The sequence below is a fragment of the Haloarcula rubripromontorii genome, from assembly GCF_001280425.1.
In the GTDB taxonomy this organism is placed as follows: Archaea; Halobacteriota; Halobacteria; order Halobacteriales; family Haloarculaceae; genus Haloarcula; species Haloarcula rubripromontorii.
On sequence record NZ_LIUF01000002.1, the window covers coordinates 500,254 to 609,089 of the forward strand.

The 108,836-nt window shown below is 64.3% G+C and carries 112 protein-coding genes and 1 tRNA gene (2 of these 113 only partly in view); 55 read left to right on the forward strand and 58 right to left on the reverse strand.

The annotated features are described in order from the left end of the window. Both AMS69_RS07740 and AMS69_RS07745 read left to right on the forward strand, forming a co-directional pair. Positions 1 to 94, forward strand: the end of a protein-coding gene (locus AMS69_RS07740) for a DUF7123 family protein (RefSeq protein WP_053967489.1). Its footprint begins 149 nt before the window's first position; the window shows 94 of its 243 coding nt (coding positions 150-243); the start codon falls outside the window, past its left edge; it ends in the stop codon at positions 92 to 94. 161 nt (positions 95 to 255) lie between these two features. Then, positions 256 to 2,124 (forward strand): PAS domain S-box protein, encoded by a 1,869-nt coding sequence (locus AMS69_RS07745; protein WP_053967490.1) that lies wholly within the window; start codon positions 256 to 258, stop codon positions 2,122 to 2,124. 43 nt (positions 2,125 to 2,167) lie between these two features. On the opposite strand, the gene AMS69_RS07750 is transcribed toward AMS69_RS07745, so the two are convergent. The 10 genes from AMS69_RS07750 to AMS69_RS07795 form a co-directional block, all read right to left on the reverse strand. Further along, the gene (locus AMS69_RS07750; RefSeq protein WP_053967491.1) at positions 2,168 to 2,773 is read right to left on the reverse strand and encodes a winged helix-turn-helix transcriptional regulator; all 606 of its coding nucleotides are present in this window, start codon (positions 2,771 to 2,773) and stop codon (positions 2,168 to 2,170) included. A gap of 50 nt (positions 2,774 to 2,823) precedes the next feature. Beyond that, positions 2,824 to 4,014, reverse strand: a complete 1,191-nt coding sequence (locus AMS69_RS07755) for an SPFH domain-containing protein (RefSeq protein WP_053967492.1) — start codon at positions 4,012 to 4,014, stop codon at positions 2,824 to 2,826. Between the two features lie 71 nt (positions 4,015 to 4,085). Continuing rightward, positions 4,086 to 4,682 carry an NfeD family protein gene (locus AMS69_RS07760; protein ID WP_053967493.1) on the reverse strand — a complete coding sequence of 199 codons (597 nt, stop codon included), beginning with the start codon at positions 4,680 to 4,682 and terminating at the stop codon, positions 4,086 to 4,088. A 70-nt stretch (positions 4,683 to 4,752) separates the two neighbouring features. Continuing rightward, positions 4,753 to 5,121 carry a DUF7312 domain-containing protein gene (locus AMS69_RS07765; protein ID WP_053967494.1) on the reverse strand — a complete coding sequence of 123 codons (369 nt, stop codon included), beginning with the start codon at positions 5,119 to 5,121 and terminating at the stop codon, positions 4,753 to 4,755. Between the two features lie 45 nt (positions 5,122 to 5,166). Further along, on the reverse strand, positions 5,167 to 7,311 hold the full coding sequence (gene metG, locus AMS69_RS07770; protein WP_053967495.1) for a methionine--tRNA ligase: 2,145 nt from the start codon (positions 7,309 to 7,311) through the stop codon (positions 5,167 to 5,169). A 66-nt stretch (positions 7,312 to 7,377) separates the two neighbouring features. Beyond that, positions 7,378 to 7,962, reverse strand: coding sequence for a YqaA family protein (locus tag AMS69_RS07775; protein ID WP_053967496.1), 585 nt, complete (start codon positions 7,960 to 7,962; stop codon positions 7,378 to 7,380). Between the two features lie 68 nt (positions 7,963 to 8,030). Continuing rightward, positions 8,031 to 9,083 carry a tyrosine decarboxylase MfnA gene (mfnA, locus tag AMS69_RS07780; RefSeq protein WP_053967497.1) on the reverse strand — a complete coding sequence of 351 codons (1,053 nt, stop codon included), beginning with the start codon at positions 9,081 to 9,083 and terminating at the stop codon, positions 8,031 to 8,033. A 142-nt stretch (positions 9,084 to 9,225) separates the two neighbouring features. Further along, positions 9,226 to 10,128 (reverse strand): RAD55 family ATPase, encoded by a 903-nt coding sequence (locus AMS69_RS07785; RefSeq protein ID WP_053967498.1) that lies wholly within the window; start codon positions 10,126 to 10,128, stop codon positions 9,226 to 9,228. Positions 10,129 to 10,186: 58 nt separating this feature from the next. After that, on the reverse strand, positions 10,187 to 12,496 hold the full coding sequence (gene ppsA / locus AMS69_RS07790) for a phosphoenolpyruvate synthase (RefSeq protein ID WP_053967499.1): 2,310 nt from the start codon (positions 12,494 to 12,496) through the stop codon (positions 10,187 to 10,189). Positions 12,497 to 12,617: 121 nt separating this feature from the next. Beyond that, the gene (locus tag AMS69_RS07795; RefSeq protein WP_053967500.1) at positions 12,618 to 13,529 is read right to left on the reverse strand and encodes a PhzF family phenazine biosynthesis protein; all 912 of its coding nucleotides are present in this window, start codon (positions 13,527 to 13,529) and stop codon (positions 12,618 to 12,620) included. 144 nt (positions 13,530 to 13,673) lie between these two features. Between AMS69_RS07795 and AMS69_RS07800 the strand changes: the two genes are divergently transcribed. Next, the gene (locus tag AMS69_RS07800) at positions 13,674 to 14,423 is read left to right on the forward strand and encodes a 4-phosphopantoate--beta-alanine ligase (RefSeq protein WP_053967501.1); all 750 of its coding nucleotides are present in this window, start codon (positions 13,674 to 13,676) and stop codon (positions 14,421 to 14,423) included. Beyond that, on the forward strand, positions 14,420 to 16,972 hold the full coding sequence (locus tag AMS69_RS07805; RefSeq protein ID WP_053967502.1) for an AAA family ATPase: 2,553 nt from the start codon (positions 14,420 to 14,422) through the stop codon (positions 16,970 to 16,972). The genes AMS69_RS07800 and AMS69_RS07805 overlap by 4 nt, the downstream gene beginning before the upstream one ends. Positions 16,973 to 16,979: 7 nt before the next feature. Here AMS69_RS07805 and hutH read toward each other — a convergent pair whose 3' ends face one another. The 4 genes from hutH to hutU are packed head-to-tail and all read right to left on the reverse strand — an operon-like array spanning position 16,980 to position 22,478. Next, complete coding sequence (gene hutH / locus AMS69_RS07810; protein WP_053967503.1) at positions 16,980 to 18,554, reverse strand: histidine ammonia-lyase; 1,575 nt, start codon at positions 18,552 to 18,554, stop codon at positions 16,980 to 16,982. Continuing rightward, positions 18,551 to 19,813 carry an imidazolonepropionase gene (gene hutI, locus AMS69_RS07815; RefSeq protein WP_053967504.1) on the reverse strand — a complete coding sequence of 421 codons (1,263 nt, stop codon included), beginning with the start codon at positions 19,811 to 19,813 and terminating at the stop codon, positions 18,551 to 18,553. Before hutI ends, hutH begins: the two co-directional genes overlap by 4 nt. Next, entirely contained in the window at positions 19,810 to 20,733 is a 924-nt protein-coding gene (hutG, locus tag AMS69_RS07820; protein WP_053967505.1) for a formimidoylglutamase, read from the reverse strand. The genes hutI and hutG overlap by 4 nt, the downstream gene beginning before the upstream one ends. Then, a complete protein-coding gene (hutU, locus tag AMS69_RS07825) occupies positions 20,730 to 22,478 on the reverse strand; it encodes a urocanate hydratase (RefSeq protein ID WP_053967506.1) in 1,749 nt (582 codons plus the stop codon). The genes hutG and hutU overlap by 4 nt, the downstream gene beginning before the upstream one ends. A gap of 81 nt (positions 22,479 to 22,559) precedes the next feature. On the opposite strand from hutU, the gene AMS69_RS07830 reads away from it, so the two are divergent. From AMS69_RS07830 to AMS69_RS07855, 6 genes are all read left to right on the forward strand, one after another. Beyond that, complete coding sequence (locus AMS69_RS07830; protein WP_053967507.1) at positions 22,560 to 23,204, forward strand: helix-turn-helix domain-containing protein; 645 nt, start codon at positions 22,560 to 22,562, stop codon at positions 23,202 to 23,204. 42 nt (positions 23,205 to 23,246) lie between these two features. Continuing rightward, a complete protein-coding gene (locus AMS69_RS07835; protein WP_053967508.1) occupies positions 23,247 to 23,705 on the forward strand; it encodes a hypothetical protein in 459 nt (152 codons plus the stop codon). 77 nt (positions 23,706 to 23,782) lie between these two features. Beyond that, positions 23,783 to 24,571: a hypothetical protein gene (locus AMS69_RS07840; RefSeq protein WP_053967509.1), complete on the forward strand. Its 789-nt coding sequence runs from the start codon at positions 23,783 to 23,785 to the stop codon at positions 24,569 to 24,571. Between the two features lie 89 nt (positions 24,572 to 24,660). After that, positions 24,661 to 25,596 (forward strand): sulfide-dependent adenosine diphosphate thiazole synthase, encoded by a 936-nt coding sequence (locus tag AMS69_RS07845; RefSeq protein ID WP_053967510.1) that lies wholly within the window; start codon positions 24,661 to 24,663, stop codon positions 25,594 to 25,596. A 128-nt stretch (positions 25,597 to 25,724) separates the two neighbouring features. Beyond that, positions 25,725 to 26,213 carry an HTH domain-containing protein gene (locus AMS69_RS07850; protein WP_053967511.1) on the forward strand — a complete coding sequence of 163 codons (489 nt, stop codon included), beginning with the start codon at positions 25,725 to 25,727 and terminating at the stop codon, positions 26,211 to 26,213. A gap of 104 nt (positions 26,214 to 26,317) precedes the next feature. Next, positions 26,318 to 27,079 (forward strand): DUF7001 family protein, encoded by a 762-nt coding sequence (locus tag AMS69_RS07855; RefSeq protein WP_053967512.1) that lies wholly within the window; start codon positions 26,318 to 26,320, stop codon positions 27,077 to 27,079. A gap of 18 nt (positions 27,080 to 27,097) precedes the next feature. Here AMS69_RS07855 and AMS69_RS07860 read toward each other — a convergent pair whose 3' ends face one another. From AMS69_RS07860 to AMS69_RS19990, 4 genes are all read right to left on the reverse strand, one after another. Next, the gene (locus tag AMS69_RS07860) at positions 27,098 to 27,748 is read right to left on the reverse strand and encodes a class I SAM-dependent methyltransferase (RefSeq protein WP_053967513.1); all 651 of its coding nucleotides are present in this window, start codon (positions 27,746 to 27,748) and stop codon (positions 27,098 to 27,100) included. After that, positions 27,745 to 28,641, reverse strand: a complete 897-nt coding sequence (locus tag AMS69_RS07865; protein WP_053967514.1) for a thiamine-phosphate synthase family protein — start codon at positions 28,639 to 28,641, stop codon at positions 27,745 to 27,747. Before AMS69_RS07865 ends, AMS69_RS07860 begins: the two co-directional genes overlap by 4 nt. 32 nt (positions 28,642 to 28,673) lie before the next feature. Further along, positions 28,674 to 29,261 (reverse strand): dCTP deaminase, encoded by a 588-nt coding sequence (gene dcd, locus AMS69_RS07870; protein WP_053967515.1) that lies wholly within the window; start codon positions 29,259 to 29,261, stop codon positions 28,674 to 28,676. A 91-nt stretch (positions 29,262 to 29,352) separates the two neighbouring features. Beyond that, positions 29,353 to 30,534, reverse strand: coding sequence for a PT domain-containing protein (locus AMS69_RS19990; RefSeq protein ID WP_053967516.1), 1,182 nt, complete (start codon positions 30,532 to 30,534; stop codon positions 29,353 to 29,355). 408 nt (positions 30,535 to 30,942) lie between these two features. On the opposite strand from AMS69_RS19990, the gene pth2 reads away from it, so the two are divergent. From pth2 to psmB, 3 genes are all read left to right on the forward strand, one after another. After that, positions 30,943 to 31,281 (forward strand): peptidyl-tRNA hydrolase Pth2, encoded by a 339-nt coding sequence (gene pth2 / locus AMS69_RS07880; protein ID WP_053967517.1) that lies wholly within the window; start codon positions 30,943 to 30,945, stop codon positions 31,279 to 31,281. A gap of 69 nt (positions 31,282 to 31,350) precedes the next feature. Further along, a complete protein-coding gene (psmA, locus tag AMS69_RS07885; protein WP_053967518.1) occupies positions 31,351 to 32,085 on the forward strand; it encodes an archaeal proteasome endopeptidase complex subunit alpha in 735 nt (244 codons plus the stop codon). Beyond that, positions 32,085 to 32,777 (forward strand): archaeal proteasome endopeptidase complex subunit beta, encoded by a 693-nt coding sequence (gene psmB, locus AMS69_RS07890; protein WP_053967519.1) that lies wholly within the window; start codon positions 32,085 to 32,087, stop codon positions 32,775 to 32,777. The genes psmA and psmB overlap by 1 nt, the downstream gene beginning before the upstream one ends. A 56-nt stretch (positions 32,778 to 32,833) precedes the next feature. Here the strand turns inward: psmB and AMS69_RS07895 are convergent, their stop codons facing one another. The 5 genes from AMS69_RS07895 to tenA all read right to left on the reverse strand — a co-directional run bounded on the left by AMS69_RS07895 (position 32,834) and on the right by tenA (position 36,350). Next, positions 32,834 to 33,229, reverse strand: coding sequence for a universal stress protein (locus tag AMS69_RS07895; protein ID WP_053967520.1), 396 nt, complete (start codon positions 33,227 to 33,229; stop codon positions 32,834 to 32,836). A gap of 72 nt (positions 33,230 to 33,301) precedes the next feature. Further along, positions 33,302 to 33,430: a hypothetical protein gene (locus AMS69_RS21060; protein ID WP_274378002.1), complete on the reverse strand. Its 129-nt coding sequence runs from the start codon at positions 33,428 to 33,430 to the stop codon at positions 33,302 to 33,304. Beyond that, complete coding sequence (locus AMS69_RS07900) at positions 33,427 to 34,935, reverse strand: sodium:solute symporter family transporter (RefSeq protein WP_053967521.1); 1,509 nt, start codon at positions 34,933 to 34,935, stop codon at positions 33,427 to 33,429. Before AMS69_RS07900 ends, AMS69_RS21060 begins: the two co-directional genes overlap by 4 nt. After that, positions 34,936 to 35,694 carry a TenA family protein gene (locus tag AMS69_RS07905; protein WP_053967522.1) on the reverse strand — a complete coding sequence of 253 codons (759 nt, stop codon included), beginning with the start codon at positions 35,692 to 35,694 and terminating at the stop codon, positions 34,936 to 34,938. Next, the gene (tenA, locus tag AMS69_RS07910; protein WP_053967523.1) at positions 35,691 to 36,350 is read right to left on the reverse strand and encodes a thiaminase II; all 660 of its coding nucleotides are present in this window, start codon (positions 36,348 to 36,350) and stop codon (positions 35,691 to 35,693) included. The genes AMS69_RS07905 and tenA overlap by 4 nt, the downstream gene beginning before the upstream one ends. 201 nt (positions 36,351 to 36,551) lie before the next feature. Here tenA and AMS69_RS07915 point away from each other — a divergent pair, with 201 nt between their 5' ends. Then, positions 36,552 to 37,475, forward strand: a complete 924-nt coding sequence (locus tag AMS69_RS07915) for a thiamine-phosphate synthase family protein (protein WP_053967524.1) — start codon at positions 36,552 to 36,554, stop codon at positions 37,473 to 37,475. A 22-nt stretch (positions 37,476 to 37,497) separates the two neighbouring features. Here AMS69_RS07915 and AMS69_RS07920 read toward each other — a convergent pair whose 3' ends face one another. Beyond that, positions 37,498 to 38,469 carry a C-terminal binding protein gene (locus tag AMS69_RS07920; protein ID WP_053967525.1) on the reverse strand — a complete coding sequence of 324 codons (972 nt, stop codon included), beginning with the start codon at positions 38,467 to 38,469 and terminating at the stop codon, positions 37,498 to 37,500. Positions 38,470 to 38,627: 158 nt separating this feature from the next. Here AMS69_RS07920 and AMS69_RS07925 point away from each other — a divergent pair, with 158 nt between their 5' ends. Continuing rightward, positions 38,628 to 40,031, forward strand: coding sequence for a short-chain fatty acid transporter (locus AMS69_RS07925; RefSeq protein ID WP_053967526.1), 1,404 nt, complete (start codon positions 38,628 to 38,630; stop codon positions 40,029 to 40,031). A 77-nt stretch (positions 40,032 to 40,108) separates the two neighbouring features. Continuing rightward, entirely contained in the window at positions 40,109 to 41,458 is a 1,350-nt protein-coding gene (locus AMS69_RS07930; protein ID WP_053967527.1) for an MFS transporter, read from the forward strand. Between the two features lie 13 nt (positions 41,459 to 41,471). On the opposite strand, the gene AMS69_RS21065 is transcribed toward AMS69_RS07930, so the two are convergent. Continuing rightward, positions 41,472 to 41,600 carry a hypothetical protein gene (locus tag AMS69_RS21065; protein ID WP_255410195.1) on the reverse strand — a complete coding sequence of 43 codons (129 nt, stop codon included), beginning with the start codon at positions 41,598 to 41,600 and terminating at the stop codon, positions 41,472 to 41,474. A gap of 147 nt (positions 41,601 to 41,747) precedes the next feature. On the opposite strand from AMS69_RS21065, the gene truD reads away from it, so the two are divergent. From truD to AMS69_RS07950, 4 genes are all read left to right on the forward strand, one after another. Then, complete coding sequence (truD, locus tag AMS69_RS07935) at positions 41,748 to 43,130, forward strand: tRNA pseudouridine(13) synthase TruD (RefSeq protein ID WP_053967528.1); 1,383 nt, start codon at positions 41,748 to 41,750, stop codon at positions 43,128 to 43,130. 71 nt (positions 43,131 to 43,201) lie between these two features. Then, positions 43,202 to 43,897 (forward strand): phosphoribosyltransferase, encoded by a 696-nt coding sequence (locus tag AMS69_RS07940; protein WP_053967529.1) that lies wholly within the window; start codon positions 43,202 to 43,204, stop codon positions 43,895 to 43,897. Between the two features lie 340 nt (positions 43,898 to 44,237). Further along, positions 44,238 to 44,900, forward strand: a complete 663-nt coding sequence (locus AMS69_RS07945; RefSeq protein ID WP_053967530.1) for a ribonuclease H — start codon at positions 44,238 to 44,240, stop codon at positions 44,898 to 44,900. Positions 44,901 to 45,229: 329 nt separating this feature from the next. After that, positions 45,230 to 45,490, forward strand: coding sequence for a hypothetical protein (locus AMS69_RS07950; protein ID WP_053967531.1), 261 nt, complete (start codon positions 45,230 to 45,232; stop codon positions 45,488 to 45,490). Positions 45,491 to 45,601: 111 nt separating this feature from the next. On the opposite strand, the gene AMS69_RS07955 is transcribed toward AMS69_RS07950, so the two are convergent. Together AMS69_RS07955 and AMS69_RS07960 are read right to left on the reverse strand one after the other, a co-directional pair. Beyond that, on the reverse strand, positions 45,602 to 47,854 hold the full coding sequence (locus AMS69_RS07955) for an NADP-dependent malic enzyme (RefSeq protein WP_053967532.1): 2,253 nt from the start codon (positions 47,852 to 47,854) through the stop codon (positions 45,602 to 45,604). A 172-nt stretch (positions 47,855 to 48,026) separates the two neighbouring features. Beyond that, a complete protein-coding gene (locus AMS69_RS07960; protein WP_053967859.1) occupies positions 48,027 to 49,940 on the reverse strand; it encodes a methyl-accepting chemotaxis protein in 1,914 nt (637 codons plus the stop codon). Between the two features lie 128 nt (positions 49,941 to 50,068). Here AMS69_RS07960 and AMS69_RS07965 point away from each other — a divergent pair, with 128 nt between their 5' ends. The 5 genes from AMS69_RS07965 to AMS69_RS07985 all read left to right on the forward strand — a co-directional run bounded on the left by AMS69_RS07965 (position 50,069) and on the right by AMS69_RS07985 (position 53,833). Continuing rightward, entirely contained in the window at positions 50,069 to 50,557 is a 489-nt protein-coding gene (locus AMS69_RS07965; protein WP_053967533.1) for a COX15/CtaA family protein, read from the forward strand. Between the two features lie 64 nt (positions 50,558 to 50,621). After that, a complete protein-coding gene (locus AMS69_RS07970; RefSeq protein WP_053967534.1) occupies positions 50,622 to 51,416 on the forward strand; it encodes a basic amino acid ABC transporter substrate-binding protein in 795 nt (264 codons plus the stop codon). Positions 51,417 to 51,419: 3 nt separating this feature from the next. Further along, positions 51,420 to 52,100, forward strand: a complete 681-nt coding sequence (locus tag AMS69_RS07975; protein WP_053967535.1) for an amino acid ABC transporter permease — start codon at positions 51,420 to 51,422, stop codon at positions 52,098 to 52,100. Then, positions 52,097 to 52,849 (forward strand): amino acid ABC transporter ATP-binding protein, encoded by a 753-nt coding sequence (locus tag AMS69_RS07980; protein ID WP_053967536.1) that lies wholly within the window; start codon positions 52,097 to 52,099, stop codon positions 52,847 to 52,849. Before AMS69_RS07975 ends, AMS69_RS07980 begins: the two co-directional genes overlap by 4 nt. A gap of 3 nt (positions 52,850 to 52,852) precedes the next feature. After that, entirely contained in the window at positions 52,853 to 53,833 is a 981-nt protein-coding gene (locus AMS69_RS07985; RefSeq protein WP_053967537.1) for an amino acid ABC transporter permease, read from the forward strand. On the opposite strand, the gene AMS69_RS07990 is transcribed toward AMS69_RS07985, so the two are convergent. Further along, positions 53,834 to 55,351 carry a replication factor C large subunit gene (locus AMS69_RS07990; RefSeq protein ID WP_053967538.1) on the reverse strand — a complete coding sequence of 506 codons (1,518 nt, stop codon included), beginning with the start codon at positions 55,349 to 55,351 and terminating at the stop codon, positions 53,834 to 53,836. A gap of 95 nt (positions 55,352 to 55,446) precedes the next feature. On the opposite strand from AMS69_RS07990, the gene AMS69_RS07995 reads away from it, so the two are divergent. The 3 genes from AMS69_RS07995 (at position 55,447) to AMS69_RS08005 (ending at position 57,125) form a co-directional block, all read left to right on the forward strand. Beyond that, a complete protein-coding gene (locus AMS69_RS07995; RefSeq protein WP_077067770.1) occupies positions 55,447 to 55,995 on the forward strand; it encodes a type IV pilin in 549 nt (182 codons plus the stop codon). Positions 55,996 to 56,047: 52 nt separating this feature from the next. Then, positions 56,048 to 56,755 carry a helix-turn-helix domain-containing protein gene (locus AMS69_RS08000; protein ID WP_053967539.1) on the forward strand — a complete coding sequence of 236 codons (708 nt, stop codon included), beginning with the start codon at positions 56,048 to 56,050 and terminating at the stop codon, positions 56,753 to 56,755. Between the two features lie 169 nt (positions 56,756 to 56,924). Then, positions 56,925 to 57,125: a hypothetical protein gene (locus AMS69_RS08005; RefSeq protein WP_053967540.1), complete on the forward strand. Its 201-nt coding sequence runs from the start codon at positions 56,925 to 56,927 to the stop codon at positions 57,123 to 57,125. Positions 57,126 to 57,343: 218 nt separating this feature from the next. On the opposite strand, the gene hmgB is transcribed toward AMS69_RS08005, so the two are convergent. Together hmgB and AMS69_RS08015 are read right to left on the reverse strand one after the other, a co-directional pair. After that, the gene (hmgB, locus tag AMS69_RS08010; RefSeq protein ID WP_053967541.1) at positions 57,344 to 58,681 is read right to left on the reverse strand and encodes a hydroxymethylglutaryl-CoA synthase; all 1,338 of its coding nucleotides are present in this window, start codon (positions 58,679 to 58,681) and stop codon (positions 57,344 to 57,346) included. A gap of 98 nt (positions 58,682 to 58,779) precedes the next feature. Next, positions 58,780 to 59,457 (reverse strand): hypothetical protein, encoded by a 678-nt coding sequence (locus tag AMS69_RS08015; protein ID WP_053967542.1) that lies wholly within the window; start codon positions 59,455 to 59,457, stop codon positions 58,780 to 58,782. A gap of 181 nt (positions 59,458 to 59,638) precedes the next feature. Between AMS69_RS08015 and AMS69_RS08020 the strand changes: the two genes are divergently transcribed. Beyond that, complete coding sequence (locus tag AMS69_RS08020; protein WP_053967543.1) at positions 59,639 to 60,388, forward strand: CAP domain-containing protein; 750 nt, start codon at positions 59,639 to 59,641, stop codon at positions 60,386 to 60,388. 21 nt (positions 60,389 to 60,409) lie between these two features. On the opposite strand, the gene AMS69_RS08025 is transcribed toward AMS69_RS08020, so the two are convergent. Both AMS69_RS08025 and AMS69_RS08030 read right to left on the reverse strand, forming a co-directional pair. After that, a complete protein-coding gene (locus AMS69_RS08025; protein WP_053967544.1) occupies positions 60,410 to 62,416 on the reverse strand; it encodes a hypothetical protein in 2,007 nt (668 codons plus the stop codon). A gap of 46 nt (positions 62,417 to 62,462) precedes the next feature. Further along, positions 62,463 to 63,044, reverse strand: a complete 582-nt coding sequence (locus AMS69_RS08030) for a DUF2150 family protein (RefSeq protein WP_053967545.1) — start codon at positions 63,042 to 63,044, stop codon at positions 62,463 to 62,465. A gap of 213 nt (positions 63,045 to 63,257) precedes the next feature. Here AMS69_RS08030 and AMS69_RS08035 point away from each other — a divergent pair, with 213 nt between their 5' ends. Beyond that, a complete protein-coding gene (locus AMS69_RS08035) occupies positions 63,258 to 63,566 on the forward strand; it encodes a hypothetical protein (RefSeq protein WP_053967546.1) in 309 nt (102 codons plus the stop codon). 1 nt (position 63,567) lies between these two features. Here AMS69_RS08035 and AMS69_RS08040 read toward each other — a convergent pair whose 3' ends face one another. Both AMS69_RS08040 and pdxS read right to left on the reverse strand, forming a co-directional pair. Continuing rightward, positions 63,568 to 64,791, reverse strand: coding sequence for a mechanosensitive ion channel family protein (locus AMS69_RS08040; protein ID WP_053967547.1), 1,224 nt, complete (start codon positions 64,789 to 64,791; stop codon positions 63,568 to 63,570). An 89-nt stretch (positions 64,792 to 64,880) separates the two neighbouring features. Then, on the reverse strand, positions 64,881 to 65,789 hold the full coding sequence (gene pdxS / locus AMS69_RS08045; protein ID WP_053967548.1) for a pyridoxal 5'-phosphate synthase lyase subunit PdxS: 909 nt from the start codon (positions 65,787 to 65,789) through the stop codon (positions 64,881 to 64,883). 166 nt (positions 65,790 to 65,955) lie between these two features. On the opposite strand from pdxS, the gene AMS69_RS08050 reads away from it, so the two are divergent. After that, a complete protein-coding gene (locus AMS69_RS08050) occupies positions 65,956 to 66,723 on the forward strand; it encodes a DUF1405 domain-containing protein (protein WP_053967549.1) in 768 nt (255 codons plus the stop codon). 33 nt (positions 66,724 to 66,756) lie between these two features. Here the strand turns inward: AMS69_RS08050 and AMS69_RS20590 are convergent, their stop codons facing one another. After that, a complete protein-coding gene (locus AMS69_RS20590) occupies positions 66,757 to 66,933 on the reverse strand; it encodes a hypothetical protein (protein ID WP_170083033.1) in 177 nt (58 codons plus the stop codon). 274 nt (positions 66,934 to 67,207) lie between these two features. Between AMS69_RS20590 and AMS69_RS08055 the strand changes: the two genes are divergently transcribed. After that, positions 67,208 to 67,699: a DUF3592 domain-containing protein gene (locus tag AMS69_RS08055; protein WP_053967550.1), complete on the forward strand. Its 492-nt coding sequence runs from the start codon at positions 67,208 to 67,210 to the stop codon at positions 67,697 to 67,699. 58 nt (positions 67,700 to 67,757) lie between these two features. On the opposite strand, the gene AMS69_RS08060 is transcribed toward AMS69_RS08055, so the two are convergent. The 6 genes from AMS69_RS08060 to AMS69_RS08085 form a co-directional block, all read right to left on the reverse strand. Continuing rightward, a complete protein-coding gene (locus tag AMS69_RS08060) occupies positions 67,758 to 70,430 on the reverse strand; it encodes a valine--tRNA ligase (protein WP_053967551.1) in 2,673 nt (890 codons plus the stop codon). A gap of 225 nt (positions 70,431 to 70,655) precedes the next feature. Further along, entirely contained in the window at positions 70,656 to 71,573 is a 918-nt protein-coding gene (locus AMS69_RS08065; protein ID WP_053967552.1) for an HFX_2341 family transcriptional regulator, read from the reverse strand. A gap of 71 nt (positions 71,574 to 71,644) precedes the next feature. Beyond that, positions 71,645 to 72,058: a YgaP family membrane protein gene (locus AMS69_RS08070; protein WP_053967553.1), complete on the reverse strand. Its 414-nt coding sequence runs from the start codon at positions 72,056 to 72,058 to the stop codon at positions 71,645 to 71,647. A 90-nt stretch (positions 72,059 to 72,148) separates the two neighbouring features. Next, entirely contained in the window at positions 72,149 to 73,675 is a 1,527-nt protein-coding gene (locus AMS69_RS08075; RefSeq protein ID WP_053967554.1) for a sodium:solute symporter family protein, read from the reverse strand. Position 73,676: 1 nt separating this feature from the next. Next, a complete protein-coding gene (locus AMS69_RS08080) occupies positions 73,677 to 73,886 on the reverse strand; it encodes a DUF3311 domain-containing protein (RefSeq protein ID WP_053967555.1) in 210 nt (69 codons plus the stop codon). Between the two features lie 75 nt (positions 73,887 to 73,961). Then, on the reverse strand, positions 73,962 to 74,306 hold the full coding sequence (locus AMS69_RS08085; RefSeq protein ID WP_053967556.1) for a tRNA-binding protein: 345 nt from the start codon (positions 74,304 to 74,306) through the stop codon (positions 73,962 to 73,964). A gap of 51 nt (positions 74,307 to 74,357) precedes the next feature. Here AMS69_RS08085 and AMS69_RS08090 point away from each other — a divergent pair, with 51 nt between their 5' ends. Together AMS69_RS08090 and dnaG are read left to right on the forward strand one after the other, a co-directional pair. Further along, positions 74,358 to 75,068, forward strand: coding sequence for a sugar phosphate isomerase/epimerase family protein (locus AMS69_RS08090; protein ID WP_053967557.1), 711 nt, complete (start codon positions 74,358 to 74,360; stop codon positions 75,066 to 75,068). Positions 75,069 to 75,247: 179 nt separating this feature from the next. Beyond that, a complete protein-coding gene (gene dnaG / locus AMS69_RS08095) occupies positions 75,248 to 76,585 on the forward strand; it encodes a DNA primase DnaG (protein ID WP_053967558.1) in 1,338 nt (445 codons plus the stop codon). On the opposite strand, the gene AMS69_RS08100 is transcribed toward dnaG, so the two are convergent. Then, a complete protein-coding gene (locus AMS69_RS08100; protein WP_053967559.1) occupies positions 76,582 to 76,998 on the reverse strand; it encodes a GNAT family N-acetyltransferase in 417 nt (138 codons plus the stop codon). The two genes, dnaG and AMS69_RS08100, sit on opposite strands and share 4 nt — an antisense overlap. Next, positions 76,995 to 78,353, reverse strand: coding sequence for a DUF92 domain-containing protein (locus AMS69_RS08105; protein WP_053967560.1), 1,359 nt, complete (start codon positions 78,351 to 78,353; stop codon positions 76,995 to 76,997). The genes AMS69_RS08100 and AMS69_RS08105 overlap by 4 nt, the downstream gene beginning before the upstream one ends. A gap of 95 nt (positions 78,354 to 78,448) precedes the next feature. Here AMS69_RS08105 and AMS69_RS08110 point away from each other — a divergent pair, with 95 nt between their 5' ends. After that, positions 78,449 to 79,057, forward strand: a complete 609-nt coding sequence (locus tag AMS69_RS08110; RefSeq protein ID WP_053967561.1) for an undecaprenyl diphosphate synthase family protein — start codon at positions 78,449 to 78,451, stop codon at positions 79,055 to 79,057. A 4-nt stretch (positions 79,058 to 79,061) separates the two neighbouring features. On the opposite strand, the gene uppS is transcribed toward AMS69_RS08110, so the two are convergent. Continuing rightward, entirely contained in the window at positions 79,062 to 79,988 is a 927-nt protein-coding gene (uppS, locus tag AMS69_RS08115; protein ID WP_053967562.1) for a polyprenyl diphosphate synthase, read from the reverse strand. 115 nt (positions 79,989 to 80,103) lie between these two features. Between uppS and AMS69_RS08120 the strand changes: the two genes are divergently transcribed. The 3 genes from AMS69_RS08120 to AMS69_RS08130 all read left to right on the forward strand — a co-directional run bounded on the left by AMS69_RS08120 (position 80,104) and on the right by AMS69_RS08130 (position 81,079). Continuing rightward, positions 80,104 to 80,298 (forward strand): cold-shock protein, encoded by a 195-nt coding sequence (locus AMS69_RS08120; RefSeq protein ID WP_004517065.1) that lies wholly within the window; start codon positions 80,104 to 80,106, stop codon positions 80,296 to 80,298. Between the two features lie 2 nt (positions 80,299 to 80,300). Further along, positions 80,301 to 80,495 (forward strand): cold-shock protein, encoded by a 195-nt coding sequence (locus tag AMS69_RS08125; RefSeq protein WP_053967563.1) that lies wholly within the window; start codon positions 80,301 to 80,303, stop codon positions 80,493 to 80,495. Positions 80,496 to 80,668: 173 nt separating this feature from the next. Then, on the forward strand, positions 80,669 to 81,079 hold the full coding sequence (locus AMS69_RS08130) for a DUF5778 family protein (RefSeq protein WP_053967564.1): 411 nt from the start codon (positions 80,669 to 80,671) through the stop codon (positions 81,077 to 81,079). 5 nt (positions 81,080 to 81,084) lie between these two features. Here the strand turns inward: AMS69_RS08130 and AMS69_RS08135 are convergent, their stop codons facing one another. Beyond that, positions 81,085 to 81,375: a DUF7577 domain-containing protein gene (locus tag AMS69_RS08135; RefSeq protein WP_053967565.1), complete on the reverse strand. Its 291-nt coding sequence runs from the start codon at positions 81,373 to 81,375 to the stop codon at positions 81,085 to 81,087. A 111-nt stretch (positions 81,376 to 81,486) separates the two neighbouring features. Between AMS69_RS08135 and ahbB the strand changes: the two genes are divergently transcribed. The 6 genes from ahbB (at position 81,487) to AMS69_RS08165 (ending at position 86,078) form a co-directional block, all read left to right on the forward strand. Continuing rightward, positions 81,487 to 82,542 carry a siroheme decarboxylase subunit beta gene (ahbB, locus tag AMS69_RS08140; RefSeq protein WP_053967566.1) on the forward strand — a complete coding sequence of 352 codons (1,056 nt, stop codon included), beginning with the start codon at positions 81,487 to 81,489 and terminating at the stop codon, positions 82,540 to 82,542. Positions 82,543 to 82,582: 40 nt separating this feature from the next. After that, positions 82,583 to 83,230, forward strand: a complete 648-nt coding sequence (locus AMS69_RS08145; protein ID WP_053967567.1) for a precorrin-2 dehydrogenase/sirohydrochlorin ferrochelatase family protein — start codon at positions 82,583 to 82,585, stop codon at positions 83,228 to 83,230. Further along, complete coding sequence (gene hemA, locus AMS69_RS08150; RefSeq protein ID WP_053967568.1) at positions 83,227 to 84,573, forward strand: glutamyl-tRNA reductase; 1,347 nt, start codon at positions 83,227 to 83,229, stop codon at positions 84,571 to 84,573. Before AMS69_RS08145 ends, hemA begins: the two co-directional genes overlap by 4 nt. 41 nt (positions 84,574 to 84,614) lie before the next feature. Continuing rightward, positions 84,615 to 84,893, forward strand: coding sequence for a 4a-hydroxytetrahydrobiopterin dehydratase (locus AMS69_RS08155; protein WP_053967569.1), 279 nt, complete (start codon positions 84,615 to 84,617; stop codon positions 84,891 to 84,893). Between the two features lie 10 nt (positions 84,894 to 84,903). After that, positions 84,904 to 85,323, forward strand: coding sequence for an LWR-salt protein (gene lwrS, locus AMS69_RS08160; protein ID WP_053967861.1), 420 nt, complete (start codon positions 84,904 to 84,906; stop codon positions 85,321 to 85,323). Between the two features lie 107 nt (positions 85,324 to 85,430). Continuing rightward, positions 85,431 to 86,078: an HAD family hydrolase gene (locus AMS69_RS08165; protein ID WP_053967570.1), complete on the forward strand. Its 648-nt coding sequence runs from the start codon at positions 85,431 to 85,433 to the stop codon at positions 86,076 to 86,078. On the opposite strand, the gene AMS69_RS08170 is transcribed toward AMS69_RS08165, so the two are convergent. Continuing rightward, complete coding sequence (locus tag AMS69_RS08170; RefSeq protein ID WP_053967571.1) at positions 86,066 to 86,992, reverse strand: molybdopterin-binding protein; 927 nt, start codon at positions 86,990 to 86,992, stop codon at positions 86,066 to 86,068. The two genes, AMS69_RS08165 and AMS69_RS08170, sit on opposite strands and share 13 nt — an antisense overlap. A 200-nt stretch (positions 86,993 to 87,192) precedes the next feature. Here AMS69_RS08170 and AMS69_RS08175 point away from each other — a divergent pair, with 200 nt between their 5' ends. Genes AMS69_RS08175 through AMS69_RS08185 form a run of 3 tightly spaced genes read left to right on the forward strand, consistent with a single transcriptional unit; the run spans position 87,193 to position 90,110 of the window. Next, positions 87,193 to 87,969, forward strand: a complete 777-nt coding sequence (locus AMS69_RS08175; protein WP_053967572.1) for a GIDE domain-containing protein — start codon at positions 87,193 to 87,195, stop codon at positions 87,967 to 87,969. A 47-nt stretch (positions 87,970 to 88,016) separates the two neighbouring features. Next, the gene (locus tag AMS69_RS08180) at positions 88,017 to 88,373 is read left to right on the forward strand and encodes an Hsp20/alpha crystallin family protein (protein ID WP_004957670.1); all 357 of its coding nucleotides are present in this window, start codon (positions 88,017 to 88,019) and stop codon (positions 88,371 to 88,373) included. 18 nt (positions 88,374 to 88,391) lie between these two features. Continuing rightward, entirely contained in the window at positions 88,392 to 90,110 is a 1,719-nt protein-coding gene (locus AMS69_RS08185; protein WP_053967573.1) for an ABC1 kinase family protein, read from the forward strand. A 20-nt stretch (positions 90,111 to 90,130) separates the two neighbouring features. Here the strand turns inward: AMS69_RS08185 and AMS69_RS08190 are convergent, their stop codons facing one another. Continuing rightward, complete coding sequence (locus AMS69_RS08190; protein ID WP_053967574.1) at positions 90,131 to 90,655, reverse strand: GNAT family N-acetyltransferase; 525 nt, start codon at positions 90,653 to 90,655, stop codon at positions 90,131 to 90,133. A 220-nt stretch (positions 90,656 to 90,875) separates the two neighbouring features. Between AMS69_RS08190 and AMS69_RS08195 the strand changes: the two genes are divergently transcribed. Both AMS69_RS08195 and AMS69_RS08200 read left to right on the forward strand, forming a co-directional pair. After that, on the forward strand, positions 90,876 to 92,294 hold the full coding sequence (locus AMS69_RS08195; protein WP_053967575.1) for a sulfatase-like hydrolase/transferase: 1,419 nt from the start codon (positions 90,876 to 90,878) through the stop codon (positions 92,292 to 92,294). Positions 92,295 to 92,300: 6 nt separating this feature from the next. Continuing rightward, entirely contained in the window at positions 92,301 to 92,711 is a 411-nt protein-coding gene (locus AMS69_RS08200; protein WP_053967576.1) for a GtrA family protein, read from the forward strand. On the opposite strand, the gene AMS69_RS08205 is transcribed toward AMS69_RS08200, so the two are convergent. Further along, positions 92,708 to 93,655 carry an AAA family ATPase gene (locus tag AMS69_RS08205; RefSeq protein WP_053967577.1) on the reverse strand — a complete coding sequence of 316 codons (948 nt, stop codon included), beginning with the start codon at positions 93,653 to 93,655 and terminating at the stop codon, positions 92,708 to 92,710. The two genes, AMS69_RS08200 and AMS69_RS08205, sit on opposite strands and share 4 nt — an antisense overlap. An 85-nt stretch (positions 93,656 to 93,740) precedes the next feature. Between AMS69_RS08205 and AMS69_RS08210 the strand changes: the two genes are divergently transcribed. Continuing rightward, positions 93,741 to 93,825 (forward strand) — tRNA-Ser (locus AMS69_RS08210). Positions 93,826 to 94,007: 182 nt separating this feature from the next. On the opposite strand, the gene AMS69_RS08215 is transcribed toward AMS69_RS08210, so the two are convergent. The 4 genes from AMS69_RS08215 to AMS69_RS08230 form a co-directional block, all read right to left on the reverse strand. Continuing rightward, positions 94,008 to 95,864: a DUF2070 family protein gene (locus tag AMS69_RS08215; RefSeq protein ID WP_053967578.1), complete on the reverse strand. Its 1,857-nt coding sequence runs from the start codon at positions 95,862 to 95,864 to the stop codon at positions 94,008 to 94,010. A 55-nt stretch (positions 95,865 to 95,919) separates the two neighbouring features. Continuing rightward, positions 95,920 to 96,489: a GMP synthase subunit A gene (locus tag AMS69_RS08220; RefSeq protein ID WP_053967579.1), complete on the reverse strand. Its 570-nt coding sequence runs from the start codon at positions 96,487 to 96,489 to the stop codon at positions 95,920 to 95,922. Between the two features lie 70 nt (positions 96,490 to 96,559). Then, positions 96,560 to 97,657, reverse strand: a complete 1,098-nt coding sequence (locus AMS69_RS08225; RefSeq protein WP_053967580.1) for an ATP-binding protein — start codon at positions 97,655 to 97,657, stop codon at positions 96,560 to 96,562. Positions 97,658 to 97,728: 71 nt separating this feature from the next. Further along, positions 97,729 to 98,277 (reverse strand): DUF7097 family protein, encoded by a 549-nt coding sequence (locus AMS69_RS08230; RefSeq protein ID WP_053967581.1) that lies wholly within the window; start codon positions 98,275 to 98,277, stop codon positions 97,729 to 97,731. A gap of 81 nt (positions 98,278 to 98,358) precedes the next feature. On the opposite strand from AMS69_RS08230, the gene AMS69_RS08235 reads away from it, so the two are divergent. From AMS69_RS08235 to AMS69_RS08245, 3 genes are all read left to right on the forward strand, one after another. Further along, complete coding sequence (locus AMS69_RS08235) at positions 98,359 to 98,706, forward strand: DUF192 domain-containing protein (RefSeq protein ID WP_053967582.1); 348 nt, start codon at positions 98,359 to 98,361, stop codon at positions 98,704 to 98,706. A gap of 193 nt (positions 98,707 to 98,899) precedes the next feature. Continuing rightward, on the forward strand, positions 98,900 to 100,408 hold the full coding sequence (locus AMS69_RS08240; RefSeq protein WP_053967583.1) for a (R)-citramalate synthase: 1,509 nt from the start codon (positions 98,900 to 98,902) through the stop codon (positions 100,406 to 100,408). Positions 100,409 to 100,714: 306 nt separating this feature from the next. Beyond that, positions 100,715 to 101,770, forward strand: coding sequence for a cupredoxin domain-containing protein (locus AMS69_RS08245; RefSeq protein WP_053967584.1), 1,056 nt, complete (start codon positions 100,715 to 100,717; stop codon positions 101,768 to 101,770). 138 nt (positions 101,771 to 101,908) lie between these two features. Here AMS69_RS08245 and AMS69_RS08250 read toward each other — a convergent pair whose 3' ends face one another. From AMS69_RS08250 to AMS69_RS08270, 5 genes are all read right to left on the reverse strand, one after another. Next, positions 101,909 to 102,877 carry a terpene synthase family protein gene (locus tag AMS69_RS08250; protein WP_053967585.1) on the reverse strand — a complete coding sequence of 323 codons (969 nt, stop codon included), beginning with the start codon at positions 102,875 to 102,877 and terminating at the stop codon, positions 101,909 to 101,911. A 417-nt stretch (positions 102,878 to 103,294) separates the two neighbouring features. Beyond that, positions 103,295 to 103,594: a HalOD1 output domain-containing protein gene (locus AMS69_RS08255; protein ID WP_053967586.1), complete on the reverse strand. Its 300-nt coding sequence runs from the start codon at positions 103,592 to 103,594 to the stop codon at positions 103,295 to 103,297. 99 nt (positions 103,595 to 103,693) lie between these two features. After that, positions 103,694 to 106,147 (reverse strand): bacterio-opsin activator domain-containing protein, encoded by a 2,454-nt coding sequence (locus AMS69_RS08260; protein WP_053967587.1) that lies wholly within the window; start codon positions 106,145 to 106,147, stop codon positions 103,694 to 103,696. A gap of 90 nt (positions 106,148 to 106,237) precedes the next feature. Further along, a complete protein-coding gene (locus AMS69_RS08265) occupies positions 106,238 to 106,900 on the reverse strand; it encodes an HAD family hydrolase (RefSeq protein ID WP_053967588.1) in 663 nt (220 codons plus the stop codon). 42 nt (positions 106,901 to 106,942) lie between these two features. Then, a complete protein-coding gene (locus AMS69_RS08270; RefSeq protein WP_053967589.1) occupies positions 106,943 to 107,404 on the reverse strand; it encodes a bifunctional nuclease family protein in 462 nt (153 codons plus the stop codon). 294 nt (positions 107,405 to 107,698) lie between these two features. Here AMS69_RS08270 and AMS69_RS08275 point away from each other — a divergent pair, with 294 nt between their 5' ends. Then, positions 107,699 to 108,190, forward strand: coding sequence for a hypothetical protein (locus AMS69_RS08275; RefSeq protein WP_053967590.1), 492 nt, complete (start codon positions 107,699 to 107,701; stop codon positions 108,188 to 108,190). An 81-nt stretch (positions 108,191 to 108,271) separates the two neighbouring features. Next, on the forward strand, positions 108,272 to 108,583 hold the full coding sequence (locus AMS69_RS08280) for a hypothetical protein (RefSeq protein ID WP_053967591.1): 312 nt from the start codon (positions 108,272 to 108,274) through the stop codon (positions 108,581 to 108,583). A gap of 53 nt (positions 108,584 to 108,636) precedes the next feature. Here the strand turns inward: AMS69_RS08280 and AMS69_RS08285 are convergent, their stop codons facing one another. Then, on the reverse strand, positions 108,637 to 108,836 hold the 3' portion of the coding sequence (locus AMS69_RS08285) for a hypothetical protein (RefSeq protein WP_053967592.1). It continues 37 nt past the right edge of the window; 200 of the gene's 237 nt are visible here — the last part of the coding sequence; the start codon falls outside the window, past its right edge — the gene reads right to left on this strand; its stop codon occupies positions 108,637 to 108,639.

The following is a 108,836-nucleotide window of genomic DNA, read 5'->3' on the forward strand; positions in this document are numbered from 1 at the left end:
AACGAATATGACCGCAATCGCCGACGGCGATCACGACTTGGCCGTCGAGAAGTGGGGGTACTCCTCCTCGACGACATGGATGGTCGAAGCTTAAGCCCGGACCCCGCCGAACGAGCGGTGCTGTCGCCCGCGCAGAGACGGTTCGGTGTCGACGCTCACTTTTTCCGTCAGCCACGACCCCTTGAGATGCAGGCTTCTGTTGGCATATCTGAATGTGCACATTCATAACAATTGACGGCATAGTCGGACCCAGTAATGGGAGAGGCTGGGTCCTCGATTCGAGTCCTCCACGTCGACGACGACCTGCAGTACGCGGAGACGACGGCGGCGTTTCTCGAACGAGAGCGGGCCGCGTTCGACATCGAGACCGCGACGAGCGCGTCGGAGGGGCTGGCTCGGATCGAATCGGCGACGTTCGACTGCATCGTCTCGGACTACGAGATGCCCGGCGAAAGCGGTATCGACTTTCTCGAATCCGTCCGCGAGGCGTACCCGGAGCTACCCTTTATCCTGTACACGGGCCGAGGCAGCGAAGCAGTCGCCGGCGATGCTATTTCGGCCGGCGTCACCGACTACCTGCAGAAGACGTCTGATACCAGTCACTACGCCCTCTTGGCCAACCGCATCGCCAACGCCGTCCAACAGTACCGGTCACAGCAGGCGCTCGAAGAGAGTACGGACCGGCTGTCGCTGTTTATCGACCAATCGCCACTGGGCTTCGTCGAGTACGACCCGGATTTCGAAATCGTCCGGGTCAACGACACCCTCACAGAGATATTCGGCTACACCGAGGACGAACTACTCGGGGAGACGTGGGAGGTGTTCGTGAGTCCGGACAGCTACGACGACGTCGACGCGGTGACCTCCGCCCTCAGCGAGGCCAGCGGCGGCTACCACAGCGTCGACGAGAACGTCCGGAAAGACGGCGAGCGCATCATGGTCGAGTGGCACAATCGCCTCGTCACCGACGACACGGGCGATGTCGTCACCGTCTTCTCACATTGCAAGGATGTCACCGAGCGAATCGAGCGCGAGCGCAACCTCGCCCAGCTACGGGACTTTTTCGCCGAGGCGGAGGAACTGGGTGACCTCGGCGCGTGGGAGTTCGATGAGACCGGCGTCTCGACCTGGACAGAGGGGACGCGCCGAATCCACGAGGTCGACGACGAGTTCAACCCGACGGTCGAGGACGGGCTGTCGTTTTACCACCCTGAAGACAGAGACCGGGTCGCGGACGCCGTCGACGCAGCCCTCGAAGAGGGCGACCCCTACGACGTACAGGCCAGGCTCATCACCGCGACGGGCGACTGCCGGTGGGTCCGGTCCCGCGGGAAACGGGTCAAGGACGCGGAGCACCGCACGGTTCGGGGCTTCATCCAGGACATCACCGAACAGAAGGAGCGCGAACGCCGGCTCCGCGTCCAGAACGAGCGGCTGGAATCCTTCGCCAGCGTCGTCAGCCACGACCTTCAGGGGCCACTGACGGTCGCGCAGGGCCACCTAGAGCTGGCCCGACAGGAGGTAACCGACGACCGCCTCGACAGCATCGACAGCGCCCACCAGCGGATGCAGACGCTCATCGACGACATCCTGACGCTCGCACGCGACGGCCGCGAGGCGACGACCACCGAGCCAGTAGACCTACACACTGCCGCGACCGCCTGCTGGCAGACCGTCGAGACGGAGAACGCGACCCTGGAGACCGACACCGACAGCGTCGTGGTCGCCGACCCCCGGCGGCTGCGTCGCCTGCTCGAGAACCTGTTCCGGAACAGCGTCGCACACGGGTCCCTTCCAACCACGGGACAGGATGAGGGCGTCGAGCACAGCTCCACGACGTCACAGTCAGATGCTGTCGTCGAACACGGCGACGGCGTGACGGTCACCGTCGGCGACATCGAGGACGCCAGCGGATTCTACGTCGCCGACGACGGCCCTGGCGTGCCCGAAGACGAGCGGGACGTGGTGTTCGAGGCAGGGTACTCGACCGCCTCCGACGGCACCGGCTTCGGCCTCGCAATCGTCGCCGATATCGCCGCCGTCCACGGGTGGGACGTGAGCGTCACCGACAGCGAGTCGGGCGGGGCCAGGTTCGAGATAACAGGCATCGTCGAAGGGGGGTGAGGGCGAGACAGACGCGGCTGGGTTGACAGCCGGGGTCCGAGCGTCACGGGTCATACCGCAGTAGCGAGTCGGCCTCGCCGGCCAGCGCGGCGACATCGTCGCCGAACGAGTCGGCGTACCGAATCAGCAGTGTCAGCACGGTTTCGGGTTCTGTAACTGCGTAGCCGTCCTCACGAGAGAGAAGGCCGGCCGTCTCCAGGTCGGCGGCGTAGTTGCTCACTGTCGGTCGCGAGACATCCAGTTCAGTGGCCAGTTCCGACGCCGTCACGTCCGGGCGGCGCAGCAGGGTGACGAGCATCCCGCGAGCCGTGGACCGCCGCAGGTAGCCAAGCGCCACCTGTTCGAACTCGGAGAACTGACCGGCCGGGAAGTACCTGCGGTAGTCGCCGTCCTTCTGTGACGTGACGACAGCCTCGTTTTCCAGCCGGTGGAGGTGGTGCTGGGCCTCACCAGTCCCGAGTTTGAGGTCGTCGCGAAGCTTCGAGAAGTGGGTCCCGGGGTGTGCCGAGACGTATCCGGCGATTGCATCGGGCGCGTCGCTCTCGCTCCCGCTGTCGCCGAAGCGGGCAAACGGACTTGCTGCACCGAGGGCGGCAAAGCGACGGAGTGTCGCTCGTTTATCCTCGTCAACGTCGCCCTCACGCGTCATTGCTACCGAAAAGGTGGGTCGGTAATAAAACGTCTTCGCCTGATTCTCAGTTAGTTGTCTTTGTCGACTTCCGACGTTCGCGTCGTGTCGTCGGGACCGCCGGCCACGTCAGTCGTGCCCGAGTCGTTGTCTATCTCGGCGTCCATCTCCTCGATAACGTCGTCAGCGCTGTCGACGCCGGAGTCTTCGCCGTGTTTTATCTTCTGGGCTTCCTCTTCCATCGCTTCGACGTCGACCTGTGCTTCCTCGTCGATCTGGCCGAGGATTTCCTCGATATCGTCCAGACCAAGCATCTCGCGGGTCTCGTCGTCGAAGTCAAGCGCTTCCAGCGAGTGACCGTTCTCCTTCACGTCCGAGCCCTGGAGGTGCTTGCCGTAGCGGCCCACCAGCGAGGTAAGCTCCTGCGGGAGGATGAACTTCGTCGACTCGCCCTGACCGATTTCGGCCAGCGTCTCCATCCCCTTGTCGATGACGGCGCGCTCGCCCATCGACTCGGCGGATTTTGCACGCAGGACGGTCGAGATGGCGTCACCCTGTGCTTCGAGGATCTGGCTCTGTTTCTCACCCTGGGCGCGGATGATGTTCGACTGCTTGTCACCTTCCGCCGTCTCGATGGCGGAGCGCCGTTCACCCTGGGCTTCCAGGATCATGGCACGGCGTTTCCGCTCGGCGGAGGTCTGTTGCTCCATCGCCTGCTGGACGTCCTTGGACGGGTTGACCTCGCGGACCTCGACGCTCTCGACGCGGACGCCCCACTCGTCGGTGGGCTCGTCCAGTTCCTTGCGGATGCGGGCGTTGATTTCGCCGCGCTTGTTGAGCGTGTCGTCCAGTTCCATGTCGCCCAGCACGGCGCGGAGGGTGGTCTGGGCGAGGTTCGAGACGGCGCGCTCGTAGTTGTCGACTTCGAGGAACGCCTTCTTCGGGTCCATCACCTTGATGTAGACGACGGCGTCGGCGGTCACCGGCGAGTTGTCGCGGGTGATCGCTTCCTGCCGCGGCACGTCAAGCGTCTGGGTACGCATATCGAACCGCGTCACGTCGGAGACGAAGGGATAGATGAAGTGAATCCCCTGGTCGAGGACGCCGCGATAGGTACCAAGGACCGTGTAGGCACCTTTCTGGTACGGGCGGATGATCACGACGCTGGAGTACACCAGCGCGATGGCAATCAGGAGGAAGATTACGGTAACGAAACCGACGAGTCCTCCCAGACCTTGCAGCGGTGCTGTCGCGGGGAACATGACAATCAGAACTCCGGAGCGCGCAATGAAAAGGCTTCGGTGTCCCTGTCACAAACTACCGAATTGCACACCTACGCCCGCTCGGACTCTCGCTCCGGCTCGGCGTCCGCATCGCTCCGGTTTCGGTCACGTTCGAGCGCGCGGTCGATTTCGTCGCTCGCCGACTCCACCGCTTCGACTTCCAGAACGTTCCCGCCGCCGGGGTCGATGACGATTACTTCCGTCCCCTCTTCGATAGGGTCGCCGGAACTGCGAGCCTGATAATAGGGATTGAAACCGCCGTCTTCCAGTTTGACCTCACCGTCGCTTCGGGTTACGCGCTCGGTAACCGTTCCGAACTGGCCCGTAAGCGAGTCAGAGCTGAGCGTCTGGCCACGGCCCGGTGCGGCGAAGTCGAGCTTTCGATACCCCCAGAGCGTGACCGCTGTCGTTGCAAGGACGACGACGGTAAGGATGAGTGGTGCGAGGATCCCAAGGCTCGCTGGAATGAACAGCCCGACCAGCCCTGCCGTCAGCAGGGCCACACCGAGAACGAAAAAGTGGGTTCCAGGGGCGAGTGCCTCGCCCACGATGAGGCCCGCGCCGGCCAGAAACAGCAGGATAGAGAGCGACATACCTAACAGTGGTTCGGCCTGGAGCGGGGCAACTGTCGCCAGCGGGTTCACCATGCCCTCACTTAGTGTCGGAGCAGGATTAAGTGTCGGGGTCAGGCGTGACACGCCCGACACTGCTGCAGCGTTACGCGTCGCTCGTCCGGACGAAGAACCCGTACAGCACTGCGGTTCCGAGCGCGACGGACAGGACCACGCCGCCGAGTACGGACGGCGTGTACATCTCCGCCCCGAGGAACATCCGTCCGAGCGCGAGAATTGCGATACAGACCCCCAGTGCGACGAAGACGACATTCTCAGGCTTTGGCGCGTCGGGCGTCACCTCGAGATCCGGAGCGAGCGAGCCGGCGACCGCGCCCTCCACGTCGTCAGCCGCGTCGCCATCGGGGTCGTCCTCGACCTGAATAACGTCGGCTTCCGTCGCCAGTTCGTACTCCTCGGTGAACGTGTCACCCGTAGCGGCCGCATCGTCTCGTGCGGCCCCGTCGTCATCCATGGTCCGCGGTACGTGCCGTGACTACAAAAGCGCTGGCGACTGCGGTTACTTGATGCGGGTCCCCAGCGGGGCGTCCTCGTGCGTCGTCAGCAGGTCCGCCTCGTCGCCGGCGGCCAGTACCATCCCGTTGGATTCGATGCCGAACAGCTCGGCTTTCTCCATGTTCGCGAGGAGGATGACCCGCGTGCCGGGTAGGTCCGCGGCGTCGTGGAGCTGTCGGAGGCCGGCGACGACCTGCCGGACCTCGTGGCCGATGTCGACCTCCAGACGCAGGAGCTTGTCCGCGCCCTCAACCGGCTCGGCGCTCCGAATCTCGCCGACGCGCATGTCGACGCCTTCGAAGTCCTCGAAGCTGATGCGCTCCTCGACAAGCGGCTGGAGGTCGGCGGCGTCCGCATCCCCGTCGTCCGCTTCGTCGCCGGCGTCCTCGCCGTCACCGTCGGACTCGTCATCGCTGGCCGCCGCAACGCGCTCCTGTAGTTCCTCGTTCAGCGCCTCGATGTGGTCGTCCTCGACCTGCTCGAACAGCTCCGCGGGCTCGCCGAACTCGGCTGGCGGCGCTTCGAGCGCGCTGTCGAGGGTCACGTCCGCGACAGAGCCCTGTTCGCCGAGCTGGCCCCAGAGGCGCTCGGCCTTGCCCGGCAGCACGGGCTGCATGAGCACCGCGACGGCCTTCGTCAGCTGGACGCAGTCGCGGATGACCTGTTCGGCGCGGTCAGGGTCGTCGTCGACGAGGTTCCACGGCTCGTTGCGCTGGATGTACTCGTTGCCGTAGTTCGACAGCTCGATGGCGATTTCGGCCAGTTCACGGATGTCGTACTCGCGGACGGCGGCCTCGAAGTCGTCGAGGGCGTCCTCGATGCGCTCGCGCACGTCGTCGCTGACAGCGGCGTCGGGCGTGCCGTCGTAGTTGCGCTCGGCGAACAACAGCGAGCGGTAGATGAAGTTGCCGACGTTGCCGACGAGTTCGCCGTTGACCCGCTCCTGGAAGCGGTCCCACGAGAAGTCCACGTCGGTGTCGATCTGTGCGCCGGTCGCGATGTAGTACCGGAACAGGTCGGGGTGGAAGCCCGCGTCGAGGTACTCGTCGGCCCAGACGGCGCGGTTACGCGAGGTCGAGAGGGCTTTGCCGTCGATGCCGACGAAGCCGGTCGCCAGAATCGCCCGGGGCTCGTTGTACCCTGCCCCGCGCAACATGGCGGGCCAGAAGACGGCGTGGTGCTGGATAATGTCGCGGCCGATGACGTGGATTATCTCGCCGTTGTCGTCGGTCCACTCGTCGTCCCATTCGGTGCCGTGGCGTTCCTCGCCGTCGACCGTCCAGACCCCTTCCCAGTCGTACTCGTCGTCGCCGACGCGCTCGGAGTACTGCTTCGTCGAGGCGACGTACTCGATTGGCGCGTCGACCCAGACGTACAGCACGAGGTCCTCGCCGCCGTCAACGTCTTCGGGATAGTCCACGCCCCAGTCCATGTCGCGGGTGATACAGAGGTCCTGGAGTTCGCCCTCGATCCACTCGCGGGGCTGGTTCTGGGCGTTGTCGGTCCCTTCGAGACGGTCGAGGAAGCCCTGGAGGTACTCCTGGAAGTCCGAGAGCCGGAGGAACTTGTGTTCGCGGGTGCGGTACTCGGCGGGGTTGCCCGTCAGCGTCGAGACGGGGTCCTCTATCTCGCCGGGTTCGAGGTGGCGCTGACACCCCTCGTCGCACTCGTCGCCGCGGGCCTGCTCGCCGCAGTAGGGACAGGTCCCTTCGACGTAGCGGTCCGGGAGTGGCTGGTCCTCCTCGGTGTCCCAGGCGACCTCGATTTCCTTCTCGTGGACGTGATCGTTTGCGACCCACGAGCGGACGAATTCCTGAGTGAGTTCGACGTTGGTCTCGTCGTCGGTGTGCCCGTAGTTGTCGAATTCGATGTTGAACTGCGGGAACGTCTCGGCGTAGGTCTCGTGGAAGTCAAGCGCGAACTCCCGCGGCTCGACGCCTTCTTCGGCGGCGTTGACCGCTACTGGCGTGCCGTGCATGTCCGACCCCGAAACGAACGCCGTCTGCTGGCCGATCCGTCGGAGAGCGCGCGATAGTGCGTCCCCGTCGACGTACGTCCTGAGGTGGCCGACGTGCAAGTCACCGTTCGCGTAGGGCAACCCACAGGTCACGACCGCCGGCTGGTCCGTCGGAAACTCGTCGTTGCTCATACCTGTTCGTGTGCCACCGACGGGTCAAAAGGGGGTTGGTTTCGGCGTGGTGGCCGCGCTCCGCGGTCACAGCAACGCGAGCGTGCCCCCTGCCAGCCCGAGTGTCACGACGAGCCGTCCGGCACTGCCGAAGAACGTCGCTGCGCCGAACCGATAGTAGTCGCGTTCGAGGACGGTGAACGCGTAGATAGAGATGGTGTCGGGGAAAAACGGCACACAGAGCGCGAGCGCCAGACCGACGTAGCCGTACTTCTGTGCTAGCTGTACCGTCTTTTTTTCCGACCACTCGATGATGTTGAACCGGGAGCGCTTGATTCGGCGAACGAGCGGGCCGTACTCCTTTGCCTCCTGACCGATGTGGAAAGCGACGAGACTGCCAAACGCCTTCCCCAGACCACTGACGATGATAATCGCCACCAGATTCCCGTTCGTGGAGAGTCCAAGTCGAAGGGTTTCGGCCGGAACCAGCACGACCTCGCTCGGAAGCGGGAGAATGAACGCGATCAGAAACGAGTACACCGCGATGATACCCAGTCCGGTCGGACCAGTGGCCGTACAGACGGCTTCTTCGAGCGGCGACAGTGGGGTGCCAGCGGTCGTACAGTCACCGATGAAGGCGATGAACGCTGCGGTCGGTACTACCAAGTCCACGTCTCTCTGTAGCAAACAGGCACTTCTAAACCTTCGTATTACTGCTCGGGAGTTCTCGGTAGGCGTTGTTAGTACCAGTCGAGATCTGCGACAAATGACCGTAGCATCGACCGCGTGACGTGGGGCATACACACGACGCGCATCTCACCGGCCCCGGTCTTCGAGACTCGCCAGCCGCGATCCCGGAGTTCGTCGGTCATCGGCACCGAGAGGTCCGCCGCGACCAGCGGCAGTTCCGGGCCGACCACGTCGTGGCCCCGCGCCGACAGCTGGTCGGCCAGCCAGTCCGCGTTCGCCATCGACGTTTCGTACTGCTGGCGGTAGCCCGTCGGCCACAGCGCCTCCATCGCGGCGACGGCCGAGGCGACGCCCGCGCCGGACCGCGTGCCCGTCAGCGTGAGCTGGTCGGTCGATTCGAGATACGGCGTCTCGACGGCGAGTTCGTCGAGCAGCGACCGGTCCCGAGCCAGCAGTCCGCCGGCGGGGACCGCCGCTTGTCCGACCTTGTGGGGGTCGATGGTCATCGTGTCGATGTCCGCGTGGCCGAAGTGCCAGTCGTGGTCGGTGAACGGGAGGTAGAATCCGCCCCACGCGGCGTCGACGTGACAGAGGGCGTCGACCGTCTCGGCGAGGTCGGCGATGGCCGGAATCGGATCGACGTAGCCGTACTCGGTCGAGCCGGCGACGCCGACGACACACACCGTGTCCTCGTCGACGAGTTCCGCCATCGCCGCCATGTTGACACGGTAGTCCGTTGCCGGCGCGGTCCGCAGTTCAACCCCGAGGACGTCAGCAGCCTTGGTAAAGGAGAAATGCGCGTGGACGGGCGCGACCACGTTCGGGTCGTCCGTATCGGCGCGGTTACGGGCGATGCGTATCGCCTGAAGATTGGCCTCTGTCCCGCCCGAGGCAACGTAGCCTGCGGGGTCCGAGAGCCCGGTGATCTCGCCGAGATAGTCGACGGCCTCGTGTTCAAGATCGGCGATGGTCTCGTACGTACCCGGGTCTCCGGGATTCGTCGCGAGGAAGCGTTCCGCCGCTTCGCGTGCCGACGGGTGTGGCACGGTACACATCGACGAGAGGACGCGCTCGAAGTCCTGTGGCGCTGCCCGCTGGAGCATCTATCGCGAGTATAGAGGGGGAGCGGTTTAGCCGTTATGCTCGCCTGTGTCGTTGTCTGCTGTTTATTCCTCCTGACGGTAGCACGCTGGTCAGGCGGTAGGGCCACCCGAACTCGGTCCGGGCGCGGGCTTCCCAGCCGAGTTACCAGTTCGACGGCCCGATTTTCTTCGTCGCCTTCGCGCGAAAGCCCGTGGGACCGATCAGTGACTCGAACACAGTCTGGCGCTCGGAATCGAGCGCGCCGCCGAAGGAGCCGACTCGCATCGTCCGATACGTCTCGAAGCCCTTGTCGTTGGAGTAGAAGTAAACGCTGCCGTGCAACAGGCCGTGAATGAGTTCGTCCGACCGCACGTCTCCGGCAGGGCGGTTGAGTTTGACGAAGGCTACGTTCCCCCAGTTGACGACTGCCTCACGGAGCCCCATCAGGAACGCGATCTCGTGGTTCTGGGGCAGGCCGAACTTCGTCGCCCGTTCGAGGTCGGTCAGCGAGTCGATGACGATGAGCGTCTCTGCGGCGTCGCTCACCCGGTCGCTGATGTCGGCTAGCAGTTTCTCGAACGTTTCCGCAGCAGGCTCTCGCTCCGGCGGCTCCGCGTCGGGCTGTTCGATTTCTGCGTCGCTCCGTCGCGCATCGAACAGCGCTTCGGGGACTGGCAACAGCTCCATGAACCGCTGAGAGAAATCGGCGACGGCCATGTTATCAGTGAGCGTATCGAACTGGTAGCCGTCGAGCACGGCGTCGAGTTCGCTGTAGACGTGCTCGCGGTCGTGCGAGAGCGTGATGTAGGTCACCGACTCCGGAATCGCCTCGCTGCGCCGGGCGATGCCGTTCGGGACCATCTCCGGGCGGTGTTTCGCGAGCATCAGCGTTGCGAGGCTGGTGTAGGTGAAGGCGTCGCCTCCCGCATCAGAGGCCCCCGCCAGCAGGACCGTACTCCCCGTCGGAATTCCGCGGACCTGTCCATCCAGTCCAGGGATGCCGAAGGGAATGTAAGACACACCGGAGCTGATACTCTTGGCTTCCGGTGTCGGTTCGGATGCCATACCGTAACGAAGCGAACGGCGCAAAAAAACCTGCTGGCTACGTCAGCCGACTGCGGTCTCAGCGGACCGATTCCAGCAACAGGCGCTGTTCGACGCGCTTGACCTCGTGTTGCACGTCACGCACGGCGTCGATGTTCGGCGAGATGGACGTAACTCCCTCGTCGACGAGGAAATCAACCATCTGGGGCTTCGAGGCGGCCTGACCGCAGATGCTCGTGGCGACGTCGTGCTCGCGGCAGGTCCCGATGACCTGGCGCATGAGTTCGAGGACAGCCGGGTGGAGTTCGTCGAAGCGGTCGGCGACGTTGCCGTTGTTGCGGTCGACGGCCAGCGTGTACTGGGTGAGGTCGTTCGTCCCGAAGGAGACGAAGTCGATGCCGGCCTCGCAGATGTCTTCGATGGACAGCGCGCTCGCCGGGGTTTCGACCATGACGCCCCAGTCGCGCTTCTCGGGGTCGATACCGACCTCCTGCATCAGCGCCTTCGCCCGCAGGATGTCCTCGGCGTCGGTGACCAGCGGGAGCATCAGCTCGACGTTGTCGTAGCCCAGGTCGTACAGGCGCTCGAACGCGCGGAGTTCGAGTTTGAACTCGCCGGGCCGGTCGAGCGAGCGGCGGATGCCCCGGTAGCCCAGCATCGGATTGTGCTCGCTGGGTTCGTCCTCGCCGCCCTGGAGCTGTCGGAACTCGTCGGAGGGGGCATCGAGCGTGCGGACGCGGACCGGGCGCGGATAGAACGCCTCGGCGACGGAGCGGACGCCCTCGACGATTTCGTCGACGTACGCGCGCTCGCCGTGGTCTTCGACGTAGCGCGAGGGCGTCTTGTCTGTCGAGAGAATCATATGCTCGATTCGCAGCAGGCCGACACCGTCGGCCCCCGTCGCGGCGGCCCGCTCAGCAGCCTCCGGAATGGAGACGTTGACCTTGACCTCCGTTCCGGTCATCGGCTTGACGGGCGAATGTCCCTCGACCGCTGCGGTGTCGCCCTCGTCCTCGCTCGTCTCCGGGACCTTGGCCCCTTTCTCGACTGTGCCCTTGTCACCGTCGAGCGTGACAGTTTCGCCGTCCCGGAGCTTCTGTGTCGCGTCCTCCGCGCCGACGACGGCCGGGACGCCGAGTTCGCGGGAGACGATGGCCGCGTGGCTGGTCATCCCGCCTTCGTCGGTGATGATGCCGTTTGCCCGTTTCATCGCCGGCACCATGTCCGGCGTGGTCATCTCGGCGACGATGATATCGCCGTCCTCGACCTTGTCGAGGTTGTCGAGCTTGTCGACGATGCGGACGACGCCGGTGACCCGGCCCGGCGCGGAGCCGATGCCGGAGAGCCGGACCGACTCCGACTGGCTCTCCATCGCCCCGCCGTCGGCGACGCCCGACTGCGCCCCCGGCGGCTGACTCTCGGCTTCGTCGGCCGAGCCGGCGCTTCCTTCGGGGTCGTCGATGGTGGTAATCGGGCGGGACTGGAGCAGATACACCTCGCCCTCGTAGACTGCCCACTCCACGTCCTGTGGAGTGTCGTAGTGCCCCTCGACGCGTTCGCCGACCTCCAGGAGTCGGTGTATCTCCTCGTCAGAGAGGACCCGTTCGTTGCGTTTCTCTTCGGGAACGGAGCGTTCGATTGTCTCGCCGTCCTCGCCCCGTACACACATCACCTTCTTGTCGGCGACGGTCACCTCGTCGATGGTCCCCGTCTCGCGGTCGATAATGTAGTTGTCGGGCGAGACCGCGCCAGAGACGACCGCTTCGCCCAGCCCCCACGCGGCCTCGATGATGGCCGTCGGGCCGCCGGTCGAGGGGTGGCTGGTGAACATGACGCCCGATTTCTCCGCGTCGACCATCTGCTGGACGACGACGGCGATGTCCACGGCGTCGTGGGCGAAGTCGTTCTCGTTGCGGTAGTAGATGGCCCGCTGGGTGAAAAGCGACGCCCAGCACTCCTTGACTCGCTGCAGGAGGTCTGCACGCGAGACGTTCAGGTACGTGTCCTGCTGCCCGGCGAAGGAGGCGTCCGGGAGGTCCTCCGCGGTTGCCGAGGACCGGACGGCCACGTCCTCGTCGCCCATCTCGTCGTAGGCGGCCAGCAGGTCCTCGCGGACCGACGGCGGTGTGTCCGTTTCCAGAATCAGTTCCTGGGCGCGCTCGGCCGCCTCGGCCAGCGCCTGCGAGTCGTCGCTGTCGACATCGACGGCCTCGAACAGCGGCTCGTCGATTCCAGTTGCTTCGATGAACGACCGATACGTGTCGGCGGTAACGACGAACGCCGACGGAACGGGCAGGCCCGCTCCGGTCAGTTCTCCGAGAGACGCCGCCTTGCCGCCGACCCGCGCCAGGTCGTCGGCACCGATTTCATCGAGCCACAGTGTTGGCATGGACTCACTCGTACCATCTCCAACGACAATTAAGGAAGTTCCGGTTACAGCCAGTGATGCGGCCGCTCTTCACTCGATTTCGAGTGAATTAGGCGGTCACGCCGCCGGTGCGGTTGCGTGGTCACGCTTCGATGATATCGTCGTCGTCGACAGCGGGGACGGTCACCGTGCCGTCCAGTGCAGTGACGGCGCGCCCGCCGACCCACACCTCGGTCCCGTCGGTATCGACTGACACCGTCCCGGGTCTGTCACGGAAGTGCCCGCCCTCAGCGATAATCTGCTCGATAGTGTCATCGAGTGCGCCGTAGCGGCGGACAAACGCCGCACAGGCCCCCGACGCCGCCGCGGTCACCGGTTCCTCGGTCCGGATCCCGGCCCGGAAGGCGCGGCCGTGGAACGTCGACCGGCGCGTCGCGTCGGCACCGACGGCATCGAACGTGAACGGATACACGCCGGCTGCGTCCACGCGGTCACAGAGCGAGGCAACGGCGGCCACGTCAACGCTGAGAGCGCTCAGATGCTCGAAGTAATTGACTGGGACCATAAGCCACGGCTCGCCCGCGTCGGCCGTCACGAGTGGGAGATCTGCGCCCACGTCCTTGAGTGTAGCCTCGTCGAGTCCGAGCGCATCTGCGACATCGACGTAGGGGAGGTCAACTTCGGTGATGTCGGCCCGGCCCTGTTCGACCCAGACCATCCCGTTCTGTTTCGTCTCGACGGCGACTTCGCCGGTGGCGGTCGCGACCGTCCACTCGCCGTCGCCGATTTCACCACGCTCGGAGAGCGCCGCGTGCGCCGCAACCGCGGCCGTCTCTGCCTGTGCCAGTTCCTCTGTCGGCGAGAAACAGCGAAGCCGGCGGTCGGCGTCTCCCGCCGGCAAGACGAACGCCGTCTCGGCGGCCCCCAGTTCGCTGGCGACGGCCTGCATCTGGTCGTCAGTCAGTCCGTCGGCATCGGGCACGACGCCGGTCGGTGTCCCAGCCGTCGGCTCCGCAGCGAACGCGTCGACAAGCAGCGCCTGTCGGGTATCCATGGCACGGAGTTGTGCTGACCCGCAGATAACCTTTTCCGGAGCTAGCCGTGGCCGTCTGATAGCCGGTTCCGGTGAGACACGCGACGACGACCGGGACACGCCCCTGACGGACGACTTTAGTACAGGGAGGTATCACTGGAACGCATGAGCGATGACGTCGACCTCCCTGAGAGCCACCCCCGCTACGAGTCGCTTTTGACCCGCCACCGTATCGAGGCGGGCGTCGACCGCGGAATCACCTCCCGGCAGGGCCTCATCGCACAGGGCCGTGGCGAGGCCTTCGACTACCTGCTGGGCGAACGCACGCTCGACAGCGCCGACGACGCCGAGCGCGCCGCTGCGGCACACCTCCTCTCCGCCGACCACGCCGTGATTTCGGTCAACGGCAACGCTGCAGCCCTCGTCCCCGGCGAACTCGTCGAACTGGCCGAGGTGACCGGCGCAGACCTCGAAGTGAACCTGTTCAACCGAACCGAGGAGCGAATCGAGGCCATCGCCGAGTACCTCCGCGAACACGGCGCGACGGAGGTGAAGGGGCTGACCGCCGACGGGCGCATCCCCGGCCTCGACCACGAGCGCGCGAAGGTCGACGCCGACGGCATCGGCGCAGCGGACGTGGTACTTGTCCCGCTGGAGGACGGCGACCGCGCCGAGGCGCTGGGCGAGATGGGCAAGACCGAACTCGTCATCGACCTCAATCCACAGAGTCGCTCGGCCGAGGTAGCGACGGTGCCCATCATCGACAACATCATCCGTGCGATACCAAACATCACAGAACACGCCCGAGACCTCCGTGACGACCCCGATGCCCAGCAGGACGCCATCGACGCGTTCGACGCCGACAGCGCCCTGACCGACGCCGAGCGGACGATTCGTGAGGGGGACCTGGAATGAGCCTGCCGCCGTACATCTACGCCGACCGTCGAGTACCCGACGAGGAGACCGTCAGGGAGGCCCTCGACCAGCGGACGATGACGGCCTTCGGCGACACTGAACAACTGGAACGCCTCCATCGAGTGTTCTATCCAGTGTTCAAGATTGACTACGAGTACGAGACCGGCGAGGGGAAGCTGTTCGGCACGACGAGCAAATCAGAGACCGCGTTTCTCGACGGCCTCTGGGCGGACAACGACCGGGCTGTCTCGCAGTACGTCGACGACACCGACGCAGTGGTCCGCCGGGCGACCAGCGACTACGACTTCGGCCGCAGCGACCCGGCGCTTGGCCGCTCCGTCTTGTTGCAGTTTCAGGTCACCGACGACGACGCCCGGTCGCTGCTGCCCCAGCGCGTCGCGGAGTACCGCGAACAGCAACAGGACGCCGCGTCCGGCTCGGCCAACGTCTTTCTCCGAAAACTCAGAGAGTCCTACGGCCTTCCGGGCGACTTCGACCCCGACGGCTTCGACGGCGTGACCGGCGTCGAACGTCTGTATCTCCCGTTCTGGCTCGCCGAGTACCACTCCCCTGACAGCTCCGATGTCAAGCTCGTCACATTCCGGAACCCAGACGCCTCGACTGAGGAGCTACAGCGCCACGGCTGGCTCGCGGAGTTTTTGAGCGCCGAACCCCGCCGGCTGGCCGAGTACGGTTACGAGGTCAACCCCGACCGGCTCGAACGAAACATCCGCGAGCGAATCGACCAGTCCGATGACTCCGGCACGACCGGGACGAGCGCCGATACCGACCCGGACAGGACCGACGGCGCGCCTTCGATAAACCGCGAGCGACCCTCGGACGAGGGGACGGTGGTGCAGCCCGACGGCGTCGACATGCAGGCCGACGGGCTGGTCGACCCGAACCCGTCCCGGAGCTTCGCCGACGTGGGCGGGATGAGCGACCTGCTAGAGACGCTCAATCACAAGGTCGTCCGACCGCTGCAGGACCCGAGCGCCTTCGAGGAGTACGGCATTGGCGTCGTCAACGGCGTCCTGTTGCACGGCCCGCCCGGCTGTGGGAAAACCCACGTCGCTGGCGCGCTCGCGGGCGAGGTCGACCACGCCTTCATCGAGGTCACGCCCGCCGACGTGACGAGCAAGTACATGGGGGAACCCGCACAGAAGGTCGAGGAGCTGTTCCAGATAGCCCACGCGAACGCCCCCTGCATCCTCTTCATCGACGAAATCGACGGTATCGCCGGCGCACGCGACGGCGACAGCAACATGAACAGCAGCGAGCAGCAACTGGTCAACCAACTGCTCACCGAACTCGAAGGAATCGCCGACGAGGACGTGGTGGTGCTGGGCGCGACGAATCTCGTCGAGGACGTGGACGACGCCATCCGCCGCTCGGGTCGGTTCGACGAGCGGGTGGAGGTTCCGCCGCCGGACCCGCAGGCGCGCACGCAGATTCTGGAGATTCATCTCGCCGGCCGGCCGACGGCCGACGACATCGACATGGACCCCGTCGTCGAGGAGACGGCCGGCTTCGCGGCCAGCGACATCGAACTCATCGCCGAGGACGCTGCTCGGAAGGCGTTGCGGGCCGACGCCCCAATCGGGACGGACCACCTGCTGCAGGCCGCCACGGAGACCGACACCAGCATCCCGGACTGGGTCGACCCCGAGATGGTCGCGGAAAACGGCGTTGTCCAGCCTGACGGCGTCGACCTGCAGGCCAGTTCGCTCGTCGAAACTGACCCCGGACGCGACTTCGCCGACGTGGGCGGGATGGGCGAACTGAAGGACCGACTCGAAGACACGGTCCTCGACCCACTGGAGAACGCCGACGCCTACGCCGAGTACGGCATCGACGTGCTCTCCGGACTGTTGCTGTACGGTCCACCCGGCTGTGGGAAAACCCATCTCGCCGGCGCGCTCGCGGGCGAACTCGGCCATAGCTTCGTCGAAATCAGCCCTGCAGATGTGACGAGCAAGTGGATGGGCGAGCCGGCCCGCAACGTCGCCGAGGTGTTCGAGGTGGCCCGCGCGAACGCCCCCTGTGTGCTGTTCATCGACGAAATCGACGGTATCGCCGGCTCGCGGCGCGGCTCGATGAACACGAGCGAGCAACAGCTGGTCAATCAGCTGCTCACCGAACTCGAAGGTGCGGCGGCTGACGACATTGTCGTGGTCGCCGCGACGAACTTCGTCGAGGACATCGACGCGGCGCTCCGGCGCTCCGGCCGCTTCGACGAGCGGGTGGAGGTGCCGCCGCCGGACGCCGAGGCTCGCAGGCAGATTCTGGAGATTCACCTGCAGGAGCGCCCCGTCGCCGGCGATATCGACTGGGACGCCATCGTCGAGCCGACGGCTGGCTACGCCGCCAGTGACCTCGAACTCGTTGCCGAGGACGCGGCGCGTCACGCCCTGCGAGACAGCTCGAACATCATGCAGGCGCACCTCGAAACCGCCGTCCGGGAGACGCATTCGAGTATCGCCGACTGGGACGACTGGGACCGCTATCAGGGAGTAGAGGGGACCGCGGACCTGGGGCTTGGGTCCTGAAACTGAGTCACTCTAGCTCCTCGTCGAGTGCCGCAGCAACCCGCTCGGTGAAGGCCGGCGACTCCACGAGCGCGCCCGCGGCCTCGATGTCCTCGTGGACCGGTCGGTCTGTGGTCAGCTTCGGGACCACCGCGCGGACGGCGTCGTAGGCCTCGGCGGACCCGACACCCAGTTCGAGGTCGTCATCGACGAAGTCGGCGGCCTGCGCCCCACAGCATAGCTCGACGCCGAGAATCGCGGCGGCGTTTCGTGCCGCGTGCCGGGCCAGATAGGCCGACTGCGCGCTCATGCTGACGTGGTCCTCCTGATTGCCGCTGACGGGCGTGTTGTCCATCGAGGGGCGGCCGAAGGACCGACATTCGTTCAACAGCGCCGCAGCGGTGTACTGAGCGATCATGTAGCCAGAGCGGACGCCGCTGCGCTCGGTGAGAAACGGCGGGAGGTGTGGCTCCTGCAGGTTCGGATTGAGCATTCTGTCGGTGCGACGCTCCGAGATGGCCGCGAGTTCGGTGAGCGCGTTCGTCAGATAGTCAAGGCGCATGGCGAGCACCGCGCCGTGGAAGTTCCCACCGGACAGCACGCCCGCGCTCTCGGAGCCGGAGGCCCGGTCCCCCACCGCCTCGCGGGGGAACACGAGCGGATTGTCCGTCGCGCTGTTGAGTTCCACTTCGACGGCCTCCCGGAGGTGGGCGACGGCGTCGCGGACCGCGCCGTGGACCTGTGGCAGACAGCGCATCGCGTAGGCGTCCTGCACGCGGTCGCAGTTGCGGTGGGACTCGACCACGTCGGAGTCGGCCGTCAGCCGCCGGACGTTTCGCGCACTCGCGGCCTGACCTGTGTGGGGACGGACGGCGGTGATGGCTTCGTGGGAGGGGACTGTCGAGGAGAGTGTCACCTCCGTCGTGAGTGCACCAGCGATGTCGGCGACAGTGACCAGTCGCTCAGCGTCGGCGAGGAGGAGCGCGGCCACCCCGACGGTCAGCTGCGTCCCGTTGATGAGCGCCAACCCCTCTTTGGCCCGGAGTGTCACCGGTTCGAGGTCGGCCGAACCGAGTGCCTCGTCGCCGGGGAGTCGGTCCCCCTCGACCTCGGCTTCCCCTTCGCCGATGAGTACCAGCGACATGTGCGCGAGCGGGGCGAGGTCACCGCTCGCACCGAGGCTCCCTCGCGATGGAACGACCGGGTGGACACCCGCGTCGAGCATCGCCACCAGCAGATCGACGACGCACTCGCGGATGCCTGAATACCCCTTTGCCAGCGTGTTCGCTCGCGTGACCATCATCGCACGGACTTCCTCGGTAGTCAACTCCCGGCCGACGGCGGCGGCGTGGCTCCGCAGGAGGTTCCGCTGGAGGTCGTCGAGGTCCGCGTGTGGGATGCGCTCGTCGACAAGGTCGCCAAAGCCAGTGGTGACGCCGTACACCGCCTCGCCGCTGTCAAGCACGCTCTCGACGCGCTCGCGGGACTCACGGATTCGTTCGCGGGCCGTCTCGGCAACTGTGACGGTCGCGTCGTTCCGGGCGACGGCGACCACCTCGGCGGGCGTGAGCGACTCGCCATCGAGGACGACGTCGGCGGTCATGATTTGACCCCCCGGTCGTATGACTCATGTGTCGGGGTGCTGACGACCGAGCCGTCCTTCAGAACAGTGTCGACGACGTTGGTCCCGTATTGGTATGGAATGTGGACGTGGCTCGGCGCGGCAAGGACGACGATATCCCCGGGCGCACCCTTACGGAGCGTCCCCAGTCCGTCGGTCCTGTCCAGCGCGAGCGCGGCGTGGTTCGTTCCCGCAATCAGGGCTTCGGCCGGCGTCAGTCCCATTTCGACGCAGGCCAGCGACAGCGCAAAGCCCATGCTGTGGCTGTGGCAGTTCGGATTGAAGTCCGTCGCGACGGCGACCGACGCGCCCGCGTCGAGGAATGCCTCGGCGTCGGCGTATTCCGCCCCGAGACCGAACGCCGTCCCGGGCAGGAGGACCGGCGTCACGCCCGACTCGACCAGCGCGTCGATGTCGTCGTCGGTCGCGTGCAGGAGGTGGTCGGCACTGGCCGCGCCCACGTCCGCCGCCAGCTGCGTCCCGCCGATGTGGGCCAGTTCCTCGGCGTGAACCTTCGGCGTCAGCCCCGCGGCTGCGCCTGCTTCGAGGACTCGCCGGGACTGCGCGACCGAGAAGACGCCCTCCTCGCAGAACACGTCGCAGAACTCTGCGATACCCTGTGACGCGACCGCTGGGAGCTGTTCGGAAACGACCGCCGCGGTGTAGTCGTCGGTGTCCCACCCCTCGGGGACCGCGTGTGCGCCCATGAACGTCGGGACCACGTCGACAGGATGGATGTCGTCTGCGCTGTCGATAACTCGGAGCATCCGTAGCTCCGTCTCCGTGTCGAGCCCGTAGCCGGACTTCACCTCGACCGTCGTCGTCCCGTGAGCGAGCATGGTGTCGAGATGGGCCAGCAGGTTCGACAGCAGCGTTTCCTCATCTGCGTCCCTGACCGCTCGGACCGTTCGGAGGATCCCGCCGCCTTCGGCGAGGATGTCCTGATAGGACTTCCCGCGAAGTTTGGCAGCGAACTCGTCAGCGCGGTCGCCGGCGAACAGCGCATGGGTGTGGGGGTCGACGAAGCCCGGAACGACGGCCTGACCGTCGGCATCGACAGCGTGCCCAGCGTTCTCCGGCGGGTACTCGGCAGTCACCTCCGTGGTCGGACCGACAGCGGCGATAGTGCCGTCCACGATGGCGACCGCGCCATCCTCGTAGGTCTCCAGACTGCCGCCGTCCGCTGCCGGGCCGGCGACGAGTTCGGCCGCGCCGTAGACCACGGCATCGAGGGCTGTCATCGGTCTCCTCCAAGGCCGCTGAGGAAGTGCGCGACGGCGCGGGCCCCGGCGCGAGCGGTCCGGTCCCCGGCGTCAAGCGGCGGCGCGCACTCGACGACCTCGAAGCCGGCGATGCGGTCGTCGGTCGCCACGCGGCCCAGCATCCGGAACAGTTCTCGCGTCGAGAGGCCGCCCGGTGTCGGCGCGCTCACGCCCGGCGCGGCCGCGGCGTCGAGCACGTCGAGGTCGAGGCTGACATAGACGGTGTCTACGTCGCCGAGCGCGTCGAGCGCGTCGTCCACCGCGCCGGCGGGGTCACCGGCCACCGACGCCGGCGGCAGGACTGTCCCGCCCTGCTCGGCGAGGTAGTCGTGGTACGCTGTCGAGGTTTCGAAGTGGCGCGCGCCGACGACGGCCAGCGTGTCGAGACCCGCATGGTGGAGCTGACGGTACGGCGTCCCGCTCGTCGGGCCGTCCTGCACGGCGCGGCAATCGAGATGGGCGTCGAAGCTGACTGCGCCGACAGTGCCATCAGACACCAGCGGCGCCGCGTTCGGGAACGTCAGCGAGTTGTCGCCGCCGAGAAACACCGGTACCGCGCTCGTCGCATGAACACGGGCCGTTACCGAACGGACGGCACGCTGGACCTGTTCGACGCTGCCAGCCGGAACATCGATGTCACCGAGGTCGGCGACCGCGTGTACCGGCCCGCGCTCGGCGTGATGGGTCTTCGTTCCACCGAGTTCGCGCCGGAGGGCCGCCGGGCCGGCACGCGCGCCCGACCGTCCGATGACGGCCCCATCGTACGGCTCTCCCACCAGTACAGCGTCGTACTCGGACGCGGTCGCGAGCGTGGCCGTCTCGACGACGTCACCGAACTGCTCGTCGTTTGGGTCGCCGGAGGGACTGGTCCACGGCGACGGGGCTGTCAGGTCAGTCATCGGTCGCGGTTGCGGTCGCGCATCGGGACCGCGACGTCGTTTTCGTCGGCCATCTCCTGTGCGATTTCGTAGCCGGCGTCGGCGTGGCGAATGACGCCCATTCCGGGATCGGTCGTGAACACGCGGCGTGCCTTCTCGGCTGCGACGGTAGATCCGTCAAGGACGACGTGGTTGTTCGTGTGAATGGAGTTGCCGATGCCGACGCCGCCGCCGTCGTGGACGCTGACGATGTCCGCGCCGGCGGCACAGTTCAGCAGGGCGTTCAGAATCGGCCAGTCGGCGACGGCGTCGGTCCCGTCTTTCATCGCCTCAGTTTCGCGGTTCGGCGAGGCCACGCTCCCGGCATCCAGATGGTCTCGCGTGACGACGATGGGTGCCGATATCTCCCCGTCGGCGACGAGTTCGTTGAGCCGGAGCGCGAGGCGGGCGCGCTCGGTCAGGCCGTCCTCGGTCGCGTACCCCAGCCAGCACACTCGCGCGGGCAACCCTTGGAAGGACACCTGCTCCTGAGCGAGGTCGATCCAGCGATGCAGGTCGTCTTTCTCCGGAAACAGTTCCTTGACGGCCTCGTCGGTCCGGTGGATGTCTGCTGGGTCCCCCGAGAGCGCGGCCCAGCGGAACGGCCCCTTGCCCTCACAGAACAGCGGGCGAATGTACGCGGGAACGAACCCCGGGAAGTCGAACGCGCTGTCGAGGTCGCGCTGGTCCTCGACCTGTCCACGGATGTTGTTACCGTACTCGAAGGCGATGGCACCCCTGTCCTGCAGTTCCAGAATGCCCTCGACGTGTCGCGCCATCGTATCGAGGCTCTCTGCGACGTACGTTTCGGGGTCGCGCTCCCGGAGCCGGTCGGCTTCCTCGACAGTGTAGCCAGCAGGGTAGTACCCTTCGAGTTCGTCGTGCGCGCTTGTCTGGTCGGTGACTACGTCGGGGACGAAGTCCCGTTCGAGCATCGCCGCAAGCATCTCAGCGGCGTTCATGTGGACGCCGACGCTGTATGGTTCACCGTTCGCCGCGGCCATCTGCGCTCGCTCGATAGCCGCTGCGAGGTCGTCGGTCTTCTCTTGGCAGTACCCCGTTTCGATGCGACGGTCGATACGGTCCGCGTCGACTTCGGCCGCGATACAGACGCCGTGGTTCATCGTCACTGCGAGCGGCTGCGCACCGCCCATTCCCCCGAGGCCGCCGGTGACGACGATTTTCCCGCGGAGGCCGTCGTTCTCAGGGTAGTGTTTCCGGGCGAGCGCGGCCAGCGTCTCGTAGGTCCCCTGGATGATGCCCTGCGTGCCGATGTAGGCCCACGAACCGGCGGTCATCTGGCCGTACATGATCTGTCCCTTCGCTTCGAGTTCGTGGAAATGCTCCCAGGTGTCCCACTTGCCGACGAGGTTGGAGTTCGCGATGAGGACGCGCGGGGCCTTCTCGTGGGTTTTGAATCGACCGACCGGCTTGCCGCTCTGGACGAGGAGGGTTTCGGTCGCGCCGAGTTCGCGGAGTTCGTCGACGATGGCGTCGTAGGCGTCCCACGACCGGGCCGCACGCCCAGTTCCGCCGTACACGACCAGCTCTTCCGGCTTCTCGGCGACTTCGGGGTCGAGATTGTTGTTCAGCATCCGCAGCGCGGCCTCCTGTCGCCATCCTTCACACTCGATAGCAGTGCCGGTGGGCGCGCCCTGGTACTCGCGCCACTGTTCTGAGGGCGTCCCGACGTCGTGGCCGGTGTCTGGGGCAGACTGCTGTGCCATACCGTCCCGTTTGCGCCCGAGTGTGATAGCAGAGACTCTCCGTGCGGAACTGTTTTTATATGTATGTGTGTATTGGTTGCTATGTACGAGGCGGTGTTCCGGGTGGCCGGTGACGGGACCTACGAGGCGGCGACCGACGGGACCGGCACGCGAATCGAACTGTGGTGTACCGACCACAGCGACCTCCTCCACGTCCGCGGAGGGGATGTCGAGCCGGTCGTCGAGCAGGTCCGAGAGACTGTCGGCGTCGCCGAACGCCTCGAAACAGACGACGGGCAGGTTTTGATCACAGAGGCGTGTCTGAAGGTCCACCTAGCGGATACCGTCGAGCACTATCTGGCCGACGAGGGGTGTCTGCTCGTGCCGCCACTTCGGTACGCGGAGGGGCACAAACTCGTTCGAGCGCTGGGACTCAGTTCCGAGGCGCTGTCGGCGGTGTACCGGTCGTTAGCGTCGGCGTTCGAGGTCACTGTCGAGTCGAAACGCGAGGTCGGGTCAGTGACGCCCGATGCGCCGCTGGTGACCGTTGGCGACGTGATACCGTCGCTCTCGCCACGCCAGCGCGAGGTGTTCCTGACGGCATACGAGCAGGGGTACTACGAACTGCCGCGCGGGACGACGACGGCGGCTATTGCGGACCGTGTTGGTGTCCAGCGCCGAACTGCGGAGGACCACCTGCGGCGCGCGGAAAAGAAACTGGCCGACGCGCTGGTGGGGTACCTGTAGCGACGGCGGGGTGTACTTCCGTGTCCGGGCTAAGGGCCGGGCATGGACCTCGACCGCTTTACCGACGACACGCCGGCCGACGACGCACCCGGCGGGGCCAGGGTCTGTGTTGTCGCCGCGCAGACGGAGACGTTCGAACGCTGCCAACAGGGCTTCTATCCGTCCCCGGAGTCGTATGACCGAACGACAGAACCGTTCGAGTACATGGCGTTCTACCGGACTGCCCCGGTATCGGCGGTCACGCACTACGCCCCGGTGACCGCCAGAACGGAGCAAACCCGTGGCGGCCCGGGACCGATGGACGCGAACGACTGGACCGCCCTCATCGATCCGTTCTCGGAGACGGACGATATCGTGGTGTTCGAACTGGGCGACCTCGTACCGCTCGAAAGTCCTGTCAAGAACGACCAGCATGGCCTCCGAGGCGCGTGGTACTGTACTATCGATGATCTTCGGACCGCCGATACGCTCTCGACGCTGGCTTCTACCGCGACTACCTGAGTAGCGTCCGACAGCCCACGCAACGCCCCGCTATCGGTGGCGAGGGTTCAAACGGGACGCGCCCGTACAGATGGCGAATGCTCATCTACCCATCGGTCCGAGACCACGGCGTCTCGCTGTGTGAGCGGGCCGGCTACGATGTGGCGGTGCGTGACGACAGCGGCGGACCGCCCGCGCTCGCGACACCGAACGACGACGCGGTCGGCCTCGTGGATGCCGCAGATCCGCGCCCAGTCGCTGTCGAACCGCTGACCGAAACCAACGTTGGCCCCGATGGACTCATTCCCCGGTTCGCCGATGCGGTTCGGGAGGGTCGAGACTGCCTGTTCGTGGTCCCGTCGACGGAGGCGATGGGAACGACACTGACCCAGATGGTCGCTACCATCCTTGGTGAGCCTAGCTGCCTCGCCGCCGACGGCCCCGACGGCCGGCAGTTCTACAACGGCCCCGACCGCGTTCCGCTCTCTGATGGAACCTACGCCTGTGCCCGAGCACCTGCCAGTGACCTCCAGTGGCGTGAGGTCAGAGTCGACCAAGGTCGGCCCAGACTCGAACTCGGCGTCGGAACCGAGGTGGTCGCCGTCCTCGAACACGTCGACTCGCTGGCCGACGCCGGCCGCCACGCCTTCCAGCACGCCTACCGCCGGGCCGACGACGGCCAGTTCGAGGTGACCGAAGGCGACGAGGTAGTCGAACGGTTCCCCGGCCCGACGGCGATGCGGCGGGGCGGGTATCCACCCGTGCCGATGCCGCTCGTTCCCGAACACCTGTTTCCAGCAGACGGCGACCGCTCCCGGTGGGCAGTTTGTCAGCCCGATGGCGGTACGGACGTATTGACCGCTACTGGACTGAGTGGCTGGGGCTGACGGCGGGTGCTTTTTGTGCTACTGTGTGGACAGGAACTGGTCTCTGCATCAGAACGACTATGTACCACCAAAAAATATCACTAGGTGGTATGAGCGATTCCGACTCATTCGAACAGTTCAGCGACGTCGGCGAGGCGGAAGTCACACGCGCCATCGGGCAGGAGTGGACCGAGGAGTTCATGGACTTCTCGGACTCCGACGTGATTATCGTCGGCGGCGGCCCGTCGGGGCTGATGGCCGCAAAGGAACTCGCCGAGCGTGGCGTGCAGGTGATGGTCGTCGAGAAGAACAACTACCTCGGGGGCGGCTTCTGGCTCGGCGGCTTCCTGATGAATAAGGTCACCGTGCGTGACCCGGCCCAGCAAGTGCTCGACGAACTCGAAGTCGACCACAAGCAGTCCAAGGACAGCGAGGGGCTGTACGTCGCCAACGGGCCGGAGGCCTGTTCGGGGCTCATCAAGGCCGCTTGCGACGCCGGCGCGAAGATGCAGAACATGACGGAGTTCACCGACATCGTCATCCGCGAGGACCACCGCGTCGGCGGCATCGTCATGAACTGGACGCCGGTCCACGCGCTCCCGCGGGAAATCACCTGCGTCGACCCCATCGCCGTCGAGGCCGACCTCGTCATCGACGCCACCGGCCACGACGCGATGGCGGTCAAGAAACTCGACGAGCGTGGCGTTCTCAACGCCCCAGGCCTCGAAGACGAAGCCAGCGGCATGGACCAGACCGACGACGACACCTACGGCGCGCCCGGCCATGACTCGCCCGGCCACGACTCGATGTGGGTCGGCGAGAGCGAGGACGCCGTCGTCGAACACACCGGGCTCGCCCACGACGGCCTTGTCGTCACCGGCATGGCCACGGCGACGACCTACGGCCTCCCGCGCATGGGCCCGACGTTCGGCGCGATGCTGGTCTCGGGCAAGCGCGCCGCCCAGGTCGCGCTGGACGAACTGGAAGTCGACGCCGACCCCGTCGACATCACGAGCCGCGACGCCGCGACCCCTGCCGACGACTGACGCTCCCTCCCTCCAGGCTTTTTATTCGCCCATCTTTTCCTCTCACACTTGACCATTCGGGACGAAATATCGCGCGCAAACCAACAATTAAGCGATAGGAGTGTAGAGATGCTAGCGATTCACAACCAATGTCCGAAGAGATGCAGCGGAGCGACGAACACAGCGACGAGGAGTCGGTCGGCGGCGAAATCGCGGTCCAGCTCTGGAGTCGACGCCCGGTCTGTGGCCCGCGGACGACAGCTATCGACCGGTTCACGGAACTCGCATCAGCGGGCGTCATCGACGACTTCGAGGTCCAGACGTGGCCCGAGGAGATTCCGGTCGCCCCCGAGAGCGAGCACGGCGAGGTACTGGCGACTATCGACCGGTACGAAGAGTGGGCACAGGAGCGCGGGCTGAGTCTCCGACCGCCGCTGGAGACACGGACCTCGTCGCTGCTGGTCGGTGGCAGCACGGAGGTCCTGCGCCTGCCGATGATTGCCGTCGCCGTCTACGCGGACGACGACCTGGCCGGCGTCTACCCGTGTACGGACGGTGAAACCACGTGGTCCGTCACCGATTGCATCGACGCGATGACGGCGGACCCGACCACACTCCCCCACGACGTGGGGTCGTAACTCGGCCCCCGACGCGGCCCGACCCCCGCTCTGACAGCGCCTGCGGTCGGCGCGAAGCCACGATACACAATTGGTATTACCCACCGATACCACTGTCGAATACAATGGAGTCCGTCACGCTGTACCGTGCCCCGACGACGGTCGCCGACGCCGACGCTGTCGCCGACTGGCTCGACGCGCGGGTCGCGGCGTCCGTCTCCGTCCGGGACCGGTTTCTCTCGTTGCGCGGCGACTCGGAGCTTGCGGAGTCGTTCGCACAGGCGCGGGTACTCTCGCCATACGACCGCGAGACCGGGAACACGATGCTGGGTATCGTCCGGTACGAGGAACGAGCCATCGACTCGCCCGAGCGGGCCGGCGGCGTCATCTACGACGGCTTGGCGGTCCAGCGGGCGCTCCACGAGCGACTCCCCCACTCCGAGCGGTCGCTCGACCACCTCCACGTCCCCCTGCTGGACCGCGTCGTCGGGACCTGGGGCGACCACGACGGCCGCTGGCACAAGCGCGTGCACGTCCTCGGCCAGCCCGCGGTCGTCTCGGTTCCGGGTCTGTACGAGGCCCCGGCCAAGCCCGAGCAGTACTACAAGGAACAGCAGAAACACGCCCTGCTCTCCGGTGGGGCACCGCCCCGGGAGGTACTCGAAAACGAGGTCGAGGGGGAGTTCCTCGTCGAGAACGACCCGCGGACGACCGACGCTATCAAGGGGTATGTCCTGCAGGCGTACCACTACCTCGACACAGGCGAGGCGTTCTGTGACGAGGAGACCTGCCGGCTCCATAATCCGCACCGCCAGCCAGGCGTCGTCGCCGCACAGCTACGGGAGCCCGAGTTCTGTCCGGCCCACGCCGAACGGTACCGGCTGTAGTGGTTCGGCCCGCGCCCGTCAGGGCACAGTCCCGCTTAGCAGGCCGAGGTAGCCCCCGGTGAGCGTCTCGTAGCGCCTGTCGACGGTCCGCGCCGTGAGTCGCTCGCGGGCCGCCCGCACCCGCCGCTCGAACGCGCTGGCGTGTGACCGCGTCGAGAGCCGCGTCCCCGGCGCGGAGAGGCGGACGAACCCCTCGAACGCGAGGTTCAGCGGCGCGGCGAGGGCGCTGGGGCTCCGCTGGAAGTTCAGCAGCGCGACACGGCCGCCCGGGGCCACACAGTCACACCACGCGTCGACGGCCGCCGCGGGGTCCTCGAAGATACCGGCGACGAACGTCGCCAGCACGGCGTCCGCCGCCCGGACGGGCGGTCGGGACGCATCGGCCTGCACGTAGTGGACGCCTTCACCGGTTCTCCTGCGCCGTTCGCCTGCACGGTCGAGCATTTCCCGCGTCACGTCGATGCCGACGACTCCACCCGCCGGCCCGACTCGCTCGCGGAGGTGAGGAACGTTCGCGCCCGTGCCACAGCCCATTTCGACGACGGTGTCGCCGGGTGCGAGCGCCAGCGCCTCCACCGTCCTGTCGCGCCATGCCGTCACACCGGGCGCATTCGCTATCCAGTCATACACCCGCGCCCACCGGCCGTAGAACGACTGCGCGTCGGTCACAGGATTTCGCGGGCGGTTTCGGCGACCGATACGGCGTCGTCCCCGAGCAGGTACACGACCGGCTCGATTCCCATCGCGCCGGTGTGATAGAGCACGTCGGCCGCTGGGTTGTCAGCCAGTGCAGTCGCGACAGCCGGTTCGACGCTCTCCTCGGCGTCGAACTCGACGACGGTCCGGCTCGTATCCCGTAACGCGGTGACGACGCTTTCGTCGTACCGAACGTTCAACACCGCGCGGGCGTCGCTGCCGGCGGTCCGTGCCGCCAGCAACAGCGTCGCGACGTGTTCGCTGACGCCGAACTCCGGGTCTGCCGGAATCGTTGCCCGCCCCTTCACGTCGAGAATCCGCCCCGGGACGGCCGCCACGTCTTCGATGCTGTCGGCGTCAGGGAGACACTGGACGAGGTTCGATCCCACCGCCGGGATCAGCGTCGCGAACCCGCTGGTGTTTTCCAGCACGCTGAGGCCGCGCCGCACCGACGCGAGCGTTCGTTCTGCTGACCGGAGCTGTGAGTCCGGGTCGTGGACGGCGAACTCGTCGTCGTAGTCGCCCAGTTCCGGGACGGCGTCCTCGTGTAGCTGTGCGAGGACGCCGCCCTGTTCGAGTTCGCGGATGAACACCTCCGTCTCGACAAGGGCTTGCACCGGACTCATGTCGCCGTCAGCCAGCCCGTCGGCCAGCCGCTCGACCAACTCTTCCAGCCCGCGGTGGGCCAGCAGGTCCTCGTGGCGCGCCACGTCGCCGTGGACGTACTTCGAGACCGCGCTCTGGCTGATGCCCAGCAGGTCGGCGACTTCTGACTGGGTCAGGCCACGCTCCCTGAGAGCGTCGGCCAGCAGCGAGCGAAACGTCGGCAGGAAGTCGTCGACGACGATCTCCTCGATGAACCGCATCTATCGCCGCCCCCCGCCGTGTGCCGCCCCGCTCATTGGTCGCCCCCGAATTCTCTGTCCCCCTGTATCTTGCTCGCCTGCGGCCCGGACTGGCCCTGATACTTCGAGCCGCGCTCGGCCCCGTACGGGCGGTCGGCCGGCGTCTTGAGTTCCGTGAACGTGAGCTGTGAGATCCGCATGCCCGGCGTGAGCGCAACGGGTGCGGTGCCGAGGTTCGACAGTTCGAGCGTGATCTGTCCCTCGTAGCCGGGGTCACACAGCCCGGCGGTCGCGTGTACCACAATCGCCAGCCGGCCCAGCGACGACCGGCCCTCGACGTGGGCGATGAGGTCGTCGGGGATGGCGACGCGCTCGTGGGTTGTCCCCAGCACGAAGTCGCCGGGGTGGAGAATGAACTCTCCGCCCTCTTCGATGACGGTCTCCTCGACGTAGTCTGCGACTTCGGCCTCTGAGTTCGGATGAATACAGGGAATGTTGGCGTGTTGGAACTCCAGGAACTCGCGACCGAGACGGAGGTCGACGCTGGCGGGCTGAATCTGGATGTCCGGGTCGTCGAGCGGCTCGACGACGAGGTCACCCTGTTCCAGCCGTCGGAGAATATCCGCATCTGAGAGTATCATGAGAGTGGCGTTTGCGGCCGCGGGCCTAAACCTCCCGGTTCTGGCCCACGCTCGACCGCATCGCGGGTTCGGCGCGAGAGCACTCGGTCCGCTACAGCTGCCGTCGTCGGCCGACAACTGTCATACCGAGCAGCGTGGTGCCGAACCCGAACAGCACGAGCGCCGACCGCCGCCCTGCCGACGAACTCGGCCCGCTGGTAGGCTGTGGGATACTGATGGTCAGCGTCCCGGTCTCGCCAGCGGTGAAGTTCCCGCTTGTGACCGTGTGCAGTTCTTGCTGGGGGACTTCAGAGTAGTTGAACGCCCCGGGCAAGGTGAAAGATGCAAGGTGGAGCGTCCGATTTGGCCCGTCCTCCGGAATGGTGAATTCCACGGTGACCTGCGTCGGGTCGTCAGGGTCGTCGAAACTAAACGACTTGCCGGTGATGGTGACGTTCTGCAGCTGCCCTGGCCTGTTCTGATGGAGAACAGAGGGGTTCTGTCTGACCCCGTCCTCGGAGTTTCCGAGTGCGGCCATCAGGTCACGGTCGTTCTCGCCGTAATACGGCGGATCAGGCGGTTCTTCGCCCGGTCCGAAGTCTACCTGCCAGTACACCGTGTCTTCCGGCGTCTTCGTGGGCTCCTCCGTCGGTTCTTCAGTTGGTTCTTCAGTGGGTTGTTCAGTTGGTTCTTCAGTGGGTTGTTCAGTTGGTTCTTCAGTGGGTTGTTCAGTTGGCTCTTCAGTGGGTTGTTCAGTTGGCTCTTCAGTGGGTTGTTCAGTTGGCTCTTCAGTGGGTTGTTCAGTTGGCGTCGGCGTCGATGGCACCGTACAAAAAGCTAGGAAACTAATTCCCTGCTGTGACGTAGCTGTTCCCGATGTTGCCGCCGGATCCAGTTCGTTTGCTTGGTTTATGTCGCTCCCGCCGCCAGACTTGACAACCTCGACATCGACGGGGACTTGCGATGTCCACTCGACTTCAGTTGGTCCTTCGGACGGGCCTCCATCATACGCTATCACATTGAACGTGACGGCGTCGCTTGCTCCCTTCTCGAAGACGAATCCGAACCCGTCATCGGTCGATTCCCAGTTGTACTTCGCCAACAGGTCCTCGCCCGGGGCACAGGGCTGGGACGGGCTCCGGTCGTCAGTCTGTACCAGAAACGACTGTGCCGATGGAGTGACCTGTCCCAGGCCGACGCCTGCGACGGCGACTGTCGTCCCGACGACGAACAGCGTGATTACGGCCGTGACGGCGATGAATGGGATATCGACACCCCCTGAGTCGTCACTCATTGACAGACTCCCCGGCTGTTGTTTGGCCTGAGCTATACAGCCCCCCGGCTACACTGCGTTCGATTGGTAATACTGATGACATCGGCCATTAGTAACAAGGGGTGTTTTTTCGTTAATACCCAATTTCTGCCAGTAAGGCGATACTTCGGCTCGTGTCTTGGTCGGAGATGAGACGCCGACTGAAGCTCCCGTGGCTGACACAGGGCGTTGGCTCCGTTGGAAAGACGAGACACGGCAGTTTGTCAGCGTCGCAAACGTTGGTGAGTCAACAGTGATCGGTATGACTCTCGGACACACCAGCCAAAGAATCGTCAGGGATGTCCTCGGCCACGGCGTATGTACTCTGTGGTATGTGCAACCGTGGAGGGAGTCCGACGGGAGTTTAAGTACGGGTGGCCATGTAATCATATGAAGCAGGCTATCGTCGCGCGGGCCGACCTCGGTATGGGTGAGGGCAAGCTCGCCGCCCAGGTTGCCCACGCCTCGCTGTCGGCCTACGAGGACGCCGGCCCGAAGCCCCGGAAAGCCTGGAAGGGCGCGGGCCAGAAGAAAGTCGTCCTGAAAGCCACGAGCGAGTCCGAGCTGTTCGAACTCGCGGACGTGGCCGAGCGCGAAGGCCTGCCGCATGCGGTCGTCCGGGACGCCGGCCACACACAGCTCGACCCGGGAACCGTCACGGCGCTCGCCGTCGGCCCCGCCGAGGACGAGCTGGTGGACCGCGTCACCGGCGACCTGCCGCTGTTCTGAGGGCAGCGGCTCGCGATACGGTTATATAAGAGCAACCCTAACCTCAGGTGAACAACAACACGACACATTATGCAAGGAAACGAACAACAGGCCTACGACCGCGGGATTACCATCTTCTCCCCGGACGGACGCCTCTATCAGGTCGAGTACGCACGAGAAGCCGTCAAGCGCGGAACCGCAAGCGTCGGGGTCCGCACCGAGGACGGCGTGGTCATCGCCGCGGACCGCCACGCCCGGTCGCCGCTCATCGAGCGCGACAGCATCGAGAAGATTCACGAAATCGACTCACACGTCGGCGTCGCCAGCGCGGGCCACGTGGCTGACGCCCGGCAACTCATCGACGTGGCGCGCCGACAGGCCCAGGTCAACCGCCTGCGCTACGACGAGCCGGCCTCCGTCGAGTCGCTGACCAAGGAAATCACGGACTACATCCAGCAGTACACCCAGACGGGCGGCGCGCGCCCGTTCGGTGTCGCGCTGCTGGTCGCCGGCATCGAGGCCGGCGAACCGCGCCTCTTCGAGACGGACCCGTCGGGGACGCCCTACGAGTGGCAGGCTGTCGCCATCGGCGGCTCCCGCGAGGACATCCAGTCGTTCCTCGAAGACGAGTACGCCGAGGGGATGGACCTCGAAGGCGGCATCGAACTCGCGCTCCGGGCGCTCGCGTCGGTCAACGACGACGGCCTCGACGCCACCGGCGTCGACATCGCCACAATCGACGTCGAGACCGAGCAGTTCGAGAAGCTCTCGGAGGACGACATTGCCGAGCGCCTCGAAGAGTTCGAACTCGGAGGTGAGAACTGATGTACGACCCCGAGAACCGACTGACTGACGCCTACGAACCAGAGGTCGGCACGCTCCCGAACGAGGACGGCGGCCGCGACGAGGAGAACGTCGTCAAGACCGGGACGACCACCGTCGGCCTCTCGACGGAGAACGGCGTCGTCATCGCGACGGACCGGCGCGCCTCTCTCGGTGGCCGCTTCGTCTCGAACAAACAGGTCCAGAAGGTCGAGCAGATCCACCCGACGGCCGCGATGACGCTGGTCGGCAGCGTCGGCGGCGCACAGTCGTTCATCCGCTCGCTGCGCGCGGAGGCCGACCTCTACGAGGTCCGCCGGGACGAACCGCTCTCGATCCACGCGCTGGCGACGCTGGCGGGTAACTTCGCACGCGGCGGCCCGTACTTCGCCATCAACCCCATCGTCGGCGGCGTCGACGAAGAGGGCAGCCACGTCTACAGTGTCGACCCGGCCGGCGGCGTGCTCGAAGACGACTACACCGTCACCGGCTCCGGGACGATGGTCGCGACGGGGACCATCGAGGGGCAGTACGACCCTGAGATGAGCCTCGCCGAGGCTCGTGACCTGGCGATCCGCGCGGTCAACGCCGCAGCCGAGCGTGACACCGGATCCGGTAACGGTGTCGTGCTCGCCGAAATCACCGACGAGGGCGTCGAAATCGACGCCTTCGACGACTACGAGTCGGCCGAATAGCTCGGCTCCCTCAGTTTTCGGTTTCTTTGCGGTCAGTTGTCCCCAGCAGTTGCTGCTCAGTCTCGTGGCACGACCCGCATCGGATAGTCCGACTGCCGCATGATATCTTGGGCGACGCTGCCGAAGATGAGTCGGTCGGTCTGGCTCCGCTTTCGCACGCCGATGACGAGTTCGTCGGCATCGACCTCCTCAGCGATGTCGAAGATATCCTCGGCCGGGCTGTTCCCCCGGATTATCTGGTAGGTTTCGACAGACACCTGCTCGCCCAGTCGGTCAGAGACGACTTTGAGTGCGGCCTTGCCGTCGGCGACCGCCGATGACGACGTGCTGTCGCCGCCGCGCTGTGAGTTGACCGCGTAGACGCTGTCGTCCGGGTCGAGGACCCCTTCGAGGTACGAACACAGCGTTTCGCTGACTGTCTCGGAGTTGGTCGCGAGCACGAAGGTCTGCATACGCCGGGGTGCGCCCGCCGTCGTTATAAGTGTGTTTCTAGTTACCAATACACGCACTCCGGCGGTCGACCGTCACTCCGTCACGACCAGCCAGCAGACCGCCAGAAAGACGGCGAGGACCACGAGTATCGACCCCCAGACCAGCGCGCCGAAGGCCGTCGAGCCCAGCGCGGCGAGGGGGAGCGTGGCCGTCGCGGTCATCGTTCGGACCCCCCGTCGGCTACCGGGTCGTCGAGCGCCCGGACCTCTCGTCCGAGGTCGTCGAGGTCGGCGTCGGCCCCGCCCAGCAGCGTCGCCGCGACGGTGAGTGTGGCTGAGACTAGCGTCGCGCCGGCGAAGGCTATCAGAAACGACGGCGCTGGCAGCATACTCCCGACGCCAGGCACGGCGGCGACGAGGCCACGGAGCGACGGGAAGTACGTGAAGCCGACGAGTAGTCCTGCAATGCCCGAAACTACCGCGCCCGGGCCGGTGAGCCGCTCGGTGTAGAGACCGGCGAGGAAGGGCACGAAGACGCCGGCGGCCAGCAGGTCGGCTGTCAGGAACAACTGGAGGACGCTGTACCCCTGTGCGCCGATGAACATCGCGGCGAGCGCGACGGCGACCGTCAGTCCGCGCCCGCCCAGCCAGAGGGTCCGCTGGTCGGGGTCGTCCAGTAGTCGAGCGAGGTCGGCGGTGACGACGCTGGCGATGGCGTTGAACATCGTGTCGGCGGAACTCATCACCAGCAACACGGCGAGGACGACGACGGCCAGCGTCACCCACGCCGGGAACGCCTCCGCCACAACGAGGAAGAAGGCGATGCTTGCGGACCCGGACTCGGTGAGTCCCAGCCCCGCCGCGGCGATGCCGAACAGCCCGGACAGCAGGAGCATCGGGACGACGACGACGGCGGCGATGCCCAGTCCGCGACGGAGAGCGCCCTCCCCATCGGCGGCGTACACCCGCTGCCAGACGCCCTGGTTCAGCATGTTCGCGCCCAGCAGAGCGAACGCGACGTACAGCCCGAACTCCAGGCCGGGACCGAACCCGGGGTCTAACAGCGTCGGGTCGGCCGATACTACCGTCGCGTGGAGTTCGCTCGTCCCGCCCAGAGCGAGGAGCGCCCCGCCGAAGCCGACGGCCAGCAGCGGCAGGATGACCAGCGTCTGGACGGTGTCGGTGACGATGCTGGCGAGCAGGCCGCCGTAGGTCGTGTAGACGAGGACGAAGCTGCCGATGAGCAGCGAGGTCTGCCAGAGCGGCACGTCTGCGACGAGTGCGAGCGCGCCAGCGATGCCAGTCATCTCCGCGGCGAGGAAGATGAACATGTAAAATACCGAGACCAGCAACACGAGCAGGTACATCCCGGAGCCAAAGCGGGCGTAGGCGAACTCTGTCAGCGAGTGTCCGGCGGGCATCACCTCACGGATGCGAGCGCCGACCGGAATAAAGAGGACGAGCGGAACCGCGCTGCCGATGGCGTAACCCAGTACGGCGGGCAGCCCACCGAAGGCGGCCCCGGCCTCGGCGGGGCTCAGCAGAATCCAGACGCCCATCATCGACGCGATGACCGTCGCGGCGAGGGTCCCGCTGCCGGCCGAGTCGCGGGCCGAGATGTACGTCTCCACCGAGTCGATGCGACCGCGGGCGGCGAAGAGACCGACCCCGGTGAACACCAGAACGGTCGCCGCGGTCAGCCCGAGGGCCACAGCTGCGGAGACCATCTATGGGCTCACCTCGGCGTCGGCCGTCGCCTGAGTCCCTTCGTAGGCCGTCTCGAAGAACTGCCGTTCGAGCGCGACCGTGCGGTCGAACAGCGACGCGACGCGGGCTTCGCGGCGCGGTGAGAGCGTCGGCCCGACGGCGTCGAGTTCGCCCCGGAGCCAGTCGACGAACGCGACGAACGAATCCACGGCGTGGAGGTCCACCCACTCGGCGAAGTAGAAGGGCAGCCACATCCCGGCGCTGGGCGGGCCGTCCGGGTCGCCGTGGGTCGCGGCGGCCGCCGTCGCCCACGATTCGTATATCCACTCGGCAGGGACGAGCACGGCCAGCGTCTCAGCGTAGCCGCCCTCTCGCGCGGCCCGACCCAGCAGGTCGACGAACGCCGCCGTCGTCTCCGTCGGCTCGGGGTCCTGCCAGCGCGACTCGTCGACGCCCAGCGCGGCGAAAGAGCGTTCGAAGTAGTCGTCTTCCTCGTCGGTCACGGTATCAAGGAACTCGACGAGGCGGCGCTTGGCCGCCATGTCCGGGGCCTGCCCGACCGCGTGGCCGAACGTGCCGACGAGTTCGCCGACGAAGGCGTAGTCCTGTACCAGATACTCGGCGAACGCGTCTTCGTCCAGCGTGCCGGCCCCGAGTTCCTCGACGAGCCGGTGCTCGACGGCGGCGTCCCAGTCCGGCTGACTCTGCTCGCGGAGCCAGTCGGTGAATCGTGGCTCATCGGTGCGCTCGGCGTAGGCCGCGTACGTCTCGGCCGTCATAGCTCCCACCCCTCCTGCGTGTAGGCCATCTCCCAGAACCGGTGTTCGAGCTTCGCGCTCGTCAGGAACGCCGCCTCCATGGCGTCGTGCTGGCCGGGATACCGTTCGCCACAGCGGTCGACGTACGCCCGACACCAGCCTGTCGCCTCGCGGAAGTCCTCACTGGTGTACATCTCGATGAACGGTGTGTACCGGTGTTCGCCGTCGGCCAGGTCGGCCATGTGCTGGGCGACATCGAGATAGCCCTGCATGCAGGGGTACAGCGCCGCGGCGATTTCGGCCTCGTGGCCCTCGTAGGCTGTCCGAACGAGGAAGTTCGTGTACGCCAGACAGGTCGGGGCTTTCTCGGTCGACTCCAGTTCACGCTCCGAGAGACCGTACTCCGACGCAAACTCCCGGTGGAGGTCCATCTCGGTGTCCAGCACCTGATGGGCGACCCCGAGTAGATGCGTCATCGTCGACTCGTCGTTTGCTGTCGCGCCGGCGAGCGCGAACAACCGTGCGTAGTCCTGCAGGTATCGGTAGTCCTGTTTCACCCAGTGTTTGAACGCCGCCTCGTCGAGCGTCCCGTCGGCCAGTTCGCGGACGAACGGGTGGTCCTTCTGTGCGTCCCAGATGTTCTCGCCGATGTCGAGCAGGTGGTCGCTGAACGCCATTGGTAGCGGATACAACAAACTCCGATGTATTATATCCTGCTAATACAACTAGGTTGTAAATTTGGAGACGAGCGGCGCGCGCAGTGAGCTGTAGGTGCTGGGCTTCTCTGGTCTGTCACTGCTGGCAGTCACGACGATGCAGCCGACCGACAGCGTCCGTAGTCCCAACTGCTAAGCGAGCTACGCCCGTCACTCCCAGCAATGACACTGCAGTTACCGAGCGAAATTGTGGTCGAGCGGTTTCTCCCGACGGCCCGGGCGATGCTCGCCACGAGACTCGACGAGGAGGGCTGGACGCAGCAGGAGATCGCCGACCAGCTCGGCGTGACACAGGCCGCAGTGAGCAAATACGGCAGCGGCTCGGTCACCATCGAGGAGCGGTTCCGGGACGACGCACGGATGCAACAGACCATCGAGCGGATCGCTGACGGGCTGGAGGCGGGCGAGATGGACGAGTATGCGGTGCTGAACGAACTGCTCACTCTGGTACGGGAGTTCGAGGACCGGGGCCCAATCTGTGCGGTCCACGAGGAGGAGATGCCGGCGCTGCAGGGAATGGGCTGTGACCTCTGTGTTCGGGGGACAGACACCGCAGTACAGGCGGAACGGACTGTGCTGTCGTCGGTCCGGCGGGCAACGCGGCTGCTGGCCGACAACGAAGCCGTCGTCGACGCCATCCCGAACGTGGGGATGAACGTCGGCATGGCGCTGCCGGACGCCGAAGACGCGCTCGACGTGGCGGCAGTTCCCGGTCGAATTCACGACCTTCGGGGGCGAGTCAACGTACCGTCGAACCCCGAGTTCGGGGCGTCGGAACACGTCGCCCGGACGATACTGACCGCGATGGCGGTCGATCCCTCGTGCCGAGCGGCGCTCAATCTGACGACCGACGAGGCATTTCTCGATGCTGCCCGGGGACAAGGTATCGAGCCGCTGAAATTCGACGCCGGCTACGAAGACCGTAACGAACGGCTCGAAGCCACCTTCCGCGAACGCGGCGCTGTTCCGCGCGTCATCTACCACGGTGGCGCGTTCGGTATCGAGCCGATAACCTACGTCTTCGGTGAGTCAGCGGTCGAAGCTGCTGAACTGATGATCGAGCTTCTCGACGCGGCCGACTCCTGAACTGTTTCGGCCGCCGAAACCGTCAGAACCAGCCGGTCTCGGGGTCGACTGGGTTCTCGGGCTCCGCGCCCCGAAGTACCCGGATGACGTCTTCGGCCACGGTCTGTGTCAGTTCGACCCGGGACTCTTCGGAATACCACGCGACGTGCGGGCTACAGACGACGCTGTCGAGGTCATGGAGCGGCGAGTCTCCGGGCGGTTCTGCCTCGCGCACGTCCAGTCCGGCTCCGCCGAGGTCGCCACTGACGAGCGCGTCGTACAGCGCCGTTTCGTCGACGAGTCCGCCTCTGGCCGTGTTCACGAGCAGCGCGTCGTCGCGCATCCGGTCGAACGCGCCCGCGTCGACCATCCCCCGTGTCTCGTCGGTCAACGGGGCGTGTAGCGAGACGATATCGGAATCGGCCAGCAGCGTCTCGAAGGTGACTGACTCGACACCGAGGTCCCCCATCCGGTACTCGGGCACGTATGGGTCGTGGGCGACGACATCGACGTCGAACCCCCGGAGCTTCGCGGCGAAGCGACTTGCGAGCTTGCCGAAGGCGACGAGGCCGACGGTGCTGCCGGCAAGACACCGAATCGGCTGGCCGACAGTCCACTCCCACTCGCCACGCTTGACTGAGCGGTCGAACGTCGGTATCTTCCGCAGGCAAGCCAGCACGAGCGCGAACGTATGAGTCGAGACCTCCTCGACAGAGTAGTCCGGGACGTTGACCACCGTCACACCGGCATCGACCGCGGCTCGCACATCGATGTTGTCCACGCCGATGCCGGCCCGGCCCACCACTTTAAGCGAGTCCCCGGCTTCGACGACCTCGGCTGTGACCTGCGTGCCGGCGTCGACGATTAACGCATCAGCGTCCTTCACTGCGCGTGCGACGGCAGCTGGTTCTTTCGCTGCTATCGTTTCGACGGTCGCATCAACCGCATTCAGCACCGCCGCCCGTGTCTCCCCGTCCATCACTTTCGTGTCAGAGACGACGACTTTGTGAGACATACTCTGGCTTTCTCTGCCTCAAAAATAAAATCATCTGTCAGATCGGTTCAGTCATCGAAACCGCGTCACTGTGCCACTACTACATCCCGGTGACCGGCACAGAACTGACAGAATAGTCGCAAACTTTTATGATATATTCGTGAGGAGGTGGCAACAGTATGTCGGCTGGTAACACAGGAGAGACAGCGCTCGAACGTATCGGCTATCGACTCTCTGCGTGGGTGGAACGGTGGATGCCAAGTCCGTTCCTGTTCGCGCTCATCCTCAGCTACGTCGTGTTTCTGGCCGGCGTCGGCCTCACCGGGTCCGGACCAGTCGAGATGGTCCAGTTCTGGTACGACGGCTTCTGGGCCTTCCTGACGTTCTCGATGCAGATGGTCCTCATCCTGATGACCGGCTTCGTCGTGGCGTACCACCCGCGCGTCAACGCCGGCATCCGCCGGCTGACAGAGCTACCCAGCACCGGAAAGCAGGCGGTCGTCCTCGTCGGACTGTTGACGATGCTGCTCGGCTGGGTCCACTGGGGACTGAGCCTCATTCTCGGCGCGATCTTCGCCCGGGAGATGGGCAAGACCGCCCACGAGAACGACATCAACGTCCACTATCCGGTCCTCTGTGTCGCGGGCTATCTCGGTCTCGGCCTCACCTGGCACTGGGGGCTGTCCGGGTCCGCGCCGCTCCTGCTCGCGACGGAGGGGAACGAGTTCATCCAGCAGGGCGTCATCGACGTTGTCGTCTCCGCCTCGGAGACCATCTTCCACCCCTACGGCCTCATTCTTACCGGCCTGTCGATAGCCTACGCGCTCGTCGTCCTCTACGTCATCACGCCGACCGGCGACCAGGCGCGGGGCATCACGCATTACATCCCCGAAGACGACCTGTTCGAATCCGCGAGTGACGGTGGCGTGGAAGCGACTGCGACCACCAATCAGGTCCCGGCCGAGCGAATCAATCACAGTCGCGTTCTCGGGGGGATTATCGGCCTGACCGGTATCGCGCTGGTCGCCTCGCAGTTCGTCCAGTCCGGCATCGACGCGCTCGGGCTGAATATCGTCAACTTCGGCTTCCTGACGATTGGTATCTTCATCTACATGGACCCACAGACCTACCGGGAGAAGTTCGGCGAGGCGGCGACCGCCGCCTCGGGCATCGTGCTGCTCTTTCCGTTCTTCGCCGGCATTCAGGGGATGATGGCCACCTCCGGGCTGGCGCAGTTGATGGCGAACGCGCTCATCTCGGTCTCGACGCCACAGACGTTCCCGGTTATCGCCTGGCTCACCGGCGCGACGGTCAACATCTTTGCTCCCTCCGGCGGCGGCGAGTGGATCATCCTCGGCCCGCCGATTCTCGAAGCCGCGCAGAACCTCGGGGTCCCGGCCGGTCAGGCGACGATGGCCTACGCCGTCGGCGACGCCCACACGAATCTCCTGAACCCCTTCTGGGCGCTGCCGCTGCTCGCTATCACCCGCATCAAGGCCCGGGAAATGTTCGGCTATGCCATCGCAATGTTGCTCGCGCTGACGCCGTTCCTGGCTGTCGTCCTGTTCGTCCTTCCGTACTGAGACGGAACCGGCGGGACAGCCGAGGCTGATTGCCTCTTCTTCGAGCGTTAAGTTGTTAGAGAAACTGCACTCCGACAATGGCAACTGGGACGGGAGCCGAGGAGGACGTAGACCTTCTCGACTCCTTTCGGCAGTTCTTCGCCTTAGAGCGGGACGTGCTCGTGTTGTCGCTGTCCATGCTGGCGTTTAGCCTCGCGTTCCAGATGACCAGCCGGTACATTCCAGAATACATGCGGGTTCTGGGGGCCAGTGCCGGCGTCATCGGCCTGTACGGCAGCGTCGGGAACCTCATCAGCGCGGTGTACCCCTATCCGGGCGGCGCGGTGTCGGACCGCATCGGCTCGCGGCTGGCGCTGACTGTCTTCGCGACGCTGGCGACAGCCGGATTCGGTATCTGGTATCTTGCCTCGGTCGTCGGCGACATCCCGGTCGGCCCGGTGACGCTGCCGGCCTGGACGCTCGTGTTCGTCGGCCTCTTTCTCGCACAGGCCTGGAAGTCCTTCGGGCTGGGTGCGACCTTCGCTATCGTCAAGCAGAGCGTTCCGCCGGGGCGACTGGCGATGGGGTTTGCCAGCACGGAGATGTTCCGCCGCATCGGCTTCCTGCTCGGACCGCTCGCCGCCGCGGCACTGCTTGCGACGACTGCGACCTTCGTCGATGGCTTCCAGCGCGTGCTGCTAGTCGCGCTTGCCTGTGGCGTCGTCGCCACTGTCGCCCAGCACGTCCTCTACGACGCCAGCGAGGACACGCTCGGCAAGTCCTTCGAGGGCATCGACCAGATACGCGCCGACCTGCGGACGATGCCGGCGACGCTCCGGCCGCTGCTGGTCGCCGATACGTTCGTCCGGTTCGCCAACGGCATGGTGTACGTCTTCTTCGTCATCGTCGTCACGGAGTTCCTCTCTGTGGGGTTCACCGGCTTCGGCGTCCAGCTGCGGCCCGACGCGTTCTTTGGCGTCCTGCTGGGCGTCGAGATGGTCGTCGCAATCCTCTCGATGGCCCCCGTCGCAAAGCTCACCGAGTGGGCTGGTCTCAAGCCCGCCGTCGCGCTGGGCTTTTTCGTCTATGCCGTGTTCCCGCTTCTCCTCATTTTCGCGCCGGGCGACCAGTGGGTGCTGGTGCTGTTGTTCGCGTTCTCCGGCCTGCGTTTCGCCGGCCTGCCCGCTCACAAGGCGCTCATCGTCGGCCCGGCAAAACAGGATACTGGCGGCCGCGTCACCGGGACGTACTACCTGCTCCGGAATACGCTGGTCATCCCCAGCGCTGCGCTCGGTGGCTGGCTCTACGGCAGCGAGTGGGCCGTCTCCATCGGTGGCGTCGTGTTCCGGGCCGGCCCGGAACTGGCCTTCGGCGTCGCGACCGTTGTCGGGCTCGTCGGTGTCGTTTACTTCATCGCCTTCGGCCGGGAGTTCGAGGCGTACGAATGAGCCGCTTGCCGACCTACCATTCCTCGCGCGGCGGGAACTCCTCGCCACAGCGCGGGCAGTACCGCATCGGTGCGCGGGACTCCTGACCGTCTCTGTCGAACGTAATCTCTCGTCCGCAGCTCTCACATGCTAGCTTTGGCATCGTGGTGCTCTCCGGTCGCCCGCATAGCCACGACCTGTGGCTAGATAGGATATGTCCTGTGATAACACTAGGTATCGACTGAGAAACGGACCCACGCCGAGTCCGCAAGCGCCACGCATAAGCGCCGAGCCACGAACTACTCGACCAATGCGAGAAGCCCACCCAATCGAGCGAGCGGTCGGCATGGAGTACTACGTCAGCGACGCCGATGGGGTGGGCGGCCGCCTCCGCGCCGCCCCGGCGGACTTCCGCGTTCGGGAGCTGGAGGCGTTCGACACCGAGCCGGCCGACGCCGACACCGGCGCGTACCCCCATCTCGTCTTCCGGGCGGAGCTTCGCAACTGGGAGACCAACGACTTCGCCAGCAAACTGTCGGACAAGCTGGGCATCTCCCGCGAGCGGGTGTCGTGGGCGGGGACGAAGGACAAGCGCGCGGTCACGACCCAGCTGTTCTCGGTGAAAGGCGTCGCGGCCGAGGACCTGCCGGAAATCGGCGGCACGGACATCGAGGTCATCGGCCGTGCCGGCCGCCCGATTCTCTTCGGCGATTTGGCGGGCAACGCCTTCGAAATCGTCGTCCGGGACACCGAGAACACCGACAGCGCCGCCAGCGTGGTGGCGGACCTCGAAGCGTTCGCCAGCGGGGACGACCCGACGGCAGGTGAGGGCCGCTCCAGCGACGCCGCGCTACCGGACGGCGACACGACTGTCGGCGTCCCCAACTACTTCGGCCAGCAGCGGTTCGGGTCGCGCCGGCCGGTCACCCACGAGGTCGGGCTGGCCATCGCCCGCGGCGACTGGCGTGAGGCGGTCCTCGCCTACGTCGGGAACCCCCACGAGCGCGAACCCGAATCGACGCAAGCGGCGCGGGCCTACGTCGACGAAACCCACGACTGGGCCGGCGCGCTGGATGAGCTCCCGGGGGCGCTGGGCTACGAGCGCTCTATCTGTCACCGGCTGGTCGAGAACGGGGCCGACGAGCCAGCGGACTTCCGCGACGCGCTGGAGGCCCTGCCGTCGAACCTCCAGTCGCTGTTTGTCAACGCCGCACAGTCGTACGTCTTCAACCGCATCCTCTCGGAGCGACTGGAGCGGGGCCTGCCCTTCGACCGCCCGGTCGAGGGCGACGTGGTCTGTTTCCGCGACAGCGACGCGCCCGAGGACTTCCCGATTCCCGACGCCGACCGGACCCAGCAGGTCACGGCGAAGCGGCTTTCGACCGTCGAGCGCCACTGCGAACGCGGGCGGGCCTTCGTCACTGCGCCGCTGGTCGGCACCGACACCGAACTCGGCGGCGGCGAGCCGGGCGACATCGCCCGCGAGGTCCTCGACGACGTGGGTCTCGAACAGGGCGATTTCGACCTCCCCGGGGCGTTCAACAGCGACGGGACGCGCCGTGCGGTACTGCTCCGGACCGACCTCGGCGTCGACCGCGACGGCGACGACCTGACGTTCTCCTTCTCGTTGCCCAAGGGGAGCTACGCGACGGTGCTGCTCCGGGAGTTCCGGAAGGGCGACCCGGACGCGTAGCGAGCCGGCCGGCGGCCGGCAACTGATGCGGAATATGCAACGGTTAAGTCCGGCCACACACGCCATCTCGTATGGGCGAGCTACCGGACGAGTTTTCGTGTACCATCACCGACTGGGAGTACATCTACGGCCTCTGTCGCGACGTGGCCGACGACGTGAAAGCCGCCGAGTTCGAGCCCGACGTGGTCGTCGCGCTGGCACGGGGCGGCTGGTTCGGCGGGCGCTGTCTCTGTGACTTCCTCGGGCTGGACGACCTGGCGAGCCTGAAAGTCGAACACTACGTCGGGACCGCGGCGAAAGGCGAGGAGGCACAGATAAAGTACCCGCTGGCCGACGGCGCGGTCGAGGGCAAGGACGTGCTGGTCGTCGACGACATCGCCGACACCGGCCAGTCAATCGAGACGGCCGCCGAGTGCGTCCGCGACCGCAACCCAAGCAGCGTCCGAACGGCGACGCTCCAGTTGCTCCAGACCAGCGACCACGAACCGGAGTTCGTCGGCGAGCGCCTCGACGAGTGGACCTGGGTCGTCTACCCCTGGAACTTCGTCGAGGACATGGTCGAACTCGTCTCGGGCGTGATGGAAAAGAGCGACCAGGAGACGCACACGGAAGCCGACATCCGCCGCCTGCTGCGGGAGTACCACGGCGTCAGCCGGACGGAACTGGAAATCGCCCAGCCGGACCGACTGGGCGAGGTGACCACGGAGATGGAACGGCGCGGCGTCGCCGAAGCGGCCGGCGACGGCTGGCGACTCGCCGACGACTGAGCCGCCGGCTACGGACCGCTAGCCGGTCGCCGTCGCTAGTCGCGACAGCCCCGCTCTCGCAGTCAGCGGCGACGGGTACGGCCGTCGTCCCGGACGTACTCTAACGCGCTGACGAACTGTTCTTTGTCGACCCGGTCGCCAGACTCTTCGAGCCGCTCCCGGATTTTTGTCGGAGTCATGTGTATTGATAGCATGGTTCTAAGACGACATAACTCTTTCTCACCTGCTAACAGATTCGGCCAGTCCCGCGCGTATCGCGGGACTGGCCCGGACCAGCGCGCCGAGACGACCACCCCCGTCCGGGGAATATATTTAATACCCTGCTTACCCAACGGAAACTATGGCCGCTTACGGCCGGCCGTCACTTCGAGACCTGTTCGATGAATCACCGACGCCGCACATCGCGCACCCGCCGCGGAGTCACCATCGAGACTTCTACATCGCCACAGACGGGTCGTTCAGACCCCACAACGGCACGACATCGACCGCCAGCGGGTCGAACGGCCCGACAGGCGGGCTGGGTGTCGTCGTCGAGACCCTCGACGGTGAGCGCGTGGTCAGGCTGTCGGTCCCGGATACCTGTCCCGACAACAACGTCGCGGAGTATCGGGCGCTCCATCTCGGGCTCGACGTGCTGGCGAGACGGGCCCCGCCCAACGCCCGCGTCGGCTTACTCATCGACCACGACCAGCTCGCCGAGAACGTGAACGCGGAGGTGCTGGCCTCCCACGGCTCCGCTTACGACCCGCCACACTCCGTGTCGGTCCCGCCGGCGACAGGGCTACACTGGCGCGGGATTCAGGCACGTATCAACGGCTTCGGCGAGGTCCGTGCCGCGCGGATCTCCGGCGACCGCAACCCCGCGCATCCGCTGGCGAACGCGCCCGACCAGTACGCCCACGTCAACGGCGAACCGGATCGGTGTGTTCTCCCCGACGCGCCGACCGTAAACGAACGCGTCCCGCCGCCGTCGCGCGCCGAGCGCGGCGGGGCGTCGGACTAACGGCCCCCGATCGGTCCCGCCGACCGGCGACCTGCTGTTCTCTCGCATCGTTGCCGACAGCGCCGCGTCAGCACTGGATTCCTTCCAGTCCTGCCATCTGAGTTCGGGATACTTACATACAGCGGCGACCCTGAGAGATTTGACGGCCACAGTAAGAGCGTGTCGCAGCGGGTTGCTTCGAGGTGCTATATCGGTCCCGTTTCACGGGAGATTATCTCAATAAGTTATGCAGATAGCGTAGCGAGTCACGGCGTACGTTTGGGGAACGTCACACAGACCAAATTTTATGTATTAGAAATGGGATAGTATACAGTGGGAGGTGAGTTACGTTGAGTACCAGAACTAACGGACCAGACGGTTTCGGCGGACAGTACGTCGACCAGCTGTTGCCGCGTCAGTCGCCGACGCGGCACGACCTCGTCCTCGCCGTCATCCCCGCGGTGTTCGTCCTCACACTTGTCGCCGCGGTCGTTCTGGACCTCTCGCTTCAGGTGGCAGTCGCTGTCGGCGCACTCGTTGGCGCTGTGGCGGTCATCGATGCACTCTTTATCCACCCACCGACCCGCGGTCGACGGCGAGGCGGTACGTGACATCGCGTTCCGGCGACAGGCCTGAACGCTGAGTTTTTTCGGATGCGATTTCACAGCGAAACGCGCTCTGCGCGTTCTGCAGCAGACAGCGAAAAAAGACGGCCGTATCGGTTACTCCTGTTGGGCGTCGACGACGGCGACGCCGGCGAGGTTCACGATGTCCTTGACCTCGTCGCCGCGCTGGAGGACGTGGACCGGCTTGTCCATGCCGACGAGCATCGGCCCGATGGCCTCAGCCCCGCCCAGCCGCTGGAGGAGCTTGTAACCGATGTTTCCGGCTTCGAGGTTGGGGAAGACGAGGACGTTCGCGGGGTCGTCGAGTTCGGAGAACTCGTAGGTGTCTTGCAGGATGTCCTCGACGACGGCGGTGTCGGCCTGCATCTCCCCGTCGACCGGGAAGTCGACGCGGTCGTCGTCCTGCAGGCGGGATACCGCTCGGCGGATCTTCTTCGTCCCGAGGTTGTCGACGCTGCCGAAGTTGGAGTACGACAGCATCGCCGCCCGCGGTTCGACGTTGAACCGGCGGGCCAGTTCTCCGGTGTGGCGGGTGACCTCCTCCAGCACGTCCGCGTCGGGGTCCTGATTGACCGTGGTGTCGGCACAGAAGATAACGCGGTTCTTGAACGTCAGCATGTACACGCCGGCCGCGTAGTCGGCGTCGTCGGCCGTGCCGATGACCTGCAGCGGCGGGCGCAGGGCCGACGGGTAGTGGTGGGTCAGGCCGGTCAGCATCGCGTCGGCGTCGCCCATCTCGACCATGACGCTGCCGAGGTAGTTCCCGTCCCGAATGAGTTCGTCGGCCTCGCGTCGCGTGATACCTTTCCGCTGGCGGAGTTCGTACAGCCGGTCGGCGTAGTCGGCCACGTCGGCTGTTTCGGGGTCGACGACGACGGGGTCGAACTCAAGCCCGAACTTCCGGCGCGTGGACTCGATGCGGTCGGCGTCGCCAATGAGTATCGGCTCGGCGATACCCTGTTCGACCAGCTGATAGGCTGCGCGGATCATCTTCTCGTCGTGGCCCTCGGCAAGCACGACTCGCTGGGGGTCGCTCTTGGCCTTGTTGAGCACGACGCGCATCATCTCGCGGGACTTGCCAAGCCGGGCTTCGAGTTCCTCGACGTAGGCCTCCGTATCGATTTCCGTCCGTGCCGCGCCACTCTCGATGGCGGCCTCGGCGACTGCGGGCGTCACCTCGAACAGGACTCGCGGGTCCAGTGGTTTCGGAATGATGTAGTCCGGGCCGAACTGCAGGGGCTGGTCGCCGTAGGCCTTGACGACCTCATCGGGCACGTCCTGCTTGGCGAGGTCGGCCAGCGCTCGGGCCGCTGCCACCTTCATCTCCTCGTTGATTTCGGTCGCCCGCACGTCGAGCGCGCCACGGAAGATGAACGGGAACCCGAGGACGTTATTGACCTGATTCGGGTAGTCTGAACGACCGGTCGCCATGATGACCGTGTCGTCGCGGGCGGACTTGGCAGACTCGTAGTCGATTTCTGGATCAGGGTTCGCCATCGCGAAGATGATGGGGTCGCTGGCCATCGACTGCACCATCTCCTGATCAACGATGCCGCCGACGGAGAGCCCGACGAACACGTCGGCCCCGTTCATCGCGTCGGCGAGGTCGCCCTCCGGGATGTCCCGGGCGAACTCCTGTTTGAATCTGTTGAGTTCCTCGTGCGTCGCGCGCTCCTCGGTGATGATACCCGAGGAGTCACACATTGTGATGTTGTCCTTCGAGACGCCCAGCGAGACGTAGAATTTCGCGGACGCAATCGCGGATGCTCCGGCCCCGGAGAAGACGACCTCCAGTTCGTCCAGTTCCTTCCCGGCGATGTCGGCCGCGTTGACGAGCGCCGCGCCGGAGATGATCGCGGTCCCGTGTTGGTCATCGTGGAACACCGGGATGTCGAGTTTCTCGCTGAGCCGGCGCTCGACCTCGAAACACTCCGGGGCGGCAATGTCTTCGAGGTTGATGCCGCCGAAGGTCGGTTCCATCGCCGCCACCGTCTGTATCATCGCCTCGGCGTTGTCCGTGTCCAGTTCCACGTCGAACACGTCGATGTCGGCGAAGCGCTTGAACAGCACGCCCTTGCCTTCCATGACCGGCTTCCCGGCTTCCGGGCCGATGTCGCCGAGGCCGAGCACCGCCGAGCCGTCGGAGACGACGCCCACGAGGTTCCCTTTCGCGGTGTACTCGAAGGCCCGCTCGGGGTCTTCGTCTATCTCGTTACACGGTGCGGCCACGCCGGGCGAGTACGCCAGCGAGAGGTCACGCTGCGTGTTCGTCGGCTTTGTTGTCGCAATCTCTATCTTCCCCGGCGGCTTGCTCCGGTGGTACTCCAGTGCGTCCTCGTCAAGTCCCATACCCGGATGTCGAACCCAACTGTAAAAAAGACAAGTTTACCGTCAACGAACGAGCGGTACAACGACGGTTGTCGAATACCAGCCGGTTGCAGCGGATTTTGCCCCGGTTGTATCCCACCAATTGGAAAATATCCACTGCCGAGACAGCGTCGTACTGGACCGCCTTCGGCTCTCAGTTCGCGTTCGTGAGTTCACCGACTCGGTCGGTCAGTTCGGTGACTGCGTCTTCCTGCTGGTCGGTCGCCTCGACGATCTCCTTCGTCGCAGCCTCGGCCTCCTGGGCGTGGTTCTGCGCGTCTTCGACCATCGAAGTCACGTTCTCGATAGCGCTCGCCTGGTCGTCGTTAGCGTCGGCGACTTCCTGGATACCGCTCGTCGCCTCCTCGACGGCGTCGGAAATCTCGTCCAGCGCATCCAGCGCGTCCTCGATCTCCGACTCCGCACGCTCGACCTGCTCGTGGGACGTCTCGACCATTTCGGCTGTCTCGGTCGCCTGGTCCTGAATCGTGGTAATGCTCGTCGAGATCTCGGAAGCGTGCTCGCTCGTCTCATTCGCGAGTGTCTTCACCTCGTCGGCCACGACAGCGAACCCGCTCCCGCTTTCACCGGCCCGGGCCGCTTCGATGTTGGCGTTCAGTGCGAGCATGTTCGTCTGCTCTGCCACGTCGGCGATTATCTCGACGATCTCGCTCACCTCGTCCATCTGGTCGTCGAGATCGGTGACGGTGTCCACAAGGTCGTCGCTCGTTTCGGCAAGCCCATCGGTGACATCCATGACCGCTTCACCGGCCGCTGACCCGTCTTCCGCGGCTGCCTTCGCGCGCTGTGCTGCTGAGGCCACTTCGCTGGACGTTGCGGCGACCTCTTCCATCCCGGCCCCGATGTTCTGAATGTTGTCGGCCGCTTGGGTGAGGGAGTCGGTCTGTTCGGTAACCCGACTTTCGACGGCCTCTGCGGACGAATTCGCCTGTTCGATAGTGACCGCCAGCTGCTGGGCCTGCTCGTCCACTTGGTCTGCCAGCTCCTCGACCTGTTCTGCCATATCGTTGAGCGACCCGATGACTTCGTACAGCTGATCGTCGACGTACTCGCCGCCGTCGGTCCGGTCGAACGACGCCCGGGCGTCGAGGCGGCCGTTCTTGAGTGCAGCCATGGTCGATTTGACTTCTTCGACCAGGTTCGTCACCGCCTCGTGGCGCTTGGCCTCGTCGGTCCGGTCCTGTACCATCTCGACGACCGCGATGAGTTCGTCGTTCTCGTCGTAGATGGGGGCGGCACTGAACGAGATGTTGCGCTCGTTGCCGTGCTGGTCGGCCATCACGCTCGTATCGCGGTACAGCGTGAAGTCCTCGTCCTCGACCTTTGGCACGTCGTACTTCTTGTGGGTCGTCTCCGGAGCGTCGAGGACCTTGTCGGCGAGGGTCTTGCCGCGTCGACCGTCCGGATAGAACGCCATGCTCGCCATTTCCATCTCCTTTGCTTCGGCTTCGGAGACGCCAGTCAGGTTTTCGATCGAACTGTTCCAGCTGCGGATATCACCGTTCGTGTCCAGCACAAAGAGCGGCGTCCCGATATGCTGCAGTACGTCGTGGTAGTCGAACCCGCCGGTAGCGTTGCTTTCAGCTGTAGAGCCAGTGAAAGCGTCGATACCGGCCTGGGTGACAGACTGTGTCGTTTCCAGCCCTTCGTGAAGCTCCGCCTCGACAGTGTTGATAGCATCCTGTGCATCCGGGCCGAGTTCGTTCCGAAGCTGTTCGAACGCACTTTCGACGAGCGATTCCGTGACAAAGCCCTGGGTGGCGATGAACTCACGCTGGCTTATGCCGGCGGTTTCGTAGTCGTCAATCAGCGCCCGGAGTTCGTCAGGTTCGAGTTCGAACTGCCGCTCGACGTGCTGTGACCCGATAGCGGCCGTATCCTGGTCGTCGAAGCGATCAGTGAGGCGTGGCGAGTTCGGGTCAAGGGCGTCGGTCAGAAAGCGAGTTTGTCCGTCACTCGCGACGAATCCGCCGTCCGCCCGTCTGGCCGCAGCGTCCGGAGAACGGGACCGCTGGCCGGAGAGATAGGTGCGGATCTGCTCGAACATAAGGTAGCTATGTTCCATTCCACCACACCTGTAGATAAAGATGACTCCGAGAGTATCAGTAAAGATAATTGTACTCGGCGATCGAGCGCGAAAAGAGAGCATAAGTACGTGCAACCGAAGGTCTAGGTATGACCACCCGTTTCCGCCGACTGGTGGCGACGACGACGGTGCTGACGTTCGCACTCATCCTGCTCGGCGTGTACACCGGTGCTATCGGTGCCGGGCTGACCTGTGAGGCACGCTGGCCGTTCTGTGACGGCTGGATGGGGCTGTTCCCCGCAAACTGGGCGAGCTTCGTCGAGTGGTTCCACCGTTTAGTCGCCATGATCACTGGCTTTGGCATCCTCGGTTCGACCATCGCCGCGTGGCGCGGTGAGTACAGCCGGCGGATCAAACTCGCGACAGGTGTCGCTACGGTCGTGCTCCCGGTGCAGATTCTCCTCGGCGCGAACACCATCTTCAACTTCGGTGCCACGGCGCAGGTACTCCACCACGGGGCTGCACAGCTCATCTTCGGCGCGATGGTCGCGGCGACGGCGTGGGCCTACACCGATACGGCGGAGTCGCCGTCGGTACAATCGACCGAGACCCAGCACACAGCACGCGCTGACGATTGAACACGCGTCCCACCTCCGTGGGTAACACGTAAGATATATTCCGGTCTGTCGTGTGGTGAGGACTATGTCAGACAACGGCCTTTCACGACGCCAGTACCTCTCCACAGTCGGTGGAACTGCAGTAACTGTCTCGCTCGCTGGTTGTTTCGGGGGCGGTGGCGGCGACGGCGGCGCTACCGAAATCACTGCCGGAACTGCACCGGGGTTCCCCCCGTTCGAGATGAAACAGGACGGCGAACTCGTCGGGTTCGACATCGACCTGCTTGAAGCAGTCGTCGACGAGACCGACTACACCCTTGCCGGCTGGGAAGAGTTCGAGTTCAAGTCTCTGATCCCGGCGCTGACGAACGAGAATATCGACGTAGTCGCCGCGGGGATGACGATCAACGACGAGCGTGACGAAACCATCGACTTCACTGATCCGTACTACAGTTCGAACCAGGCGATTGTCGTCCGCGAGGACGGCGACTTCTCACCGGAGTCGATGTCGGACCTTTCCGGGCGCCCAATCGGCGCACAGAAGGGCACGACGGGCGAGAGTACGGTCCAGTCGGAACTCATCGAACCGGGGAACCTCGACGAGTCGAACTACAATTCCTATGGCAACTACGTGCTGGCAGTCGAAGACCTCCAGAACGGCAACATCGACGCCGTCGTCATCGACGAGCCGGTCGCCCAGACCTTCGCCGCACAGCGTCCGGTCACCATCGCCTTCACGTACGAGACGGGTGAGAACTTCGGGTTCGGCGTCCGGGAGGGCGACGACGAGTTCACCCAGGCGCTCAACGATGGCCTGTCCACAGTCCGGGACGGGAACACGTATCAGGACCTGACGAACAAGTGGTTCGGCCAGCAGTAACCGATGCCACCGCTCCCGTTGCAGAGCGACTGGGCGTTTGTCGCCGGGAACCTCGACCTGCTACTCGCAGGCACGGGTGTCACGGTCGGCCTGACAGCCGCGAGTATTCTGCTCGGCTTTCTGCTCGGCTTTCCGGCGGGAGCCGTTGAGGTGTACGGCCGTGGGCCGCTCAAACGCGCCGTCGAGACGGCCGGGGTTGTCCTTCGCGGCACGCCGCTGCTCGTCATCATTATCCTGCTGTTCTTCGGGCTCTCGGTGTCGAGCAGCGCCTTCGTGACGGCGACTATCGCGCTTGGACTCCGGAGTGGTGCGTATCAGTCACAGATCTTCCGCGGCGCGCTCCAGAGCGTCGACGAAGGACAACTGGAAGCCGCTCGCGCCGTCGGCATGGGCCGGCTCCAGGCCATCCGTAGCGTCGTCGTACCCCAGGCACTCCGCCGGAGCGTGCCCGGTTTCCAGAACGAGTTCACGATTGTCCTGAAAGACACGAGTATCGCCATCGTCATCGGCCTTGGCGAACTGCTAACTGTCGGCCAGAACCTCTACCAGGGCGGTCAAAGCACCGCTGCGCTTGAGATTTTCCTGACTGTGAGCCTCATTTACTTCGTTCTCACGTTCGTGACGAACCGCTCGCTCGATTACGTCGACGACCGCTTCAGCATCCCCGGAGGTGAGCGTGCATGAGTGGTCCGTTGCTGGAACTTGACGACGTGTACAAGTCCTACGGCGATGAACAGGTCCTCTCGGGCGTCAGCTTCGAGATGGACGCTGGCGATGTCGACGTGGTTATCGGCCCCAGCGGGAGCGGCAAGTCGACGATGCTCCGCTGTGTGAACCGCCTCACTGAGATCGACAGCGGCGACATATACCTCGACGGCGGCTGCGTCACCGACGCCGACACCGACGTAAACGAACTCCGAAAACAGGTCGGGATGGTGTTTCAGGATTTCAACCTCTTTGCCCATCTCACGGCGCTCGGGAACGTCACACTCGGCCTGCGGAAAGTCCGCGGCATGGACAAATCGGCGGCCCAGGAGAAGGGCTACGAGCATCTGGAACAGGTCGGACTGCTGGATCAGGCCGATTCTTATCCTGCCGAACTCTCCGGCGGGCAGAAACAGCGCGTCGGCATCGCCCGCGCGCTCGCCATGGACCCGAAGCTCCTGCTGTTCGACGAGCCGACCAGCGCGCTCGACCCCGAACTCGTTGGCGAAGTCGTCGAGGTAATGCGCGACCTCGCCGCCGAAGGCATCACGATGCTCGTCGTCAGCCACGAGATGGGATTCGCGCGGTCGGCGGCGTCGGACATCATCTTCCTCGATGACGGGCGCATCGTCGAACACGGCCCGCCGGAACAGCTGTTCGAGAACCCAGAGGCGGCACGGACCGGCGAGTTCCTCAGTCGCTTGGAGACGACCCACGAGGGGGAGTGACCCATGGGGACGCCGGAGTCAACGACCGCCGGGCGAACCCTCCGCGCCCGCGCCGCCGGGCTGACCGAGCAGCCCCTGACGCTGCTTACTGTCGCCGTCTTCTGGACGTGGCTCGTCGTGCGCTGGACGAACGACTTCCTGCTGGATGGGGCGCTCATCGAGCGCAATACGTCGTTCTTCCCGACTGCCCCGTTCGAGTCGATTGCGTCGACGCTCGGCGGTCTCGCGACGAGTCTCGGTCCGGTCGGGATCCCCATCGGGTGGGTCGCCGGCTTCTTCGAGTTTCTGGCCGCGTCGATTCCATACCTGCCGCAACTGGCGACCGGCGTGTGGGCCACGATACTGCTGACGGTGCTCGGCATCGCGCTTGGGTTCCTCATCGCTGTCCCGCTTAGCGTCGCGCGGGTGTACGGCGGGTCCGTCACCCGTCTGGTCGCGCTGGCGTACACTGAACTGTTCCGTGGGACGCCGCTGCTCGCTCAGTTGTTCGTCCTCTACTTCGCGACGCCGCTGACTGCAATCATCCGCGAGCTGCCCACGGTCGGGACCGGATTCATCCCCGCACAGGCGTTCTGGGTGGCCGTTATCGCGTTCATGCTCAACAGCGCCGCCTACCAGTCGGAGTACATCCGCTCGGCGCTGAACTCCGTCCCGGAGGGGCAACTCACCGCCGCGCGCGCCATCGGCCTCTCGAAGGTCGATGGAATACGGCACGTCGTCCTGCCACAGGGCCTGCGCTACGCGATTCCGGGCTGGTCGAACGAACTGGTGTACCTCATCAAGTACTCGTCGCTTGCGAGTTTCATCACTGTCCGTGAACTGTTCGAACGGACCGACGCCATCGCCAGCGAGACCTACCGGTACACGGAACTGTTCGTCCTCGCCGGCCTGCTGTATCTGGCGCTGGTGCTCTCGGCGTCGCTCCTGATGGACTACGTCGAGAATCGGGTCGCGATTCCCGGCCTCGGCACGACCAGCCGATGACTACATAAAGTCAGAAAGGCCGGACTGCTGATCGTCGTCTTCGGCTGCTTCGCTCGCTGCTTCCGTCTCGTCGTCGGTCGTGGTGTCGTCCCCGGCGGCGTCGGAGCCAGCGTCATCGTCCGCCGCAAGCGTCACCTGCTGTTCGCCGGTGTCATCGTCAGCGCTGGTATCCGGACTCTGGGTATCTGTACCGGGTTCGCCGTCGGCACTCGCACCCTCGAACGCTCCGCCGGAGTGTTCGACGGCAGCTTCCTCCTTGAGCGTCTCGGCGTCAGCGACGATATCCTGCACCTTGTTCGTGTCTTTGCCAGACCCGGTGACGAAAGAGACGTGCTCGGCCTCCATGTCGTAGGTCGCCGCCATTGCCACCGTCAGGTCCCGGTTCCGGCAGTGGTGAGTCATCGTCGAGAGGAACGGCATGATCTCCCGGCGGGCGGTCCGCATCGACACGCCGTCGATAGCGGCGATCTGCTGGGCGACGTAGTCCCGGGTGTTCCGTGTCCCCTTCGACCGGCCGAGCTTCGACCAGTAGCTCGGCGGGCCGTAGCGGGTCCAGCCGCCCTTTGTCCCGTCCCGCGCCGCGGCGACGCCAGCGGTCATGTTGTCACCGGCGTACCGCCAGAAGGAGTAGTTCTGCGTCTCGCGCACGCGGCCGAGCCACTGGTCGGCGTTCGAGAGGAACTCGTAGGCCCGGACCAGTTCGGCCCCCTCGTAGTCCTTGGGCATGTTGTCCTCGATCCAGTTGATGAGGTCGTCCGGCGTCTCGTCCACGTCGTAACTGGCCTCTAGAGCCTCCTGCGCGCCGGCCTCCTTGAGTACCACGTCGAGGTACTCGAAGATTCCCTCGGTCGTATCGCGCTCGCCGGTCACCACGTCGTCGGCGGTTAGCCGCTCTGTCGTTTCGGCGATGGCCTGCAGATCTTTGACCGCGCCTCGCAGGTCGCCGCTGTTCTGCTCGGCGAGGTCTTGCAGCGCGTCGGACTCGTACTCGACGCCTTCTTGACGACAGAGGTCACGGAGGACGGGGACGATAGAGCGAGGTGAGACATCCCGGAACTCGATGTCCTGGCAGTTGTTTCGCAAGCCGTTTGACATCTCGTAGTACTCGTTGGCGATGAGGATCATCGGCTGGCTGGCCTCCTTCACAAGGGCCGTGATCGCTCGTGCGCCCCCGCGGTCGGCGTTGCCGTGGATGTTGTCCGCCTCGTCCATGATGACGAGCCGACGGCCGCCACCGCCAGCGGTCAGCGTCCCTGACTTGGCCGCCTCGCCGGCAACCCGATTGATAACGTCCTTGGTCCGGGAGTCGCTGGCGTTGAGTTCGATGGTCGGCCACCCCATATCGTTTGCCAGCGCGTGGGCAGCCGAAGTCTTCCCGATGCCCGGGGAGCCATAGAGAATGACCGCCTCACGGTGGTCGTCCCACGTCTCCGCCCACTCTTTCAGTGCGTCGCGGGCCTTGTCGTTGCCCCGCACCTCCGACAGCGTCGTCGGGCGGTACTTCTCCGTCCAATCCATTGGCTCGTTGTTGGTGCGACCGGCGTTTAGGGATTGCGGAGCGGTGCCGGTCCACTACTGAGATTTTTATTGAAAGCAACGGACAGTGTGGTCCAGTGGCCAGACGAAATCTCCATTCTGACCATCGCGGCGTCAGTCCTGTCGTCGGCGTAGGCCTCATGCTCGCGATTAGCGTCTTTCTGGCAGCGACAGTCGGCAGTGTTGTGTTCACTGCAAGCAGCGACCTGACCCAGCGGACGCCTACCGTTGCCCGCTCGACAGGAGAGTTCGTGACTGGGCCGTCAGGTGGGTGTGGCGAGAACACGGTGACGATTCGACACGCTGGCGGCGACCCGGTTCCGGCCGACGAACTGGAAATCGCCGTCGCAATCGCCGACGCCGACGCCCGTCTCGTCGACCTGCCGGTCCCCGGGACGGCACTGTCTGCGAGCAACACCGACGACCCGGACAACGCCGTCTACGACTACTGTGTCGGCGGTGTCATCGCTAATGGCGGCCAGCGGTGGTCTGCGGGCCGGGTAATCAGGTTCCAGCTGAACGCCGGCGGTGGGACCGTCGAACCGGGCGACAGCATCGAAGTACGCGTCGTTCACACCCCTTCGAACGGCGTCCTTGCCGCGGTCGAACTGACCGCTCGCCGGTAAGCGCCCGTGGTTCCGATACCCTTTTATTCGCGACCCCCCAGCGTGTGAACTAATGGCAGGGGGCGCACGCGATGACCTCGCGGAAAAAATGGCGGGCGAGGTGGCACTGAGCGACGACCCAGGGGCGACTCTGCGGAAGTGGCGTACCGACTTCGACGTTGCACAGACCGAACTCGCCGACGAACTCGATGTCTCCCCGTCCGTGGTCTCGGACTACGAGAGCGGCCGGCGTGACAACCCCGGTATCGGCGTTGTCAGGCGACTCGTCGTCGCATTACTCGACATCGACGAGAACCGCGGCGGCGACCACATCCGCCAGCACGCCCGCGTGCTCTCGGCTGGATTCGACAGCGACGTGGTCCACGACCTCCGCGAATACTCCGCGAATGTGGGCGTCGAGCGCGTCTACGACGCCATCGACGCCGAGGAACTGTTCCGGGGTAGTCAGGACACCGTGGCGGGCCACACCGTCATCAACTCTATCGCCGCCATTACGCGGCTCTCCTCCGACGAGTTCTACCAGCTATACGGTCAGTCGACGAACCGCGCGCTCGTGTTCACGAACGTGACCCGCGGCGAATCCCCACTGGTCGCGCTCCGGGTCGTCTCACCGACGCCCAACGCGGTGATCCTTCACGGGCTCGACGACGAGGCCGTCTGGGAACACGCACAGGACCTCGCCCGCATCGACGACTTTTCGCTGGCGATTACCGATACCGATCTGGAGGAACTGCTGGGCGGTCTTCGAAACCTTCCCTGAGCGGGTCCGGGTCTGGCCGTACTATCTCGCGCCTATCGAGAGATTCTCCGGAAAACGACTATCGTCGTGTACGCTCCCTTTGGTCACTAAACGGGGTGACACGGCGGTTCCGTCGGACTGCAATGTTTCCAAGAGTAATTACTTTGATATCGAGGTGTCATGTCCACGCATGGTACAATTTAGCTATCTTATCCTCTGGGCGTTCGCCGGTTTTGGACTGCTTGTTGCTGCCTCGTTCGCCGGTTTTGGACTGCTTGTTGCTGCCTCGTTCGCCGGGACGATGCTTGCGCTTCAATACTACAACAGTGGGCGGACGCTCTCTGTCTCTCTCGATGACATTGTTAGCCGCCTCAACAACGATAAGCCGTAGTTGGGTACTGTATACTGTCCAGTGCGGTACAAATAGAAGTCCGCGTATCGACGACAACAGACGGAACGCCTCTCGCTACGTTTCCACGCCTCCCTTCGGTCGCCGTTCCGATTCGGGGGCCGCTCGCTGCGTTCGCGCCCCTCGCTATTCCTCCACGGCTCCCGGCGGTCGCCGTTTCGGTTCGAGGTTCTCACTCGCGTTGCTCGCTCCGAACCTCGCTACTCCACGTACCGATATTTCCGCTCACCCATCCGGCCCCAGCCGTCGAAGGCGAACTCGTTTTCGGGGGCGGTGAACTCCTCGACATCGGTCTCAGTCTCGTGATTATGGACGTCGTGGACCTGTTCGTACTCGGCGAAGGAGAGCTCGTAACGGTTCCGGATCTGTTCTTCGATGTCGAGCGCGCCGATTTCTGCCTCCCACCCGGGGACGACGGTCTCGGCGTGAACTTCCGCCTGCGCGCCGGACCCGTAGGAGGCAACTAACAATCGGGCCTCGTCCAGATCCAGTCCGTTCTCACGGGCGTGTTTCAGCCCGGAGACACGGGCGATGTGGACAGAGCCGGTGTACCAGTTGCCGACCTCGCGGGAGATCTCGAGCGTCGGCTCGATGGTATTTGCGTACCAGTCCTGATAGCGCTCAGTTTCGGTGAGTGCGTCGGTGTACTCTTTGATCGCCGCATGGAACTCGTCGTCTGTCTCGAAGTCCGAACGCATGGGCTGGTGACCGATTTCCTCGGCCAGCAGGTCACCCACGTCCGTGCCGCGAACGATGTGTCGGTAGCCAAGCGCTGCGGCCTTCCGGACCATCCCCGGGAACGGCGTGTGGAAGGGAATCATCTCGTAGTCGCCCGGGTGGATGTCGCCGGCTACCTCGGCGAAGTCTTCCAGTGCCTCGCGCATACGGGCGAGGTAGACGTTTACCGAGCGCTTGCCGTCGACGGACGGGAACTGCTGATTTGGCTTGAGAAAGTCAGTTTCGTCGGCGCTGCCGTACCCCTGTTCGGCAGAGAGTTCGACCAGACTCGGGTCTTCGTCGACGAGCATCGCCACCGCGCCGGCCCCCTGCGTGGCCTCGCCAGGGTCGTCGCGGGCGTACAGAGCGGTGTCAGTAGCGATGACGAGCGCGGCTCGACCGCGGTTTCGTCCGGCGCGAATCCAGTTGTAGGCGTCGTCGAGGCTCTGTGTCCCGGAGATACAGGCGAACTTCCGCTCGCCCTTGTTGGCGTGGTGGAAGTTCTCGTCGTACACCTGTTCGAGACAGCCCGCGATGTACGTCGAGACGGGTTTTGAGTTGTCGAAAGCGCTCTCGGTCGCTACGTCGATACGGCCGATATCTTCCGGCGTCAGCCCCTTGCGCTCCATCAGGCGATGGGCCGCGTTCGCCCCCATCGTGACGATGTCCTCGTACACGTCGGGGAACGACGACGCGCGCAGGCCCAGTCCCTTCGTGTACTTCCCCGGATCGTCTCCCTGAGCCGGCGCGAATGTCTCAGCGAGGTCGAGTTTGAGTTTCCCGGTCCAGATCTCCATGGCGTCGATACCGACTGCAGTCATGAGTCTAACGTCAGCGTGGATGTATATGGGCTTGTCGACTGGTCTTTCGACGATTGCCTAGTATTGCGTCGATAAGGCGCGACCGATCTGCAAGGTGGTTACTCGGTGGCTGCCGGCTTCGTATTAAAAGAGAAATCGACCAGACACTCGTCTTCGAGAACGTCGTACGGCTCACTTGGTGACGGAACGGCACGCGACCAGTCGGTGTTGTTGACTACGAGCCGATACGTTCCCGGCTCGATGGTAATCCGGTTGTCGCGGATGTTCGTCTTGTGGAACCGTGACACCTCACCAGCGTACCGGGCCCGGTAGCGGCTCTGGAACGCCCGGTACTCTTCTTCGGTGAACAGAATGACATCCACGGCCGGGCCGCGCCGAACGATGAGGTCGTAGCTGAGCGTCGTCTGGCCAGTCGCGTCGACTGTGAAATCTTCATACTCGTTTTCTTCCAATCGGAACGTCGTATCAACCGACCGGTGGTTCGGTTCGGGTGTCGGCGTCTGTGTCTCGGTTTCGACCTGCAGCCGTGCCGACGTTTCCGTCGTGCTGTTCGTTTGCGACGCCTCGGCGCGCTGTGCTGTTGAAGCGTTTGCCGGAGCAGCACTATTCGCTGTCGAGGCAGTGCCGACACGATCAGCTGTCGAAGTTCGTTGTGACGCTGTCGGTTCCGGGACTGGCGTCGTCTCGGACTCCTCTTCAGGTCGATTCCCGAGACAGCCGGCAGAGAGCGCGGCGAGCACCGAGGCTCCGAAGCCGCGCCGCGACAGGTCACCCATACCTCAGGACACTCATCCACAGTAAAGATGTTTACGGGCAGGTTCTCGTCGCTGGTAATTGGATCGCCGCTCCCTCCCAAACATATTTGTGGAGAGAGAGCCGATTCTACGCCGTTCGAGACGGTCCCGAGATAACTGTATTCCAGATATCATTTCTCGGAACCGAACAGGAACGTTTCATATGAACAGATCGGTCATCACACTCGGAGTAGTGGTTCTGGCGGTACTCAGTGTCTCGGGACTTGCAGGGGTAGCAGTCGAGGGATCGCTTGGCGCAGACGCGACCCAGCCAGCCCCGACAGAGTCCGTGGAAGCGTCGTCGGCGACGACTTCCCATACGGACAGTGTCGCATCCGACACGTCACGCAGTGAGAAAACTGCGGCCGTGGTCACACAGTCCACGGAGGCTCCCTCGACGCCGGAAGCGGGACAGTCCACACCAACAGACCCGGAGACAGATATCGATACGGCCCGCCTCGAAGAGCGGCTCGTAGCGGCAATCAATGACCGACGCGGCAACCCGGTTGCCAACGACGCTTTCGACGGCTCGCTCTCGGACGAGACCAAAACCGGACAGACGCTCTCAGCGATGGCCGGCAACCACAGCGAGCGAATGGCTGCACAGGGGTTTGCCTCCCCGATTGCGAACGGGTCAGACACGGCAGACCGGTATGCAGCCGCCGGACTGTCCGAGCAGTGTCGCCTCCGTCACGAAGGCAATGCGTATCTCCGCCCGGTGACCGACCTCGAACTGGTCACGAGCATCGACCCGAACGGGGCGAACGCGACCCGGACGGCGAACGCCGTCGCCGACCACTGGTTCGACCTCTCCGGTCCCCGTGACACGCTGTACGTGGCGAACGCGAACCACATCGGCGTCGGCGCGGCGACCGCCGACGGCGTCGTCTACATTACCGTGAATCTCTGCTGAGACCGGTGACAGAGGCGGCCGTTACGGCACCTCTTTGCGGATAGTATCGGCATTACCTCCCGAGTCAATGACTCGAAGTGCTACGGTTGTGCCGGAGTCTACCTTTCTGTTCTGCACCGTCTGGCCGCTCGCATCGTCAAAGATACCGTCGCCATCGAGATCCCACTCGTAGGTCACGGTGTCTCCCTGCGGGTCGTTAGACGGACCGGCATCGAAATCCCACTTGTCGTTCGACTCCGGTCCGTTGGACGCTATTGTGAAGTCGGCGTTCGGTTGCTCGTTCGTGTTTGCGCCGCCCGGGGTGACCGTGAACATCTTCGAACCAGTACCGCCACTTGCCAGCTCGTAAGTGACTGTTATCGTGACGCTCTCGCCGGTCATATCGATTTCGGAGGAGCCAAACAAAGTGTCTTGGACGAACTCGAACAGGTGGAACGTCGCAGTTGATGTGTCGGACAGTACCGGATTTGGACCGTTCAGGCCGCCATCACTGTCGACATCGACAGTTCGTGGGACATCTGTTCCGCCACCGAAGTCGGTATGTCCATCCGTGTCTGCCTGGATATATATCTCATTCTCCTGTGGTGCCGGGGGACGGTCGTTGCTAAAGCTGTCGCTGAGTCGGATTATATCGTCATTAACGGGGTCGATTGCTACCGTTGTTATTGTGATCTCCTCAGCCAATTCATTGGTGACGGTAAACTGGACGCCACCGTCAGTGCCCCCGTTGCTATCGAGGGCAACAGCGTCCTCGTTGTAGATGAGGCCACTGGTGCCGGATCCACCACCGGATCCTTGGTTTGCCTCCGTCACCGTCACCGGAATCGAGACATTTTCTGGGGTCTCCCCATCGAACGACCCGTCGATTTCATCGAGGCTGAACTGGACAGTGGCTGTTCCAGTTGCCGTCGACTGACTTGCCTCGTAGATAAACTTGACACGACCGTCGCTGTCGGACGACTCTGTATCTGTGGTAAGCGACCCCGCGTTATTCCCGTCCACTGAGCCGTTAACTTCGATATCGCTTACGGGGTTGTTGTACGCATCCCGAACCTCCAGCACAATCTCTTCGCTTTCGCCTTTCGCGACCGTAATATTCTCACTACCGACAGTGGTGAGGTACGCCTCACTCTCAGAAGTCACACGAGTGCCGACACCCGCTTTCGCCATCTTCAGGCGGTAGTTCACCCCTCGTTCAAACACGACGGTGATGTTGTAGAGCGAGCCGGGTCCCTCGGCACCGGTGACGCTCGCGACGTACCGTTCGTTGCTCATGTCGCCCGGATTCGGGTCGATCTGGTCTTCAAGAAGGACACTCCACTCCGACGCTGGGAGCCGAGAGAGAAACGACACTGAGACGTTCGATGTCGCCGTCGTATTTGTTACGCGAACCGTCCGGGACGACTGGGATTTCGGCTCTATGTCGACCGTGACCGAATCGCTTGCCGAGCGGCTCATCGACCCATTGACTGTGACCAGTGTGATGTCACGGCCATCGACCATCGCCTGCTCCGAGAGCGTGATGTTCCCCTCGCGGAACTGGTTGTAGACGACCGAGTGCTCGTAGACGGTCTCCGGGGCCTCCCCGTAGACGTTGTACTCCGGCTTGTAAGCGACAGCGCCCGTGTTGTAGTGCCGCGGCGTGGCTCCGTCCCAGTAATCTGCTGTCTCAGGGGTAATCGCCTCTGCGTTGCGAACCGTGAGATTTTGCGACTCATTGCTGGTCCCGTCCGTGTACAGTAACCCCGACGGCGGCCCGGGATTCGTCGCCACCAGCCGACTCGGGTATCGGGTCCCCAACTGGACTGAGACGGCTTGCTGGCTCGGCTGTCCCGGAACAGAGACGATGGCGTTTCGCAGGTCCTGTAGTTGCGTTTGCACCTGCTGATTGTGGTTGAACTCCACCTCCCGGTTTTGCTCCGGCACGGCAAACGCCTGGTACGATGAGAAGGCGATGATAAGCACGCCAAACAGCAGCACAGCCCCAACCTGTACTGACTGCGCACGCTCATCGCCCATGAAAGTCATGCCGATGAGTTGCGGAGACGGCGGTAAAAACCTGACTGCCGAATTATCAACTCTCGTCTTCTTCGACGACTTCCGGGTCGCTCATCGCGGTCTGGAGGCTGTCGAGTCCGTTGACCCACTCGGAGACGAGCCCGTATTCGAGGTCCTCAGCGACCTCCATCGGGAGCTCCGACCCGCCGATGATCTGCGTGCCGGCCTGCACACAGTACCCGAGCGCCGCATCGAGATCCTCTTCGGCTTCTGCGTCCGCGGCGGCCTCGATGTAGTCCGTAGTGGTCGCGTCGTCCGCGGCCCCCTCAGCAACGAACTCCTCGGCCGCGTAGAACACGCACAGCAGCGAGGTCTGGACGCCGTCGATCAGCATCACGGTCTCCTCGTCGTCGATGTCGATGTCGTCGAGAACAATCTCCCGGACGCCGGTAAGCTCGTCGAGCGTCGCTTCCTCGTCAAGCGGTCCGTCCTCGTAGTCGGTGATAATCTTCGCGACCGCGATCGCGGCGTCGTCTTGGAGGTTCAACAGGAGACGCGCCGAATCCTCGTCTTCAGGGTCGACGTCTTCTTCCTCGATACGGTCTAGCCAGTTCTGCCAGCGTTCTTCGGTGTAATACTCCCCCGGCGGAGTGCTCATATCACTCCGTTCGTGCCGTTGGGGATAGTAGTTTCGACCGGCGGTCGCTCTGGCGCGGAGCCACTGTCGTTCAGAGTAATCGGAGAAGTACGCCCTCAGCGCCCGAAACGACCGTTTCGTCGGTTTCGCGGACCGTCTGCGTACTCCAAACACGTATCACAGTCTCCGTCGAGGAACGCACTTTTATGTCAGACGAACATGTTATAAGATAGCATGGCACAGCGACAGCCGGTCGCTATCTTTGGCGGCCCGCTCGAGCCGGCTGCAGTCGCCGCGCTGGCCAAACGCGTCGGTCTGGCGCTGGTCGCCGTGGCGCTGCCGGTTGCAGTCGGTGCATTCGCAGGCACGGCCCTCACCGCCGGGTCGCTCTCGGCCGCGACCGATGCCACGGCCGGCGCGATGAGCGGCCCGCTGACAGCAGCGCAGGGACTGTCTTGGCTGTTCTACATCAGTGCGCTCGGGACCGCGCTGGGATGCTGGGTTCTCGGGCTGGGACTCCTTCTCGACGGCCTCGACCTGTAGGTTACCCGTCGCCGTCCGGACGCATCTCCACGCTGCCTTCCAGTGACTCCTCGTCCGCCGCGTCCACGCGGTTCGAGAGGGTCCGCTGCGGGAACGGGATCGAGATGTCTTCCTCGTCGAACGTGGCTTTCACGCCGCGGACGACCGCCGAGATGGCGCGCCACTTCCGCGGTGGCGTCGGGTGATCGATCCAGAACCGGAGTTCCATCACCACGGCGGAATCGCCGAAGTCCTTCGGAACCACATCCGGCGTGGGGGAGTCGACGACGTGCTCGATGTCGGCCATCGCCTCGCGGGCGAGTTCCATCGCCCGGTCCACGTCGGTGTCGTAGTCCACACCGATGTCGACTGTGAGCCGCAACAGCCCCTTCCGGCTGCGGTTCGTCACTGCGCGGTCGCTCACGCGGTCGTTCGGAATGATGACGAACTCGCCGTCGAAGTTCTCCAGCCGTGTGTTGAAGATCGTGATGTCGGTCACGATCCCTTCCTGATCGCCGACGAGCACCCAGTCGCCGATAGTGAACGGACGGGAGAACATCAGGACGAAGCCGGCGATAAGCGAGCCAAGTGTCTGTCTGGCGGCCAGACCGACAACGATACCGAGAAACCCGGCCCCGACGAGCAGGCCACTGAGATCGATACCCCAGACGGCGAACACCGTCGCACCGATGGTAACGAACACGGTGACCTGCCCCAGCCGGAGGAGGATCTCCTCCTGATGTTCGGTGAAGCCGGTGACGGCCTGGCTGAACCGCCCGATCCACCGCTGCATCTGGTCGGACAGGACGAACGCCAGCATGACGAGAACGACCGTCTGTATCGTCGCCAGTACTGACCGATCGCTCCCGTTGAGGTACGGCCCGACTGTCTGGACGATATCGACAACGCCCCAGACGATGAGAAACGAGACGACGACGAGAACGACCATCGAAAACTGGGCGATGCGGAGAAACACGCCCCGGATGGTCGTCGGCGTGTAGTCGGCCATGATCTGCAGCCAGTCCCCGGTTCGGGCCGATGCGACAGATCGAAGCCGGGAGAGGGCTGCTGGAACGACGACGACACCGAGAAGGAGCACGGTCAGGAGAATGAGCGTCGCGACGAGTCGCCCCTGCGTTGCGACCAACTGGTCCAGCGACCGCTGTAACACGGTAAAGAGGTCCAGAAGGCTTTCTCCGGTGTCGTTGGCCGTCGGCGTAGGCGTGGCCGTCCCCTGCACAGCCACGTATCGCCGCCGTAGGAACTTGTGTCTTCGTCTTTGAGACGGTCTGTAAGTATCTGAAAGCGGTCAAAAACGACTCGTTGTGGCTCCAGTCAGACGCCGCGACCCTGCAGCTGCTCTTCCTCGTCTAGGTCCGCGTTCGCCTGGCCTTTCATCCCCTTACCGGGGTTCTTCGCGATTTCCTTGAGCTGTTCGGGGTCGTCGTAGTTGTTGACCGCCGCGACGACGGATTCGCCCATCGCCTGGGGGTTCTCCGCGCCGAAGATGCCCGAGCCGACGAAGATGCCGTCACAGCCGTGTTGCATCATGAGCGCGGCGTCGGCGGGCGTCGCGATGCCGCCGGCCGCGAAGTTGACGACCGGGAGCCGGCCGCGGTCCGCCGTCTCGTGGACGAGTCGCCGGGGCGCGCCGTGTTCGCGGGCCCACTCGTCGCGCTCCTCGTAGGCCATCCCTTCGAGCATGCCGATGGAGCGCTGGATGTTGCGCTGGTGCGTGACGGCCTGGTTCACGTCGCCGGTGCCCGCCTCGCCCTTCGTTCGAATCATCGCCGCGCCCTCGTCGATTCGGCGCAGCGCCTCGGCGAGGTTCCGCGCCCCACAGACGAACGGTGCAGTGAACTCGCGCTTGTCGATGTGGTAGCGGTCGTCGGCCTGAGTCAGCACTTCCGACTCGTCGACCATGTCCGCGCCCGCGGCCTCCAGAATCTGGGCCTCGGCGGTGTGGCCGATGCGGGCCTTGCCCATCACCGGAATCGACACTTCCTCGATGATTTCTTCGAGTTTGCCGGGGTCAGCCATCCGGGCGACACCGCCCCGTTTGCGGATGTCGGCCGGCACCGACTCCAGGTGCATCACGGCGACCGCGCCGGCGTCCTCGGCGATTCGGGCTTGCTCGCGGTTGACGACGTCCATGATGACGCCGCCTTTCTGCATCTTCGCGAAGCCGCGCTTGACGAGGTCAGTCCCGCGACGGAGGTCCTCGAGGTCGGTCTCTTCAGTCATTATCCGAACTTAGTACTGGATTTACTTAACGCGTGTCCTTTCGAGGGACAGAACGCCGTTTGACCCACCCACGGGGGGACCGCTATCGGGCGAGCGGCAGCGATTTCCGCCAGAGGATAGGGCTGAGACCACTACCGTTTTCATCGCGTCTCCCCACTGCATCGACATGGCTCCGGACGAGGGTGTCGGCGGGCGAATCGACGCGGCTGTCGCACGGCTGTTCAGCCGGCGGCTCCCCGATGCTGAAGGGCTTCCGCGGTACGTCGCGCCGCTGCCCACGTGGCTGGAGAACGTCGGCCTCAGACTGGCCTGGCCAATCGCACTCGTCAATCTTGTCGGGACGCTGTTTGGCTTCTGGTACTACGCCGGTCGGCCGCTGAACACAGCGCCCCCGCTCGTGGAGGGCCAGCTCGGTGCGGCTCCGCTGGCTGCCTACCCCCTGATTCCGGACTCGCCCGCCGCGACGATGTTCATCGGGCTCTCGCTGGTGGCCTGGCGGCTCGACTGGGACGTCCCGTGGCTCCACATGCTCGGCTTCTTCGGCTGTATCAAGCTCGGCCTGTGGACGCCGTACGTCCAGTTGGTCCTCAACGGGCCGGGCGGGATTCCGCTATGGCTCTACTGGTTCCTGATTCTGAGCCACCTGGCGATGGCGCTGGAAGCGTTTCTCATCCACCGCTACGCGAGCTTCTCCGTCATATCCGTCGCCGTTGCAGTGTTCTGGTACGGCTTCAACGATATCGTGGACTACTTTGTCCCGATTCTGGACGGGCCACACCACACCTGGCTGCGTGCAGAGCCGCTGGTCACCGGCGGGTTCGACCACACGGTGCTGGCCCACGACCTCGCGGCGGGCTGGGCGGTCGTGTTAACGCTCATGGCGACGTTTCTCGCACTGGCAACCCGCGTAGAGAAAGTGAAGCGCCAGGCGTGACTGGCGCTATCCTGTACCACCTCTATCGCCGTCTCAGGTCGTGAATCCGTCTTCGGTCTCGCGCTCGTCGAGGACCCACTCCAGTTCCTCGATAGCGCGCAGGATGGCGACCTCGGCCTCGTCTTCGAGTTCGGTCGACGGCGGGTCGTGCTTGTCGTACTCGTCCTGCAGCGCCTCGATGCGGTCACGAATAGCTTCTTCCGTTCGCATACTGAAATCGACCACGCGGCGTGCCTTGATGGTACTGGTGGCGGTCAACGAGGGACCGAGGCGGGGCGCGTGAGACCGCGCGTTCCGGTCGTCGGGTCACTCCGACGAGCGCCCGCTTCGGGGTCGCCGTGTCCGCAGGCAGCGAGACGGGAGACCAGAAGATTATTGCGGCGACGTTTCGGACGCCAGCTTGTGCCCTCCACCCATCGAACTGTACGGTTCCAGTCGCACCGCGATCCAAGCAGTCTCCGCGGACCAATCTGGACTGACTCGAATGTCTGAAGGCACCGGCTTCTCGATCAACGGTCCGGAGACGCTTCGCGGGGCGGTACTCCTGGTGCTCGTCGGCCTGCTGATGACCGGATACGGGGCCTACGACTACGCCCAGCAATCCAGTGCCCTCACGAACGCCGTCGAAGTCGACGCCGAACTCGTCGAGAAGGGCGTCGAAACCAGTTCCGGCGGCCGACGGTCCGGTGTCAGCCACCGGCCGACGGTCCGATACACGTACGAGTACGACGGGACCGCCTACACGAGTACGAACGTCTTCCCGGCGAACATCGCCCCGACGTATGATACGGAGGACGCGGCCCGGTCGGTCCTGGACGGGTACGAGACCGGAGCCACCGTGACGGTGTACGTGCCACCCGGCGACCCCGACGACGCCTATCTGAAGCATCAAGAATCGAACGCGCCACTGCTCGCCGTCGGTATCGGCCTGTTCTTCGTCATCTTCAGCGGCGTCTCCGCAGTGAGGAACCTGTGAGCGAGAAACCGCCGCTCTCGTGACTGCCGGCCGGGTCGGCTTCGAACGCCGACCGATCTTACCGAACGACGACGACGGCGCTTTCGGTTTCTGTCATCTCGCCCTCGCCGGAGTAGGTCCGGGACTCCTCGACGGTGAACATCTCGTCGGTGAGCGTGACACCGGCAGCGTGCAGTTCGTCGCCGTCGATATCGTAGTCGCCGTCTTCGATAGCAGCGTCAATCGCGCCGACTTCGCTGCCGAACTCGGGGCCGACGAGCGAGTAGTCGAGGTCGATGCCGCTGACTTCCGTCGTGATGTCCGGGGCCTCGTCGTAGGTGTCCAGCTGTGCGACGTGCATCGCCTCGGCGACGGCGTTCTCGAACCCGGCGATGTGACCGAACACCTCGACGTGGTCGAGGTCGGCGTTCAGCGGCAGGCCGTTCTCGGTTTTGTACCGCCGGAGCGCGGAAACGACCTCCATCGCTGTCTCGCCTGCTTCGAGGTCGGCGTCGTAGCCGCCTGCGGTTGGCCAGTCGGTCGTGTGGATGGAGCTATCCTCGTTGTAGACGCGCCCCCACAGTTCCTCGGTGATGTGGGGCAGGAACGGCGCGAACAGCTGCAAGAAGGTCCGGTGGGCTTGCAGGAGCGTGAACTCGGTCGAGGCGTCTCCTCCATCTGAAAGCCGCTGTTTGGCGATTTCGAGGTAGTCGTCACAGAACGTGTTCCAGAAGAACGAGCGGAGTTCGTTCCGGGCCTTCGAGAACTCGTACTCCTCGAACTTTGTCGTGACCGACTCGACGGTCGCATCCAGTTCGGCCAGCAGCCACTCGTCGACCGCGGCCAGATCCGCTGGCTCGTCGGGCTGACGTGCGGGCGTGAGCTGGTCGACCAGCCGCGAGGCGTTCCAGAGCTTCTGGAGCAGGCGTTCGCCGGCTTCGAGGTCACCCTCCTTGTACGGGAAGTCGTCGCCGATGGAGGTCCCGGCGGCCCAGTAGCGGGTGGCGTCGACCGGGAACTTCTCTAGGACCTCGCTGGGCGGAATGACGTTGCCCTTGGACTTGGACATCGCCTCGCGGTTCTCGTCTAGCACCATTCCGTTTATCATCACGTTCTCGAAGGGCACCTCACCGGTGTGCTCGTAGCACTTGACGACGGTGTGGAACAGCCAGAAGGAGATGATGTCGTGGCCCTGCGGGCGCAGGTCGAAGGGGTACAGCTCGGGGTTCTCCCAGGTGAACTCCTCCGCGTCGTCGTCCCAGTCCCAGCCGGCGTTGACCAGCGGCGTCAGCGACGACGTGGCCCACGTGTCGAAGACGTCCTCCTCGGGGGTCAGCGAGCCGTGGCCACACTCCGGACAGCTATCGACCGGCGGGTCGTCGGACAGCGGGTCGACCGGGAGCTGGTCGCGCTCGGCCATCACCGGCTCGCCGCAGTCGTCGCAGTACCACACCGGAATCGGGATGCCCGAATCGCGCTGGCGGGAGATACACCAGTCCCATTCGAGCCCCTCTATCCAGTGCTCGTAGCGGGTGGCCATCTTCTCGGGGAACCACTCCATCTGCCGGCCCGCCTCGATGTACTCCTCTTTCTTGTCCAGCAGCTCGATGTACCACTGCTCGGTGACGAGGTACTCGACTTCCTCCTCACAGCGCTCGTGGACCTGCACCGTATGGTCGTGGTCGCGGCTCTCCAGCAGCGACCCCTCCTCGCGCAGGTCCTCGATGATGGCCTCGCGGGCCTCGGTGGTGTGCATCCCCGCGTAGTCGCCGGCGAGGTCGGTCATCGTCGCGGACTCGTCGATGGCGAGCCGCAGCGGCAGGTCGTGGGCCTGGTACCACTCGATGTCGTTCTGGTCGCCGAACGTACAGCACATCACGATGCCGCTGCCGGTCTCCATGTCGACGCGCTCGTCGGCGATAACGGGAACTTCCTGCTCGAAAAGGGGCACTCGCGCACTGCCGCCGACGAGGTGCTGGTTCTCGTCGTCGTCGGGGTGGACGAAAACGGCGACACACGCCGGCAGTAGCTCGGGCCGCGTCGTCGAGATGGTGAACGTCGCGTCCTCGTCGGCCGGTCCCTCGCCCGTTTCGACGAGGTCGAAGGCGATGTCGTTGAACAGCGTCGACTTGTCCTTGTCCTCCTGCTCGACCTGCGAAATCGCGGTTTCGCAGTCCGGACACCAGATGGTCGGCGCGCGCTGGCGGTACTCCCGGCCCTGCTCGTAGAGGTCGAGGAACGATAGCTGGGAGACCCGCTGGACGTCCGGCGCGATGGTCTTGTAGGTGTTGTCCCAGTCGATGGAGATCGCAAGCGACTGCACGTCCTCGGTGAACTCGTCCTCGAACTGTGTACACACGTCGCGACACTTTTCCTGGAACTCTCGGCGCGGGTAATCCTGGTGGCGGATACCGAGTTCGCGCTCGGTGAGCCGTTCGGAGGCGATGCCGTTGTCGTCGTAGCCGAAGGGGAAATACACCGTGTCGTCAGCCATTCGGTGGTAGCGGGCGACGAAGTCCTGCAGGGTGAACTGATAGAGGTGGCCCATGTGGAGGTTCCCCGACACCGTCGGCGGCGGCGTGTCGATAGTGAAGCGCGTGTCGGCGTCCTCGTCGTAGGCGTAGGTCTTGTCCGCGACCCACTGGTCCTGCCACTCCGGCTCTACCTCGCGGGGGTCGTACTCCCCCTCAAGGGCATTTTCTGATTCGTCTGCGGTCGATTCGTCCTGCGGTGGGTCCTGTGTATCACTCATATTCAGACTGTGGGTGTAACACCCGGGTCGCATCGGATTGTGGCGTAGTTGTCAGCGGTGCGTGCGTCGATTTGGGGAGGTGGTGTGGGGCGTGGAGACCCCTACACCGACGGGCGCGAGAACCAGATCGGAAGCGAGTCGACGCACCATGTATGTAGTATTCCACCAACGGCAGGATTAATGACTTCGGTTTTCGCTGGCGTTCCAGCAGATTTACAGCGCTGACTACGGCAGGTCTGGCTCGCGGTGCTCGCGGTCCTCGGCGGAGTGAGCGCGGACCCACAGCTGTCCGATGCGGGAGAGCGTCGTCCGGTAGGATTTCCCGTGTTCCTCCTGCTCGATGTACCCCTTCCCGCCGGGGCCGAGCCGGTCGACGTTGTAGATGACTTTCGAGCGGAAGGAGTCGGTGTATTCCTCACCCAAGTCCCGGGCCAACTGCTGGGCCAGTTCGGAGACTGACTCGAACTCGCCGTGTTCGCCAAGGGTGAAGAGAATGACCTCTTCGAAGGGCTTGACGTTCGAGAAGGAGGCGACCGGTAGTTCGACGATGTGTGACCCGTCGATCTCCTTCGCGCCGATGGTCGTCCCGCGTTCGTCGAACTCCGCCAGCAGGTCCCGTGCGGTTTCGAGCCGGTCGTCGACGCGTTCGTCGACATCCTCGCCCGTGCGCATGTCCTCCAGCATATCGATCTGCTTGCGCAGTTCCTCGGCGAGTTCCGTCTCCAGATACTTCTCGGGGACCGTGTAGTAGGTGTGGATGCGGTCCCGGTCGCCCTCGCGCTCGACCATGATCGAGTGGGCCGCGGTCGCAAAGGCAAAGGAGACAGTCCGGGGCATCGCGGAGACGTTGACCCACACCTCGCTGCCCGCGTCGAGTTCGGCGTTGATGAGTTCGAAGGCCTGCTCGAAGGCCTCGTCGTAATCGTACACGTCGGCGACGACGAACCGCTCGGTTTCGGCCCCGAGCAGGTTCTGATAGTCCTTTTCGAGCTTCTCGGCAAGGTTACGCGAGTACTCGACGTTGGCCTCGCTGCCGACCGCCCCCTCAAGCAGGATGACGCGGTCAACGTCGAGTTGCTCGCGCACCAGCGGCGCGATGAGCCGGTCGTAGTCGAAGCCGACCGGGACGATGTGGGTCTGCATACGTGCATGACTGGGGCGGTGATTATAAAAAGAACCAGACTCAGGCTGCCGAGCGCGTCTAAGGGCGACCGTTATTCGCAGGTCTCGTGGACGATAGCTCCTTCGTCGTTCGGCCCACGGCGCTCCCCGGGAACGATGGGGTCCTCGCAGACGGCGCAGGTCAGCTGGCCGCTGGCGTGACCGTTCGAGGCTTCGGTGTCGTCAGCGGAGGTAAAGTCCACGCTCACGTCCGTCGACTCGTCGTCCGTATCCGGCGCGAACACGTCGTCGTTTTTACTGGCCGTTGTGTCGATGTCGAGGGTGTCGTTGAATCCACAGTAACCCGTCGAGGCGTTGAATCCCAGACCGAGCGCGCCGACCCCGGCGAGCAGGCCGCGCTTGCGCTTCCCGCTGCGAAGCCAGCGCAGAGAGACGATTGTCAGGACAACTGCCAGCACCGCTCGAATCAGGCGGTCGCGACCGCCGACGTTCTTATCGGAGTCCATATCTGTATATTGGTCTGGATGCTTTTGTAGGTTTACATGTCCAACGGTGGTCGCCGTCCGGCGGTTCCCGTGCTGAACGGACCGCCCTGTTCAGTCGCTTTCGACGCCGGAGACGGCGTAGACAGTGTGGTTCTCGGTCGCAGCGGGGGCGGTCACCAGCGAGACGGCGACCGTCAGCATGAGGCCGACCAGGATGCCGACGATGCCCGGCGTCCAGCCCAGGTATGCCGCCGGTAGGCCGATGTTGAGACCGACAAGTCCGCCAAGTGTCGAGAGTACCGGGAAGACGTGCAGGCCATAGAACACCTGGCTGCCGATCACGCCGGCGTACATTCCCGAGCGCGTCGTCCCTTGCCAGTACAGCGCAAGTGCGACAGGAAGGGTAAGCTGTGCGAAGCCGCTGAAGGCCGTCTCGCCGATTTGGACCAGCGTTCCCGGCGAATAGAGACTCGCAATGAACGAGAGGGTGGCAAAGACGATCACGCCGACGCGAGCGACGAGCGCCTCGCGGCGGTCAGTCGATTCGTCGCTAGCGTCGCTGCGACCGGTCAGCGGGCGGTAGAGGTCCCGAGTCAGATACGACGAACCCGACAGCAGCATCGAGTCGCTGGAGGACATCATCGCGGCCATCGCGCCGGCGATGACCAGCGCGGTGAACCACGTCGGCGTGTACTCGCCCAACAGCGCGGGGATGACGTTGCCGCCCTCCGGCACCGTGATACCGAGGCCAGCCGCCCACGCGCCCAGCATGAACGCCGGGACGAACAGGAGAAGTACGAGTACCGGCCACAGCGCAAACGTGCGCTTGAGCACTTTCTTCGACCCGGCGGCGAAAAAGCGCTGATTTATCTGCGGGAACATCGTCACGCCAAAGGCGATACTGACCGCGGTCGAGATGATGTACTGTGGCGTATAGAGGCCGCCGCCGAGGCCGACGAAGGCGGGCTCCTCTGCCGCCAGCAGGGCCGTCGCCTCGCCCGCGCCCCCGACAGCCGACAGCACCCAGGCGACGGCGACCCAGATCAGTGAGAGCATGAACAGCCCCTGAAGAGTGTCGGTCCAGGCGACGCCGCGCATCCCCGAGAGCGCGACGTAGAGAATCATAAACAGCGTGATGCCGCCGGCCCCGACCCAGAACGGGACCGCGCCGTTCGTGAGGCCGACGATGGCCTGACCGGCCCCTTTCTGCTGAAGCATCACGTACGGGAACAGCCAGACAAGGCTCACGCCGGCGACGACGACCCGCAGCGCCGTCGAGCCGAAGCGGTCGCCCAGCATCTCCCCGAGCGTGACGTAGCCGTGGCGCTTGCCGACCAGCCACTGCTTGTACCCCAGCACGTACCAGAGGACGGCGAAGATGATGCCGTCCATCAGCCCCATGACGAGTATCCACTCGGGGCCGGCGCTGAACGCCAGGTTCGGGCCGCCGAAGAAGGTAAACGCCGACAGCAGCGTCGCGAAGGTGGTAAACAGCAGGACGACCGTTCCGAGCGTCCGACTCGCGAGATAGTAGTCCTCGGCGGTCCGGTCGGTCAGACGGTAGGCGACAGCGCCGACTGCGAGGGCGATGACCATGTACGCACCGACGATACCCATCTGGAGCGCGGTATCAGCCATCTCACCGCACCTCCTCGACCCCGAGACCCCAGTCCGTGCGCGCGAAGACGGCGAAGACGATGCTCGCGAGCGCCATCCACCCAACGTGCCACCACAGCCACACGGGTAGCCCAGCCGTGACTGTGCTGCTGTCCCAGAGGAACCACGGCACTGCCAGCGCCATCAATACGAGCGCGACGACTGTCCACCCAGCGGCCCTGACCGTACTCATATTACGACAGTCTAGCCGCTGGCCGTACTAATGGGTAACGAACCTTCACCGACAGTTGTTGAAGAACTATATTCTTCAATACACGCGGGTGCCGGGGTCGACTTCCCGTTCTGGTGTCAGGTGAACGACGCCGTCCTCGCTGTCGACGCCGGTCACAAGACACTCACTCTCGAACCCGGCGATAGAGACTGTCCCGAGGTTGACGACGGCGACGACCTGTGAACCGAGCAGATCCTCGGGGTCGTACACGTCGGTCAGCCCCGCGGCGGACTGGCGGGTCTCGTTGCCGAAATCCACGTCGAGCTTGTACACATCTTTGCGTGCCTCGGGGAACGGCTCGACATCGACGATTTCACCGATACGCATCTCCACGTCTTCGAGGAACCGTGCGGGGTCGATCTCGGTTTCAGTGAATCCCATGCCCCCCGATAGCCCGTCCAGTTATTTTATGACAGCGTTCACAGCAACGGTATGCAGACAGCGATCCAGCTCTGGACGCTCCGTGAACTCCGGGAACCACTATCGGACGTGCTCGACCGCATCAGCGTCGCGGGCTACGACGGCGTGGAGTTCGCCGGTATCGGGGACCCGGGTGCCTCCCGGCGCGCGCTCGACGAAACGGGACTCGACATCGCCGGCGTCCACGTCCAGCTGGACGACCTGCAGTCCGACCCGCGCACTGTTGGCAATCAGGCTCGGACGCTCGATGCGCCGTACATCGTGCTCCCGTATCTCGACGACGACCACTTCGCAAGCGAAAGCGCGGTCGAGTCGACGGCGACGCTGCTCGGGATGCTTGCGGCGGACTTTGACCGGCCCCTGTTGTACCACAACCACGACCACGAGTTCGTCCCGCTTGGCGATGGCACCACCTTCGACGCGCTCGTCGACCAGACGACGATTGATTTCGAGTTTGACGCCGGATGGGCGCACGCGGCGGGGCAGGACCCTGTCGCACTGCTTCGGCGGCTCGACGGGTGCGTCCCTGTCGTCCACCTCAAGGACATGACTGCGGATGGGGAACCGACTGCCCTCGGAGACGGCGTGGTGCCGCTCCAGGCGGTGGTCGATGCGGCCCGCGAGGCCGGGACTGAATGGCTCGTTTTCGAACACGACAATCCAACGGACCCAGTCGACGCCATCCGGGCCGGTATCGACGGTATGCGACCGCTGCTAGAGTGAGTGGCTGCCCTGTCGGGGAGAGAGTGTTTCACAGCGGCAGTGTTGGCTCACCACGCAACTGTGGGACAATTTGATACTCAAGTCGGGTGCGCAAGGTTATTCCGCTGTACATCCCAACATCAATATAGTGACAGCAGTCCGTCGGAACACCGGTTGACGGGCTGGAAAACAGGACAATCATGCAAGATACGGCGAAATATCTGATACATGCCGACATCACGGCGGCGGGAGTCGTCGAACGGAGCGACGTCGTCGGCGCGGTGTTCGGCCAGACGGAGGGACTACTCGGCGACGAACTGGACCTGCGGGACCTGCAGGACTCGAAGAAGGTCGGCCGCATCGACGTGGAGATACGCTCCGAAGGTGGACAGTCATTCGGCGAGATCACCGTCGCGAGCGGCCTCGATAGGGTCGAGACAGCGATTCTCGCCGCGGCACTGGAGACCATCGAACAGGTGGGGCCGTGTCGGGCCGAGATCGAGGTCTCCGAGATCGAGGACGTGCGTAGCGCCAAGCGGCGCGAGGTCGTCGAGCGCGCGACGGAGCTGCTGAACGACTTCGAGGAGAAGTCGATCCAGACCGCGGACATCGTCGAGACGGTCAGACAGCAGGTCCGGGTCGCCGACGTGACCGACTACGAGGGACTCCCAGCAGGACCGCGGGTGGCCGACTCCGACGCGATTGTTGTCGTCGAGGGGCGCTCGGACGTGATGCAACTGCTCAAATACGGTATCAAAAACGCCGTGGCGGTCGAGGGAACTGACGTCCCCGACGCTATTGCGGACCTGACGGCCGGTCGAACGGTGACCTCGTTCCTCGACGGCGACCGCGGCGGGGACCTCATCCTGAAGGAACTCGCGCAGGTCGGCGACGTGGACTACGTCGCGGTCACGCCCAGCGGCAAGTCCGTCGAGGACCTCTCCCGGAGCGAGGTGATGTCGGCGCTCCGGGACAAGGTGCCCTACGAGACGGTCGCAAGCGCACAGAGCCTCGACAGTATCCGCGAGGAGATGTCACATGCTGGCGAGTCGACGACCGCCGACGGTGGTGCCGTGGCGGCCACGCCATCGGAGGACACCACTGACAGCCAGCCTGCGCCCAGCGCACAGACCGGGTCGGCACAGGCCGAGACGGCCGATGGAGCGACGAACGTCGTGGACAGCTCAAATGCAACTGCTGTAACGGATGCCACGACCGACGAGGAGACGATCGAAAGCGGCGACGGACCGACCATCCCCTCGCTTTCGGACCACATCGAAGCCGTCATTCAGAACCACAGCGGGACGGCCAGACTGGTCGATGAGGACGCGACGCTGCTTTCGGAGGGCGAGGCCGACAATGTCGTCTCGTTGCTTGAATCCGCTGAAAACGTTCCCAAGACCGTCGTTATCGATGCGGACTGTACGCAGAAGCTCCTCGACGTCGCCGCACAGCGCGGCGTCGATGTTGTCATCGCTGCCGGCCACGGCGAGTACGTCAAACAGCCGACGGCCGTGCAGGTCCGTATCGAGGGTTAGAGGTCCCGAACGAGCAACACGCCGTCGCCGTCGTCGTAGTGGTCGGGCAGTTCGTCGGCGAAGGAGAACCCGAACCCGTCGTAGAAGGAACGCGCCCGCTCGTCGTCCGCGCGCGCGGTGAGTCTGATTGACTCGAACTCACGCGTCCGGAGGTGGTCGAGCAGGCCGTCCATCAGCGCCGTCCCGAGGCCCTGTCCCTGTTTTCCGGGCGCGATAGCGAACTCCGCCAGATACGCGACTGGCGGGTCCGGCACGACCAGTGCGTAGCCGAGCGGCTCGCCGATGTCGAGTACCAGCACGAGCGGCGGACCGTCGATTCCGACACCGAGTAGTTCCGGCCACGGCTCGTCAAGCGTGTTTGTCTGGATCGCTCGGAGCCGGGCTTCGTCCTCGGGGCGGGCCTCACGGATCATAAGAGGCCGACGACCAACACGACGCCGACCCCGGCTAATGCGGCCGCCAAGGTCGCGAGCATGTTGACGCCCTGATTGCCGACGACCGAGCCCTCGACGGTCGCACCCAGCAGGCTGTCGACGGTCATGCCGACCAGCCCACAGAGGAGGATGACACCGCTGCCGACCGTGCTGATGTCCTGCGTGAGCGCGGCGATGCCGGCGATGATGCCCGCGCCGACAGCCCCAGCAGCTACGCCCTGCCAGGTCACGCCGCCGTCAGTGCCCGGCTCGACAGGCCTGAGCGTCGTGATGAGCCGCGGATTGTCGTAGAGTCCGCCGAACTCACTGGAGAACGTATCGGTCATCGCCGCGGCGACGGCCCCGGCGAAGGCATAGAAGAACAGGAGCGGGTCGACGGCGATGTGGCTCGGACTCGCCGCCGCCGCGACGACGGCGAACAGCGCGACGATGGAGTTCGCCAGCACGTTCCCGCTCCCGCGTGCGCCGTCGTTCTCCTCTGCGATGCCGCGGTCCAGTTTCTCGTCGTAGCGGTACTTCGTCGAGAGGCCACCGAGCCCGAAGAAGGTTATCAGCATGGCGAACCAGCCGAAGCCGCCGAGCACGATGGTCAAAAGCGAGAGGAGAACGCCGGTGAGCATCCCCGGGAGGGATGCGGTGTCGAGCGCGTAGGAGAGGTATCCGAGCAGGACTGTCACGGCGAGCGCGATGACGACGCGCCGTGCCGTCACTGACGGGTCGAGTTCAAAGAACAGCCACAGCAGCAGTCCCACGGTGAGCATCACCAGCGGGTCGTCCCGTTCGAACAGGACCGAGCGAAGCAGGGCGGCGACGAACGCGCCGCTGGCGGCGAGAAACAGCACGAGCGGCAGGTCGACGGCGGCTGCTCCCTCGCCGACGGCCGCCTGAATCCGCGTTCCAAGCACCTGCCCTGCGACGCCGGCGACGAAGCCGACGAGGACGAAGCCCGCGGTTGCGACCACCTCGTCTGCGCGGACGGTGTATGCGAGTCGCTGGCCGAGGTTGCCGTAGGCGACGATAACGACGACGCCGACGAACACCGGCACCGGTAAACTGAACCGGACGGCAAGTAACGCGAGCCCGGCGGCGGCCAGCGAAAAGGCCGCCAGCCCGTACAGTTTCCCGTCCTCGTAGTCGCCGGGGCGCGCGAACAGGTCGAACAACCGCGAGTCCTGTCCGATGACCGTTACGCCGAGCGCGGCGACGATGACGAAGGGCGCGATAGCGGCGACAGTCGCGAGTTCGAGCGAGCGAAAGCCCGTTGCGGCCGGGACGGCGACCGCGAGGGTCCCCACCGCGGCGAACGCACCTGCCCGACGGACTGTGCCAGTCACGTCCCACCGGTATCCCCGAGAGGCACTTACCCTTTCCGAACTGTGGAGGCGACCGTACCGTGGGATTTACTGTGGCTGTCAGCATACCGGCGGGCGTGGGACTATACGACCGGTATCTCGCAACGCGCGTCCGGCGCAGCGATGCCGACCTGCCCGAGACGGTCGCGCTGGTGATTACAGAGCGGGACCTGCTGTGCGACGGTGCGTATCGGACCCTCGAACGCTTCTTCGACTGGGCTGTTCAGTACGGCACTGACACCGTCGTCGTCTACGTGAGCGTTCTCGACGAAGAGGCGATCCCGACGCTACAGCGTGAACTCGAAAGCGTCACCGCACCACGGGAGATAGCGGTCAGAGTACCGGACGACGAGACGACAGCCGACGCACCGATTCAGATTTCGATCGGCCTCGGCGGGCAGTCGGAGTTTGCGACAGCCGTCCAGAAACTCGCAGATGACGTCGATGCTGGCTCACTCGACCCGGACGACATTGACGAGGCCGCGGTCGAGGAGCACCTCGTTTTCCCGACCGACCCAGATCTGGTCATCAAGACCGGGGCCGAGCGGCTCTCCGATTTCATGATATGGCAGTCCGTGTATTCGGAGCTGTATTTCACCGACGTGAACTGGCAGAACTTCCGGCTGCGGGATTATTTGCGGGCGTTGCGGGATTATCAGGAGCGTCAGCGGCGGTTCGGCCGCTAGAGGATCAGTCTGCGAGGTCGTACTCTTCGTCGAGTCGCTCGCGTTCGGTACTCGGGAGCGCGTCGCGGAACCGTCCGAGCATCCGCTTTGCGGTCGGCAGTTCCGACTGCTCGATAGCGCGAACCAGTGCCAGCGACCGCTCGGCACGGGTCGTCCGCCAGGACTGTTCACGGTTCTGGTACGTCCGAATCGCCCGCAGGAAGTCGACCTTCCGGAACTCTGGCCAGTAGGGGGTACAGAAGAACGTGGCGGCCTCGTTGCCGTTGGCGTGCCACGGCAGGAAGTTCGAGGTGCGTTCGTCGCCGCCGGTCCGGACGATGAGGTCGACATCGCGGGTCGGTCCCTCGTAGAGCCGTTCTTCGATGGTTTCCGCGGAGACATCCGTCGGGTCAAGAGTCCCGTCCTCGACGGCAGTGGCGATGTCGCGAGCCGCGCCGAGCAGTTCGGCCCGGCCGCCGTAGGCCAGCGCGATGTTGAGGTTGAGCTGGTCGTACCGGGCGGTTCGCCCTTCAGCGTAGTCGACAGCGTCTCGGACCCGCTCGGGAAGCATCTCCGTCTCGCCGATGGCGCGGATACACACGCCGGCCTCGTGGACCCGTTCGGCGTCGGCAAACGTTCGGAGCTTCTGTTCGACGAGGTCGAAGATGTGTTCGCGCTCCTCGGGGTCGCGGTCGAAGTTCTCAGTCGAGAACGTGTACAGCGTCACCTCGCGGACGCCGAGTTCGTCGCACCAGTTCAGCAGTGCCTCCGTCGTTTGAGCCCCCTCTTTGTGACCCTCCTGCTTTTCAGCCCCCTGTTTCTCCGCGTAGCGCCGGTTTCCGTCCATTATGACTGCGACGTGGTCGGGCGTCCCTGACAGTTCCCACTGGAGCAATCGCTCGTAGGCCGCATATCCCAGTCGCTTCCCCCTCGATAGCATCGTTGTAATCATTTCAACCACTCAATAAGGGCTTTGTGGAAGGGGCCGGGTACAGTTATTTCCCGCCTAATGTAACGAAATATATGCGCATAGTTTTAATATACCCCGGGTTAACGTTAAAATTGCAATGGCGACCGGTACGGTAGACTTCTTCAACGACACAGGCGGTTACGGTTTCATCGATACCGAAGACTCCGACGAGGACGTCTTCTTCCACATGGAGGACATCGACGGTCCTGACCTCGAGGAGGGGCAAGAAGTGGAATTCGAGATCGAGCAGGCCGACAAAGGCCCGCGCGCGAAAAACCTCACGCGGCTGTAACCATGGCGACAGGCACTGTAGACTTCTTCAACGACACGGGCGGCTACGGTTTCATCGAAACCGACGATGCCGACGAAGACGTGTTCTTCCACATGGAAGATGTCGGCGGCCCGGACCTCGAAGAAGGGCAAGAAGTCGAATTCGATATCGAACAGGCAGACAAAGGCCCGCGGGCGAAGAACCTCAAGCGACTGTAAGCGAGGACGGCTCGCTTTGCAACGGGTTCGCTACTGACTGAGCGGTGCGACTCGGCAGCGTGTGGGTTCCCACCGCTGTCGCCGCCTCGTCCCTCAAACCGAATATCTTCGGGTAGACGCATCAGCGCTCTGAATCCGAAGTGTCTTAGGGATAGCAACACCGACCGCATGGTATGAGCGAAGCCGACGCACTCGACGACGACCTCTATCGGCGGACCAAACAACTACTCGAGCCGGGCGAGATTCAGCTCAACGGTGCTGTCGTCCACACGGAGTACGACGGCAGCGACGAGATAGAGATGATGCAGGCCACCATCGAGGTCGGTGAGTACATCGCCGAGGGCGCTGGACTAGACCCGACGGACACGTTTGTCTACTCCGGCAGCGACGACCCAGAGTTCGCGTCGAACCAGCATCAGGGCCTCACGCTGGACGACGAAGAGTTTGTCTGGGAGTGCCAGCAGCTCCTCCGCAACGGCTCCTTCGATTTAGTCTTCTACTACGAAGCGAGCGCCGACCACGACGGGATTCTCGAAGCTATCGAGGACGCCGGCTACGCGGTCACCGGCGTTGAAGGCGAGTAGCCACGTCAGTCGCTGCTTACCAGCCGTTCCTGACAGTTGTGACAGTAGGTGTAGTCAGGGCCGTTCGCTGCGCCACAGATACGGCAGTTTGTTGCTTCGACGGCGGCCTGTTCGAAGTAGGCGTTGAGCTGGCCGGTGTCGCGACCGTTGCGTTGGCCGCTGAACTGCTCGACGAGCGTGTCGTGTGCGGCGTAGTCCATGAGCCGGAACATGAGAACGAACCACAGCGGCACCCCTATCAAGACGAACAGGTAGACCAGCAGCCGGACCGTCAGTTCGGCTGTCGAGATTACCACATCCGTGGTAGGGACGCTAGGGGGTAAAACGCTCCGGCGACCCGGGTGTGCGGGCTGCACTCGCCCGCCTGTCCCGGGCTGTTTTTATTCGCAGAACCCACAGTTTTCGGTATGAGCGAAGACCTCGGGACGGTAGATCGGGCGGTGTTGAACGCCTTCCAGGGCGGCTTCCCGGTCGTCGAACAGCCGTTCGAACCGGCCGCGGCGGCGCTTGCCGACCACGGTATCGACATCGACGCGGACGAGCTGTTAGCTCGCGTACAGGACCTCGATGACGCGGGCGTACTCACGCGGTTCGGGGCACTCATCAACGCCGAAGCGATTGGCGGCACTGCCACACTCGTCGCAACTCACGCCCCCGAGGACAGCTACGACGACCACGCCGAACTGATAAACGCCCACCCCGAGGTCGCGCACAACTACGAGCGCGAGCACCCCCACCTGAACATGTGGTTCGTGGTCTCGGTGGCCGAGGAAGGGCGGGTCGAGGAGGTGCTGGCCGAAATCGAGGCTGAAACCGGCGAGGAGACGTACAACCTCCCGAAACAGCAGGAGTTCCACGTCGGCGCGAAATTCCCCGTCGAGGGGCCACAGACCCAGGCCGTCGACTGCTCGGACCTTGGGCCGGACGTGACGCCGACCGAGGAGCGGTCGCTCACCGCCGACGAACTGGACCTCGTGCTTGAAATTCAGGACGGCCTGCCGGTGACGGCGACGCCCTACGCCGACGTGGCCGACGCAATCGACGCCGACGTCGACTGGGTGCTGGAGACGATTAAGCGGTTCAACATAGAGGGGAAGGTCCGCCGCGTCGGCGTCATCCCGAACCACTACGCGCTCGGCTACAGCGAGAACGGGATGACCGTCTGGGACGTGCCCGACGAGGTCATCGACGAAGTCGGCCCGGCCATCGCCGAGTTCGACTTCGTGACCCACTGCTACGAACGGCCGCGCCACGACGGCGTCTGGCCGTACAACTTCTTCGCGATGACCCACGGCCGAAGCGAAGCGGAGAGCCAGGAGCGAATCCAGCAGGTCCGCGACCGGATGGCCGAGCACTGGGACGTGTCCGAGGACGACTGGGACACGCTGTTCTCGACGCGCATCCTGAAAAAGACAGGTATCAGGCTGGACGAACGAGCGCGGCAGAACACAGAGACAGCGTGACCGTGCGCATCCGGACTCGGGGGACAGGGGGCGGCGGCCGATGATTCCGCTCATGCACGATTTCGAAGGCGAGACGGTACTCGTCGTCGGCGGCGGTCCAGTCGGTGCCCGCAAGGCCCGGACGTTCGCCACGGAGGCGAGCGTCGTCGTCCTCAGCCCCGAGTTCGCCGACCGGGCGTTCGGGGGCGCAGAGCGGGTCCGGGCCGCACCGACCCCCGAGGAGGCACGGGACTGGGTCGAGCGGATCGACCCGGCGCTGGTCGTCGCCGCGACGGACGATCCGGACCTGAACGACGCCTTCAGCACTGCCGCCAAGGATCACGGCGCGCTCGTCAACCGCGCCGACGACCACGGCGACCAGTCCTTCGGCAATGTCGTCGTGCCGGCCACAGTGCGGGACGACCCCGTGACGCTCGCGATTGCGACCGGCGGGCGCGCGCCGGCGCTGTCGAAACACCTTCGCGAGCAGTTCGAAGACGAGTTCGGAAACGCTGGTCTGATGGCTGCGGTCGTCGGCGACCTCCGTGAGGACCTGCGCGAGCGGGGGGTCCCGCCGGCCGAACGGCGTGACGCCGTTAGGTTCGTTGTCAGATCACGGGAAGTTTGGAAGGCTTTAGATAGTGGCAGGTCCAAGGGTGAGCAAGTAGCTAGAGACGTGATCGGAGAGTTACCTGGTGATCAAACGTGAGAGGGGACACTGGTGCAATCGTTGGGGTCTGTATCTCCCATGAGCGCGCAAGCGTCGACCAATTAGAGACCGCTGCGGCGGACAGCGAGCGCCATGCCGTCGAATCCCTGCTCGCGAATCCGGCGGTCGAAGAAGCGATTGCGCTGCAGACGTGTAACCGTACCGAGGGGTACGTCGTCGTCTCTGATCACGAGGACGGGCTCGACGCGCTCGAACTGTTTACCCGCGCCGTGCCCGACGATGTCGTTGTCGAGATGGGCCACGAGGAGAGTCTCCGTCACTTGCTCCGGGTGGCCGCCGGGCTCGAATCGATCGTACTGGGCGAGGACCAGATCCTCGGCCAGCTCCGGACCGCCTACGAGACCGCCCGCGGCGTCGGCGGCATCGGGCCGATGCTGGAAGACGGCGTCACAAAAGCGATTCACGTCGGCGAGCGCGCCCGTACAGAGACGAAAATCAACGAGGGCGTCGTCTCGATTGCCTCCGCTGCGGTTCGTCTTCTCAAACAGGAGAGTTCGCTGGCAAACGAGACAGCGCTCGTCGTCGGGGCTGGTGAGATGGGACAACTCGCTGCAGAGGCGCTCAGCGAGGAGGTAGACCGACTGCTCGTAGCCAACCGGACCGTGCCACACGCCGAACACGTCGCCGAATCGGTCGACATCGACGCCAGCGCGGTTGCCTTGGACGGCATCGAGGCGGCCGTCTCCGAAGCCAGTGCGGTCATTTCGGCGACGGGAAGCGGCGATCAGGTGTTCGATATCGGAACGTTCAGCGATGTCGGCGAGGTATCGATTGTCGACATCGCACAGCCGCGCGACGTTCCGGCCGGCGCGGACCGCCTCCCGTCGGTGACCGTGTACGACCTCGACGCGCTTGAGTCGGTGACCGCCGAAACGCGGAACAAGCGACAGCGAGCCGCCGAAGCGGTCGAGCGTATCGTCGACGAGGAGTTCGACCGATTGCTCACGCAGTACAAGCGCAAGCGCGCAGACAGGGTCATCTCGACGATGTACGAGAGCGCCGAACAGGTCAAAGCCGCAGAGATTAACAGCGCACTTTCGGCGGCTGACTTCGACGAGGACCAGGCGGAAGTCATCGAAGCGATGGCCGACGCTATCGTCTCGCAGATCCTCGCCGCACCGACCAAGAGCCTGCGCGACGCCGCGGAGGAGGACGACTGGTCGACGATTCACACGGCGCTGGAGCTATTCGACCCAGACTTTGGCGGCCCCGACCAGGCCACCCAACCCGATTTCACCCAGGGTATGTCAGTTGAAGACATTCCCGACGGTATGCGCGACGACATCCCGAACGCGGTGCTCGACCGCCTTTCGGATGACTGACCACGCCCACCTTTTTGCCCACGCCGCCCGACGTGGTCGATATGGCAGACCTGCTCTCTGACGAGGAGATTAGTGACCGGCTACCCGACGGGTGGAGCCGCGACGGCGACGAAATCGTGCGCGCCTTCGAGTTCGACGGGTACCTTGACGCGTCGGGCTTTCTGAGCGCTGCGGCTGGCATCGCCGAGGACGCGTGGCATCACCCGGAGATGACCATCCGTTGGGGCGAAGTCGAAGTCCGACTCACGACCCACGACGCCGGCGGCATCACCGAGAACGACATCGACCTCGCCGAGCGGCTGAACGGCATCCACGACTGACGGCGTGACCGTGGACACGACTGACGGACTCGCATCGCTCCAGCCGACTGCGCCCGACGGCGCGACCGCACGGTACGTTTTCCGGGTGGAGATACGGCTGGAGCCGGCCGCAGATGGGTTGTGGACCGACCCTGACCGGTTCGAGACGACACTGTACCGGGCGTCCGACGAGCCGGGGACCGACGGCTGGCTGTTCTTCCGTGATGCGCTCTGGCGGGGTGAACTCGCTGACGAACCGCACTTCCGTCGGCTCGTCGAAGACGAACTCGGCTGTCAGGTCGTTTCGGCGTCGTTCAGTGAGCTCAGGACTGACGAGGCGTATTTCGACGCGCTGAAAACCAAAATAGCGGACGACCTGTCCCTGTTCAATGCCGATTCGGTCAGCGACGTACTCAACAAGTACCTCGGTAGCTCGATCCGGGTGGCGTGAAACGAGACGCTGCTGCGTAGTCAGTGGCTACAGAGTGGTTATACGCAGTAAAACCGATCGTAGGGCCCGAAAGACTTTATTAGAGACTCTCCAAGTGATGTATCCTCATGACCACCGACTACGACTTCTGGCTGTTCGATCTCGACGGGACGCTCGTCGACATCGAGCCAGCCTACCCCCGGAAGGTGATGGGTGCCGTCGGCGACCGCCTCGGCGTCGAGTTCACCGACCGGGAACGGGATACACTCTGGTACGGATTCGGTGGGACACGGTCGCGGACGCTCGCGGAGCGCGGCGTCGACCAGCAGGAGTTCTGGCGGCTGTTCCACGAGGAGGAAGACCCCGTTGCTCGGGCCGAGGCGACGTACCTCTACGACGACGCCGAGGCGTTCCTCGCCACCCTCGATTCACCGGTCGGACTGGTCACACACTGCCAGCAGTACCTCACCGAACCGGTACTTGACCATCTCGACATCGCCGACTGGTTCGAAACGGTCGTCTGCTGTGACGACGATATCGGCTGGAAGCCCGACCCGAAACCGGTCGAGCTGGCGATGCGGGATTTGGGTGTCCGGTACAACGGCTACAGCGGCGTGCTGGCTGGGGACAATCCGTCAGATATCGGTGCAGCGTGGAACGCGGGCCTTGATGGCGTCCACGTTGGTCGGCGGTCCCCGGCGGAGACGGGGCGGTGCGTGCGCGGCGACAGACGCGTCGCCACGTTGCTCGATCTGGTGTCGTCTCAGGGCAGGTAGTCCCAGTCCTCGACGGTGACGGTCGTTCCAGCATCGATACCAGCCTCGTCAGCGGGCACGGACACCCAGCCGTCAGCCCTGGTCGCCGTCACGAGGTCAACGCCGGGCAGCGGCGTTGCCGTCCCGTCGCTCACAGCGACCGGCGTAAACGTCTCGATACCGTTCTGACTGTCGACGTTCGCTGCTAGCGTCGCTCGTGTCTCGGGATGAGCAGATAGCGGGGCGTGGGCAAACGTCTTCAAAAGTGGACGCACGAGTTGAACAGCGCCGACGCGGGCCGCGCTTGCCGACTCCGGCAGCAGTACCACCGGTCGGTTCTCGACGACGGCTAGTCCGGCCCGACGGCCGGGGTCAATCGCGAGGCGGTCTGCAAGCACCTCGCCGAGTTCGGCGACGATTTCTCGGAGCGTATCACCCGGCTCCGTTCCGGTAACGACGATCATATCACGGGTGAGGTCGCGCTGGACGGCCATCCGGAGCGCCGGCGCGTCGTCGGCGACTGGGTCCCGGTAGGTCACCTTCCCGCCCCAGCGGTCGACGTACTGAGCAAGGGTGAATCCCGCTGTCTCGACCTTGCTGGCCGCGCTGGCATCCGCTCGGAGTTCATCACCGGTCGGGACGATTCCGACCTGTGGTCGCTGGCGGACGAGCAGTTCGGAGACGCCGGTTGCCCGCAGCAGCCCCACGTCACCGGGCCGTACCTGATGGCCCTGTTCGAAGACAGTATCGTCGACCGAGATATCTGCCTCCTCGACAGACTCGTTCGCCGTCGTCTCTGTCGCCAGAATGCGTCCGACGGCGACGGAGAGCGGAATTCTGTCCGTCCGGTCGATAGGTCCGGCGACACTGCCGATTCGGCGGCGGGCGGTCTCCAGCGAGAGCGACGCAGCATCCGACGGCGAGGGGCCAGCCATACCCGTACTAGCGGCCGCTGTATCAAAAGTGCCCTGCGTAGTGGCACTGTCTCGATGCGGTGCCGGCTTCAGCCACCGCGGCGACGCTGCTTTGTGTTGCCTGCCGCGGGCAGCGACGTTGCTCTCAGCAATCTACTGCGCCCTGGGCGTCGGTCGGCATAACTGGGAACATTTTTTTCAGCCGGGTCCGGCATCGACGTATGGTCCTCCCGCAACTGGTCGCCACCGTGTTCCTGATCATCGGTAGCTTCGTCCTCTTCCGCGGTGGCCAGGAACTCCGAACGGTGTTTCACATCCTCCGGAACGACCCGGTCCCAGTGCGCTCACTCGATGGCCACACCGGCCCCGTCGAAATCACCGGTACGGCTGTCGCCCACGAGGAGGGCGAGACCGTTACGGCCCCCTTCACCGGCAGCGAGTGTCTGGCCTACACCTACGAGGTCGAGGAGTACCGGTCGTCGGGGAAACACTCACACTGGGAGACGCTGGACGAGGGGCAGGACGGCGTCGACTTCGTCGTCGACGACGGGACCGACCGCGTTCGCGTGAACCCCGACGGAGCGGACGTGCGGTTCGAGTCACAGTCGGTGACGGTCTCCCCCGGAACCGAACTCCCCGAGCGCCTGGCCGACTACGTCGAGCGAACGGAGGGCGTCGAGGCACAGGACGGGTCCGTGAACCTGCTCGTGACGGAGATCAGCCTGGGGAACAAACAGCGCTTTACCGAGCGCCGACTGGACGTTGGGGAAGATGTGTACGTCTACGGTCAGGCGATGCGTGGCCCCGCAACAGAATGGGGGAGCAATCTGGTCGACGCTATCGTCGGGGACGGCGACGGGACGCCGGTGTTCGTCATTTCCGACACCAGCGAGCGTGGTACTGCCCGACGGATTGTCCGGGGTGCTATCGCCGAAGTCACGTTCGGACTTGTCGCGGTCCTCATCGGCGCCGCTGTCCTCCTCTCTGTCCTCCTGTAGTAGCGAAGACCGTCGGGTTTACCACAGCCTACCACCTAGACGAGCGTATGTCTGCCCTGCGTGAAGCGCTTCGGGACCTTCCCGATGCCGTGTTCGCGGACGTGCTCGAATCCGAGGACGAATACCTGCTCGTGCTCGACCTGCCGGGTGTGACCGCGGAGACAATCGACGTGACCGTTGAAGGGGGCCGCCTTCGCATCGACGGGCAACGGACCAAAGACGTGCCCGGAGAGTTCACCTTCGTCCGCGAGGACCGCTCTGTCTTCCTTGATGCCGAACTCCCGCTCCCGCCGGACACGACCGGGCAGGGCGGGGAGGGCACCGTCGAAAACGGCGTCCTCGAACTCCGCCTGCCGAAGGCAACAGCCGCACCGAGTACGACGATCCCGATTGACGGGGACTGACTCAGAGGTGGCAAGCCGGTGAACCTTCGCGCGTACTGGCGGTTCCTCGTCGTCGCTCGCCACTTCCTGCCCTTGTTGGTCGCGTACGCACGAGACCGAAAGCGGTTCTTCGTGATCGGCTCATCGCGCCGCGTCACGCCCGAACAGCGTCGCAAACGGGCACAACAGCTACTGGACTCGCTGCTGACGCTCGGCCCGACCTTTATCAAACTCGGCCAGATCCTCTCGACGCGGCCGGACGTCCTGCCGCCGGAGTACATCGAGGAGTTCTCGAAACTGCAGGACCGCGTGCCGCCGGCGGACTGGGACGAGGCGCGGGTCGTCATCGAGGACGAACTTGGGGCTGTCGACGACCGCTTCGACGAGTTCGAGACAGAGGCGATAAGCGGGGCGTCGCTCGGGCAGGTGTATCTGGCGGAGGTCGACGGCGAGAAGGTCGCGGTCAAGATTCGCCGCCCCGGCATCGAGGCGCTTGTCGAGGCCGACCTGCGGGTCGTCCGCTGGTCGCTCCCCCTGCTGATGTATTTCATCGACGATTCCCGGTCGTTCTCGCTGGAGACGCTCGCCGACGAGTTCTCGAAGACCATCCGCGAGGAGATGGACTACCAGCGAGAGGGCCGGATGCTCACCGAGATCCGGGAGAACTTCCGTGACAACGACCGCATCTGTATCCCCAACGTGAAGGAGTCCCACTCGACGCGGCGCGTCCTGACGATGGAGTACGTCCCCGGGACGAAGATAAACGACATCGACAGCCTCGATGCGGGCGGTATCGACCGCACGGAGCTGGCCGAGACACTCCAGCGGGCGTACCTCCAGATGATTATCGACGACGGCGTCTTCCACGCTGATCCGCACCCGGGGAACCTCGCCGTACAGGACGACGGGACGCTCGTCTTCTATGACTTCGGGATGTCTGGGCGGGTCGACCCGTTCGTCCAGGACAAGATCATCGACTTCTACGCCGCCGTCGCCGACCAGGACATCGACGCTATCCTCGACGCGCTCATCGAAATGGGGACGCTCTCGCCGGAGGCCGACCGGCAGGTGATGGGCGACGTGATGGAACTGGCCATCGCCGACGCCCGCGGCGAGGACATCGAGCAGTACCGCGTCCAGCAGATTATCCAGCAGGTCGAGGACACCATCTACGAGTTCCCGCTCCGACTGCCGGCGAACCTGGCGCTCGTACTGCGCGTCGCCACGGTCGTCGAAGGCGTCTGTGTCACCCTCGACGAGGACTTCGATTTCATCGGTGTCGCGACCGACTACCTCCGCGAGGAGGGGTACATCGCCGAGGGCGTCCGGAACTTCGTTGAGGACCGCGCAACCGAAGTGTCAGATGCCGCCCGGTCAGCCGTCCGGATCCCGCCGAAACTGGAGTCCGCCCTCGACAGGGTCGAGCGCGAGGACTTCCGTGTGCAGGCCGACATCGAGGATTCCGATGGCCTGCTCGCGACGATGACCAAGCGGCTCATCCTCGGGATGTTGCTCGCGAGCACACTGTTCTCGACGGCGTTTCTCTACACGCAGGCGTCGCTGCCGGCCACCGGAGTCGGCATCGCTGGAACCGTCGGCCTCTCTCTGGCGCTGTGGTGGTCGTTCCGCTCGAAGAAGGCTGTCCGCGCCAAGCCGCAGTTCACGCGACAGAGTATGCGCGAGCAAGACCGGGAGAGCCCGGGCGGCCTCAACACCTCTTTCGGCGAGGACACCGACGACGCCTACAGCGGCGACTGAACGCCGAGCGAGGTTGGGGGTCAGAGCCGCTTTTCGAAGTGAACGAGTTCGTACTCGCCCTGTGTCGACCGGTCGACCTCCTGATACCCCTCGTCGCGGTAGAACGCGACCGCGGCGGCCTGGCTCTGTGATGTCGTCGCCAGCAAGCGCTCGTACCCCCGCTCGGCCACTTGCTGTTCGAGTCTGTGCAGGAGTCGACGACCGTAGCCACGCCGCTGCCGAGACGGAGCGACCCGCATCCGGTGGAGTTCGGCCGCGCCGGGTACAGTTCGCTCGTCGGCGTGGCCGACCTCGTTCGGGAGGAACCCGCCCATCGCGGCGAGGCCGCCGTCGAACGTCTCCGGCAGTTCGTCGTCGGCGGGAACGACGCCGACGAGAAACGCGCCGCCGGTGTCGAAATACCGCGTCTCGATGTTTTTCAGGTCCGACGTTCCGGGGATGTCGCTGGGGTCGTTGCCGGTCGCACGTATCGCCCGCTCGTGGAGACGCCAGACGGCGTCGGCGTCTCGGTCGTCGTAGGACCGAAACTGAATCGGGTCGATCATCGAATACGTTCTGGACGACTCATTGTCGAAGTGAGGCTTTAATTCTACCTTATCAGCGTATGGTTCTATTATAGCCGCCTGAATTTATCCGGAACGTTCAGTATTCCGGCTCTGGTACAGGGGGTATGAGAGAATTCGGTGGCACATGCTGGGTGCAAACCCCCGTTTGCGGACGCGATACGTCGATACCATTACGATCAAGGGGGCACGTGAGTCGACAATGACGGCCCCAGCAACCAACAACGTGGTGTTGGTCACGGTTGACTCGCTGCGGGCGGACGCACTGGGTGGCGCTGACAGCGTCTCCCCTGTCATGGACTCGCTCGCCGAATCGGGCGTCGTCTTCGAAAACGCCGCTGCACAGGGGAACTGGACGCCGTTCTCGTTTCCCAGCATCCACGGGTCACGCCCAGTGTTCGCGGAGAGCGAGGACATCGGTCTGGCATCGACGCCGACGCTGGCTGAGCAAGTCTCTGATGCCGGCATCGAGACCGCAGGATTCAACGCCGCAAACGGCTTTCTCACCGATCACTGGGGGTACGACCGCGGGTTCGACGAGTTCGAGCCGTTCGTCGACAGCGGCGGCTACAGCAAGTACCTGGCGGCCCACCCGACGATTCAGGCCTGGGTCCAGCTGGGAACCTCGCCGTTCCGGCGCGCTGCGACCGTTCTCAGTGGCGGGTCCGACGAACGCCCCTTCGCTGACGTGTCCCGGATGGGGGACCTCGAAGATCGCGCCACTGAGTTCCTGAAAACGACCGACGGGCCATTCTTCCTGTGGGTCCACTACATGGACACACACACGCCGTACGTACCGGCTCCGCGGCATATCCGCGAAGTGTCCGACAACCACTTCGGCGTTCTCCGGATGCTCACGTCCCACCTCCGAACCGGGCTGGGCTGGGAAGTCGACGACCGGACACTGGAGACACTTCGAACCCTGTACGAGGCGACAGTCCGGCAGGTCGACGCCAGCGTCGGTCGGCTACTCGACACCCTCGAAACCGAAGGCTACCGCGACGATACGGCCGTCATCGTCGCCGGCGACCACGGCGAGGAGTTCCTCGAACACGGCCATCTCGCTCACTACCCCAAGCTCTATCGGGAACTCATCGACGTTCCCTACATCATCTCGACGCCGGACGGCGAGGGGCAGTCAGTTGAGACGCCGGTCGGCCTCGATACAATCGCGCCGACAGTGTGTGACCTGCTGTCGCTCACGCCCGCGACGGAGTGGGACGGGGAGTCTGTCGCTCCGGCGGTCCACGGCGCGGCTATCGAGGACCGCGGCCCCATCGTCTCCGCAGCGGTCCGGGGCGAGAGCGTGACCAGCCAGCCGATTCCACGGAGCCGCGCGGACGGGGAACTCCTCCTCAGCGCACGCGACGAGCGCTACACGTACATCGAGTTCACAGACTCGGGCCGCCAGGAACTGTACGACCGGACGAACGACCCCGAGGAGCAGGTCGATCTGTGTTCGGACTCGACGGACGCCGACCCGCCGGCGACCGTTCTCGACCGGCTTTCGGATGCTGTCGCTGAACACCTCGCCACCCTCGACAGCGACGGGAACGGAGCTGGAACCACTGAAGCATCCGACGAAATAACAGCACGGTTAAAGGCGCTCGGTTATCAGTAAGGCTGTATGGCGTCCGCTGTCGTCACACCGGCCCGGCGACAGCAGCTCGTCCGGTTTTTCCTCGTCGGCGTGGTCGCGGCAGCCGTCCAGACGGTGTTGCTGTGGTCGTTCGTCGATGTCGGCGGCCTAAACTACATCCTCGGGGCGGCGCTCGCTATCGAACTCACGATACTGTTCCAGTACGTCCTCAACAACGCCTGGACGTTTCACCGGTCGCAACACTCGACGCTCAAAGAGTACATGCTGGGGATGGGGAAGACGAATCTCGTCCGGGGAACGGCGATTCCGCTCCAGCTGGGTCTCCTCTATGCGTTCGTCACTTGGGGCGGCGTCACGTACCTCATCGCGAACGGCGGCGCAATCGTCATTACTGGCGTGTACCGGTACGCGCTGGACGCCCACTGGACGTGGGGTTAGACCGTCGGAACGGGGACCTCGTCGAGCACGCTCTGGATAACCGTTCCCTTGTCGACCTGCTCGACGCGGGCATCGGGGGTTAACACCAGCCTGTGTGCCAGCACCGGCTGTGCGACCCGCTTGATGTCGTCCGGAGCAACGTACTCCCGACCCGCGATTGTCGCCATCGCTCGCGTCGCCTCGAACAGCCGCTGGGTCCCACGGGGTGAGACTCCCACATCTACGCGGTAGTCGTCCCTGGTCGCCCGGACGAGGTCAGCCATGTACTGCAGCAGGTCGTCGTCGACGGTGACCGTCTCCGGAACGTTCCGGAGTTCCGTGACCGATGCCGCGTCGAGTATCGGCTCCACGGTCGGGCTCTGTGTCGTCCGGCCGGCACGCCGCCGGAGGAGTTCGACCTCGCCTTCGTCGTCCGGGTAGCCGAGTGACGTCTTTGCCAGGAACCGGTCGACCTGCGCCTCTGGCAACTCGAAGGTCCCCTCCATGTCGACCGGGTTCTGGGTGGCGATGACGAAGAAGGGTTCGGGCAGGTCGTACGTGTCTCCGTCGACGGTGACCTGTCCTTCTTCCATCGCTTCGAGCAGCGCGGACTGTGTCTTGGGCGGTGCGCGGTTGATCTCGTCGGCCAGTACGACGTTGGCGAACACTGGCCCCTCGGTGAATTCGAAGCTCCGGGACTCCTCGTTGAAGATGTGTGTTCCCGTGATATCGGCCGGCAGGAGGTCCGGCGTGAACTGGATGCGAGAGAAAGACAGTCCTAGCGCGGTCGCGACGCTGCGGGCGGTCAGCGTCTTCCCTGTGCCGGGCACGTCCTCGAGCAGGACGTGGCCCTTCGCGACAACACCCAGCAGCACCGTCTCGAAGAAGCCGCGGTCAGCGATGACGGCACTTCCGATCTCATCGAGGATCTGACTCGACGCCTCGCTTGCCTCGGTAGCGTCCATAGCCTGTCATGTTACGGGTCCGATAAAGGGGTGTCGAGTCCGAAATCGAAACCCCTAAAGAGCAAACGGCGGTACTGATGGATGAGCCGAGGTAGCCTAGCCTGGCCAAGGCGGTTGCTTCGAGAGCAACTGTCCTCACGGACTCAGGAGTTCAAATCTCCTCCTCGGCGTTCTCTGTATCAGAACCGACGAGCGTCGCGAGTCTGAATGCTGGAGCAGACGGTTCGGATGAGGGGCCATGGCGCGATGCTGTGACTGCCGCCCGTGGTTCACCGCCGCTCTCCGGTACTCTCTGACTGAACAGCGAGCGATAGTGCTGGGTCTAAGCGGACCGTTTCCGGTCGACTGCTCGTCAGGTCAGCAAGAAGATCAGCACGCTGATCGTCATGACGATGAGAATAAACGCCGCGGCAAGCGCGCCGCCCATCGACACCATCGCGTTGGCGGTCGAAGCCAGCGTCTCGGTGCGGTCGTTGCCAAACACCGTCACGGTCACCTGTTCGCTCGCCATCCCGGCCTCGACGGGTTCAAGATCGGCGACGGCTCTGTCGACGAGGTCCCCGATGAGCGCAACGATCTCCTTCTCGGGGATGGCCTGTCCGACCTGATTCTCGGCCTCGACGGTATTGACGATGTGGGTGTCGCTGGTCATCACCTCCATCATATCCACGCCTTCGGCGGCGTCGATGATGCGCTGACGGAGGCCCGGCTCCATGTTGTTGCCGTCGATGAGTACGTACGCCGTCCGCTGGTCGTTGACCTCGAAGACGCAGACCCGGATGCCGAGCGGGCCGATGCCCTCCTCAGGCTCCCAGGGCGTTGCGTCCCAGGCGACCCCACAGCGGAGCCGGCCAGTTTCGGCGTCTGTGAGCAGGCTCCCGAGCTGTCCGGCTCCGTGGAGCATATCGAAGGACCGCTGACTGCCGGGCACGACGTGGCCAAGGTCGTCGCCTTCGAGTCCGTCGTTGCAGTTGTGCGCGTCGACCAGCAGCACGTCTTCCAGCCCGTCGGCCCGCGCTTCCGACATCGCTGAGAGTCCAACGGCGTACTCCACGTCGTCGGCACAGCCCGGCGCGTACGTGTTCACGACGAGCGCGTCGGAGCCAAATGCCTGTCCCGTCAGTGTGGCCTCGCCCTCGGTGACCTGGTGGCCTGCCGTCGCATGGCTGTCGTATTCGATGTGCTGGTACGCCGTCTCAGCCGTCGACAGGATCTTGTCGACTTCCCGCTCTGTAACGAGATTGAAGTCATGGCCGGCAGTCGCGTGGGGCGGGAATGCGAGGCCGTCAGCCGACTCGGCGACGCGTCTGGGGAGGTTCCCCCCGCCGATCTCACCCATCGGACCGGGGTGAATCATCGGCAGAACGAACCGGGCTTTCTCCTCACCGTCCGGCCGACGGACCGACAGCAAGGTGACCGGAACGACGGCCTCTTCGCCGATATCTTCGAAGAACTCCTCCAGTTCGCGCGTGCCCTCGGCGATGTGGCCGATGAAGCCCCGGAGGAAATCTAGTGCGGAAACGCCCAGCGAGGAGCGCCACGGTTGGTCGATAACGACGAGGAACAGCCAGACCGCCAGCGCGTAGATGACACAGATAACTGCGAGGATGATGAAATCCTCCGGGATGAACCCCTGTACCTGTGGCGGGACCTCTTCAGGGCGAGAAAGGTACTCCCGGAGCATCGGATCTTCGAGGATGAACGCGGTTGCCCCGCTGTATATCGCCAGCAACACGGCGGCAGTGACTGTCTGGACGCTCGCCGGCACCGTTGCTTTCAGCAGTGAGTGTCGCGAGACGGCCATCAGTATCAGCAGCCGGAAGGCGAATATCGACGCTAGCGCGACTAGCAATACGTCGAAGACGAAGTTCTGCCCGAGGCGGACAGTAAAGATGGCGATGAGGCCGGCAACGGTCAGCATCGCGATGGTGATGAGCTCACAGATGACTGCAAGCAGGGTGGCCCGGTTCGGGGTGAGTTGCCCGCCAAGCTGCCGGTCGACCCACGGCGTCACCGCACTGGCGATTGAGGTCGGCAGGCCGATGAGAAACACGCCCTGCCAGGCGTCGTCAAGGATGAACCGTGAGTCAAACGCAACGATGCCAGTCATCGCGGCGATGACTAGCGCGAAGGCTAGGCTCGTATACCAGGTCGGAGCCCTGAAAATAAACCGCGAAAGGCTAGCAAGATTTCCCTGTGTCGCCGTCATTTTTGTATCACACCCTACGAGCGAATATAAAACCAGTTACATTCTTTCCCGACGGTTACTGGCGGGCGACGGACTGCTGATCACACAGCGACAGGAAGTTCTCGAACACTTCTTCGCCCTCTTCGGTGTGGGCGACCTCCGGATGCCACTGGACGCCGTATATCGCCTCGTCCGTGTTGCTCATCGCCTCGACGCCACAGACGTCGGAAGTCGCGGTTCGCTCGAACCCGGGTGGGACTTCCTTCACTTCGTCAGCGTGGCTGGCCCACACACGCGTGTCGGGGTACAGCGAACCGAGGAGCGGGTCGTCCTCGTCGAGAATCTCGACCGTCACGTCCGCGTAGCCGCCGTACTCGCCGCCGCCGACCCGGCCGCCGAGTTCGTCGGCGATGAGTTGCATGCCCAGACAGATGCCGAGTACGGGAATGTCGAGGTCAAGGTACTCGGGACAGTTCCCGATATCGTCCATGTCCGGGCCGCCCGAGAGGACGATGCCGTCGGCGTCAATCTCCTCGGGTGGGGTTGTGTTGTCCCTGAGCGAGACGTCGACGCCCATGTCACGGAGCGCGCGCTGCTCCAGATGTGTGAACTGTCCGTGATTGTCGATAACGTCGATTCGAGTCATTACTGACGCGAAGGCTACGAAGGCGTATATATCTCCTGATGCAGCCGAACGGTTCCGCTCGTGTCCGGCTTCAGGGCCACTCTCGAAGGGTTTGGCGAATCTCGTCGAGAACTGTCGGGCCGCAGAATTCCAGCGTCACGACATTGCCGTCGTCCGAAGTCGTGAGGTGTACGGCCCCGCCGTAACTCTCGACGATCCACGTCGTCAGCCACAGCCCGATTCCTTTCGAGTGGTGGAGTTGCGTCTCCTGTCTGCTGTCGAGGACCTCTCGCTCGTGTTGTGGAATCGACGGACAGTTATCGCCGATGTGGACGAACACGGTTCGACCGTGTTCTTCGACCGAGATATACAGTGTCGGGGTCTCCTCGCAGTGGACGACTGCGTTCTCGATAACATTCCGGAACACGATGTCGAGCATCCAGTCGGCGTACACCCGCGACTGCTCGGGGAGGTCGAGTTCGACGGTTGCCTCTGGGTGCGACTGCGTGGTGTTTTTTATTTGTTCTCTGATGCATGGGACAAGGTCAATCGGCTCCTGTGCGCGACGGTCTGCATCGAACGCAAACTCTATCTGTCGCGCTTTCTCCGTCGTATCGATGATAGCATCGATTGTGCCGCTCAATTTGTCGGCGTGGGCACGGCATTTGGGGTCCCCGCGCTCTGTGGCATCCCGCTGCAGTTCACCGAGGTGTCCGAGTGCGACGTTGAGATCGTTTCGGAGATCGTGCCTGAGTACCCGGAATAACACTTCGTTGCTCTGTGCGAGTCGGCGTCGAGACCGCCGGAGTTCCAGCAGCCATCCGAACAAAATCCCGCCGAACCCGCCGACTGCGACCCCACTTGCGAGTATCGACGGGATCATCGAGGACTGCGGTATCGGAGCGAGCAGTACGACGACTTTGATGAGCGTAAACAGCGCGATACCCAGCCCGCACCACTCCGCAGCAGTCCATATCTGGTCGCCGGATAGTCCGCTCACTGGAAGCCAGTAGTTCGCCGCTACTAGGGCTAGCGCTGGTGTCAGCCCTACGCTGAGGATGACCATATCGATCAGGGACGGACGGGCGGTAGAGATGCCGTGGGCGAGCAGTGCGCCGGTGATCACAACACCGGTGGCGACGACATATCCCGTCCCCAGCGACTGCTTCGTGAGCGCCGGAGAGGTCACTATACTACTCAGTTACTGTGATCCTACTTATCCGTCTGCCACCAATTATCACTTTTGGTATTGGGGCGGGGTTACGAGTCGTCGTACCGGTCGGCTGCCGATTCAAATCCCAGTTCGGATTCCTCCCTAGAGCGGCGCTGTTCCCGCTGTGCGATAGCTTCGGGGTCTGGATTCACGTCGTCGTCGAGCCGTGCCCACGACTGGTGTATCTTGGCGTGACACCACCGGCAGAGAAATACCGTTATCTCATGCGATAGCTCGTCGCCGCCGTCACGGTATGAGAGGTGGTGTTCCTCCAGTAGCGGCCGCTCGTCGGAGTGGGCCATCCGCCGCTCTTCGAGTCCGCAGCGAACACACTCCCGGTCGTGGTTCCGGGAGCGGAAATGCGGGCAGTCGGCCCAGTCCCACTCTGGCTCCGTGTCTGCGTCCGCGTCGTCGGGCGCAATTGCTGCCGGACAGCGAAAGTCGTCAGCGCTCCGTGCGTTGGCGAATTCGGGGTCGTGGCGGCCGTGTTCGCGCGCCCAGCGGCACTTCCCTTCGCTGGTAACGAAGTCACATCGCGTCACGTGGTCGTACGGGTCGTCGACGCCGACGGATGTCCCCCCGAGAGCCTTCTCCATGTCATGTAGTCCGTGGTCGGCCCCCTCAAACCCTCCGCTCCGACAGAAGACTTTTTGACTGCTTACGACTTCCGCGGTGGTATGCGACTCGTCCACGACCCCGACGGCGCGGCTCGCCCTCTCGCGACGGAGGTGGAATACGCCGAGTCGATACTCGAACAGGGCCGGGGGCTGATGTTCCGGTCATCGATTCCCGACGACTACGCGCTCGTCTTCCCTTTCAACCGCGCCAGCCGACAGTTTATCCACATGCTGTTCGTCCGGTTCCCGCTGGACGTACTCTGGCTCGTCGACGAGGAGGTCCAAGCCGTCGAAACCATGCAACCCTGGCGCTCGGTCGGCTACGCAACTGCGGACACTGTCATCGAACTGCCCAGTGGCGCGGCATCGGACGTTTCTGAGGGTGACACGGTCCGCCTGGAATCCTGAACACGACCGGTGTGAAGTGTGGTAGTCAGTTCCGTCACCTTTTAGACCGTGAGGATTAGAGTAGACACCACTATGTCGGAACACCCGACGGAGGATAGAGGAAGTCGCCGCAAGGCGGCTGGCCGCGAAATTCGTGGCGCGTGATGGAGCATCTTCTGTGAGTCAGAACACACTGTTCGAGGGGCACCCAGCGATGCGTGCGCTCTCAGATGTCGGTGAGGTACAGTTTCTCGACACGACACTGCGCGACGGTGAGCAGGCCCCTGGCGTCTCGCTGACGCCGGACGACAAGGCCGATATCGCTCGCTCGCTCGATGCGGCGCGTATTGATGTCATCGAGGCCGGGAGCGCCTGTACTGGCCCCGGCGAGCGCGAGACGATTTCCCGCGTCGCGGGACTCGACCTCGACAGTACTGTCACCAGCTTCTGTCGTGGGATCCAGAACGATATCGACCTCGCGCTTGACTGCGGTGTCGACGGCATCAACCTCGTCGTTCCGGCCAGCGACAAGCACGTGGAGCAGAAGGTCGGCACCTCGAAGACCGAGAACGTCGACAACACCGTCGAACTGGTGGAGTACGCCACCGACCACGGGCTCTGGGTCGAGGTCATCGGCGAGGACGGCTCGCGGGCCGACCTGGACTACCTCGAAGAACTGCTCGGGGCCGGAATCGACGCCGGCGCGAACCGCATTTGCTGGGCCGACACCGTCGGCCACGCGACGCCGGACCGCGCGCTTGAATGCGTCTCTCGGCTCTCGGATCTGGGTCCGGTCAGCACTCACACCCACGATGATCTGGGGCTGGCGGTGACGAACGCCCTGGTCTCCATTGCGGCGGGTGCGGACCTCGTCCATGGGACGATAAACGGCATTGGCGAGCGGGCCGGCAACGTCGCCCTCGAAGAGGTCGCCATCGCGCTCGACCACGGCTACGGCGTCGAATCGATGGACCTCACCGAAGTGTACGACCTCGCCCAGCTCATCGCCAACCGGACCGGCATCCCGCTGGCTCCGAACAAGGCGGTCGTCGGCGAGAACGCCTTCACCCACGAGTCCGGCATTCACACCGACGGCACGCTCAAGGACGACTCGATGTACGAGCCGTACCCGCCTGAGAAGGTGGGCCGCGAGCGCCGCCTCGCGCTCGGCAAGCACGCGGGCCGGGCCGGTGTCGAGGCGGCCCTCGACGAGCACGATGTCGAAGTCACCGAAGACCAGCTCTCGGAGATCGTCAGTCGCGTCAAGGAGATCGGCGACCGCGGCAAGCGGGTCACCGACGCCGACCTGCTGACCATCGCCGATGAAGTGACCGGCGATGCGCGTGACCGGCGGGTCGAACTGCTCGGCTTAACCGCTGTTTCCGGCTCCGACACGCCGACAGCGAGCGTCCGACTCTCGGTCGACGGCGAGGAACGCAAGGAGGCAGCGGTCGGCTCCGGACCGGTCGACGCCGCGATGAACGCCGCCGAAGTGGCGTTGTCACACACTGCCGACGCGACGCTCGAAGACTATCACGTCGACGCTATCACGGGCGGGACAGACGCACTCGTCACTGTCGAAATCGAGATGTCACGCGGTGACGATCACGTTGTCGTCTCTGCCAGCGACTCGGACATCACCCGGGCGTCCGTACGTGCGATGGTCGACGCGATGGACCGTCTCGTCGCCGACGACGAGGAACCGCTCGTCGCCGACGACTGAGACCAGTCCCACGTTTCCCGGACTTCGGACCGCGACGGATTGTACCCGTTCTGCCGATACCTTCGTGCTTGCGGGTTCTATCGCCGTTTTCTCGCTGATTTCGCTCACCGGTCGCCCGCCATCCCAAATGTTTGATAATTATAATTATAGTTTAGGAAATTATTTAGTGACTGTCGGGTCAACCTGAGAATGTCATGGTGGGACTGGGCGGTAACAGGGCGTTGGGTGTGTGCGATAGGTCTGTGAGACGGTGAGACGGTCGCATTACGTCGGTTCGGGGCGTGAGCGTTCGCACGGGCGGTGGCCATGACAGACACTGAGGGCGTGTCTGCTCGGCGCAGGATCGACTTCGCCGCGAAGGTCGATCCACCGTCGAGACGCGTCTCTCGATTCGGGACACAGGTGACCACAATGAAACCGACTGACCTATCGACAACCAGGCGACGACTGCTCCGGAGTCTCGTCGTCGGGGCCGCCGGTGCAGGGCTCGGAACCTCCGTCGGTGCAGCGGACCCGACCGCCGCGGCGGACAGCGCGGCCCAGAACAGGCAACCGAACACAATCGACCCGATATTCGGGCTCGCGTCGGCGGAACCGAATCCGTGTGGCGGCGACGCCGACGCATCGTGCTTCGAGTCGTTCCCGGCGGCGGTTCGTCCGGACCACGAGGTCGAGATGCACATCGGACTCCCCGGTCTGCTCTTGGCGCTGGCCGAGCAGGGCGGCCTCTCGGAACCGACAACGACGACCGTCAATCTGGAGGCGGCCGACGGCGACATCGTTGCACGGAACCTCCACCGGCCGGACGCCACGGTCGAGATAGAGACGCCGGACGGCACTGTCACTCGCACGGTCGCCGAAATCGCCGAACTCGTCACTTCGACGGTCGGGTTCCACTACGACCCGGCCGGGATACACGTCAATCCCGGTGACGTAGTTCTATTCAGCGCCGAGACGCCGGACCACGCCGTCGCCGCATACCACGAGCGACACGGACGACAGAACCGAGTGCCCGACTCGGTCGGACCCATCGCTTCGCCGCAGATACCCGTCGGCGGGTCCTGGCGGTACCGGTTCGAGACCGAGGGCGTCTACGACCTCTACTGCCCGCCCCACCAGGTATTCGGGATGGTCATGCGCGTGGTCGTCTCCGAAGGGGACTCGGTTCCCTCACTCTCCGTCGAGAACACCGGGCGGCCGCCGGGTGAGGAGTCGTTCCTGCCGGACATTCTCGGCGGCCTCGACCCGAACGTCCCGAGTTCCCACGCAGCGCTGACGGCAGAGCCGCTCGCACCGGAGAACATCGTCCAGAACGGGACCGTTTCCTGGGAGGCTGTCGTCGAGAGTCACCGTAGTTCGTAGCGTCACATACCGGTGCCCTGACGGACTACGACGGACCGCGAATCACCTGAACCCCGCTTCGACGCCGCTCGGCGAGCACGTCTCAACTGAAGAAACGACCGCGTGAAGTCGTACGGATGTGGACGCAGTACGCTGTGATTACTTGTACCCGCGGCTGGCTTCGTGGTACTGGAACACTGTTTCCATGCCCCGAACCAGCGCGTCGAGGTCGACACTGTCCGTTTCGAACTCGCGGTCGCGAACGGACTGGTAGATGTCGGCCCACCGGTCCCGGAACTTGGCCTCGAACTGTTCGGCTTTGATTTTGTCGATGAGTTCGGCTTTCCCGTCAGGATCTTCGAGTTCCTCGGGCGTGACGAATCCTTCCTGAAGGGCCAACACGACGATTCCCGCAGTGTAGTCTCCTTCCTTGACCTCTCGTTCCCATGTCGTGAGCCAGTTGCCGATCCGGGCCATCTCCTGTAGGTCCCAGATGAGGTCCCGAACGGTGCCGTAGTCAGCGAGTTCGAAATCCGGCGAATACATGAGGTCAACAGCCGCGTAGGGGAACATTACCATGTTATGTGCCCCATAAGTTTCGGCCCCGCTGAGGTTCGCAATCCGGGGGTTCTCGTTGACGACCGCGCTGTAGTCCATCGCGTTCAGCGTCTGTCGCATATCGTACGTGAACACGTCGTAGAACTCGTTGACGCGCGGCGCGTCGGTCAGCCCCCCCTCGAACTCCCGCCAGACGCGCTCGATAAAGGAGAAATATTCGTCACTTACCGCCGCACGGCTCGGGTCCACGGCTGATGGGTCCTGAACGAGTCGTCGGGCCTCTTCGAAGGTGTCCCGGTCCCCGTCGTTCTCGACGATATCATCCAGAATCGTGACGTACATCGTGAGTATCGTCTTCTGTGTCCGGACGTGGTCTGCGTGGTCCGGATGGACAGAGGAGAGGGTAAACTCGGGGAACAGCGAGTAGATCCACTGCCAGAGGAACCGATCACGCTCACCACAGACCCGCTCGTACTCGTCTGCCAGCTCTGCAACCCGGTCCGGAAGGCTTGTTGTCCGAACCTCTTCGAGAAGGCTCTGTGCATCAACCGCAGGGGACTCGACGCTCATCGTGACTGCCCCCTAACGCTTGCATCCTGCATCCCGGCACAGTCGGTCGAATAATGACCGATTAACTGGAGTTTTGCTGGTTCTACTTTTTCGGAGTGAACGGTCACTGCCTTGGCGCTCTTGCCCGACTGCGAGCCGGTTTCGATCAGTGGGTGTCCGACATCCATACATCCGAAAGGCAAAGTTGAGCTTATAGTGGTACTGACGCGTAGCCTGCTAGTAACATACTATTAACAAGGTATTTGGCCGGTTTTAATCCGAGTTACGTACCAGTTTTTCAATTGCTACCGAAAAAGAAATATCTGCTTACTGAAAAGTGGTGCTGATGTACAACTCAGAAAAGAAAATAAGGTGATAATAATCCGCCTGTCAGCGGGACGATGCACAACATAAAGTGCCAGCAGAACAGCCGCCGGGTTACGCTTCGAGTCCGGTTGCAGCCGAAATGTCACGAGACGGTGTCACAAGCACTGAGCGGTTCCCCTCGACTTCGATGCGGCAGCCGGCCATACTGAACACCACCAGCCCGTCAGGACTCGGAGTCCCATCTGTGTCTGGGCGAAACAGCCGGTCCAGCGCATCAGGATCGATACAGTCACTGATTCGATCATCGAGGTCGACGGGGTCGACACCCAGCGTGTCAGCCACGGCGTGGACGATGGTTTCGCTCAGCGGTTCGTTGGGTGTCGGTCTGTAGACCAGTTTTGCCTGGGACATTGTTCGTCGCTGTTTGTGGTTTATTCAGTGATTGAAAAGGTGATTGTGGCTATACAGATACAGCTCGGTTGACTGGCCACTAACAGTATAGCGACGGTGTCAGCTATCGCCGAACACGAGCTCGAGCAGCTTTCGCTCGCTGACGCGGAGGTGCCGGTTGACCGTCGGCTGTGACACGTCCAGACTGGACGCGATTTCCTGCCCGGTCGTCTCTCGGGGCCAGTCGAAAAAGCCACTCAGGTACGCCGTCTGGAGGACTTCAAACTGTCTGTCTGTGAGTTGCTCTTCCAGCGCCGACCGGACTGTCCCGTCTTGCTGACTGTCAGACTGTGCGCTGTCACGGCGCGCGATCAGCGCAACGTTGGCGTAGCGCTCACCGAACTGTTCGACGAACTGCCGGACATCGGTTTCACCCGAAACGACAACTGTCACCGTGAGACCGCCCGTCGACGTTCGGATCGATTTCAACCGACCGCCCTGCTCCAGTAGCGTCCCCGCGACGGTCTGGCCCGTCACGACGACCTCGTAAAGCCCGTCCAGTTGGTCGGTCGAGATCGATCGCGCGGTGTCGACACGGGCCATCGATAGCAGCTGTTCCTCGACGACAGCCGGGTCACAGTCCGAGACAGCGAGGAAGAGGCGGAGTGCACCGTCGCCTCGCTGTACAGCGCCTTCACAGACGACAGAGACGCCGAGCCGGTCCGCGAGCTGGGTCAGGAACGACTGCGGAGCAGACAGTGATAGTTCGAGTTCGACGGTGCCGTCGCCGGCCCGACGCTGCCGGGATTCGACCTCTCGTATCGCATTCGCGATTGTCTCACCGAGTTCGGCGAACACCTCTTGGAGCATCTCATCGAACCCGTCTTCTTGGTCGGCGTACACCGTCAGGACGCCGTAGACGAAGTCGTCGTACTCAAGCGGGATACTGAGCGCCGACTGGAATTCGCGAGAGAGGGCCTCGGTCCGCCAGTGGTCGCCCCGGAGGTTGTCGGCCACTGACGGGACAACAGTCATCGATTCGGACTGTGCAGTCTGGACGGCCGGCGGTCCGCCATCGCGTTCGAGTGACAGCGAGATGGCGTCCAGATAGCTCGCGGTGTCGCCTGCCCACGCCCGGGGGACGAGTTCCGTCGCATCCTGTCGGCCGAGCCAGGCGAAAGAGAACCACTGTGAGTCGGCCAACTGGTCACACACCGCCTGTTCGATCTCCTCGGTAGTCTCCGCTTCGACGAGTACCTGGTCTATCCGGCGGATGATTGCGTTGACCTGCTTGAGCCGACGTAGCTCGCGGTTCTGTTCGCGGCGTTCGGCCTCGCGTTCTCGGAGCGTCGTCTCGCGGTCGACGCGTGCGAGTGCAGCTTCCGCGCTGGCGGCGAGCAGGTCTACCATTTCGCGCGTTCTGGCGTCGCTGTGTTGCTCGCCCAGTTCGATGTAAAACACACCGTGGTCTTCGAGCGGGAGACAGAGTCGCGTCGCGTCCGCCATCACCGGTCCCGCCCCGAGGTCGATGGGGTCGCCAGCGGCGACTTCGGCTGGACTGTCCTGTACGAACACGTCCCACACCGTGCTATCCCCCGGTCCGATAGACGCGCTTCGATCCGTCTCGACGTCGCCGACGCTTCGAAGGGTGTTGTCACTCCGGTCGAACAGATAGATCTCTACGTCGGGCAACTCCAACACGTCGACGGCAGTGTCGAGTATCTGCTCGGCCACAGCCGTCTTCGTTTCCGTGTGTAGCAGCTTCCGGGTCGACTCGTGTAGCGCCGCGAGCGTCTCTTCGAACCGCTTCCGGTCCGATATGTCACGGACGACACCGACCTGCCGGTAGCTCCCGTCCTCGCGGTCGTACGTCGTGAACTTGGTTTCTATCGGAAGCGTGTCCCCGTCAGCAGTTCTGAGGTCCGTTGTCAGTGTCCCCACGTCGCGCTCACCTTCGATGAACTGCCGTGACATCTCCGCGGCCTCCTCGATGACGGATTCGTCCGCCAGCAGCGTCGCGTTCGACCCGACCAGTGTGTCCTTGTCGTAGCCGGTCATCGATTCGACGGCGCTGTTGACCGTCTGCATCGTGAACGCCTCATCAAGTGTGTAGATGCCGTCTTCGATGGTCTCGACGATCCGTTCGTACTGTTCGAGCATCTCCGTCCGCTCGTGGCGTTCGGTGATATCGTGGACGATACCCAGATACAGGTCCTCGCCGTCCCACTGTTGCGGTTCGAACGCGATTTCGACCCACCGCTCGGTGTCGCCGGCAGTACACGACGACGTCAGCGGTGTTTCCGGTGACTCACTGCAGTGGGTACCGAGATCAACGTCACGCAGATCCGGGAAGAACCCATCTATCTGGCATCCAAACACGTCCGACGGGTCGGAGTCAAGGAGCTCACAGAGGTGATCGTTCCCGGTCCGTATCTCCCCGTCCGCGGCGACGACGACCACTGGCTCGGGCATTCGCGCGGCGAGCGTCTCCAACAGCACAGGGGGGGACTGCTGTGCCGGTGTGTCAGGTGCCGCTTGTTTGTCCTCATCCGTTCCACCGACCGGCTTCTCCATACCGTTTCACGGCACTTGCCATGGGAAAGGTTGCTTTCAGTATACGTACCAGAACGCGATACCTGTGTATCTGTTAGGTCCGGATACGGCTCAGTCGCTCCCGGCGATCCGAACCACGTCTTCGAGGCCAGACACGTCGTGGTCCGGTGTCACGTCGAATTGCGTGTCGACCCTGTGGGGTCGACGGATGAACGCCGAGTCGATGCCGGCCCGGTGTGCCGCCTCGATGTCGGATGCGTTGTCGCCGACAAACAGGGCGTCGCTGACGTCGAGGTCCGCCATCGCCCGCTCGATGTAGTACGGCCGCGGTTTCTTCCGCCGAAGGCTCTCGACTGTCGGCTCGCGCGCCCAGACGGTGTCGAAATAGTGGCCGATGTCGAAATGTTCGAAGGCGAAGGCGACGGTCTCGCGCTGGTTCGAGGAAACCACGCCCAGCGGGCAGTCAAGTCGGTCAAGCACGGACACGTCGGCGTAGGGCTGTTTCTCGCCGGCCCGGATAAGCGCCTGCTGCACCGCGGTCAGGGCCTCGTCACGAGCCCGGAAGAACCGCTCGGGATCGATGTCGTACTCCGTACAGATGTCGGTGAGTTCAGGCACTGTCACGCCGATGCTCATCGCCTCGACGTGGGCTGTCGACGGCGAGACCACCCCCAGCTCCTCGAATGCCTGCCGTGCGCCGACGTAGTGTGCATCCATGTCCGTCAGCGTCAGCAACACGCCGTCGTTGTCGAAGATGACCGATTCGTACCCCATCACCCACTCAGAGGGGGACACACGCAGAAAGCTTTCGCGTGCTCACAGCCCGAGATCCTCGCTGTCGCTTCCGCCCTGATCGAACTGCTCCGGCGGTCGCCCGGCTTCGTCGATAACGTCACCGGTTACCACGACCGGGCAATCCACTCGCAGGGAAATTGCGATAGCGTCCGATGGGCGGGCGTCGAACACCATGTCCTTCCGTCGGTCATCGGTGTACTGCTCCGCGTCAATTTTCCCGTAGAACGTCCCGTCGGCCAGGTCGTCGATACGGACGCGGTCGATGGCAGCCCCGAACTCCGTCACCATCTCGACCAGCAGGTCGTGGGTGAGCGGGCGCTCGAAGGGCTCGCCGGCCATCGCCAGCTGCATCGACTGGGCCTGATCCTTGCTGACGAAAATGGGGACGATCTCCTCGCGCGCCCGGAGCAGCACGACCGGCGTGCCGCCTCCCTCCTCGCTGACGCCGACCCCGACCCCTTCGACCGTGGCATCGTGTTCCATGGACCAGTGTTAGGCTCGCGGGTATGAAAAGCTACCCCGGCGGCGGTTTCAGGAGCTGTTCTGTGTACATTCCCTCGCCGACTGGACCGGCAACACGACGCGCACGCTAGCCATCTCATCCGGTAGTCCGGTTACAGTGTGACTGCGCTATGAACGGGCGTCGAATCGGAATTAAACCGAATTAAAACGGGCGGTAAACCATTCAACTCGGACAAATTCGCCTTAATTCGCGTTTTCCGCTTCCCTCCTTCATATGCCACTGGGCCAGAGAGCCAGGCGGAGGCAACGATCACGATGAAACTCACTACGATTGCCGGCGGCCTGCTTGCCGTGCTCGTCATCACGGGCTCGGCGGCGGCACTACCCGGCGCAGCAGGCGCACAGGCCGATGATCGCGCGGACAACGCACAGGCGACCAACGCTTCTGAGCAGGCAGCGAAGGAAACGGCGACCGCTGATGAGAACGAATCTGGCAGCGGTGCCGAGGCGGCTGACCGACGCGGCCCGCCCGCTGACGCCGGCCAGGCAGGCGACCAGCGCGGCCCGCCGTCGGACCTCCCCGGACAGGTCCCTGACTTCGTCAGCGAGATTCACACGCTCATCGAACAGAAGCAGGTCGGCGAATTCACCGGGGACCTGGGCGCACAGATAAGCGACTTGACTCCCGGTGACGAGAGCGATGCGGCTGAGAACGATAGCGTTGACGCGGACGACGTTGATGCGGAGTCGACTGACGAGACGGCTGCGGCCGACGACCAGTCCACTGACGACGACAGCGACGCGTAATCCTTCCCCCTGACCTGCCGGCGCTCCACAGACGACTGACCAAGCGCGGTTTTTTTGCTTGCTGACCTCTGAGTGGTGTGTATGGATGACACCGCCGAGTCCAGCGTCCGCGCCGACGACGGAACTGGTGACCGCACGACAGCGGACCTGCTTGCGGGTGACGAGGACTCGTCGGGCGAGATGAACCGGAAGCGGGCCCTTCTGTTTGTCTCGCCGTTTCTCGCTATCGGGCTGTTCGACCTGGCCCTGCTGCTTGGCTGGGGGCTGGACCCGCTGTGGGGATTCATGATTCTCCCGCCGATACTGTTCGTCTCGGTGCTCGGCTGGATCGCGTTTCGGACCGGATTCGCGAGCGACCGGACCGGGGATCCAGCCCTCGATAGCCACGACTGACGGTTCGCGGCGTCGGGAGAACACCGAGTGACTGCCCGCGCCGGTGCGGGTGCCTATTCTTCGAACAGGTCGTCGACGGCAGCCCGGGCAGCGAGGGCGGCGTCGTCCGCGACCTGTGCCTCGTCCTGACGACTGTCGGGCGCGTTGACGTACACGTCGACGTTCAGTACGCCGTCTTCGAAGGTGACAGTCACGTCGAGGTCCTCGACTGCGCCGACGTCGTACCGAGAGAAGACAACGTCTTCGGCGGCAG

What these genes read in the sequence shown, in the direction of transcription:
- AMS69_RS07745 (WP_053967490.1), top strand. Translation starts at nt 256, where the DNA reads ATGGGAGAGGCTGGGTCCTCGATTCGAGTCCTCCACGTCGACGACGAC.
- AMS69_RS07750 (WP_053967491.1), bottom strand. Translation starts at nt 2,773, where the DNA reads ATGACGCGTGAGGGCGACGTTGACGAGGATAAACGAGCGACACTCCGT.
- AMS69_RS07755 (WP_053967492.1), bottom strand. Translation starts at nt 4,014, where the DNA reads ATGTTCCCCGCGACAGCACCGCTGCAAGGTCTGGGAGGACTCGTCGGT.
- AMS69_RS07760 (WP_053967493.1), bottom strand. Translation starts at nt 4,682, where the DNA reads ATGGTGAACCCGCTGGCGACAGTTGCCCCGCTCCAGGCCGAACCACTG.
- AMS69_RS07765 (WP_053967494.1), bottom strand. Translation starts at nt 5,121, where the DNA reads ATGGATGACGACGGGGCCGCACGAGACGATGCGGCCGCTACGGGTGAC.
- metG (WP_053967495.1), bottom strand. Translation starts at nt 7,311, where the DNA reads ATGAGCAACGACGAGTTTCCGACGGACCAGCCGGCGGTCGTGACCTGT.
- mfnA (WP_053967497.1), bottom strand. Translation starts at nt 9,083, where the DNA reads ATGCTCCAGCGGGCAGCGCCACAGGACTTCGAGCGCGTCCTCTCGTCG.
- AMS69_RS07785 (WP_053967498.1), bottom strand. Translation starts at nt 10,128, where the DNA reads ATGGCATCCGAACCGACACCGGAAGCCAAGAGTATCAGCTCCGGTGTG.
- ppsA (WP_053967499.1), bottom strand. Translation starts at nt 12,496, where the DNA reads ATGCCAACACTGTGGCTCGATGAAATCGGTGCCGACGACCTGGCGCGG.
- AMS69_RS07795 (WP_053967500.1), bottom strand. Translation starts at nt 13,529, where the DNA reads ATGGATACCCGACAGGCGCTGCTTGTCGACGCGTTCGCTGCGGAGCCG.
- AMS69_RS07800 (WP_053967501.1), top strand. Translation starts at nt 13,674, where the DNA reads ATGAGCGATGACGTCGACCTCCCTGAGAGCCACCCCCGCTACGAGTCG.
- AMS69_RS07805 (WP_053967502.1), top strand. Translation starts at nt 14,420, where the DNA reads ATGAGCCTGCCGCCGTACATCTACGCCGACCGTCGAGTACCCGACGAG.
- hutH (WP_053967503.1), bottom strand. Translation starts at nt 18,554, where the DNA reads ATGACCGCCGACGTCGTCCTCGATGGCGAGTCGCTCACGCCCGCCGAG.
- hutI (WP_053967504.1), bottom strand. Translation starts at nt 19,813, where the DNA reads ATGACAGCCCTCGATGCCGTGGTCTACGGCGCGGCCGAACTCGTCGCC.
- hutG (WP_053967505.1), bottom strand. Translation starts at nt 20,733, where the DNA reads ATGACTGACCTGACAGCCCCGTCGCCGTGGACCAGTCCCTCCGGCGAC.
- hutU (WP_053967506.1), bottom strand. Translation starts at nt 22,478, where the DNA reads ATGGCACAGCAGTCTGCCCCAGACACCGGCCACGACGTCGGGACGCCC.
- AMS69_RS07830 (WP_053967507.1), top strand. Translation starts at nt 22,560, where the DNA reads ATGTACGAGGCGGTGTTCCGGGTGGCCGGTGACGGGACCTACGAGGCG.
- AMS69_RS07835 (WP_053967508.1), top strand. Translation starts at nt 23,247, where the DNA reads ATGGACCTCGACCGCTTTACCGACGACACGCCGGCCGACGACGCACCC.
- AMS69_RS07840 (WP_053967509.1), top strand. Translation starts at nt 23,783, where the DNA reads ATGCTCATCTACCCATCGGTCCGAGACCACGGCGTCTCGCTGTGTGAG.
- AMS69_RS07845 (WP_053967510.1), top strand. Translation starts at nt 24,661, where the DNA reads ATGAGCGATTCCGACTCATTCGAACAGTTCAGCGACGTCGGCGAGGCG.
- AMS69_RS07850 (WP_053967511.1), top strand. Translation starts at nt 25,725, where the DNA reads ATGTCCGAAGAGATGCAGCGGAGCGACGAACACAGCGACGAGGAGTCG.
- AMS69_RS07855 (WP_053967512.1), top strand. Translation starts at nt 26,318, where the DNA reads ATGGAGTCCGTCACGCTGTACCGTGCCCCGACGACGGTCGCCGACGCC.
- AMS69_RS07865 (WP_053967514.1), bottom strand. Translation starts at nt 28,641, where the DNA reads ATGCGGTTCATCGAGGAGATCGTCGTCGACGACTTCCTGCCGACGTTT.
- dcd (WP_053967515.1), bottom strand. Translation starts at nt 29,261, where the DNA reads ATGATACTCTCAGATGCGGATATTCTCCGACGGCTGGAACAGGGTGAC.
- AMS69_RS19990 (WP_053967516.1), bottom strand. Translation starts at nt 30,534, where the DNA reads ATGAGTGACGACTCAGGGGGTGTCGATATCCCATTCATCGCCGTCACG.
- pth2 (WP_053967517.1), top strand. Translation starts at nt 30,943, where the DNA reads ATGAAGCAGGCTATCGTCGCGCGGGCCGACCTCGGTATGGGTGAGGGC.
- psmA (WP_053967518.1), top strand. Translation starts at nt 31,351, where the DNA reads ATGCAAGGAAACGAACAACAGGCCTACGACCGCGGGATTACCATCTTC.
- psmB (WP_053967519.1), top strand. Translation starts at nt 32,085, where the DNA reads ATGTACGACCCCGAGAACCGACTGACTGACGCCTACGAACCAGAGGTC.
- AMS69_RS07895 (WP_053967520.1), bottom strand. Translation starts at nt 33,229, where the DNA reads ATGCAGACCTTCGTGCTCGCGACCAACTCCGAGACAGTCAGCGAAACG.
- AMS69_RS21060 (WP_274378002.1), bottom strand. Translation starts at nt 33,430, where the DNA reads ATGACCGCGACGGCCACGCTCCCCCTCGCCGCGCTGGGCTCGACGGCC.
- AMS69_RS07900 (WP_053967521.1), bottom strand. Translation starts at nt 34,935, where the DNA reads ATGGTCTCCGCAGCTGTGGCCCTCGGGCTGACCGCGGCGACCGTTCTG.
- AMS69_RS07905 (WP_053967522.1), bottom strand. Translation starts at nt 35,694, where the DNA reads ATGACGGCCGAGACGTACGCGGCCTACGCCGAGCGCACCGATGAGCCA.
- tenA (WP_053967523.1), bottom strand. Translation starts at nt 36,350, where the DNA reads ATGGCGTTCAGCGACCACCTGCTCGACATCGGCGAGAACATCTGGGAC.
- AMS69_RS07915 (WP_053967524.1), top strand. Translation starts at nt 36,552, where the DNA reads ATGACACTGCAGTTACCGAGCGAAATTGTGGTCGAGCGGTTTCTCCCG.
- AMS69_RS07920 (WP_053967525.1), bottom strand. Translation starts at nt 38,469, where the DNA reads ATGTCTCACAAAGTCGTCGTCTCTGACACGAAAGTGATGGACGGGGAG.
- AMS69_RS07925 (WP_053967526.1), top strand. Translation starts at nt 38,628, where the DNA reads ATGTCGGCTGGTAACACAGGAGAGACAGCGCTCGAACGTATCGGCTAT.
- AMS69_RS07930 (WP_053967527.1), top strand. Translation starts at nt 40,109, where the DNA reads ATGGCAACTGGGACGGGAGCCGAGGAGGACGTAGACCTTCTCGACTCC.
- AMS69_RS21065 (WP_255410195.1), bottom strand. Translation starts at nt 41,600, where the DNA reads ATGCCAAAGCTAGCATGTGAGAGCTGCGGACGAGAGATTACGTTCGAC.
- truD (WP_053967528.1), top strand. Translation starts at nt 41,748, where the DNA reads ATGCGAGAAGCCCACCCAATCGAGCGAGCGGTCGGCATGGAGTACTAC.
- AMS69_RS07940 (WP_053967529.1), top strand. Translation starts at nt 43,202, where the DNA reads ATGGGCGAGCTACCGGACGAGTTTTCGTGTACCATCACCGACTGGGAG.
- AMS69_RS07945 (WP_053967530.1), top strand. Translation starts at nt 44,238, where the DNA reads ATGGCCGCTTACGGCCGGCCGTCACTTCGAGACCTGTTCGATGAATCA.
- AMS69_RS07955 (WP_053967532.1), bottom strand. Translation starts at nt 47,854, where the DNA reads ATGGGACTTGACGAGGACGCACTGGAGTACCACCGGAGCAAGCCGCCG.
- AMS69_RS07960 (WP_053967859.1), bottom strand. Translation starts at nt 49,940, where the DNA reads ATGTTCGAGCAGATCCGCACCTATCTCTCCGGCCAGCGGTCCCGTTCT.
- AMS69_RS07965 (WP_053967533.1), top strand. Translation starts at nt 50,069, where the DNA reads ATGACCACCCGTTTCCGCCGACTGGTGGCGACGACGACGGTGCTGACG.
- AMS69_RS07970 (WP_053967534.1), top strand. Translation starts at nt 50,622, where the DNA reads ATGTCAGACAACGGCCTTTCACGACGCCAGTACCTCTCCACAGTCGGT.
- AMS69_RS07975 (WP_053967535.1), top strand. Translation starts at nt 51,420, where the DNA reads ATGCCACCGCTCCCGTTGCAGAGCGACTGGGCGTTTGTCGCCGGGAAC.
- AMS69_RS07980 (WP_053967536.1), top strand. Translation starts at nt 52,097, where the DNA reads ATGAGTGGTCCGTTGCTGGAACTTGACGACGTGTACAAGTCCTACGGC.
- AMS69_RS07985 (WP_053967537.1), top strand. Translation starts at nt 52,853, where the DNA reads ATGGGGACGCCGGAGTCAACGACCGCCGGGCGAACCCTCCGCGCCCGC.
- AMS69_RS07990 (WP_053967538.1), bottom strand. Translation starts at nt 55,351, where the DNA reads ATGGATTGGACGGAGAAGTACCGCCCGACGACGCTGTCGGAGGTGCGG.
- AMS69_RS08000 (WP_053967539.1), top strand. Translation starts at nt 56,048, where the DNA reads ATGGCAGGGGGCGCACGCGATGACCTCGCGGAAAAAATGGCGGGCGAG.
- AMS69_RS08005 (WP_053967540.1), top strand. Translation starts at nt 56,925, where the DNA reads ATGGTACAATTTAGCTATCTTATCCTCTGGGCGTTCGCCGGTTTTGGA.
- hmgB (WP_053967541.1), bottom strand. Translation starts at nt 58,681, where the DNA reads ATGACTGCAGTCGGTATCGACGCCATGGAGATCTGGACCGGGAAACTC.
- AMS69_RS08015 (WP_053967542.1), bottom strand. Translation starts at nt 59,457, where the DNA reads ATGGGTGACCTGTCGCGGCGCGGCTTCGGAGCCTCGGTGCTCGCCGCG.
- AMS69_RS08020 (WP_053967543.1), top strand. Translation starts at nt 59,639, where the DNA reads ATGAACAGATCGGTCATCACACTCGGAGTAGTGGTTCTGGCGGTACTC.
- AMS69_RS08025 (WP_053967544.1), bottom strand. Translation starts at nt 62,416, where the DNA reads ATGACTTTCATGGGCGATGAGCGTGCGCAGTCAGTACAGGTTGGGGCT.
- AMS69_RS08030 (WP_053967545.1), bottom strand. Translation starts at nt 63,044, where the DNA reads ATGAGCACTCCGCCGGGGGAGTATTACACCGAAGAACGCTGGCAGAAC.
- AMS69_RS08035 (WP_053967546.1), top strand. Translation starts at nt 63,258, where the DNA reads ATGGCACAGCGACAGCCGGTCGCTATCTTTGGCGGCCCGCTCGAGCCG.
- pdxS (WP_053967548.1), bottom strand. Translation starts at nt 65,789, where the DNA reads ATGACTGAAGAGACCGACCTCGAGGACCTCCGTCGCGGGACTGACCTC.
- AMS69_RS08050 (WP_053967549.1), top strand. Translation starts at nt 65,956, where the DNA reads ATGGCTCCGGACGAGGGTGTCGGCGGGCGAATCGACGCGGCTGTCGCA.
- AMS69_RS20590 (WP_170083033.1), bottom strand. Translation starts at nt 66,933, where the DNA reads ATGCGAACGGAAGAAGCTATTCGTGACCGCATCGAGGCGCTGCAGGAC.
- AMS69_RS08055 (WP_053967550.1), top strand. Translation starts at nt 67,208, where the DNA reads ATGTCTGAAGGCACCGGCTTCTCGATCAACGGTCCGGAGACGCTTCGC.
- AMS69_RS08060 (WP_053967551.1), bottom strand. Translation starts at nt 70,430, where the DNA reads ATGAGTGATACACAGGACCCACCGCAGGACGAATCGACCGCAGACGAA.
- AMS69_RS08065 (WP_053967552.1), bottom strand. Translation starts at nt 71,573, where the DNA reads ATGCAGACCCACATCGTCCCGGTCGGCTTCGACTACGACCGGCTCATC.
- AMS69_RS08070 (WP_053967553.1), bottom strand. Translation starts at nt 72,058, where the DNA reads ATGGACTCCGATAAGAACGTCGGCGGTCGCGACCGCCTGATTCGAGCG.
- AMS69_RS08075 (WP_053967554.1), bottom strand. Translation starts at nt 73,675, where the DNA reads ATGGCTGATACCGCGCTCCAGATGGGTATCGTCGGTGCGTACATGGTC.
- AMS69_RS08080 (WP_053967555.1), bottom strand. Translation starts at nt 73,886, where the DNA reads ATGAGTACGGTCAGGGCCGCTGGGTGGACAGTCGTCGCGCTCGTATTG.
- AMS69_RS08085 (WP_053967556.1), bottom strand. Translation starts at nt 74,306, where the DNA reads ATGGGATTCACTGAAACCGAGATCGACCCCGCACGGTTCCTCGAAGAC.
- AMS69_RS08090 (WP_053967557.1), top strand. Translation starts at nt 74,358, where the DNA reads ATGCAGACAGCGATCCAGCTCTGGACGCTCCGTGAACTCCGGGAACCA.
- dnaG (WP_053967558.1), top strand. Translation starts at nt 75,248, where the DNA reads ATGCAAGATACGGCGAAATATCTGATACATGCCGACATCACGGCGGCG.
- AMS69_RS08100 (WP_053967559.1), bottom strand. Translation starts at nt 76,998, where the DNA reads ATGATCCGTGAGGCCCGCCCCGAGGACGAAGCCCGGCTCCGAGCGATC.
- uppS (WP_053967562.1), bottom strand. Translation starts at nt 79,988, where the DNA reads ATGATTACAACGATGCTATCGAGGGGGAAGCGACTGGGATATGCGGCC.
- AMS69_RS08120 (WP_004517065.1), top strand. Translation starts at nt 80,104, where the DNA reads ATGGCGACCGGTACGGTAGACTTCTTCAACGACACAGGCGGTTACGGT.
- AMS69_RS08125 (WP_053967563.1), top strand. Translation starts at nt 80,301, where the DNA reads ATGGCGACAGGCACTGTAGACTTCTTCAACGACACGGGCGGCTACGGT.
- AMS69_RS08130 (WP_053967564.1), top strand. Translation starts at nt 80,669, where the DNA reads ATGAGCGAAGCCGACGCACTCGACGACGACCTCTATCGGCGGACCAAA.
- ahbB (WP_053967566.1), top strand. Translation starts at nt 81,487, where the DNA reads ATGAGCGAAGACCTCGGGACGGTAGATCGGGCGGTGTTGAACGCCTTC.
- AMS69_RS08145 (WP_053967567.1), top strand. Translation starts at nt 82,583, where the DNA reads ATGATTCCGCTCATGCACGATTTCGAAGGCGAGACGGTACTCGTCGTC.
- AMS69_RS08155 (WP_053967569.1), top strand. Translation starts at nt 84,615, where the DNA reads ATGGCAGACCTGCTCTCTGACGAGGAGATTAGTGACCGGCTACCCGAC.
- AMS69_RS08165 (WP_053967570.1), top strand. Translation starts at nt 85,431, where the DNA reads ATGACCACCGACTACGACTTCTGGCTGTTCGATCTCGACGGGACGCTC.
- AMS69_RS08170 (WP_053967571.1), bottom strand. Translation starts at nt 86,992, where the DNA reads ATGGCTGGCCCCTCGCCGTCGGATGCTGCGTCGCTCTCGCTGGAGACC.
- AMS69_RS08175 (WP_053967572.1), top strand. Translation starts at nt 87,193, where the DNA reads ATGGTCCTCCCGCAACTGGTCGCCACCGTGTTCCTGATCATCGGTAGC.
- AMS69_RS08180 (WP_004957670.1), top strand. Translation starts at nt 88,017, where the DNA reads ATGTCTGCCCTGCGTGAAGCGCTTCGGGACCTTCCCGATGCCGTGTTC.
- AMS69_RS08190 (WP_053967574.1), bottom strand. Translation starts at nt 90,655, where the DNA reads ATGATCGACCCGATTCAGTTTCGGTCCTACGACGACCGAGACGCCGAC.
- AMS69_RS08195 (WP_053967575.1), top strand. Translation starts at nt 90,876, where the DNA reads ATGACGGCCCCAGCAACCAACAACGTGGTGTTGGTCACGGTTGACTCG.
- AMS69_RS08200 (WP_053967576.1), top strand. Translation starts at nt 92,301, where the DNA reads ATGGCGTCCGCTGTCGTCACACCGGCCCGGCGACAGCAGCTCGTCCGG.
- AMS69_RS08205 (WP_053967577.1), bottom strand. Translation starts at nt 93,655, where the DNA reads ATGGACGCTACCGAGGCAAGCGAGGCGTCGAGTCAGATCCTCGATGAG.
- AMS69_RS08215 (WP_053967578.1), bottom strand. Translation starts at nt 95,864, where the DNA reads ATGACGGCGACACAGGGAAATCTTGCTAGCCTTTCGCGGTTTATTTTC.
- AMS69_RS08220 (WP_053967579.1), bottom strand. Translation starts at nt 96,489, where the DNA reads ATGACTCGAATCGACGTTATCGACAATCACGGACAGTTCACACATCTG.
- AMS69_RS08230 (WP_053967581.1), bottom strand. Translation starts at nt 98,277, where the DNA reads ATGGAGAAGGCTCTCGGGGGGACATCCGTCGGCGTCGACGACCCGTAC.
- AMS69_RS08235 (WP_053967582.1), top strand. Translation starts at nt 98,359, where the DNA reads ATGCGACTCGTCCACGACCCCGACGGCGCGGCTCGCCCTCTCGCGACG.
- AMS69_RS08240 (WP_053967583.1), top strand. Translation starts at nt 98,900, where the DNA reads ATGCGTGCGCTCTCAGATGTCGGTGAGGTACAGTTTCTCGACACGACA.
- AMS69_RS08245 (WP_053967584.1), top strand. Translation starts at nt 100,715, where the DNA reads ATGACAGACACTGAGGGCGTGTCTGCTCGGCGCAGGATCGACTTCGCC.
- AMS69_RS08250 (WP_053967585.1), bottom strand. Translation starts at nt 102,877, where the DNA reads ATGAGCGTCGAGTCCCCTGCGGTTGATGCACAGAGCCTTCTCGAAGAG.
- AMS69_RS08255 (WP_053967586.1), bottom strand. Translation starts at nt 103,594, where the DNA reads ATGTCCCAGGCAAAACTGGTCTACAGACCGACACCCAACGAACCGCTG.
- AMS69_RS08260 (WP_053967587.1), bottom strand. Translation starts at nt 106,147, where the DNA reads ATGGAGAAGCCGGTCGGTGGAACGGATGAGGACAAACAAGCGGCACCT.
- AMS69_RS08265 (WP_053967588.1), bottom strand. Translation starts at nt 106,900, where the DNA reads ATGGGGTACGAATCGGTCATCTTCGACAACGACGGCGTGTTGCTGACG.
- AMS69_RS08270 (WP_053967589.1), bottom strand. Translation starts at nt 107,404, where the DNA reads ATGGAACACGATGCCACGGTCGAAGGGGTCGGGGTCGGCGTCAGCGAG.
- AMS69_RS08275 (WP_053967590.1), top strand. Translation starts at nt 107,699, where the DNA reads ATGAAACTCACTACGATTGCCGGCGGCCTGCTTGCCGTGCTCGTCATC.
- AMS69_RS08280 (WP_053967591.1), top strand. Translation starts at nt 108,272, where the DNA reads ATGGATGACACCGCCGAGTCCAGCGTCCGCGCCGACGACGGAACTGGT.